The organism is Kribbella sp. WER1 (assembly GCF_054189145.1).
In genome coordinates, this window is sequence record NZ_CM135186.1 from 7,570,783 (window position 1) to 7,681,286 (window position 110,504).

110 protein-coding genes and 1 pseudogene (2 of these 111 only partly in view) are annotated in these 110,504 nt (G+C 68.7%); 64 read left to right on the forward strand and 47 right to left on the reverse strand.

Annotation, left to right across the window (positions count from 1 at the left end; genetic code table 11):
• Together ACXJJ3_RS37045 and ACXJJ3_RS37050 are read left to right on the forward strand one after the other, a co-directional pair.
• Window positions 1–533, forward strand: the 3' end of a protein-coding gene (locus ACXJJ3_RS37045) for an MXAN_6230/SCO0854 family RING domain-containing protein (RefSeq protein WP_458166587.1). The gene continues 2,062 nt to the left of window position 1, outside the view; only the last 533 of its 2,595 coding nucleotides appear in the window; its start codon lies off the left edge, out of view; its stop codon occupies window positions 531–533.
• A gap of 70 nt (window positions 534–603) precedes the next feature.
• A complete protein-coding gene (locus ACXJJ3_RS37050) occupies window positions 604–1,149 on the forward strand; it encodes a hypothetical protein (protein WP_458166588.1) in 546 nt (181 codons plus the stop codon).
• A gap of 96 nt (window positions 1,150–1,245) precedes the next feature.
• Here the strand turns inward: ACXJJ3_RS37050 and ACXJJ3_RS37055 are convergent, their stop codons facing one another.
• A complete protein-coding gene (locus tag ACXJJ3_RS37055) occupies window positions 1,246–2,004 on the reverse strand; it encodes a FadR/GntR family transcriptional regulator (RefSeq protein ID WP_458166589.1) in 759 nt (252 codons plus the stop codon).
• A gap of 109 nt (window positions 2,005–2,113) precedes the next feature.
• Between ACXJJ3_RS37055 and ACXJJ3_RS37060 the strand changes: the two genes are divergently transcribed.
• The 10 genes from ACXJJ3_RS37060 (at window position 2,114) to ACXJJ3_RS37105 (ending at window position 12,745) form a co-directional block, all read left to right on the forward strand.
• Window positions 2,114–3,625 carry an ABC transporter substrate-binding protein gene (locus ACXJJ3_RS37060; RefSeq protein ID WP_458166590.1) on the forward strand — a complete coding sequence of 504 codons (1,512 nt, stop codon included), beginning with the start codon at window positions 2,114–2,116 and terminating at the stop codon, window positions 3,623–3,625.
• On the forward strand, window positions 3,622–4,566 hold the full coding sequence (locus tag ACXJJ3_RS37065; RefSeq protein WP_458166591.1) for an ABC transporter permease: 945 nt from the start codon (window positions 3,622–3,624) through the stop codon (window positions 4,564–4,566). The genes ACXJJ3_RS37060 and ACXJJ3_RS37065 overlap by 4 nt, the downstream gene beginning before the upstream one ends.
• Window positions 4,563–5,381, forward strand: a complete 819-nt coding sequence (locus ACXJJ3_RS37070) for an ABC transporter permease (RefSeq protein WP_458166592.1) — start codon at window positions 4,563–4,565, stop codon at window positions 5,379–5,381. Before ACXJJ3_RS37065 ends, ACXJJ3_RS37070 begins: the two co-directional genes overlap by 4 nt.
• Window positions 5,378–6,331 (forward strand): ABC transporter ATP-binding protein, encoded by a 954-nt coding sequence (locus ACXJJ3_RS37075; RefSeq protein WP_458166593.1) that lies wholly within the window; start codon window positions 5,378–5,380, stop codon window positions 6,329–6,331. The genes ACXJJ3_RS37070 and ACXJJ3_RS37075 overlap by 4 nt, the downstream gene beginning before the upstream one ends.
• Window positions 6,324–7,160 carry an ATP-binding cassette domain-containing protein gene (locus tag ACXJJ3_RS37080; protein WP_458166594.1) on the forward strand — a complete coding sequence of 279 codons (837 nt, stop codon included), beginning with the start codon at window positions 6,324–6,326 and terminating at the stop codon, window positions 7,158–7,160. Before ACXJJ3_RS37075 ends, ACXJJ3_RS37080 begins: the two co-directional genes overlap by 8 nt.
• Window positions 7,157–8,590, forward strand: a complete 1,434-nt coding sequence (locus ACXJJ3_RS37085) for an aldehyde dehydrogenase family protein (RefSeq protein ID WP_458166595.1) — start codon at window positions 7,157–7,159, stop codon at window positions 8,588–8,590. The genes ACXJJ3_RS37080 and ACXJJ3_RS37085 overlap by 4 nt, the downstream gene beginning before the upstream one ends.
• A 9-nt stretch (window positions 8,591–8,599) precedes the next feature.
• Window positions 8,600–9,370 carry an SDR family NAD(P)-dependent oxidoreductase gene (locus tag ACXJJ3_RS37090; RefSeq protein ID WP_458166596.1) on the forward strand — a complete coding sequence of 257 codons (771 nt, stop codon included), beginning with the start codon at window positions 8,600–8,602 and terminating at the stop codon, window positions 9,368–9,370.
• Between the two features lie 8 nt (window positions 9,371–9,378).
• Window positions 9,379–10,740, forward strand: coding sequence for an amidase (locus ACXJJ3_RS37095; RefSeq protein ID WP_458166597.1), 1,362 nt, complete (start codon window positions 9,379–9,381; stop codon window positions 10,738–10,740).
• 72 nt (window positions 10,741–10,812) lie between these two features.
• On the forward strand, window positions 10,813–12,009 hold the full coding sequence (gene nuoH, locus ACXJJ3_RS37100; RefSeq protein WP_458166598.1) for an NADH-quinone oxidoreductase subunit NuoH: 1,197 nt from the start codon (window positions 10,813–10,815) through the stop codon (window positions 12,007–12,009).
• Between the two features lie 25 nt (window positions 12,010–12,034).
• Window positions 12,035–12,745: a TetR/AcrR family transcriptional regulator gene (locus tag ACXJJ3_RS37105; RefSeq protein ID WP_458166599.1), complete on the forward strand. Its 711-nt coding sequence runs from the start codon at window positions 12,035–12,037 to the stop codon at window positions 12,743–12,745.
• Window position 12,746: 1 nt separating this feature from the next.
• Here ACXJJ3_RS37105 and ACXJJ3_RS37110 read toward each other — a convergent pair whose 3' ends face one another.
• Genes ACXJJ3_RS37110 through ACXJJ3_RS37135 form a run of 6 tightly spaced genes read right to left on the reverse strand, consistent with a single transcriptional unit; the run spans window position 12,747 to window position 19,217 of the window.
• The gene (locus ACXJJ3_RS37110; protein ID WP_458166600.1) at window positions 12,747–13,502 is read right to left on the reverse strand and encodes an SDR family NAD(P)-dependent oxidoreductase; all 756 of its coding nucleotides are present in this window, start codon (window positions 13,500–13,502) and stop codon (window positions 12,747–12,749) included.
• Window positions 13,499–14,929: an ABC transporter substrate-binding protein gene (locus ACXJJ3_RS37115; protein WP_458166601.1), complete on the reverse strand. Its 1,431-nt coding sequence runs from the start codon at window positions 14,927–14,929 to the stop codon at window positions 13,499–13,501. Before ACXJJ3_RS37115 ends, ACXJJ3_RS37110 begins: the two co-directional genes overlap by 4 nt.
• A gap of 20 nt (window positions 14,930–14,949) precedes the next feature.
• On the reverse strand, window positions 14,950–15,780 hold the full coding sequence (locus ACXJJ3_RS37120) for a carbohydrate ABC transporter permease (protein ID WP_458166602.1): 831 nt from the start codon (window positions 15,778–15,780) through the stop codon (window positions 14,950–14,952).
• A complete protein-coding gene (locus ACXJJ3_RS37125; protein ID WP_458166603.1) occupies window positions 15,777–16,679 on the reverse strand; it encodes a carbohydrate ABC transporter permease in 903 nt (300 codons plus the stop codon). The genes ACXJJ3_RS37120 and ACXJJ3_RS37125 overlap by 4 nt, the downstream gene beginning before the upstream one ends.
• Window positions 16,680–16,686: 7 nt before the next feature.
• Entirely contained in the window at window positions 16,687–17,499 is an 813-nt protein-coding gene (locus ACXJJ3_RS37130; RefSeq protein ID WP_458166604.1) for an aldo/keto reductase, read from the reverse strand.
• Window positions 17,499–19,217 (reverse strand): GH39 family glycosyl hydrolase, encoded by a 1,719-nt coding sequence (locus tag ACXJJ3_RS37135; protein ID WP_458166605.1) that lies wholly within the window; start codon window positions 19,215–19,217, stop codon window positions 17,499–17,501. Before ACXJJ3_RS37135 ends, ACXJJ3_RS37130 begins: the two co-directional genes overlap by 1 nt.
• 153 nt (window positions 19,218–19,370) lie before the next feature.
• Here ACXJJ3_RS37135 and ACXJJ3_RS37140 point away from each other — a divergent pair, with 153 nt between their 5' ends.
• The gene (locus ACXJJ3_RS37140; protein WP_458166606.1) at window positions 19,371–20,048 is read left to right on the forward strand and encodes a GntR family transcriptional regulator; all 678 of its coding nucleotides are present in this window, start codon (window positions 19,371–19,373) and stop codon (window positions 20,046–20,048) included.
• A 9-nt stretch (window positions 20,049–20,057) separates the two neighbouring features.
• Complete coding sequence (locus ACXJJ3_RS37145; RefSeq protein WP_458166607.1) at window positions 20,058–20,204, forward strand: hypothetical protein; 147 nt, start codon at window positions 20,058–20,060, stop codon at window positions 20,202–20,204.
• Here ACXJJ3_RS37145 and ACXJJ3_RS37150 read toward each other — a convergent pair.
• The 4 genes from ACXJJ3_RS37150 to ACXJJ3_RS37165 form a co-directional block, all read right to left on the reverse strand.
• On the reverse strand, window positions 20,186–20,914 hold the full coding sequence (locus ACXJJ3_RS37150; protein ID WP_458166608.1) for a polysaccharide deacetylase family protein: 729 nt from the start codon (window positions 20,912–20,914) through the stop codon (window positions 20,186–20,188). The genes ACXJJ3_RS37145 and ACXJJ3_RS37150 overlap by 19 nt on opposite strands.
• Complete coding sequence (locus ACXJJ3_RS37155) at window positions 20,911–21,783, reverse strand: glycosyltransferase family 2 protein (RefSeq protein WP_458166609.1); 873 nt, start codon at window positions 21,781–21,783, stop codon at window positions 20,911–20,913. Before ACXJJ3_RS37155 ends, ACXJJ3_RS37150 begins: the two co-directional genes overlap by 4 nt.
• Window positions 21,784–21,870: 87 nt before the next feature.
• The gene (locus ACXJJ3_RS37160) at window positions 21,871–22,452 is read right to left on the reverse strand and encodes a DUF2461 family protein (RefSeq protein ID WP_458166610.1); all 582 of its coding nucleotides are present in this window, start codon (window positions 22,450–22,452) and stop codon (window positions 21,871–21,873) included.
• A gap of 52 nt (window positions 22,453–22,504) precedes the next feature.
• Window positions 22,505–23,173 carry a hypothetical protein gene (locus ACXJJ3_RS37165; protein ID WP_458166611.1) on the reverse strand — a complete coding sequence of 223 codons (669 nt, stop codon included), beginning with the start codon at window positions 23,171–23,173 and terminating at the stop codon, window positions 22,505–22,507.
• 97 nt (window positions 23,174–23,270) lie between these two features.
• Here ACXJJ3_RS37165 and ACXJJ3_RS37170 point away from each other — a divergent pair, with 97 nt between their 5' ends.
• Window positions 23,271–24,614: a TIGR01777 family oxidoreductase gene (locus tag ACXJJ3_RS37170; RefSeq protein WP_458166612.1), complete on the forward strand. Its 1,344-nt coding sequence runs from the start codon at window positions 23,271–23,273 to the stop codon at window positions 24,612–24,614.
• Between the two features lie 15 nt (window positions 24,615–24,629).
• Here the strand turns inward: ACXJJ3_RS37170 and ACXJJ3_RS37175 are convergent, their stop codons facing one another.
• Complete coding sequence (locus ACXJJ3_RS37175) at window positions 24,630–25,418, reverse strand: L,D-transpeptidase family protein (protein ID WP_458166613.1); 789 nt, start codon at window positions 25,416–25,418, stop codon at window positions 24,630–24,632.
• 102 nt (window positions 25,419–25,520) lie between these two features.
• Window positions 25,521–26,078 (reverse strand): GNAT family N-acetyltransferase, encoded by a 558-nt coding sequence (locus ACXJJ3_RS37180; protein WP_458166614.1) that lies wholly within the window; start codon window positions 26,076–26,078, stop codon window positions 25,521–25,523.
• 18 nt (window positions 26,079–26,096) lie between these two features.
• On the opposite strand from ACXJJ3_RS37180, the gene ACXJJ3_RS37185 reads away from it, so the two are divergent.
• Window positions 26,097–27,002, forward strand: a complete 906-nt coding sequence (locus tag ACXJJ3_RS37185) for a phosphotransferase family protein (RefSeq protein WP_458166615.1) — start codon at window positions 26,097–26,099, stop codon at window positions 27,000–27,002.
• Here ACXJJ3_RS37185 and ACXJJ3_RS37190 read toward each other — a convergent pair.
• Together ACXJJ3_RS37190 and ACXJJ3_RS37195 are read right to left on the reverse strand one after the other, a co-directional pair.
• Window positions 26,999–27,415 (reverse strand): hypothetical protein, encoded by a 417-nt coding sequence (locus ACXJJ3_RS37190; protein WP_458166616.1) that lies wholly within the window; start codon window positions 27,413–27,415, stop codon window positions 26,999–27,001. The genes ACXJJ3_RS37185 and ACXJJ3_RS37190 overlap by 4 nt on opposite strands.
• 10 nt (window positions 27,416–27,425) lie before the next feature.
• Window positions 27,426–28,313, reverse strand: coding sequence for an SEC-C metal-binding domain-containing protein (locus tag ACXJJ3_RS37195; protein ID WP_458166617.1), 888 nt, complete (start codon window positions 28,311–28,313; stop codon window positions 27,426–27,428).
• Window positions 28,314–28,436: 123 nt separating this feature from the next.
• On the opposite strand from ACXJJ3_RS37195, the gene ACXJJ3_RS37200 reads away from it, so the two are divergent.
• On the forward strand, window positions 28,437–29,324 hold the full coding sequence (locus tag ACXJJ3_RS37200) for a LysR family transcriptional regulator (RefSeq protein ID WP_458166618.1): 888 nt from the start codon (window positions 28,437–28,439) through the stop codon (window positions 29,322–29,324).
• A 425-nt stretch (window positions 29,325–29,749) separates the two neighbouring features.
• On the opposite strand, the gene ACXJJ3_RS37205 is transcribed toward ACXJJ3_RS37200, so the two are convergent.
• The 6 genes from ACXJJ3_RS37205 to ACXJJ3_RS37230 form a co-directional block, all read right to left on the reverse strand.
• Window positions 29,750–30,724 carry an aldo/keto reductase gene (locus tag ACXJJ3_RS37205; protein WP_458166619.1) on the reverse strand — a complete coding sequence of 325 codons (975 nt, stop codon included), beginning with the start codon at window positions 30,722–30,724 and terminating at the stop codon, window positions 29,750–29,752.
• 83 nt (window positions 30,725–30,807) lie between these two features.
• Entirely contained in the window at window positions 30,808–31,377 is a 570-nt protein-coding gene (locus tag ACXJJ3_RS37210; RefSeq protein ID WP_458166620.1) for an HNH endonuclease, read from the reverse strand.
• Window positions 31,378–31,744: 367 nt separating this feature from the next.
• Window positions 31,745–34,852 carry a DUF3427 domain-containing protein gene (locus tag ACXJJ3_RS37215; protein ID WP_458171989.1) on the reverse strand — a complete coding sequence of 1,036 codons (3,108 nt, stop codon included), beginning with the start codon at window positions 34,850–34,852 and terminating at the stop codon, window positions 31,745–31,747.
• A 76-nt stretch (window positions 34,853–34,928) separates the two neighbouring features.
• The gene (locus ACXJJ3_RS37220; RefSeq protein WP_458166621.1) at window positions 34,929–35,522 is read right to left on the reverse strand and encodes a hypothetical protein; all 594 of its coding nucleotides are present in this window, start codon (window positions 35,520–35,522) and stop codon (window positions 34,929–34,931) included.
• Window positions 35,519–35,878, reverse strand: coding sequence for a hypothetical protein (locus ACXJJ3_RS37225; protein WP_458166622.1), 360 nt, complete (start codon window positions 35,876–35,878; stop codon window positions 35,519–35,521). The genes ACXJJ3_RS37220 and ACXJJ3_RS37225 overlap by 4 nt, the downstream gene beginning before the upstream one ends.
• Window positions 35,879–35,977: 99 nt before the next feature.
• A complete protein-coding gene (locus tag ACXJJ3_RS37230) occupies window positions 35,978–37,108 on the reverse strand; it encodes an epoxide hydrolase family protein (protein WP_458166623.1) in 1,131 nt (376 codons plus the stop codon).
• Between the two features lie 54 nt (window positions 37,109–37,162).
• Between ACXJJ3_RS37230 and ACXJJ3_RS37235 the strand changes: the two genes are divergently transcribed.
• On the forward strand, window positions 37,163–38,179 hold the full coding sequence (locus ACXJJ3_RS37235) for a helix-turn-helix transcriptional regulator (RefSeq protein ID WP_458166624.1): 1,017 nt from the start codon (window positions 37,163–37,165) through the stop codon (window positions 38,177–38,179).
• On the opposite strand, the gene ACXJJ3_RS37240 is transcribed toward ACXJJ3_RS37235, so the two are convergent.
• Together ACXJJ3_RS37240 and ACXJJ3_RS37245 are read right to left on the reverse strand one after the other, a co-directional pair.
• Window positions 38,162–38,806 carry a response regulator gene (locus ACXJJ3_RS37240; protein ID WP_458166625.1) on the reverse strand — a complete coding sequence of 215 codons (645 nt, stop codon included), beginning with the start codon at window positions 38,804–38,806 and terminating at the stop codon, window positions 38,162–38,164. The genes ACXJJ3_RS37235 and ACXJJ3_RS37240 overlap by 18 nt on opposite strands.
• Complete coding sequence (locus ACXJJ3_RS37245) at window positions 38,803–40,806, reverse strand: histidine kinase (RefSeq protein ID WP_458166626.1); 2,004 nt, start codon at window positions 40,804–40,806, stop codon at window positions 38,803–38,805. The genes ACXJJ3_RS37240 and ACXJJ3_RS37245 overlap by 4 nt, the downstream gene beginning before the upstream one ends.
• A gap of 155 nt (window positions 40,807–40,961) precedes the next feature.
• Between ACXJJ3_RS37245 and ACXJJ3_RS37250 the strand changes: the two genes are divergently transcribed.
• From ACXJJ3_RS37250 to ACXJJ3_RS37260, 3 genes are all read left to right on the forward strand, one after another.
• Window positions 40,962–41,303, forward strand: coding sequence for a hypothetical protein (locus tag ACXJJ3_RS37250; protein ID WP_458166627.1), 342 nt, complete (start codon window positions 40,962–40,964; stop codon window positions 41,301–41,303).
• Window positions 41,303–41,989: a hypothetical protein gene (locus ACXJJ3_RS37255; protein ID WP_458166629.1), complete on the forward strand. Its 687-nt coding sequence runs from the start codon at window positions 41,303–41,305 to the stop codon at window positions 41,987–41,989. Before ACXJJ3_RS37250 ends, ACXJJ3_RS37255 begins: the two co-directional genes overlap by 1 nt.
• Window positions 41,990–42,098: 109 nt before the next feature.
• Entirely contained in the window at window positions 42,099–42,860 is a 762-nt protein-coding gene (locus tag ACXJJ3_RS37260; RefSeq protein WP_458166630.1) for a methyltransferase domain-containing protein, read from the forward strand.
• Here ACXJJ3_RS37260 and ACXJJ3_RS37265 read toward each other — a convergent pair.
• A complete protein-coding gene (locus ACXJJ3_RS37265; protein WP_458166631.1) occupies window positions 42,786–43,706 on the reverse strand; it encodes a DMT family transporter in 921 nt (306 codons plus the stop codon). The two genes, ACXJJ3_RS37260 and ACXJJ3_RS37265, sit on opposite strands and share 75 nt — an antisense overlap.
• A 78-nt stretch (window positions 43,707–43,784) precedes the next feature.
• Here ACXJJ3_RS37265 and ACXJJ3_RS37270 point away from each other — a divergent pair, with 78 nt between their 5' ends.
• Window positions 43,785–44,693 (forward strand): LysR family transcriptional regulator, encoded by a 909-nt coding sequence (locus ACXJJ3_RS37270; RefSeq protein ID WP_458166632.1) that lies wholly within the window; start codon window positions 43,785–43,787, stop codon window positions 44,691–44,693.
• Here ACXJJ3_RS37270 and ACXJJ3_RS37275 read toward each other — a convergent pair.
• Together ACXJJ3_RS37275 and ACXJJ3_RS37280 are read right to left on the reverse strand one after the other, a co-directional pair.
• On the reverse strand, window positions 44,678–45,229 hold the full coding sequence (locus tag ACXJJ3_RS37275) for a dihydrofolate reductase family protein (protein WP_458166633.1): 552 nt from the start codon (window positions 45,227–45,229) through the stop codon (window positions 44,678–44,680). The genes ACXJJ3_RS37270 and ACXJJ3_RS37275 overlap by 16 nt on opposite strands.
• Before the next feature lie 67 nt (window positions 45,230–45,296).
• Window positions 45,297–46,094, reverse strand: a complete 798-nt coding sequence (locus ACXJJ3_RS37280) for a TIM barrel protein (protein WP_458166635.1) — start codon at window positions 46,092–46,094, stop codon at window positions 45,297–45,299.
• An 82-nt stretch (window positions 46,095–46,176) separates the two neighbouring features.
• Between ACXJJ3_RS37280 and ACXJJ3_RS37285 the strand changes: the two genes are divergently transcribed.
• From ACXJJ3_RS37285 to ACXJJ3_RS37325, 9 genes are all read left to right on the forward strand, one after another.
• Window positions 46,177–48,219 carry an alpha-amylase family protein gene (locus tag ACXJJ3_RS37285; protein WP_458166636.1) on the forward strand — a complete coding sequence of 681 codons (2,043 nt, stop codon included), beginning with the start codon at window positions 46,177–46,179 and terminating at the stop codon, window positions 48,217–48,219.
• Window positions 48,216–49,064, forward strand: coding sequence for a 2-hydroxy-3-oxopropionate reductase (locus ACXJJ3_RS37290; RefSeq protein WP_458166637.1), 849 nt, complete (start codon window positions 48,216–48,218; stop codon window positions 49,062–49,064). The genes ACXJJ3_RS37285 and ACXJJ3_RS37290 overlap by 4 nt, the downstream gene beginning before the upstream one ends.
• Entirely contained in the window at window positions 49,061–50,821 is a 1,761-nt protein-coding gene (locus tag ACXJJ3_RS37295) for an alpha-amylase family protein (RefSeq protein ID WP_458166638.1), read from the forward strand. The genes ACXJJ3_RS37290 and ACXJJ3_RS37295 overlap by 4 nt, the downstream gene beginning before the upstream one ends.
• Window positions 50,822–50,831: 10 nt before the next feature.
• Entirely contained in the window at window positions 50,832–52,121 is a 1,290-nt protein-coding gene (locus ACXJJ3_RS37300) for an ABC transporter substrate-binding protein (protein ID WP_458166639.1), read from the forward strand.
• A complete protein-coding gene (locus ACXJJ3_RS37305) occupies window positions 52,118–53,017 on the forward strand; it encodes a carbohydrate ABC transporter permease (RefSeq protein WP_458166640.1) in 900 nt (299 codons plus the stop codon). Before ACXJJ3_RS37300 ends, ACXJJ3_RS37305 begins: the two co-directional genes overlap by 4 nt.
• Window positions 53,017–53,835, forward strand: coding sequence for a carbohydrate ABC transporter permease (locus ACXJJ3_RS37310; RefSeq protein ID WP_458166641.1), 819 nt, complete (start codon window positions 53,017–53,019; stop codon window positions 53,833–53,835). Before ACXJJ3_RS37305 ends, ACXJJ3_RS37310 begins: the two co-directional genes overlap by 1 nt.
• The gene (locus ACXJJ3_RS37315; RefSeq protein ID WP_458166642.1) at window positions 53,832–54,734 is read left to right on the forward strand and encodes a D-2-hydroxyacid dehydrogenase; all 903 of its coding nucleotides are present in this window, start codon (window positions 53,832–53,834) and stop codon (window positions 54,732–54,734) included. The genes ACXJJ3_RS37310 and ACXJJ3_RS37315 overlap by 4 nt, the downstream gene beginning before the upstream one ends.
• 45 nt (window positions 54,735–54,779) lie before the next feature.
• Window positions 54,780–55,448 (forward strand): GntR family transcriptional regulator, encoded by a 669-nt coding sequence (locus tag ACXJJ3_RS37320; RefSeq protein ID WP_458166644.1) that lies wholly within the window; start codon window positions 54,780–54,782, stop codon window positions 55,446–55,448.
• 186 nt (window positions 55,449–55,634) lie between these two features.
• Complete coding sequence (locus tag ACXJJ3_RS37325) at window positions 55,635–56,993, forward strand: FAD-binding oxidoreductase (protein ID WP_458166645.1); 1,359 nt, start codon at window positions 55,635–55,637, stop codon at window positions 56,991–56,993.
• Between the two features lie 52 nt (window positions 56,994–57,045).
• Here ACXJJ3_RS37325 and ACXJJ3_RS37330 read toward each other — a convergent pair whose 3' ends face one another.
• Both ACXJJ3_RS37330 and ACXJJ3_RS37335 read right to left on the reverse strand, forming a co-directional pair.
• Window positions 57,046–57,585: a dihydrofolate reductase family protein gene (locus ACXJJ3_RS37330; RefSeq protein WP_458166646.1), complete on the reverse strand. Its 540-nt coding sequence runs from the start codon at window positions 57,583–57,585 to the stop codon at window positions 57,046–57,048.
• Between the two features lie 12 nt (window positions 57,586–57,597).
• Window positions 57,598–58,161, reverse strand: coding sequence for an NADPH-dependent FMN reductase (locus ACXJJ3_RS37335; RefSeq protein WP_458166647.1), 564 nt, complete (start codon window positions 58,159–58,161; stop codon window positions 57,598–57,600).
• Window positions 58,162–58,290: 129 nt separating this feature from the next.
• Here ACXJJ3_RS37335 and ACXJJ3_RS37340 point away from each other — a divergent pair, with 129 nt between their 5' ends.
• The gene (locus ACXJJ3_RS37340) at window positions 58,291–61,245 is read left to right on the forward strand and encodes a BTAD domain-containing putative transcriptional regulator (RefSeq protein ID WP_458166648.1); all 2,955 of its coding nucleotides are present in this window, start codon (window positions 58,291–58,293) and stop codon (window positions 61,243–61,245) included.
• A 46-nt stretch (window positions 61,246–61,291) separates the two neighbouring features.
• A complete protein-coding gene (locus ACXJJ3_RS37345; protein ID WP_458166649.1) occupies window positions 61,292–62,794 on the forward strand; it encodes an LLM class flavin-dependent oxidoreductase in 1,503 nt (500 codons plus the stop codon).
• On the opposite strand, the gene ACXJJ3_RS37350 is transcribed toward ACXJJ3_RS37345, so the two are convergent.
• A complete protein-coding gene (locus ACXJJ3_RS37350) occupies window positions 62,795–63,421 on the reverse strand; it encodes a DUF6308 family protein (RefSeq protein WP_458166650.1) in 627 nt (208 codons plus the stop codon). It lies immediately after the preceding gene.
• A 216-nt stretch (window positions 63,422–63,637) separates the two neighbouring features.
• Here ACXJJ3_RS37350 and ACXJJ3_RS37355 point away from each other — a divergent pair, with 216 nt between their 5' ends.
• From ACXJJ3_RS37355 to ACXJJ3_RS37365, 3 genes are all read left to right on the forward strand, one after another.
• A complete protein-coding gene (locus ACXJJ3_RS37355) occupies window positions 63,638–67,696 on the forward strand; it encodes a DUF6531 domain-containing protein (protein ID WP_458166651.1) in 4,059 nt (1,352 codons plus the stop codon).
• Entirely contained in the window at window positions 67,693–68,190 is a 498-nt protein-coding gene (locus ACXJJ3_RS37360) for a hypothetical protein (RefSeq protein WP_458166652.1), read from the forward strand. Before ACXJJ3_RS37355 ends, ACXJJ3_RS37360 begins: the two co-directional genes overlap by 4 nt.
• 122 nt (window positions 68,191–68,312) lie before the next feature.
• Window positions 68,313–68,927, forward strand: a complete 615-nt coding sequence (locus ACXJJ3_RS37365; protein ID WP_458166653.1) for a DUF4291 domain-containing protein — start codon at window positions 68,313–68,315, stop codon at window positions 68,925–68,927.
• Between the two features lie 3 nt (window positions 68,928–68,930).
• Here the strand turns inward: ACXJJ3_RS37365 and ACXJJ3_RS37370 are convergent.
• Window positions 68,931–70,444, reverse strand: a pseudogene (locus ACXJJ3_RS37370) (MFS transporter).
• Between ACXJJ3_RS37370 and ACXJJ3_RS37375 the strand changes: the two are divergent.
• On the forward strand, window positions 70,379–71,218 hold the full coding sequence (locus ACXJJ3_RS37375; protein WP_458166654.1) for an RNA polymerase subunit sigma-70: 840 nt from the start codon (window positions 70,379–70,381) through the stop codon (window positions 71,216–71,218). The pseudogene ACXJJ3_RS37370 and the gene ACXJJ3_RS37375 sit on opposite strands and share 66 nt — an antisense overlap.
• 12 nt (window positions 71,219–71,230) lie before the next feature.
• Window positions 71,231–71,524, forward strand: a complete 294-nt coding sequence (locus ACXJJ3_RS37380) for a hypothetical protein (RefSeq protein WP_458166655.1) — start codon at window positions 71,231–71,233, stop codon at window positions 71,522–71,524.
• Here ACXJJ3_RS37380 and ACXJJ3_RS37385 read toward each other — a convergent pair.
• A complete protein-coding gene (locus ACXJJ3_RS37385) occupies window positions 71,521–72,150 on the reverse strand; it encodes an FMN-dependent NADH-azoreductase (RefSeq protein ID WP_458166656.1) in 630 nt (209 codons plus the stop codon). The two genes, ACXJJ3_RS37380 and ACXJJ3_RS37385, sit on opposite strands and share 4 nt — an antisense overlap.
• A gap of 220 nt (window positions 72,151–72,370) precedes the next feature.
• Between ACXJJ3_RS37385 and ACXJJ3_RS37390 the strand changes: the two genes are divergently transcribed.
• Window positions 72,371–72,988 (forward strand): LysE family transporter, encoded by a 618-nt coding sequence (locus ACXJJ3_RS37390; protein WP_458166657.1) that lies wholly within the window; start codon window positions 72,371–72,373, stop codon window positions 72,986–72,988.
• A gap of 17 nt (window positions 72,989–73,005) precedes the next feature.
• Window positions 73,006–73,782, forward strand: a complete 777-nt coding sequence (locus tag ACXJJ3_RS37395; protein WP_458171990.1) for an alpha/beta fold hydrolase — start codon at window positions 73,006–73,008, stop codon at window positions 73,780–73,782.
• Here the strand turns inward: ACXJJ3_RS37395 and ACXJJ3_RS37400 are convergent.
• Together ACXJJ3_RS37400 and ACXJJ3_RS37405 are read right to left on the reverse strand one after the other, a co-directional pair.
• The gene (locus ACXJJ3_RS37400) at window positions 73,779–77,273 is read right to left on the reverse strand and encodes a UvrD-helicase domain-containing protein (protein ID WP_458166658.1); all 3,495 of its coding nucleotides are present in this window, start codon (window positions 77,271–77,273) and stop codon (window positions 73,779–73,781) included. The two genes, ACXJJ3_RS37395 and ACXJJ3_RS37400, sit on opposite strands and share 4 nt — an antisense overlap.
• Window positions 77,274–77,300: 27 nt before the next feature.
• Complete coding sequence (locus tag ACXJJ3_RS37405; protein ID WP_458166659.1) at window positions 77,301–80,366, reverse strand: PD-(D/E)XK nuclease family protein; 3,066 nt, start codon at window positions 80,364–80,366, stop codon at window positions 77,301–77,303.
• Window positions 80,367–80,514: 148 nt separating this feature from the next.
• Between ACXJJ3_RS37405 and ACXJJ3_RS37410 the strand changes: the two genes are divergently transcribed.
• The 8 genes from ACXJJ3_RS37410 to ACXJJ3_RS37445 all read left to right on the forward strand — a co-directional run bounded on the left by ACXJJ3_RS37410 (window position 80,515) and on the right by ACXJJ3_RS37445 (window position 87,504).
• Window positions 80,515–80,907, forward strand: a complete 393-nt coding sequence (locus tag ACXJJ3_RS37410) for a VOC family protein (protein WP_458166660.1) — start codon at window positions 80,515–80,517, stop codon at window positions 80,905–80,907.
• Between the two features lie 99 nt (window positions 80,908–81,006).
• Window positions 81,007–83,739 carry an FtsK/SpoIIIE domain-containing protein gene (locus ACXJJ3_RS37415; protein WP_458166661.1) on the forward strand — a complete coding sequence of 911 codons (2,733 nt, stop codon included), beginning with the start codon at window positions 81,007–81,009 and terminating at the stop codon, window positions 83,737–83,739.
• The gene (locus ACXJJ3_RS37420; protein WP_458166662.1) at window positions 83,736–84,413 is read left to right on the forward strand and encodes a hypothetical protein; all 678 of its coding nucleotides are present in this window, start codon (window positions 83,736–83,738) and stop codon (window positions 84,411–84,413) included. The genes ACXJJ3_RS37415 and ACXJJ3_RS37420 overlap by 4 nt, the downstream gene beginning before the upstream one ends.
• A 17-nt stretch (window positions 84,414–84,430) precedes the next feature.
• Window positions 84,431–84,691, forward strand: a complete 261-nt coding sequence (locus ACXJJ3_RS37425) for a hypothetical protein (protein ID WP_458166663.1) — start codon at window positions 84,431–84,433, stop codon at window positions 84,689–84,691.
• 7 nt (window positions 84,692–84,698) lie between these two features.
• Window positions 84,699–86,117 carry a hypothetical protein gene (locus tag ACXJJ3_RS37430; protein ID WP_458166664.1) on the forward strand — a complete coding sequence of 473 codons (1,419 nt, stop codon included), beginning with the start codon at window positions 84,699–84,701 and terminating at the stop codon, window positions 86,115–86,117.
• Window positions 86,117–86,590 carry a hypothetical protein gene (locus ACXJJ3_RS37435; protein ID WP_458166665.1) on the forward strand — a complete coding sequence of 158 codons (474 nt, stop codon included), beginning with the start codon at window positions 86,117–86,119 and terminating at the stop codon, window positions 86,588–86,590. The genes ACXJJ3_RS37430 and ACXJJ3_RS37435 overlap by 1 nt, the downstream gene beginning before the upstream one ends.
• Before the next feature lie 282 nt (window positions 86,591–86,872).
• Window positions 86,873–87,118 (forward strand): hypothetical protein, encoded by a 246-nt coding sequence (locus tag ACXJJ3_RS37440; protein ID WP_458166666.1) that lies wholly within the window; start codon window positions 86,873–86,875, stop codon window positions 87,116–87,118.
• Window positions 87,115–87,504, forward strand: a complete 390-nt coding sequence (locus ACXJJ3_RS37445; protein WP_458166667.1) for a hypothetical protein — start codon at window positions 87,115–87,117, stop codon at window positions 87,502–87,504. The genes ACXJJ3_RS37440 and ACXJJ3_RS37445 overlap by 4 nt, the downstream gene beginning before the upstream one ends.
• 99 nt (window positions 87,505–87,603) lie before the next feature.
• On the opposite strand, the gene ACXJJ3_RS37450 is transcribed toward ACXJJ3_RS37445, so the two are convergent.
• On the reverse strand, window positions 87,604–87,915 hold the full coding sequence (locus ACXJJ3_RS37450; protein WP_458166669.1) for a hypothetical protein: 312 nt from the start codon (window positions 87,913–87,915) through the stop codon (window positions 87,604–87,606).
• Between the two features lie 191 nt (window positions 87,916–88,106).
• Here ACXJJ3_RS37450 and ACXJJ3_RS37455 point away from each other — a divergent pair, with 191 nt between their 5' ends.
• Together ACXJJ3_RS37455 and ACXJJ3_RS37460 are read left to right on the forward strand one after the other, a co-directional pair.
• Window positions 88,107–89,096 carry an NAD-dependent epimerase/dehydratase family protein gene (locus ACXJJ3_RS37455; RefSeq protein WP_458166670.1) on the forward strand — a complete coding sequence of 330 codons (990 nt, stop codon included), beginning with the start codon at window positions 88,107–88,109 and terminating at the stop codon, window positions 89,094–89,096.
• Window positions 89,097–89,107: 11 nt separating this feature from the next.
• Window positions 89,108–89,599 (forward strand): metallophosphoesterase family protein, encoded by a 492-nt coding sequence (locus tag ACXJJ3_RS37460; RefSeq protein WP_458166671.1) that lies wholly within the window; start codon window positions 89,108–89,110, stop codon window positions 89,597–89,599.
• Between the two features lie 83 nt (window positions 89,600–89,682).
• On the opposite strand, the gene ACXJJ3_RS37465 is transcribed toward ACXJJ3_RS37460, so the two are convergent.
• Window positions 89,683–89,838 (reverse strand): hypothetical protein, encoded by a 156-nt coding sequence (locus ACXJJ3_RS37465; protein ID WP_209694426.1) that lies wholly within the window; start codon window positions 89,836–89,838, stop codon window positions 89,683–89,685.
• 18 nt (window positions 89,839–89,856) lie between these two features.
• Here ACXJJ3_RS37465 and ACXJJ3_RS37470 point away from each other — a divergent pair, with 18 nt between their 5' ends.
• Complete coding sequence (locus tag ACXJJ3_RS37470; RefSeq protein WP_458166672.1) at window positions 89,857–90,483, forward strand: hypothetical protein; 627 nt, start codon at window positions 89,857–89,859, stop codon at window positions 90,481–90,483.
• 69 nt (window positions 90,484–90,552) lie between these two features.
• On the forward strand, window positions 90,553–91,794 hold the full coding sequence (locus ACXJJ3_RS37475; protein WP_458166673.1) for an exonuclease domain-containing protein: 1,242 nt from the start codon (window positions 90,553–90,555) through the stop codon (window positions 91,792–91,794).
• Here ACXJJ3_RS37475 and ACXJJ3_RS37480 read toward each other — a convergent pair.
• The 4 genes from ACXJJ3_RS37480 to ACXJJ3_RS37495 form a co-directional block, all read right to left on the reverse strand.
• Window positions 91,769–92,287, reverse strand: a complete 519-nt coding sequence (locus tag ACXJJ3_RS37480; protein WP_458166674.1) for an orotate phosphoribosyltransferase — start codon at window positions 92,285–92,287, stop codon at window positions 91,769–91,771. The two genes, ACXJJ3_RS37475 and ACXJJ3_RS37480, sit on opposite strands and share 26 nt — an antisense overlap.
• A 24-nt stretch (window positions 92,288–92,311) precedes the next feature.
• Window positions 92,312–92,566, reverse strand: a complete 255-nt coding sequence (locus ACXJJ3_RS37485; RefSeq protein WP_458166675.1) for a hypothetical protein — start codon at window positions 92,564–92,566, stop codon at window positions 92,312–92,314.
• Between the two features lie 64 nt (window positions 92,567–92,630).
• On the reverse strand, window positions 92,631–93,119 hold the full coding sequence (locus ACXJJ3_RS37490; protein ID WP_458166676.1) for an FBP domain-containing protein: 489 nt from the start codon (window positions 93,117–93,119) through the stop codon (window positions 92,631–92,633).
• Window positions 93,120–93,214: 95 nt separating this feature from the next.
• Window positions 93,215–93,619, reverse strand: a complete 405-nt coding sequence (locus tag ACXJJ3_RS37495) for a hypothetical protein (protein WP_458166677.1) — start codon at window positions 93,617–93,619, stop codon at window positions 93,215–93,217.
• A 163-nt stretch (window positions 93,620–93,782) separates the two neighbouring features.
• On the opposite strand from ACXJJ3_RS37495, the gene ACXJJ3_RS37500 reads away from it, so the two are divergent.
• Window positions 93,783–94,334: a YceI family protein gene (locus tag ACXJJ3_RS37500; protein WP_458166679.1), complete on the forward strand. Its 552-nt coding sequence runs from the start codon at window positions 93,783–93,785 to the stop codon at window positions 94,332–94,334.
• Between the two features lie 35 nt (window positions 94,335–94,369).
• Here ACXJJ3_RS37500 and ACXJJ3_RS37505 read toward each other — a convergent pair whose 3' ends face one another.
• Window positions 94,370–94,858, reverse strand: a complete 489-nt coding sequence (locus tag ACXJJ3_RS37505) for a hypothetical protein (protein WP_458166680.1) — start codon at window positions 94,856–94,858, stop codon at window positions 94,370–94,372.
• A gap of 108 nt (window positions 94,859–94,966) precedes the next feature.
• Entirely contained in the window at window positions 94,967–95,494 is a 528-nt protein-coding gene (locus ACXJJ3_RS37510) for a hypothetical protein (RefSeq protein ID WP_458166681.1), read from the reverse strand.
• A 219-nt stretch (window positions 95,495–95,713) separates the two neighbouring features.
• On the opposite strand from ACXJJ3_RS37510, the gene ACXJJ3_RS37515 reads away from it, so the two are divergent.
• Genes ACXJJ3_RS37515 through ACXJJ3_RS37530 form a run of 4 tightly spaced genes read left to right on the forward strand, consistent with a single transcriptional unit; the run spans window position 95,714 to window position 98,446 of the window.
• Window positions 95,714–96,256: a hypothetical protein gene (locus ACXJJ3_RS37515; RefSeq protein WP_458166682.1), complete on the forward strand. Its 543-nt coding sequence runs from the start codon at window positions 95,714–95,716 to the stop codon at window positions 96,254–96,256.
• Window positions 96,257–96,275: 19 nt separating this feature from the next.
• A complete protein-coding gene (locus ACXJJ3_RS37520) occupies window positions 96,276–97,445 on the forward strand; it encodes a sensor histidine kinase (RefSeq protein ID WP_458171991.1) in 1,170 nt (389 codons plus the stop codon).
• Window positions 97,420–98,085 (forward strand): response regulator, encoded by a 666-nt coding sequence (locus ACXJJ3_RS37525; protein ID WP_458166684.1) that lies wholly within the window; start codon window positions 97,420–97,422, stop codon window positions 98,083–98,085. Before ACXJJ3_RS37520 ends, ACXJJ3_RS37525 begins: the two co-directional genes overlap by 26 nt.
• A 4-nt stretch (window positions 98,086–98,089) precedes the next feature.
• Window positions 98,090–98,446 carry an MmcQ/YjbR family DNA-binding protein gene (locus ACXJJ3_RS37530; RefSeq protein WP_458166685.1) on the forward strand — a complete coding sequence of 119 codons (357 nt, stop codon included), beginning with the start codon at window positions 98,090–98,092 and terminating at the stop codon, window positions 98,444–98,446.
• Here ACXJJ3_RS37530 and ACXJJ3_RS37535 read toward each other — a convergent pair.
• Window positions 98,443–99,111, reverse strand: a complete 669-nt coding sequence (locus tag ACXJJ3_RS37535) for a maleylpyruvate isomerase family mycothiol-dependent enzyme (RefSeq protein WP_458166686.1) — start codon at window positions 99,109–99,111, stop codon at window positions 98,443–98,445. The two genes, ACXJJ3_RS37530 and ACXJJ3_RS37535, sit on opposite strands and share 4 nt — an antisense overlap.
• 53 nt (window positions 99,112–99,164) lie before the next feature.
• Here ACXJJ3_RS37535 and pgm point away from each other — a divergent pair, with 53 nt between their 5' ends.
• Window positions 99,165–100,787, forward strand: coding sequence for a phosphoglucomutase (alpha-D-glucose-1,6-bisphosphate-dependent) (gene pgm, locus ACXJJ3_RS37540; RefSeq protein ID WP_458166687.1), 1,623 nt, complete (start codon window positions 99,165–99,167; stop codon window positions 100,785–100,787).
• On the opposite strand, the gene ACXJJ3_RS37545 is transcribed toward pgm, so the two are convergent.
• From ACXJJ3_RS37545 to ACXJJ3_RS37565, 5 genes are all read right to left on the reverse strand, one after another.
• The gene (locus tag ACXJJ3_RS37545; RefSeq protein WP_458166688.1) at window positions 100,784–101,158 is read right to left on the reverse strand and encodes a DUF3037 domain-containing protein; all 375 of its coding nucleotides are present in this window, start codon (window positions 101,156–101,158) and stop codon (window positions 100,784–100,786) included. The genes pgm and ACXJJ3_RS37545 overlap by 4 nt on opposite strands.
• On the reverse strand, window positions 101,155–101,892 hold the full coding sequence (locus ACXJJ3_RS37550; protein ID WP_458166689.1) for a HipA family kinase: 738 nt from the start codon (window positions 101,890–101,892) through the stop codon (window positions 101,155–101,157). Before ACXJJ3_RS37550 ends, ACXJJ3_RS37545 begins: the two co-directional genes overlap by 4 nt.
• A 19-nt stretch (window positions 101,893–101,911) precedes the next feature.
• Window positions 101,912–102,634, reverse strand: a complete 723-nt coding sequence (locus tag ACXJJ3_RS37555) for a hypothetical protein (protein ID WP_458166690.1) — start codon at window positions 102,632–102,634, stop codon at window positions 101,912–101,914.
• Window positions 102,635–102,869: 235 nt separating this feature from the next.
• Complete coding sequence (locus ACXJJ3_RS37560; protein WP_458166691.1) at window positions 102,870–103,649, reverse strand: class I SAM-dependent methyltransferase; 780 nt, start codon at window positions 103,647–103,649, stop codon at window positions 102,870–102,872.
• A gap of 223 nt (window positions 103,650–103,872) precedes the next feature.
• Complete coding sequence (locus ACXJJ3_RS37565; RefSeq protein WP_458166692.1) at window positions 103,873–104,478, reverse strand: hypothetical protein; 606 nt, start codon at window positions 104,476–104,478, stop codon at window positions 103,873–103,875.
• 83 nt (window positions 104,479–104,561) lie between these two features.
• Between ACXJJ3_RS37565 and ACXJJ3_RS37570 the strand changes: the two genes are divergently transcribed.
• The 6 genes from ACXJJ3_RS37570 to ACXJJ3_RS37595 all read left to right on the forward strand — a co-directional run.
• Window positions 104,562–105,365, forward strand: a complete 804-nt coding sequence (locus ACXJJ3_RS37570; RefSeq protein WP_458166693.1) for a GNAT family N-acetyltransferase — start codon at window positions 104,562–104,564, stop codon at window positions 105,363–105,365.
• A gap of 13 nt (window positions 105,366–105,378) precedes the next feature.
• Window positions 105,379–105,768 (forward strand): hypothetical protein, encoded by a 390-nt coding sequence (locus ACXJJ3_RS37575; RefSeq protein WP_458166695.1) that lies wholly within the window; start codon window positions 105,379–105,381, stop codon window positions 105,766–105,768.
• Between the two features lie 82 nt (window positions 105,769–105,850).
• Complete coding sequence (locus ACXJJ3_RS37580; RefSeq protein ID WP_458166696.1) at window positions 105,851–106,960, forward strand: GNAT family N-acetyltransferase; 1,110 nt, start codon at window positions 105,851–105,853, stop codon at window positions 106,958–106,960.
• Window positions 106,932–107,882, forward strand: coding sequence for a potassium channel family protein (locus ACXJJ3_RS37585; RefSeq protein WP_458166697.1), 951 nt, complete (start codon window positions 106,932–106,934; stop codon window positions 107,880–107,882). Before ACXJJ3_RS37580 ends, ACXJJ3_RS37585 begins: the two co-directional genes overlap by 29 nt.
• A gap of 229 nt (window positions 107,883–108,111) precedes the next feature.
• The gene (locus tag ACXJJ3_RS37590) at window positions 108,112–109,833 is read left to right on the forward strand and encodes a hypothetical protein (protein ID WP_458166698.1); all 1,722 of its coding nucleotides are present in this window, start codon (window positions 108,112–108,114) and stop codon (window positions 109,831–109,833) included.
• Between the two features lie 163 nt (window positions 109,834–109,996).
• Window positions 109,997–110,504 carry the 5' portion of a LacI family DNA-binding transcriptional regulator gene (locus tag ACXJJ3_RS37595; protein WP_458166699.1) on the forward strand. 479 nt of this gene lie beyond the right edge of the window, so 508 of the gene's 987 nt are visible here — the first part of the coding sequence; the start codon lies at window positions 109,997–109,999; the stop codon falls past the right edge of the window.

The following is a 110,504-nucleotide window of genomic DNA, read 5'->3' on the forward strand; positions in this document are numbered from 1 at the left end:
TCGACCTGCACACCAAGGAGCTGCGCTGGTACGACGTGAACCTCAGCGCCGCCGGGTACGGCCACAACGTGGCGCGGTATGCCGGTCAGCTCGGGCTGATGGCGGCGACGCTGGAGGAGGTGCACGGCTCCGGCGACCGGGTCAGCCTGTGGGAGATCTGCTGCTGGCACGCGGCCGCGCGGACCGACGAGGTCGTGGTCCGGTGCGCGGACGGCTCGGTGGTCGGGTACCGGCGGGCCGCGGGGGGAGGAGCTGGCCGCGTTCGCGCGCCGGGTGACCGCGCGGCTGGAGCCGGACCGGGTCTGGGACGAGGACGCGGCGGCCGGTGCGGAATTCGTTGCCGTGCTCACCGGAGATCTGGAAACCCGGCCGGGGGCGGAAGTGTACGCGCTTCATCCGCGCCTGCTGGACGATGCGGGTGTCGCGCTGATCGACGCGCAGCGGCTGCTCGCGGTGCTGGCGCCGGACGGCCGCGCACACCTTCGTTCGGGCGAGTCTGGCAGCAGCCTGAGAGGATTTTGACAATTCCGTGACGGACGCGAGTCCGATGCTTTGGTGCGCTCCGGGCCAGGGGTACAACGGAATTGGCGAAGGGAGCCACGCATGACGTACGACGTGGTGGTGCTCATCGAGCGGGAGATGAGCGAGGGCGACGCGCGACGTGTTGCCGCCCTGCACGCGAGGCGCGAGGAAGTCGTCAACTACCACTTGCTGATCTCCAGTCATCCGGAGACCGGCCCGAGTGGTCCGATGGCGTTGCTGGGTTCGACGTTCGCGGATGTGGCCGGGCTGACCGGCTCCGCGTCCGTGGTCGGCTCCGCGACCGCGCCGTCGGCGTGGACCGGACCGCCGCCGGTGGCCCAGGCCCGAATGGCGACGCTCGCCGATCCCGCGGTCGATCTCGCCTCGGTCATCGAGCACAGCGCACGTCAGCTCCGGGCGGCCAGTGGGTACCCGGTGAACGTCTCCATCACGCACGGCGAGGTGCTGCTGGCGCTGATGCAGATGGTGAAGTCGACGGCCAGCCAGGAAGTGGTGGTGGTCGCCTGGCCGGAGACCGCGGCCCGGTTCCTGTGTTCCGACTGGACCACGAAGGCCCGCAAGGTGCTGAAGGTCCCGCGGATCCGGATCCTCGAGCACGACAGCTAGGAGGACCGGTACCGGACGGCAGGATGCAGGCGCACGCCTCGAGCGGGCGGGCTCGGCGTGCAGGCGCTCGGCGCCACTGCCTCCTGTCGTTCGGCCTCAGTCCTCGATGAGGGCCAGCAGCGTTTCCTGGTCGGCCTCGGGTACGTAGCCGGCGTAGTAGTCGAACATGTTCTGCCGGGCGATCCGGGCGGCGGCGTGTCCGTCGCCGGTGCGGATCGCGTCGACCACCTCGGCGTGGTGGTGCAGCGACTCCAGCATCAGCGCGCGGCCGTTCGGCGCGTGTGCGATCTTGTCCGCGATCAGCCCGAGGACGACGCCCCGGACGACCTCGTTACAGGTTTGGATCAGTGAGTTCCGGCTGATCCGGGCGATCAGCTCGTGGAACGCGAGGTCGGCCTCGCCGAACGCGTCGAAGTCGACGTCGATCGCGTCCCGCATCGCGACCAGCGTGGCCTCGAGCTCGTCCAGCTGCTCAGGCGTACGCAGCCGGGACGCGACCTGGATCGCGGCGCCGTCCATGATCATCCGGAACCCGATCAGCTCGCTCAGGGTCAGCTGGTCGACCCGGACCAGCCGGGCCACCTGCTTGCGCAGCGCGGTCTGCGAGAACGGCAGGATCTCCGGGCCGTTCGGGTCGCCGGGCCGGGACCGGACGACTCCGTTGCTCTCCAGCACCCGCAGTGCCTCGCGCACCGTCGACCGGCTGACAGCGAACTGCGTGACCAGTTCCCGCTCGCTCGGCAGCCGCTGACCGGGTGTCAGCTCGCCGCGGGCCAGCGCGTCCTCGACCTGTTCGACGATCCGTTGGTAGGCGCGCACGGGCTGCACCGGCTGGAACTGCGGAGACTTCGGCATTCGGCACACCCCCAGTCGCTTGACAGGCACCTGAGCAGGGGACAAACCTAGTGGCCCATTGAGACCTAGTCCACTGGTCGGACCAGTTGGGTGCACTGGAGGAGTAGACGTGACGTCGTTCCCTATGCGAGTGGTCGCACTGCTCGCCTCCGCGGCTCTACTCTCCGTGACCGCGTGCTCGGCCGGATCCGGTACGTCGTCCGGCGGCAGCTCGGCGGGTGGCGGGCAGAACCTGTCGATCGGACTGGTCGCGGAGCCGGCCAGCCTGGACTTCACCACCACCGACGGGGCCGCGATCCCGCAGGTGCTGCTCGGGAACGTGTACGAGACGCTGGTCAAGCAGGACGTCTCCGGCAAGATCGTGCCGTCGCTGGCGAAGTCGTGGAAGGTGTCCGCGGACCGCAAGACGTACACGTTCGACCTGGTCGACAACGCGAAGTTCACGAATGGCAAGAAGTTCACCGCGAGCGACGCGGTGTTCAGCATCAACCGGGTGAAGACCGCGTGGACGATCTCGCTGAAGAGCGCGATGGACGTGGTGTCCGCGGCGAAGGCGGTGTCGCCGACGCAGTTGCAGGTCACTCTGGCCAAGCCGAGCAACGACTGGCTGTTCCGGATGACGACCCGGATCGGCGCGATGTTCTCCGAGACCGGCGTCAGCGCGCTGGCCACCGACCCGGTCGGCACCGGGCCGTTCAAGTTCTCGAAGTGGAACCGCGGCGACTCGATCGTGCTGGCCCGCAACGACGACTACTGGGGCAGCAAGCCGTACTTCCAGCAGATCACGCTGAAGTACTTCAAGGACGCGACCGCGCTGAACAACGCGCTGCTGACCAGCACGATCAACGTGATCGGCACGGTGCAGGCGCCCGAAGCGCTGAGCCAGTTCACCAGCAACGCGAAGTACCAGGTGATCGAGGGCACGACGAACGGCGAGGTGCTGCTGTCGTTCAACAACTCCCGGCCGGTGTTCAAGGACATCCGGACCCGGCAGGCGATCCGGATGGCGATCGACCACAAGGCGCTGCTCGACACCTGCTGGGCCGGCCGCGGCAAGCTGATCGGCAGCATGGTGCCGCCGACCGACCCGTGGTACGAGGACCTGACCGGGATCGCGCCGTACGACCTGGCCAAGGCGAAGTCGTTGCTGCAGGCCTCCGGCGCCGCCGGGCAGACGCTCCGGCTCCGGCTCCCGACGTTGCCGTATGCAACCTCCTGCGGTCAGGTGGTGAAGAGCGACCTGGAGCAGGCCGGCCTGAAGGTGCAGATCGACCAACTCGAGTTCCCGGCCGCGTGGCTGACGACGGTGTTCAAGAACGCCGACTACGACATGTCGATCATCGCGCACGTCGAGCCGCGGGACCTGGGCGCGGTGTTCAACGCGAAGTACTACACCCGGTACGACGACCCGACGCTGCAGGCCGACCTGGCCGCGGCCGACGCCGGCGACGAGGCGACGCAGGTCGCGGACATGAAGAAGGCGGCCCGGCGGCTGTCCGAGCAGGCGGCGGGGGACTGGTTGTTCCTGCTACCGAACCTGATGGTCGCGGACAAGGACGTCAAGGGACTGCCGACGAACGCGATCACCGAGAACTTCGATCTGTCCCAGCTGAGCCGATGATTCTCCGCCTGATCGAGCGCACCGGCGTGTTCTTGGTCAGTCTCGCGGTGAGCACGGTGCTGGTCTTCGCGTTCATGGCGATTCTGCCCGGCGACCCGGCGCGGGTCGCGCTCGGCGTGAACGCGTCGGACGCGGCAGTGGCCGAGCTGCGGCAGCAGTTCGGCCTCGACCGCCCGCTGCCGACGCAGTACTTCGACTGGGTCGGCGGGCTGCTGCACGGTGACCTCGGGACGTCGTACGTGTCGAAGGCGGCGATCGGGCCGCAGGTGTTCGACCGGCTGCAGGTGACGCTCTGGCTGGTCGTGGCCGGGATGATCGTCGCGCTGCTGGTCGCCGTACCGGCCGGGACCGTGATGGCCGCCCGGCATCGGCAGCTCTCCGGGCTGGCGTTGTCCGCGCTCTCGCAGATCGGGGTCGCGGTCCCGGCGTTCCTGGCCGGCATCCTGCTGATCGTGGTGTTCGCGGTGAAGCTCGGCTGGCTGCCCGCGAACGGCTGGACCCCACCGGCGCAGGATCCCGCGATGTTCCTCAGACAACTCGTCCTGCCCGCCCTGTCGCTGGGCCTGGTCCAAGGCGCCGTCCTCACCCGCTACGTTCGCAGCGCCGTCCTGGACGTTCTCCGCGAGGACTACCTGCGTACGGCCCGCGCCAAGGGCCTGCGCCCGTTCCAGGCGTTGTGGAGACACGGCCTGCGCAACGCCGCGGTACCTGTCGTGACAGTCCTGGGCCTCCAGTTGGCGACTCTTCTGATCGGAGCAGTCGTCGTCGAACGTGTCTTCGTCATACCAGGCCTGGGCAGTCTGCTGCTGGACGGCGTCTCCAACCGCGACCTGCTGCTCGTCCAGGACGTCGTGATGGTCCTGGTCGTCGCGGTGCTCCTCGTCAACTTCCTGGTGGACGTCCTGTACGTCGCCCTCGACCCGCGGCTGAGGACGGCATGAGGCGCCGCAACCCGAGCCTGATCGCGGGCGCCGTGATCGTCGGCGTGATCGTGGCGACGGCGCTCGTCTCGTTCCTCTGGACGCCGTACGACGCGACCCTGGTGACCCCGGCGTCGCGGTTGCTGACGCCGTCCTGGTCGCACTGGTTCGGCACCGACAAGTTCGGCCGGGACGTGCTCAGCCAGATCATGGTCGGGTCCCGGACGACGTTGTTCGTCGGCGTCGTCGCGGTCGGCGTGGCGGCGGTGATCGGCGTACCGCTCGGGATCCTGGCGGCGATGACGCGGCGGTGGGCCGCCGAGCTGGTGATGCGCGGCAACGACCTGCTGCTCGCGTTCCCGGCGTTGCTGCTGGCAATCATGTTCGGCGCGGTGTTCGGGTCCAGTACGCTGACCGCGATGGTTGCCATCGGCATCGCTTCGGTGCCGAGCTTCGCGCGGGTGATCCGGAGCGGGGCGCTGCAGGTGATGCGGACCGAGTACGTGCTCGCGGCGCGCGCGGCAGGGCGCCGGCCATGGCCGATCGCCGTACGGCATGTGCTGCCGAACGTGACCAGCCTGATCACGGTGCAGGCGTCGGTGTCGTTCGCGATCGCCGTACTGGCCGAGGCCGCGCTGTCGTTCCTCGGGTACGGCACGCCGCCGCCGACACCGTCGTGGGGGCGGATGCTGCAGGAGAGCCAGGAGTTCCTGTTCAGCGCGCCGCGGCTGGCGATCTTCCCGGGGGTGGCGATCGCGATCGCGGTGCTCGGGTTCAACCTGTTGGGCGACGGTCTGCGCGACCGGTTCGATCCGAAGCTGGAGGACCGGCGATGAACGACGTACTGACGGTGCGCGGGTTGTCGGTGTCGGTGCGCGACACGGAGCTCGTGGCGGACGTGGACCTGACGGTCGGCGCGGGGGAGCGGGTCGGGCTGATCGGGGAGTCCGGGTCGGGCAAGTCGCTGACCGCGTTGAGCATCCTCGGGCTGCTGCCGGAGGACGTCCGGGCCGCCGGTTCGGTGCGGCTGGACGGGGTCGACCACGAACTGGTCGGCGCGGACGAACGCCGGATGTCGCGGGTCCGCGGCCGGGACATCGCGATGGTGTTCCAGGAGCCGATGACCGCGCTGAACCCGACGATGCGGATCGGTGACCAGCTCACCGAGGCGATGCTGATCCACAAGACGTTGGCCAAACCGGCGGCTCGCGCCGCCGCCGTCGAGTTGCTCGAACGCGTGCAGTTGCCTGGGGAAACGATCCGCGCGTACCCGCACCAGCTGTCAGGGGGCCAACGGCAACGAGTTGTGCTGGCGCTTGCCCTCGCCAACGATCCGGCGTTGCTGATCTGCGACGAGCCGACGACCGCCCTCGACGTGACGGTGCAGGCGCTCGTCCTCGACCTGATCGTCCGGGGCGTGGTCGACCGGTCGTCCGCGCTGCTCTTCATCACCCACGACCTCGCCGTCGTCGCGACGGTCTGCGAACGGGTGCTCGTGATGTACGGCGGCCGCGTCGTGGAGTCGGGCCCCGTCGAAGAGGTGTTCACGCGGCCCCGGCACCGGTACACCGAAGGGCTGCTCGCGGCGTCCGACCTCGAGACCAACGAGCGGCGGCTGACCACGATCCCCGGCAACGTCCCAGCGGCCGGCAAATTCCCGTCTGGCTGCGTCTTCCGGACCCGGTGCGCCCACGCGACCGCGCTGTGCGAGGAGACGCCGTTGTGGTCGGGGTCGGAGACGCGAGGGTTCGCCTGCCATCACCCGGTGGAGGTCGCCGATGTCTGAGAACGCGATCCAGGTCGTGGATGTGGTGCGCGACTACCCCCGGCCGCGGACGTCACTGGTCAGACCAGCCCCTGTCGTCCACGCGCTCCGCGGGGTCAGCCTGGAGGTCAAGCCGGGAGAACGCTTCGGCATCGTGGGGGAGTCGGGCTGCGGCAAGTCCACCCTGCTGCGGATCATCGCCGCCCTCGACCGCGCCACCTCCGGCCACGTCTTCGTCGAGGGCACCGACATCACCCACCTTCCGGAGCGCCGGCTGCGACCGCTTCGGGAGAACCTGCAGCTCGTCTTCCAGGACCCGATGAGCTCGCTCGATCCGCGGATGCGGGTCCGCGACATCATCGCGGAACCCCTTGTCGTACAAGGCCATCCGGCGTCCGGCCAGCGGGTCCGTGAGCTGCTCGAAGCCGTCGGCCTGTCCGCCGACGCCGGCGACCGGTACCCGCACCAGTTCTCCGGCGGTCAGCGCCAGCGCATCTCGATCGCCCGCGCGCTCGCCCCGCGCCCGCGGATCCTGATCGCCGACGAGCCGGTCAGCGCGCTCGATGTCTCGGTCCGCGCCCAGGTGCTGAACCTGATCTCGGACCTGGTCGACGAACTCGACCTCACGCTGGTGTTCGTCTCGCACGACCTGTCCGTGGTCAAGCACGTCTGCGACCGGGTCGCGGTGATGAACGCCGGCCAGATCGTCGAGACCGGTTACACCGCGGACGTGTACGCCGCCCCGCAGCATCCGTACACCCAGCGCCTGGTCTCGGCGATCCCGACCTTGCAGCGCGCGCTGTCCGGCGCGACCACGTCCGACCTGCTCGCGAAGGGAGATCCAGCATGAAGTTCCCCGCCGGCTTGCCGATCGGCGAGTCGTGGATCGAGGCACCGGCCGCCGCCCCGGTGATCTTCCCGTACGACGGTACGCCGGTCGCGGACGCCCCGATCGGCGACGTCGAGCTGGCGCGGGCCGCGCTCGAGAACGCGCTCGCCGTCCGGGAAACGGTCGGCCGGATGCCGTCGTACCTGCGCCGGAAAGTCCTGCAGGGCGTGCATTCGGCCGTTCTTGCCGAGCGGGACGCGTTCGTGGAGCTGCTGGTGCTGGAGACCGGGAAGCCGCTGGTCGACTGCCGGGTGGAGATCGACCGGACGCTGCTCACGCTGGAGACGTCGGCCGAGGAGGTCGCGCGGCTGCACGGGGAGACCGTGCCGCTCGACCTGTTGCCGAGCGGCGAAGGTTTGCAGGGGTTCTGGGTGCGGAAGCCGATCGGCGTCGTGGTCGGGATCACCGGGTTCAACTACCCGTTGCTGCTCGCGGCCCACAAGATCGCGCCGGCGTTCGCGGCCGGCTGCCCGATCATCGTGAAGCCCGCACCGCAGACGCCGCTCGCCACGCTCTGGCTGACGCACTTGATGCGCTCGGCGTTGTCCGACGCCGGGGCGCCTTCGGCCGCGCTCCAGGTCGTCACGGGTGGGCCGGACGTCGGGGCGACGCTCACCACCGACCCGCGGATCGGTGCCGTGTCGTTCACCGGATCGGCCGCGGTCGGGCACCGGATCGCGCGGGACGCGGCGCCGACCAAGGTACTGCTCGAACTCGGGTCGAACTCCGCGCTGGTCGTTGCCGACGACGCCGATCTGGACGCGGCCGCGGACGCGATCGTGCGCGGCGGGTACTACGCGTCCGGCCAGGCGTGCATCTCGGTGCAGCGCGTGATCGCGGTCGCATCGGTGCGCTCCGAATTGCTGGAGAGACTGGGCGCGCGGCTTCCCGGCGTGGTGGTCGGCGATCCGCGGGATCCTGAGACGCGGGTGTCCGCGTTGATCGACCCGGCCTCGACCGAGCGGGTGCGGCAATGGGTCGACGATGCGGTGCACGCGGGGGCCTCGATCGCTTACGAGGCTCCTGGTGAGCTGCTCGGGCCGATCGTGCTGACCGACGTACCGGATGGTCTGCCGGCGTGGGACGAGGAGATCTTCGGGCCGGTGATCGCGGTCCGGTCGGTGCCCGATGTGGACAGTGCGCTGCGGGCCGTGAACGAAACCCGGTACGGGCTGCAGGCAAGTGTTTTCACGGCGTCGCTGGACACCGCGTTCGCCGCGATCGACCGGCTCGAGGTCGGGGGAGTGGTGATCAACGACGTCCCCGGCTTCCGGTCCGACGTGATGCCGTACGGCGGGGTGAAGGACTCCGGCACCGGCCGGGAAGGCCCGCGGTTCGCGATCGAGGAACTGACCACGACCCGGATGGCGATAATCCGCCCGCGCCCGTGAGGTGAACTGATGGACTACGCGAAGCTCTTCCGGCTCGACGGCAAGCACGCTGTGGTGATCGGAGCCGGCAGCGGCATCGGCCGGGCAAGCGCCCTGGCCCTCTTCGCCCACGGCGCGCGCGTCACCTGCGCCGACCGCGACATGGCTGCCGCCCAGGAAACGGCCGCCTACGGCGCCTGCGGGATGACGGCGTACGCGTTGGATGTGCTCGACGATGCGGCCGTCGAGCGGGCGTCTGGGGAGCTGGATCCCGTCGACGTCCTGGTGTTCACCGCCGCGACGAACGTCCGCAAGCGGATCCTCGACTACACCGCCGACGAGTTCGACCGGGTTGTCGCGCTCAACCTGCGGGCCTCCTTCCAGCTGGTGCGCGCCTTCGGCCGCGGGATGGCGGACCGGGGCAGCGGCAGCATCATCGGCTTCAGCTCGATCCGCGGTACGACGGTCGAGCCGGGCCAATCGGTGTACGCGGCAACGAAAGCGGGCCTCGTGCAACTACTCCGGACCGCCGCCGCCGAGCTCGGCCCGTCCGGCGTCCGCGCGAACGCGATCGCGCCCGGCGTCGTCGAGACCCCGCTGACCGCGCAGATCAAGGCCGACCAGGGCTGGTACGACGCGTACGCGCGGAAGGGCGCGCTCGGCCGCTGGGCCCAGCCGCACGAACTCGCGGGCGCGGTCGTCTACCTCGCCTCGAACGCGGCGAGCTTCGTGACCGGGAGCGTCCTCGCGGTCGACGGCGGCTGGACCGCGGTCGACGGCCGCTTCGAACCACCCAACTAGGAGGTTGTATGAGTCTCGCCGACCTGACCGCTGTCGAACTCCTGGCGAAGTACCGCGACGGCTCGCTGTCACCTGTCGAGGTCATCTCCGACGTCCTCGATCGCGTCGCGTCGGCCGAGCCCCGGGTGTGCGCGCTCTACGCGCTGGATCCGGTCGGCGCGCGGGCGGCGGCGCAGGAGTCGGAGCGCCGCTGGCGGGACGGTACGGCGGGCCCGCTGGACGGCGTACCGGTCACGGTCAAGGAGAACATCGCCACCCGGGGCACGCCCGTACCGCAAGGGACCGCGGCGACACCGTTGGTGCCTGCTCTCGAGGACGCGCCCGCGGCGGCGCGGCTGCGTGCAGCCGGGGCGGTGATCTTCAGCAAGACGACGATGCCGGAGTACGGGATGTTGTCGTCCGGGGTGTCGACGTTCCACCGGCTGACGCGGAACCCGTGGGACCTGACGAAAACGGCCGGCGGATCGAGCGCCGGGGCGGCGGCCGCGGGCGCGGCGGGGTACGGGCCGATCCACGTCGGGACCGACATCGGCGGGTCGATCCGGCTGCCGGCCGGGTGGTGCGGGCTGGTCGGGCTGAAGCCGACGCACGGACGGATCGCGGTCGGTAACCCGTACGCCGGGCGCGCGATCGGGCCGTTGACGCGGACCGCGGGGGACGCGGCGCTCGCGTTGACGGTGATGCAGGGGTACGACCCGCGGGACCACACGTCGCTGCCCGTGCCGTCCGACGTGTTCGACGTACAACTGAAGGGGTTGCGGGTCGCGTTGCTGCTCGACGCCGGCGTCGGCCTACCTGTCGACCCGGAGGTGGCCGCCGCGGTCTCAGCCATGGCCGCGTCCCTCGAACACGCCGGCGCGATCGTCGAACCGATCTCGCCGATCATCACCCGCGAGATGCTCGACGGCCTGGACCGCTTCTGGCGGATCCGCTCCGCCACCGACATCGCCGCCCTCCCCGAGGAACGCCGCGCCAAGGTCCTGCCCCAGATCCGCTCCTGGGTCTCGACCGCCACGGACCTCACCGCCGCCGATGTCTTCCACGGCTACACCCAGATGTCCGCGATGGCCTCGGCTGTCACGAAGGTCTTCACGACGTACGACGTGATCCTGTCGCCGGTCGCCCCGATCACCGCGTTCCCCGCCGAACTCGCCTACCCGACCGACGACCCCGCCAAGCCCTTCGAACACATCGCCTTCACCGTCCCGTACAACATGTCCCACCACCCCGCCACCACCGTCAACGCCGGCTTCTCCACCACGGGCCTCCCGATCGGCGCCCAACTCGCCGTACCCCACCACCAAGACCTGACCGCCCTGGCCCTGTCCGCCCACCTCGACCACCACCACCGGCCCTGGCCGACCGACTGAACACTTGCGACCCGCTTCGCTTTACTGATACACCGTATCTGTTAGTGGAATCGAGTCGCGAGGTGGTCTGGCATGTCCGGGGTGGCGGGGTTCGGTCATGACGTCTGGTGGGTGTTGCTGGGCAAGGCTGTGGTGATCTTCGTGATTCTGATGGTGCTGGCGTTGTTCAGCATCTGGGCGGAGCGGCGGGTGGTGGCGCGGATGCAGCAGCGGATCGGGCCGAGTGTGAACGGGCCGTTCGGGTTGCTGCAGTCGCTGGCCGACGGGATGAAGCTGATCCTGAAGGAGGACCTGATCCCGAAGACCGCCGACAAGGTGATCTTCGTGCTCGCCCCGGTGATCGTGGTGGTGCCGGCGTTCATGACCTGGGCGGTGGTGCCGTTCGGGCCGGCTGTGACGCTGCCGTGGAGTGATATCAGGACGCCGTTGCAGCTGACGGATATGCCGGTCGCGGTGATCTTCGTGCTCGCGATGGCGTCGGTCGGCATCTACGGGATCGTCCTCGGCGGCTGGTCGTCCGGGTCGACGTACTCGCTGCTCGGCGGGCTGCGGTCGAGCGCGCAGATGATCTCGTACGAGGTCTCGATGGGGCTCTCGTTCGTCGCGGTGTTCCTGTACGCCGGGTCGATGTCGACGTCGGAGATCGTCGCGGCGCAGTCGCACCTCTGGTACGGCCTCATCCTCGCGCCGTCGTTCGTGATCTACGTGATCTCGATGGTCGGCGAGACCAACCGGGCGCCGTTCGACCTGCCGGAGGCGGAGGGGGAACTGGTCGGCGGGTTCCACACCGAGTACTCGGCGGCGAAGTTCATGCTGTTCTTCCTCGCCGAGTACGTGAACATGGGGACGGTGGCGGCGATGGCGACGACGCTGTACCTCGGTGGATGGCATGCCCCGTGGCCGATCAGCTTCTGGGACGGGGCGAACAGCGGCTACTGGCCTGTCCTGTGGTTCATGGGCAAGGTGCTGCTGTTCCTGTTCCTCTTCATCTGGCTGCGCGGGACGCTGCCGCGGCTGCGGTACGACCAGTTCATGCACTTCGGCTGGAAGCGGCTGATGCCGTTGTCGCTGGTGTGGATCCTCGCGGTCGCGACGGTCCGGACGATCAACCTGCGCGGGGGCGTCGACCGGCAGTGGCTGTACGTCGCGATCGCGGTCGTCGTGGTCGTGATCGGCGTACTGTCCTTCCTCGGCGAGAAGAAACAGTCGGACGCCGCCGAGTTCGACGCGTACGCAGGCGGGTACCCCGTACCGCCGCCGCGCCCGTAGCACCTGGGGTCGTACGATGCCCGACATGGCGGACGACGGCGCTCAAGCGGTAGGCCCGGTCTGGGCACGCAACGACCGCCAGCCGCGCCGCCGTACGCTCAGCCGAGAGTCCATCGTCCGCACCGGTGTCGCGATCGCCGACCGCGACGGGCTCGATGCCGTCTCGATCCGCAGCGTCGCCGCCGAGCTCGGCGTCCGCCCGATGAGCCTGTACGGCCACGTGTCGAGCAAGGACGACCTTCTCGACCTGATGTTCGACCACCTCGCCGCCGAAAGCGTCCTCGGCGACGGCCTCCCCGCGGACTGGCGCGGCGCTCTGGAGGCGATCGCCCACCGGACGCGGGACCAAGGCCTCGCCCACCCCTGGTCCATCGAACTGATGGTCGACCGCATCCAGCTCGGCCCCAACACCCTCCGCGTCCTCGACGAGTGGATCCGCGCCGTCGCCCCCCTCGGCGTCACCCCCGAAGAGGCCTGGACCATCGCCCGAGCCGTCAACGACTACACCGTCGGCTACGTCACCCGCCTCGCCGCCCAACGCCGCGCCGTACCCCCCGACCCGACCGTCGCCCACACCTGGACGGCCACCGTCAACACCTACCTCACCGAACGCGCCGAAAGCGGCGACCACCCCCACCTGGCCCCGCTCCTGAGCCACGGCTTCGCCGCCCAACCCGACGACTTCGACACCCCCCTCACCTGGCTCCTCGACACCATCGAACGCAATCACAGCTGACTCAGTGCATGTAGAGCCCGCCGTCGACGTTGAGGGTTTGGCCGGTGATGTAGGCGGTGTGGTCGGAGAGGAGGAAGGCTGTTGCGGTGGCGATGTCGTGGGGTTGGCCGACGCGGTTGACGACGAGGTCGGCGGTGAGGGCGGTGCGGCGTTCGGGGGTGAGAGGGCCGCCCATGATGTCGGTGTCGATGGGGCCGGGGGCGATGGCATTGACGGTGATGTTGTGGGGGCCCAGTTCGCGGGCGAGGGCGCGAGTGAGGCCGATGATGCCGGCTTTGGCCACGGAGTACGGCGTCTTGCTGTAGGTGCCGCCGCCGCGTTGGGCCGAGGTGGAGGAGATGCTGACGATCCGGCCGTAGCCGTTGCGGACCAGGGATTCGGCGACGCGGCGGGTGACGTAGTGGACGCCGTTCAGGTTGATGTTGATCACCCGGTGCCACTCGTCGGAGGTGAGCTCGAGGTACGGGACGGGGGAGCTGACGCCGGCGATGTTGGCCAGCGCCGCGAGTGGCGGCAGGGCGGCCTCGAGTTCGTCGATCGCCGTACGGACGGCCGTCTCGTTCGACACGTCGGCCGCGACGGCGTGCGCGGTGACGTCGTACGTCGACGTGATCTCGGTGGCGAGGGCCTGTCCGCCGGGTGCGTCGAGGTCGAGGACGCCGATGTGCCAGCCCTGTTCGGCGAGGAGGAGTGCGGTGGCGCGGCCGATTCCGCGGGGTGAGGCGGCGCCGGTGACGATCGCCGTACGGGCGCTCACTTGGCGGCTCCGTAGTCCTGTCCGGGCTCCCAATCGGTGAATACGTAGTCATCCTCGGAGACCTTGGCGCCGGCGGCCTTGGCCTTCTGCAGGGCCTGCGCGCGGTCGGCGGTCGTCGCGTCGCTGAGCTTCTTCAACTCGGCCTTGAGGTCGTTGATCGAGCCGCCGAGGTACCCCTGGACGATGTTGCCGACGTGCGGCGTGACCGGCTTGCGGAATGCGTCGACGCGTGCCTGGGCAGGGTTCTTCACGATTGCCTGGGGCATCAGATACACGTTCTTCTTGCAGAACTCGACGCCCTTCTTGTACGCGTCGACCGCGCTCGACGCCGCGACCAGGTCCAGGTTCAGCGGCGGCTGGTCCATCGCCTCGATCATGCCCTTCTGGTAGTCCTCGGACATGAACGACGCGATCAGCTTCCCGGCCGCGTCCGGGTTCTTGCTGTCGGCGGACACGAAGTACGTCGCCGCCGGCCGGCCGCGGTAGCACCACGGATCGGCCCCGGACGTCGGGACCAGGATCTGCCCGGACGCGAGCTTGTCGACGATCGGTGGCGCGAGCGCCTTCGATCCGCCGGCGCACCAGATGCCGTCGATGAACGTCCCGACCGCCCCGGACGCGTACCGGGTACGGGCGTCGACGACGCCGAAGTTGTTCGACCCGGGCATGATCAGCTTGTTGTCGTTCAGGTCCTTCAGGTACTCGATCACGGTCACGTAGGCGTCGTGGTCGTACGCGTACGTCCCGGTGGTGAACTGCAGACCCTGGTATCCGGGGAAGCCGGCCGCCTGCGCGAGGTCGTCCACCTGGTCGCGGATCCGGCCGCCGTCCGCGCCCATCGCCAACGTCAACGGCTGGATCCCGGCCGACTTCAGCTTGCCCAGCGCGTCCTTGAACGCCGCGTAGTCGGTCGGCAGGTTGCCCGGGTCGAGCCCCGCCTTCGACCAGTGGTCCTTGTTCGCCCATACCAGCGTCGAGCTCTGCCGGAAGCTGAACATCGGGAACCCGTACAGCTTCCCCTCCAGCTTGCAGATGCCCTCGGTGAACGCGTCCTTCGGCAGCTTCGCCTGGACGTCGGCCGGAATCGTGACCTCGTGCACCCATTTGCCGCTCACCAGGGCGGGCAACGGGAGGCCGATCACGTTCGAGTAGACGTCCGGCATCTTGTTCGCCTGATGCGCGAGCTGGAACGCCTGCGTCGCCTTCGACGCGTCGTAGTACGTGTGCGCGATGTTCGCCTGCAACGCCCCGGACTGCTGCTTGGCCCAGTCGTCGTTGAGGTGCTTGAACGAACTGAAGTGGTCCCACCAGTCGAGCGTCCCCGTCGTACCGCCGCCGCTGGAGGTCTGCGTGGTCGAGCTGCTGCATCCGGTCGCGGCGCCGACGGCGGCCAGTACCGATGCACCGAGCAGACTGCGACGTGTCATTCCAGGCATGGTCGAACTCCTTAGGACTTGACTGCTCCCGAGATTCCCTCGACGAAGTAGCGCTGCAGGACGACGAAGAGGACCACCACCGGGACGATCGAGATCACGCCGGCCGCGGCCATGCCGGACCAGTCGGTGGCGGTCTCGCCGACGAACGCCTGCATACCGACGCTGACGGTCCGCAGTTCGGGCCGGCTGAACGTGAAGACCAGCGGCAGGAAGAACGCGTTCCAGGTGGTGATGAACGTGAGGACGGCGACGCTCGCGGTGACCGGCATCGCCAGCGGCAGCATCACCGAGAAGAACGTCCGGACGAAGCCGGCGCCGTCGACGACCGCGGCCTCCTCCAGCTCCCGCGGGATCTGCCGGAAGTATCCGTAGTAGATGAGGATCGCGGACACGTACGCGCCGCCGCTGAGCGCGAGGATCATCCCGCCGAGCGAGTCGATCAGGTGCAGCTGCATCGAGATCTTGACCACCGGGATGATCGTGTACCCGGTCGGCACGAACAGCGTCGCGACCAGCACGCCGAGGAACAGCTTGGACCCTCGGAACCTGTAGCGGGCCAGGACGTATCCGGCCGTCGCGCACCGGATCGTCACGATCACGACCGTGAGGACGGTGACCACGATGGTGTTGATCAGGTACCGGCCGAAGTGCGCGTCGTTCCACGCCCGCGCGTAGTTGTCCCAGACGAACTTGCCCGGCCAGAGCTTGAGTCCGCCGCTGAACATCTCCAGGTTGTCCTTGAGCGATGCCGACAGCATCCACAGGAACGGGAAGATCCAGACCACCGCGACTCCCACCAGGAAGATCGCGGCGATCCACCACGGCAGCCGGCGCATGCTCATCGCTTCGCTCCTTTCGCCCGGCGGCTCGTATGCACGGCCCACAGTTGTCCGGCGCCGACGACCGCGACCAGCAGCCCGAAGATCACCGCGGCAGCGGACGCCTGCCCGAGCTGTGGGATCGAGGCCCCGAAGGCCCAGCGGTAGATGTAGATCTCGATGATCTCGGTGTGGAAGTACGGCCCGCCGCCGGTGAGCGTGTACATCAGGTCGAAGTTGTGGAAGGTCTCCTCGACCGTGAGAACGGTGATGATGACCAGGAACGGCTTCAGCATCGGCAGCGTGATGTGCCGGAACAGTTGCCAGGTGCCGGCGCCGTCGATCCGGGCCGCCTCGTACAGCTCGTACGAGATGGTCTGCAGCGCGGCGAGCCAGTAGATCATCGTGACGCCGAAGAACTTCCAGATGTACAGCACGGCCGCGGTCGGTAGCGCGAGGTGCTGGTCGCCGAGGAAGTCGACGCCGGTCAGGCCGAACTTGGTCAGGATCGAGTTCACCGGTCCGGTGCCCGGGTCCAGCACGAAGCGCATCACCACGCCGATGATCGCGGTCGTGGTGACCACCGGGATGAAGAACGCCGAGCGCAGTACGCCGATCAGCGGCAGCTTGGGGGAGTTCAGGATGATTGCCACCAGCAACGTGAGCAGCACCCGCGCGGGTACCACCAGCAGCATGAAGATCAGCGTGACCTTGAACGAGTTCCAGAACAGCGGATCGGTGAAGACGGCCTTGTAGTTGCTGAGGCCAACGAACTTCTGGCCGGTGTCGAAGCCGTTCCACTCGACCAGCGAGTACCAGTAGCTCGCGACGATCGGGTAGAGCGTGTAGAGGCCGTACAGCACCACGGTCGGGAGGAGGAACACCCAGATCCAGGTGGTCCGCTGCAAGGACTTGCTCCTCATGACCGGGCTACCTGATCTGGCTGATCGCGAACGTCCGCGGATCGTTGCCGAGCCGGTTGCCGCTGTCGAGCGCGGTGATCGCCGCGAGCTCGGCCGCGGTCAGCTCGAATCCGTCGAGGTCGAAGTTCTCCTTGATCCGCTGTGGATCGGTCGACTTCGGGATGACGAGATGGCCGAGCTGCAGGTGCCATCGCAGTACCACCTGGGCGGGCGTGACCTGGTGAGCTTCGGCGATCCTGGTGACATGTCGCAGGTCGTGACCCTGGCCGAGCGGGGAGTACGCTTCGACGGCGATCGACTGCTCGCGGCAAAGGTCAGTCAGTTCGCGCTGCTGGTAGGTGGGGTGCAGCTCGATCTGGTTGACGGCGGGGACGAAGTCCAGTCTGTCCAGATGTTCCGGGAGGAAGTTGGACACACCAATGGCTCGGGTCCTTTCATCGGTGTAGATCCGCTGCAGAGCACGCCAGCTGTCGACATAGCGATCCGCCGTCGGGTTCGGCCAGTGCAGGAGATACAGGTCGGCGTAGTCGAGACCGAGACGTTGCAGCGATTCGTCGTACGCCCTCAGTGCCGACTCGTACCCGTGCTCGCCGTTGCGCAGCTTGGTCGTGACGAACAGCTCGTCCCGCGGTACGCCACTCGCTCGCACCGCCGCGCCGACCCCGGCCTCGTTGTTGTACGCCGCGGCCGTGTCGATATGGCGGTATCCGATCGCGATCGCCTCTTCGACCGCGCGCTGCGTCTCGCCGGGCGGGACCTGGAAGACGCCGAAGCCGCGCCGCGGGATCCGGACGCCGTTGTTCAGCGTGACCGTGTCCATCAGCTGCTCGGCTCGAGCACGAGTAACGATGCCGACGGCAACGGAAGGCTGATCTCGAGGGACAGTTCGCCGTCGACCGTGAGCTTGCGTTCGGCATCGATCTCTTCAAGGCCCTGCCGAGCGTGGATCGTGGCCAGTTCGTCGGCTGTCGGGTCCTGCGGCGAGCCGAGGCCTTGCCAGACCGTGAACGAGTTGCTGTGGTCGGCGTCGATGCGCAGGTGCCGCAGGCGGTATTTGCCGGCGGGTAGATTGCGGAGCAGTAGTTTGACCGGCGTCGGGTCCTCGCTGGTCTGGTACTGGTCGTCGATGTGCCGCCAGACCAGGACCGCGATGCTGCCGTCCTCGGCGCGGGAGGCGAGCGCGTCGACCTCCTCGGGCATGCTGCTGCCGTCGGTGTGCTCGAGTTCGCCGACCCGCCAGGCCGCGTCCGACGTCGTCCTGAGGCGTTCCGGACCGAGCAGTGACAGCATCCGGTACGCATTGAGCAGTGGCTTCTCGACACCGCCCGCGGTCAGGAACGAGCGCGTGCCTTCGAAGTACCGCTCGGCCTCGAAGTAGAAGCTCCAGCTGGTGGCGTACGAGACCTGTGCGGTCTCGGTCGCGTTCAGGTCGAGGATCTTCTTCATCAGCTTCGCCTGGAACACCGGGTAATACTCGGTGTTCTGGAAGCTGTAGTTGCGGTTGTCGTACCGCCCGAAGTGCGCGGGTACGGCGGCGTCGCACTCGTCGACGATCACCGGCAGCCCAGCGTACGCGTCGTACGAGCCGATCAGCCGGTTGAACTCGCGGAGGTCGTACAGCATCTTCGTCGAGGACGGGCTGAGCTGTTCGGCCGCGGGCTCGCCGAACGGCTTGTAGTCGCGCGTCGGGAAGTGACAGCCCTTCGTGTGGTACGAGATGAAGTCCAGCGGCTCGTCACGGCTCGACGTGTAGTCCAGGAAGCCCTTGAGGAAGTTCAGGCCGCCGCTGGTGACGGCCGGGCCGCCGACCTTGGCGTGGGGGAGTACGGCGCGGATCGCCTCGGCCGTCACGGTGTACAGCTCGTTGTACTGGTCGAGCGTGCCGCGCCAGTAGTCGATGTCCGGCTCGTTCCACAGCTCCCAGAGCCAGGTCTGCACCTCGTCGGCGCCGTACCGCTCGACACAGTGCTGGACGGTCGCACCGATCAGACCGCCCCACTTGGCGTAGTCGCTCGGCGGATAGCCCCAGGCGCCGGCCTCGTAGTTGGTGTACGCCGTCGGGCTGCTGACGACGGTCAACTCGGCCGCCTCGGGCGGGAGCAGGTCGCGGGGCGTGAAGCCGAGCTCGACGAGCAGGTGGTGCCCGGTGCCGACGATCGCGTCGTACGCCTGGTCCAGCAGCGTGAAGTCGTAGAACGGGTTGCCGTCGGCGTCCTCATGGTAGACGTTGCCGTTGCTCCAGTGCGGGATACCGAAACCGCTGCCGGAGCAGTACATGTAGTGCGGGCGCACGAAGTACCCGCCACCGGAGAACTCGGCGAACGTCTTCAGCAGCCGCTTGCCGGTGGGCATGTAGGTCCAGTTGAACTCGTCGTACCCGAAGCTCTCCCAGACGCGGGTCAGCGGACCGTGCACGTCCGCGGCGTCCACTTCGATCGTGGCCGCGGTGACGTGGGGCGCGTCGGGAACTCGGGGCGCGGCCGCCGGGAACGGGCCGAGTGCTGTGCGTCCGGTGTGAACTGCTGTCTCGGTGGTCATCGTCGCCATGACCTCTCTGCCGTCCTGCCTGAGTGGAGGCTCCGAGTCTGCTCTGGCCTTCGTATACTGTCAATGGGTAATTGTTTACAATCTACAGACTGGCCTGACGGGGGTTAGAGTGCATCCGACAACGTGCTCGAGGAGGTGGTCGGTGTGATCCCAGACGACGTGTACTCGCTGCCGTCGCAGCGCGCGCTCGGTGATCTGGTCACCGACGTACTCCGGGAAATGGTCACCGGCGGCCGGTTCGCGCCCGGCCAGCACCTCAAGGAGGCCGAGCTCGCCGAAGCGCTCAAGGTCAGCCGCGGCCCGATCCGGCAGGCCCTGGTCCGGCTGGAGGAGGAGGGTCACGTCGAGCTCCGTCGACACCGCGGCGCGTTCGTCAGCACGCTGACCAAGAGCGACGTCGAGGAGGTGCACACCCTCCGCGGCGCCATCGAACGGCTGGCCGCGAGCCGCGCGTGCACCCGGATGCAGGGCGCCGGCTTCGCCGAGATGGACGAGGTCCTCGAACAGATGAAGAGCGTCGACACCAAGATCGACCCGGAGGACGCCGTCCGGCTCGACCTGCAGTTCCACGACATCATCTATGCGTACAGCGACCACACCCGCGTGCAACGCGTCTGGGAGTCCATCCGTGGCCAGGTGACGGTCTTCCTCCGCGCCCGCAACGCGAGCTTCCCCGACTTCGTCGACGTCGGCTACAGCGAGCACAAGGAACTGCGCGACGCCCTCGCCCTGGCCGATCCACAGGCCGCCCAGGACGCCATCGACAAGCACATCCTCGGCGCGTACGAGCGCCTGAAACGCCTCAACCTGCCTGACCGATAGGTTGACGCGATGAGCGAAGCGACCTTACCCGCGTGCGCGAGCTGCGGTGGCCAGCAGATCGGCAACCTGGAAGTCATCAGCCAGCAAGCGGTCGGCCTGCACCCGGCCGACATCCGCGAAGAGGCCCAGAAGAAGCCTCAGGACTTCCTCTGGTAGGCGGGCAGGTCGAGGAGGCGGTCGACCGTGGTGAACGTGTAGCCCTGCGCGCGGAGCCGAGGAACCAGCAACCTGACCGCCTCGACCGTTGCGGCCCTGTCCGCGGACTTCCCGTCCCAGCCGTCATGGAAGATCGTGACCGAGCCAGGACGAGTGCTACGGAACGCCTGGTCGGCGATCCGGTGCGGGCTGGGCTGTGCCACCTCCAGCAGGTGACAGAACTCGCCGGACACGACCTCTAGGCCGTTCTCTTTCAGCAGACCGGGAAGCGCTGGGATGCGCAGCAGCCAGGGCGGACGGTAGAGCGCCGGGCGGATCCCCAGCTCGCCGAACGCAGCCAGGCCGCGCTCCAGTTCGTCAACAAGCGTACGGCGGCGCAGGTACTGCGTGAACTCGTGGGTGTGCCCGTGGAGCCCGACCACATGCCCCGCGGCCACCAGCCGCTTCGTCGTGTCCGGATGACGCTGAACAGCCTTGCCTACTTGGAAGAAGGTTGCCCGGATGTCCTCCTGGTCGAGGTAGTCCGCGAGCTCCGACGTGTACGGCTCGTTCGGCCCGTCGTCGAAGGTCAGCGCCACCACCCGCTCGTCGCCCGGCCCGCGGTACGGGAACCGGCCGAGCGCCTGCGAGTACGGCGACATCATGAACCAGTACGCCGCACCGACCGCCGCGGCGCCGACGGCCGGACCGGGGACGCGCCGCGGGATCATCGCTTCGCCAGCCAGGTGTTCTCGACCAGGCCGGCCGCCATCACCGCGCCGGCGACGATGACCGCCAGCCAGGCCAAACCGATCGCCCGCGCCTTGATCCGCTGCCGCCTGCGCGGTCCGGCGGTCATACTCCGGAACGCCGGCGCCGTACCGATCACCGGGCGTCCGGCGGCGCGATTCAGCATCACCGCGAGCGCGTAGTAGAACAGGAACGAGACCGCGATGTTGTAGACGAGCCCGCGCGCCAGCCGTCGCGCGGAGGTGAAGGTCGGGTTGGTTCGGTCGAAGGCCACGCGCCCGCGCGTCCGTAGTTGGCTCAGCAGCCCGAGCTCGTCGGCGCCCTGGGTCCCGGTCAGGTCGTACCCGGACCACGCGTCCTTGCGGAACGCGATGTTGGTTGCGGTCACGTACATGACCCGCCCGGTGGCCCGGTACACGAGATGCACGATGTCGAACAGGATCCCGGCGTACACCCGTCCCCACCAGGGTCCACCAACGTACCGGCAAGGTCCTGCGACGGCGACCCGTCCCGGATCGTCGCGGAAGCTCCGGTCGATCCGCGACAGCCACCCCGCGTCGAACACGGTGTCCGCGTCGCTCGACACCACGATCTCCCCGCGCGCCGCGGCACTGCCCCGATGCCGGGCCGGGCAGACCCCGGGTTGCTCCTCGCTCACCACCACCGCGCCGTACCCGCGGGCGATCTCCGCCGTGCGGTCCGTGCAGTTGTTGTCGACAACAACCACCTCGACCCCACCGGCGAAGTCCTGCCCCTCGAGCGACCGCAGGCAGTCGCCGATCATCCGCTCTTCGTTGAACGCGGGGATCACCACAGTGAACCTGGGTGTGCCCGGCTCTTCATTCGACATGGCGACAACGCTAGAGGACGGCGTTCGGACCCAACGATGGTGCTAGCCCCCGTATCCCCGGTGGGTTAGCCCCCTGTCCGAGGCCGATCAGCTCTGTTGGGCGACATGCTTGACAAGCCAGCGCGCCAGCGGCCGGAGTTCGGTGAAGGTATCCAGGACCCGGTCGGCGGCTGCAGCCGTGTGGATCCAGTCGTCACAACCGAGCGGCCGAGTCGCGATCAACGACTTGTGCCGTAGCAGCGTCGCCCGCGGATGATCGGCCGGATACCCCCTGAGCGGCCGCTTCAGCAACTCGCCCGAGATCGTGTACCCGTCCCGCTCCAACCTCCGCACCACGGCAGTGAGCCGCCGACCCGACGTAGCGTCCGCCACCGCCGCCCTGTACCGCTCGATCTGCGCCGACGGCGCGTACCACCACGCCAGCCCGACCTCCAGACCGTCGAGATCGAACCGCACCCCCAACTCGACGTTCCGCCCCAGCCGCACAATCGCACTCTGCCGCTGCCAGGCCCGCAGCAACACCTCGCCGTACCCCCACACCGAGAAGTCCTCGTACGCCGAATCCGCATCGGCCACCGCGTTCAGCAAACCGATCATCGGCTCCCGAACCAGCTCCTCCCGCTCCCGCCGGCACTCCCGCCGCACCGCCGCCGAAGGCTCCCCCTCCAACCGCAACAAAACCTCAAACGCCTCCCGAGACCACCCCTGGAACCCCACCCCCTCAACCAACCACACCATCAAGCCGCCCCACAGCCGTCTTCACGAACCGCAGGAACGCCGCGTCCGTTGTGAACGTGTCGCTGCTAGCCCTCAGCACGAGTACGGTGCCGCCGCGCACAACGCACGCCGTGTACGTCGCGGACGTGAGCTTTCGATCCGCAGAATCGCCGAACCGCAGCACGATCCCGTCCTGCAACCAGGGCACCGGCAATTGCCTCGCGAACATGTGGAAGGTCACGCCGTCGAGAGTGGTGGCGAGCGTCTGACACCGTGGCAACATCTCCTTGAGCTTCTGCAGCAGCCCAAGCTGCGGCGTCGGCCACGATGCGATCACCTCGGTCGCGTCCGTGTCGTCGCTCGGGCTCACTCCGCGAAGGAAGTACTGCCCGCGAACGCTCAGCGCCGGCGCATCCCGGTCACGAAGCGGGTCACGAAGCACCTGGCAGTCGACCGGGTCGTAGGTGATCGGCAGACGGAGCGTGGGGATCGGATCCGGCGCAATTCCGCCGTCCCAGCCCTTCGGTAGATCGCTGACGCGCAGCGCAGCCTTCGTCGCCTGCTCGACTGTCAGCGGTGCGACCGTCGGCGTCGGCGTGGGGTTCGGCGGCGTGGCCTGCGTCGTGCAGGCGGTGAGCGCGAGTACTGCCACCAGGGTGAGGGCGCGTTTCACCTGCAGCAGAGTACGGTACGCCGCCGACGAGCCCCGGTTATCCGCTGAGCTCCCCACAGCGTGTGCAAAACTTGTGCAGATTCCTCAACTGGAGGACATGCCTGTGAGTCTCGTGAAGAGCAGCGTCGTGCCGGCTCCCCGTGACGAGGTGTTCGCCTGGCATCAGCGGCCGGGCGCCGTCGTCCGGCTCACCCCGCCGTGGATGCCAGTGCGAATCGAGCAGGAAGCCGCCGACCTGGCGCACGGGACGGCGGTGCTGGGGTTTCCACTCGGCCTGCGATGGGTGGCGCAGCACCACGGCGAGCAGGCACCAGACCGGTTCGTCGACGAGCTGGATTCCGCGCCGCTGAAGTGGGCGGTGCGATGGCGTCATACCCACGAGTTCGAGGCGGTCGGGCCGGATCGGACGCGGGTCACCGACACGGTCGAGACCAACGTGCCCGGGGTGTTGCTCCGGCCGATGTTCGAGTACCGGCACCGTCAACTCGCCGACGACCTCGCCGCCCGGCAGCGTGCCGTCGACGCCGGCCTCCGCCCGCTGACCGTCGCCGTCACCGGAAGCCACGGGACGATCGGGTCCGCCCTGGCCGCGTTGCTGAGCACCGCGGGCCACACCGTCGTTCGCCTGGTACGCCGCCCGACCGACAACGACAGGGAACGGTACTGGGACGTCGACAACCCGGCGTCCACCCTGCTCCGCGGCGTCGACGCCGTGGTTCACCTGGCGGGAGCGTCGATCGCGGGACGGTTCACCGACGAGCATCGCCGTACCCTGCGCGAGTCCCGGATCGGACCGACGCGAGCACTCGCCCAACTCGCCGCAGAGACCGAGGACGGCCCGAAGGTCTTCGTGAGCGCGTCCGCGATCGGCTACTACGGCCCTGATCGCGGAGACGAGGAACTCTCCGAGACGGCCGCACGCGGCGAGGGATTCCTGGCCGAGCTGGTCGAGGCCTGGGAACAGGCCACCAGCCCGGCCGCCGCCGGGGGAGTCCGCGTCGTCAACGTCCGAACCGGACTCGTGCAGACACCGGCCGGTGGGGTGCTGAAGCTCCAATACCCCCTGTTCGCGGCGGGCTTGGGCGGCCCGCTGGGCGACGGCAACCAGTGGCAGTCCTGGATCGGAATCGACGACCTACTCGACATCTATCACCGCGCTCTGTACGACGACCAGCTCAACGGCCCGGTCAATGCCGTGGCGCCGACGCCCGTACGCAATCGCGAGTACACAACGACGCTCGCGCACGTTCTCAGACGCCCCGCGCTACTCCGCGTCCCGTCCCTCGGCCCTCGGGTCCTCTTAGGCGAGGAGGGCGCCCGGGAACTCGCTCTGGCATCCCAACGAGTCGTCCCAACACGCCTGTCCGAACTGGACCACGTCTTCCGCCGGCCGACACTGGACGACGCCCTACGACACCTTCTGGGCCGCGCGGCCGAGTAACGCGTCAAACGCCTTCTAGTACTCGCCGTAGATCTGGACCTTGGTACCGATCGGTGTGTCCTCGAAGATGTGGTGGATCTCCGGTCGGAGGACGCGGACGCAGCGGTGGCTGTCCGGGTACGGCTTGACGAGCGAGTTGACCCGGGAGCCGTGCAGGGCGATGCCGGGCCGGTCCTTCAGGAAGTAGAGGGAGTCGTACATGTACGCGTCCTCGTACAGGCTGCTCTCATGCGCGCCGGCCCACTTGCGCCACACCGTGCCGGTGCGGTTCGGCGTCTCGTACCCCGGGCCTCCGGTGGAAATCCACACGATCCGCTTGTAGGTCTTCCCAACGATTTGGTACAGGATCTGGCAGGTCTTGTTGACGTAGATCCCGGGCTCGCGGGTCGGGGCCGGACGGCTGGTCGCGTTCAGGACGGAGTACGCGTCGTCCAGCGTCAGGCCGCGACGGCTGACCGGCATCCCGTGGGTCTCGCGCCACGCGCACAGGGCCTGCTTGGCGCGGGCGGTGATGTCGCCGTCGATATCGCCGACCGGGTATCCGAGCTTGTCGAGCTGCTGTTCGACGCGGAGCGCGTAGTACTCGGGCTTCTGCTTCACCTTGGGCTTCGGCTTCACCGTGGGTTTCTCGGTGGGCTTCGCGGTCGGAGTGACCGTCGGCCGTGGGGTGGGGCTGCTGCTCGTCGAGGTCTTGGCAGTCTGTGAGGGAGAGGGCGTCGTTTCGCTTGCGGCGACGTCCGCGCAGCCGGCCAGAGCGAACGACAGGACGACGGCAGCAGCGACCAGACCACGGCGACGAGACACGGATTCCCCTCTCCTCAGCACTTTTCAGCGTCGCAGAGCCACGCCGGGTAAGCGTGCAGCGACCCGCCGAGACTAATCCGCGAACGGTGCCATCACCGTCTGCTAAACGGTTCCCGTCACCGAACCGTTGCCGAGCGCGGGCTCCGGATCGTCGCGCAACCGGCTGTACAGGTACCCGTCGCGGAGCTTCCCGCCGCGGAACTCGCACCCGCGGATCACGCCCTCGAGCCGGAAACCCGCCTTCACCAAGGACTTCTGCTCCGCGAGGTTCTCCGGATGCGTCGCGGCCTGGATCCGCTGCACCGGCGTGTGCTCGAACAGGTACGCCGTCAACGTCGCCTGCGCCCGCCACCCGATCCCACGCCCGCGGTACTCCGGCAACAGCGCGATCCCGATCTCCCAGTACGGCGTCCGCCCGTCGAACGACCCCGAATGCCAGCTGACGAAACCTGCTGTCTGGGATCCTGCCGTCTCGGACCTGCTCAGCACCATCAACCGCCCGTCCTCCTTGCCGAGGAAGCCGTCCTCGGCGAACCGACGGACCGGCGCCTGCGGGTCGCGATACCCGTTCCAGTCCAGCCCGATCAGCCCGGGCTCAACCGCAAACCGCTGGAACAACGGCAGATCGTCCTCCACGACAGGCCTCAGCGTGACATCCATGCCTGCCAGACTAGGCGCGTGCAGTGGCTCGACGAATACTCGCCCGCAGCAATCGCCAACCTCGTACGGCAGGTCGCACCGCAGCTGGCCGACCTCCCTGTCGTCACGCGCGAACTCGTCAACAAGGACGAACCCCTGTGGTGGTCCTCGAGCGCAGTCCTCGGCGGCCGCTACGTCGCCAAGTTCGCCTGGTCACGCCCCGCCGCCCTCCGCCTGGCTCATGAGGTCGCCGTCCTCAACGCCCTGTCCCGCGAACCAGCCGTCCCGTACCTCCCAAAGGTCGTTGCAAGCAGCACCGATCCGCTCCTACTGGTCACCGAACTCGTACCCGGTGCCGCGCTGTTCGACGTCGTCGACACGATCGACCGGAACGAGGCAGGCCGCCAACTCGCCCACTTCCTGGCCGAACTCCACCGAGCAGGGGAGCGGCTACCCGACGTCCCGCCCGCGCCCCTCCAACCGCCCAGCACCGACACGCTGCGCGCCAAGCTCGGCCACTGGATCCTCCCCGAGCAAGTCGCGACGGTACTGCGTTGGTGCGACTGGACCGACGAGGTACTGGCGACACCGCGCCCGCAGGTCCTGGTTCACGCCGACCTGCACGGCGGCAACCAGGTGTGGGACGGCGACAAGCTCCGAGCAATCGTCGACTTCGAGACAACAGGCAGCGCCGAGCCGGAGTACGACCTGCGCGCGCTCCCCGGAACCGGCCCGGGCGTCGAGCTGGTGACCGCGACCATGCACCATTACCGCGAACTCACCGGCCACCCGCTGGAGACCGACCGGATGATGGCCTGGCACCTCCGAACAGCCCTCGGCGACATCCTGTGGCGCAGCGAAGCCGGCACCCCATTGGCCGACCACCGCACGCCACCGGACTGGATCGACGACCTCACCGTCCGTTTCAGCGCACTCGGTCTCTAAAGACCGAGATCGCGCAGGAATTCCGGCTTGTAGGCCTGCAGCACGACGTACCGCGGGTCCGGAACCTCCATGCCCGCGTTCTTCGCCGCGTCCCCAGCCGCGTCATGCGGCCCGACCGGCGCACTCGGGTCCGTCCACTCCTGCTCGGCGGCGTTCCAGTGCGTGATCGTGGACGTCGCCTCCAGGCGCTCGCCCGCCACCAGCTCCTTCGCGGTCCGCTCCGCTTCCTGCGCGTCCTCGAGCGAATGCGTGTACATGAGCATCCGGTCCCCGTCCCGGGTGACGGTCACCTGCGCTCCGAGCCGCTTCCGCGCGTCGTCATCCAGATCCAACGCCCGCAGCCTGTCCCAGAACGTGAGCCTGTGCCCCTCGTCCCCCAACACAACCTCAACCCGAAACTCTTCGTCCGCCATGCTCGACACCCTACCCAGTGGACTCCTCCGGAGGCGGTAAGGCCTCGACTGCCGGCAACGGCCCGCCGCAGCACTTCTTGTACTTGGTCCCGGACCCGCACCAGCACCGCTCGTTCCGCGCGGGCGGCCACGAGACCCGTCGACCGTCGGGCACCGACAGGATCTGGGCCTCTTCGTCCTCGAGACTGTCCAGGAACCCGGCGTACGTCCAGGTCGCGATCGTCACCGGGCGGTCCTCGACGCGCAGCGCCCGCTCGGCTGCCAGGCAGTACGCATCGGGGTCGGTGCCGACGAAATGGTTCCGCCACGGCACACCGGCGTCGAACTCGCTGCGGTCCCACACCTGCAGCTGTCCGTCGACGACCACGGGATCCCGGAGCAGGGCGCGCTGGGCGGCCTCGCGGTCCAGTGCCTCGTCAGTGCCCTGGTATCCGAGCAGGTCGATCTCGTCGAGCGGCAGCTGCAGCGCCCATCGCACCCGGCGTCGACCGGTCACCAGTTCCTGGAGGTGATCGTCGCGGAAGACATCCTCGACGGTCAGGGCGTCGGTCGCCGCCGAGTACCACGGCAGCGCTTCCGCGTCCTCGCCCCGCTCTTCGAGGAGCTCCGCAGCGCTGGCCCAGGCTGTGCCGTGGATGCGCCTCTTCTCCTGTACCGCGGCCAGCTCGGCCCGGGCCTCGTCGTCACGGCCCTCGCCGAACAGGAACTCGGCGTAGTCGACGTGCGCCTGATCGCCGTCCTCTCCGCCTTCTCGAATGAGCTGCCGCCAGATCGCGACGGCCCGCTCGTGACGCTGGTGCCGAACGTGGTCGGACGCGGCGATGCGCAGCGCCACGCACCGGCCGAACTGGGCTTCTGTCTGGGGATCGCGGATCTCGTCCGCCAAGAGATCGATCATGCCGGGGAAAGTATTCGGATCGGCCCCGCCGCGAACACGCTTCTTCGAACCTGTGGACAATCGGGCAGTGCAACATGCGGGGCCGCAGAATCGGTCGGATTCGATCGACTACAGTTCTTAGTCATGGAGCTGAGGCACTTGGAGCACTTCGTCGCGGTGGCCGAGCAGAAGCACTTCACGCGGGCCGCTGAGGCGATGTCGATCTCGCAGTCGGGGCTGTCCGCCTCGATCCGGGCGCTCGAGCGGGAGCTGCGCGCGAGTCTGTTCGTGCGGAACACCCGGAGCGTCGAGCTCACCGAGGCCGGACGGGCACTGCTCTGTGAGGGGCGGCGCGCGCTCGCAGCGGCCGAGGCGGCCAAGGACGCGGTCGCCGCGGTGCAGGGGCTCCTGCGCGGACACCTCACGGTCGGGTTGGAGCAGTGCCTCGGCGTGGTCGACGTACCGGCGCTGCTCGCCAAGTTCCGGTCGGCGTACCCGGGCGTCGAGATCGAGGTCCGCCAGGCCGGCTCCACCCCGATGCTCGACGAGCTCGCCTCCGGGCGGCTCGACGTCGCGTTCGTCGCCACCGCCGGCGACCCGGTCGACGGCCTCGACCTGCGACCGCTGTCCCGCGAGTCGATGGTGCTGGTCTGCGCCCCCGACCACCGCCTCGCGAAGGCATCCGGTGTCACGCTCGACGACCTGGCGGGGGAGTCGTTCGTCGACTTCGACCCGACCTGGGGCGCCCGCGCGATCTCCGACAGCGCCTTCGCCACCGCAGGCGTCGCCCACCCGGTGACGATCGAGGTCAACGACGTACACACCCTGCTCGCCCTGGTCGCCCACGACCTAGGCGTCGCCCTGGTCCCCGAACGCATCGCCGCCAAACGAGGCGACCACATCACCGTCACCCTGGCCCCCGGCACCGCCTCCGACTGGCAGGTCTCCGTAGCCGTCCCCACCGGCCCAGCCGCGTCCCTAGCCGCCGACGCCCTCATCGGCATGCTCCCGACCACCGCCGGCCACAACTGAGGGGACCGCAACGCAGGCGGCATCGACTGCACGCCCCCGTCGATCGCCGGTGCGGCGTGGTGAATCGCGTCTCGGTCTCGCACTCGGCGCGTGGCTTCGCGCTTGTTGTCGAGGCGGTGCCGACCTGGAGGTGGGTGGTCGGCGCGGGTACGGAGGCGACGCTCAGCGCGCTGGGCCACCCGTGCTGCGGCCGGGGGCTGGGTCGTGTTCCGTTTGTCGGAACGGCCGCCTACCGGCTTCTCTGTACGGCGGTTCGGACCGGAACCGGTCCGGACGTCTTGTCTCAGCCGACCTCCGTCGACGAGGCGCTCGCCGTGTGCCCGACGCTCGATGTCGACCGGTTCTGCGACGCAGACGAATGACGTGAGCTGACGAGCCGGCCGTCGTACACAGACTAAATGTGTACGACGGCCAGCTGGTCGTCGTTACCAGGCGTAGTCCTCCGGGGCGGTCTTGTACCCCGGGAAGATCTCGTCGAGCCGGGCAAGGCTCTTCTCGTCGAGCTTGATCTCCACCGCGCGGACGGCGGACTCGAGCTGCTCCATCGTCCGCGGCCCGACGATCGGACCGGTCACGGCCGGCTGGTGCAGCAGCCACGCCAGTGCCAGCTCACCCGGCTCGTGCCCGAGCTCGTCCGCGAACGCCTCGTACTGCTCGATCTGCGGCCGCAACCGCTCCAGCGTCTCCTTCGAGCGACCTTCCAGCCGCCGTACCCCTTCGTTCTCCTTGCGGATCACGCCACCGAGCAGCCCACCGTGCAGCGGCGACCACGGGATCACACCGAGCCCGTACGCCTGCGCCGCCGGCAGCAGCTCACGCTCGACGTCCCGCTGGATCAGGTTGTACAGCGACTGCTCACTGACCAGCCCGTTGAAGTTCCGCTTCGCAGCGACCTCCTGCGCCTGCGCGATATGCCACCCCGCGAAGTTGCTGGACCCGGCGTACAGCACCTTCCCCTGCTGTACGGCGACCTCCATCGCCTGCCAGATCTCCTCCCACGGCGTGTTCCGGTCCACGTGGTGGAACTGGTACAGATCCACGTAGTCCGTCTGCAGCCGCTTCAGCGAGGCGTCCAGCGCCCGCCGAATGTTGAGCGCGGACAGCCGACTGGTGTTCGGCCACTCCTGCCCCATGTCCCCGTACACCTTGGTCGCAAGCACCGTTTTCTCCCGGTTCTTCGCGTCCTTCGCGAACCACTCCCCGATGATCTCCTCGGTCCGCCCCGGGTAGATCTGCCGCCCGTACCCGTTCGCGGTATCGAAGAAGTTGATCCCCACCTCATGCGCCCGATCCATGATCGCGTGCGCATCCCCCACCTCGGTCAGAGGCCCGAAGTTCATAGTCCCCAGTACAACCCGACTAACCGAAAGCCCCGTACGCCCAAGCTGAGTAAATTCCATACCCCCCACCCTCGCCCTCCGGCGGCGGCACTTCAAATAGAAGAATCAGGACAAAGCCATCACCCAAGCTTCTGAGTCGCGCGTCAACTTGCTTGGAACTGGGCGTAGCGCCACGCGAGGGCATCAGGGTCGGGGCGGTCAAGTCTGCGGCGGGGGACAGCGATCGTGCTGCCGTGCATCTGCTGCAGGCCGTACTTGAGCATCGGTCCATCGCGCTCCGCCAGGAGCTCTCGATTGATCTCGACCACGTTGTCGGGGCGGATGCCCATCAGGTTCCGGTCATACGCGGCATGGTGGATCTTGCAGAGGCTCAGGCCGTTGCTGACGTGCGGCATGCCGTTCTCATGCGAGTCGGGCAGGATGTGCGCCGCGTCGAGTAGCTCGCCATGCTGGAGGCGACAGACCGCGCATTGCGTCTGATAGGCGCGAATGACAGAGGCTCGAAACACAGGTTGGTGGAGCCGCCTGCGGGTGACTTGCTCGGCGTATTGCTTGACCTCGGTGGACGGGTTGTCGGGGCGCGGCATCCAGCGCAGAGACTCATCCAGCGCGATCAGGAAGTGGCGTGCTGCCGGATCATCGGCGACAGCGAAGACCGGAAAGATGGGGACGAACAGACTCGCCTTAAGCTTGTGGAGCAAGATGATTGGCAAGCCGAATTCGATCGCGGCTCGGAGCTTGCGGTGTCGCCGTTACTGGAACTCGCCTGGTAGTCATAAACGAAGTACCCCTGATCGACCTGCCGGTCATCGTACGGACCATCAGGAGAGCTGACGATGGCGAGAGTTCCATTCAGGTCTCGCGGGTTCCAGATACCGCGGCTCGCGTCGACCAAGCGGCGTTGCCCGCCGTCGATGTCGAAGTTCGTCAACTGTTCGCGAGTGACCATCCCACCTGCCTGATCGCACAGGTGAGTGAGGCGCGCCATGATCCGCTCGCGCAGCGCGAGATCTTCGGACAGGCTGAGGCCCATCGAAAGAACCCCCTTCAGTCTTTGCGAGACACGCTAGCGTCTCGTGGTCATGCGACGACGGATGCTGCCTGGAAGATCTCCGTGGGCATGGCGTGGTCGAGTTGCCATGTGATGGCAATCGGGCGGTCGCCGGTGTGCGAAGTGTAGGTGGCGGGTCCGAGGAACAGGTACGGCGCTGTGCCGAGGTCGGTGAGCTTGCGTTCGCGGGTGAAGATCAAGATCCTCGTGTCCTGATCGCGGTGATTGAGGTATCGCTGCCCCATTCGCGACGTCACCGAGGTATTGCTCTGAGTCTCCCAATGGAAGAGCGTCGGGCTAATGGCGTAGTCGCGGTACATCGTGGTCGGCGAGTAATCAGCCTCAGACTTTACCAGCGTGACGAGGAATGCATCGGAGTTCCGCTCTTCCGAGTACAAGACGCCTGACTGGAAGGTACTAGGTCGACGCTGCAGATTTGCGTAGTCGAGAGCCGCGAGGATCTCCTCGCGCTGATACCGGGCATGCACCCGGAGCGCGAGATCGCTGAGCCGGCCACTCAACGGCATGGCGCGATGTCGAGCATGATCCATGGCGAAGTCGGTGATCTCCACGAGTTCCTCGCGGACCGCGCGCTCCTGCCGGAGAGCATGGAAGCCCTCTGCGTATGACGAGAATCCGCCGCCGTTCGGCCAGAGCGAGAAGAACAGCATGCGCGCGAACGTACGTTGCTTCGGCGCGAGTTCGTCGTACGACGGCCCGTCGTCCTGCAGCAGTCGTCGATAGGTCTGCGCCCGTTCTGGATCGTCCACGTGCGACAGCGCCCTGACCCGCCGGAGCAACGCGCTCTCGTACGCGGATCCATCGCGCGTGGGCATTCCTGCATCGCGGCGGAGTGCGGTCCAACTCCGGCCGGGGCGAAGTACATCGCTGAGTTCGACTCCTGATTCCTGGACGAAGTCTTCCAGGCTTTGGTCGCCCTGAACCTTAAGTTCGCGCACCATGTCCTGCCAACGTCCCGCGACCTGTCCCTTCAGGTTGGACAGGACAACCTCCTGAGCGACCTTGTCGAGGACGATCTCGCACCCGGAGGGCAGCGCGGGGAATCCTTGTTTGACCTGGTCTTCCAGACCCTTTCGACTCTTGCCGGTGAGCGCCCGGAACCTGAGATCGAAGCGGAACTCCTTGCGCTGATGTCCGACGAAGTCGAGCGCGGTGAGTACTGGTTTGCCATCGGATTGACGCAATCCCCGCCCTAGTTGCTGCAGGAACACCGTTGGACTTTCCGTCGGTCGGAGGAACAGGACGGTGTCGACCTCGGGAAGATCGAGGCCTTCATTGAAGAGGTCGGCGGCGAAGAGGGCGTTCACTCGACGGTCCTTCAGATCGCGAAGGGCCTGATCACGGACCGCTGTCGGGCTCTCGCCGGAGACTGCCTGGGCGGGAATGCCGGCCTCGTTGAAGGTCTTCGCCATGTATTCGGCATGGGCGACCGAGACGCAGAACCCGAGCGCACGCATCGTGCGCACATCCGAGAGCTTGTCCCGGAGTTCGCGCAAGACGATGGCGGACCGGTTGTCGTTTCCCGTGTAGAGCTCCTCCAACTGCCGCTCGTCGTACCGTCCGCGTTTCCATTGCAGGTCGTTGAGCTGCGTGCCGTCCGCGATTCCAAAGTAGTGGAACGGGCAGAGCAGATCGGCCGAGAGCGCGTCCCAGAGACGCAGCTCAACTGCCGTTCGGCCACCGAAGAAGCTGAGCAGGTCGAACCCGTCGGTGCGTTCCGGTGTCGCCGTCAACCCGAGCAATTCGACGGGTTGCAGGTGATTCAGCAGCCGTCGGTACGTCGGCGCCGCAGCATGATGGAACTCATCCACGACCACGATGTCGAAAGAATCCGCCGGCATGGACGTCATGTCGTACGCCGTCAATGCCTGGACGGACGCGAAGACGTGTCGCCAGTGCTCCGGGCGGGTGCCCGAGTGGTACTCCTCGCCAAAGTTGGCGTCCGCGAGAACCTCGCGATAGGTGCGGAGCGACTGCTGCAAGATCTCGCGTCGATGGGCGACGAACAGGAGGGACGGGGCAGGCTCGCCGCGCTTGAGCGCCGCGTCGCGGAGCCGTCGGTAGTCGAGGGCTGCGATCACGGTCTTACCAGTGCCGGTCGCTGCCACGACCAGGTTGCGATGCCGGTCGTGTACTTCGCGCTCGACCTCGATCTCCTCGAGCATTTCGGCCTGATACGGCCGCGGGCGTACTTCAAGACCCGCGAGTGAGATCGTCACCCGGCTGGATGACGTCCGCCCACTGGCCTCAGCGAGCGCGTCGTCGAGGCGGTCACGGTCCCGGGTGGGGTTGTACGACTCGAACGTCGAATCGTTCCAGTACGTGTCGAAGGTTGCGCCGAACTTGTTGAGCAGACCCGGCGTCGCAATCCGGGACAGCCGAACATTCCACTCGACGCCATCGAGAAGCGCCGCCCGCGAGAGGTTCGACGACCCGACGTACGCGGTGTCGAAGGCGGTGTCCCGGCGGAACAGCCAGGCCTTCGCGTGCAGGCGTGTGCGCAGTACGTCGTACTGGATCTTGACCTCCGCGCCGAAGTCATTCACGAGTCGATCGAGCGCTGTCCGGTCCGTCGCCCCGAGATAGGTAGTGGTGATCACGCGAAACGGGGCGTTCCGAAGCCGCAGGCGCGCGAGCTCGGGCTCGAGCAGGCGAAGGCCGTACCACTTCACGAAGGCGCAGATCAGGTCGACCTCGTCGGAGGTGTCGATCTCGGCCCGCAATTCCGGTCCGAGCGATGGCTCGCCGTGCGAGTTGGTCAGCAGCGCGGCGTCCGAAAGCGGCGTGCTCGGACGGGTCGAACCATAGGTCGTGATGCCCGGCCGGACGGCGGGATACAGCGCCTGCAGCTGACGAGGCGGCGCGCCAGGAAGCAGCCCCTCATGCTCGCCAAGGCGTTGCAGAAGGTCGTTGACCAGAGCAACCCGTCGCTCGGCGTCACGCGTGCCCCCGAGCGCTCGCCGGACCGCGTCACCCACGTACCGCGCCAGCACGTCTGGCTGATCAGCCTCATCAATCTCGTGCACGACCGGCTGCTGACCATCAAACTGCGCCATCTCGGCAAGCAGACTGTTCGTCACCAATGCGTCATAAATCCCTGGCTGCATACTCACAATCACCCCTCGCGGAGCAGCTTGCCAGAACCCACCGACAAGCACGCACTAGCTCGGCGATGGCGCGTCGCACGGAGGGCTAGCGTTCTCGGGCGGGTCTAGGTTCGTTCTGGCGGGGTGCGTGGGGATCGCTGGTGCGGGGAGTCGTGGGGGCATGGCGGGCTGGGGCGACGTTTGCTGCTGCGGCTAAGGCGCGGCGGATGTCGGGTGGGAGGCTTTGGCGGAGCGGGGCGATTTCGGAGGATGCGCCGTACGTCCTGACGGTGTTGCGTCTGACTCCGGCCTCGCGGCCTAGGCGGTTGGCGGCGACCTCGAATGGACGGTCGTCTCGGCGGTGCTCGAAGCAGATCGCTTCGCGGTACGGTGGGCCGCCGTCCTCGGCCTTGAATTCGCGGTAGACAAGGCGGTGGGAGGCGCCGAGTTGCTGGTTGCCGCGGGTCTCTGGGATGACCGGAAGCTTGATCTCGGCGCAGTCGCTGAGGTCGTGGTCGGCGAAGCGGAGGCGCTTCCCTTCGAAGTCGGCCTCCTCGCCGTGGGCGAGGGCCTGAAGGCCGGCTCGCAGTGCGCGGAACTCGCGGTGGCGCAGGCCGCCGGGCTGCGACGCAGCAGCACGGTCGAGCTCTCGCATATACAGGAGCAGGTCGTGGTTGACGAGCAGTCGGTACTGCGTCATTGCGGCTTACGGAACTCGGAGTCGTCGACCTCCTCGTTGACGTCCCAGCCGAACTCGGTGGCGACTTCGTCGAACGGGACCGGAGGACCGCCAGGGTTCCGCAAGCGGTGGCGGGCGAGCGAGTACGAGGAGTCGAAGCCCTCTGCGTCGGTGGCATTCTCGAGGAGCGCTCGCCAGACTTCGAAGGGAATCACGGCGGCTTCGGGCTGGCCGGCATCGCCGAAGATGAGTGGTTCCGCCTTGCCTGAGCGGAAGAGTTGGAGGATGCCGGGCAGGCTTTCCGAGGCAGCGGGTGTCGACAGCACCCAGACTGTCTTCCCGTCGGGAAGCAGGTGCTGCGTTTCCTCGGGGTCCATGTGTGATCCTTCCGGTCGCTCGAGCCTCGGCTTCAGAATACGAGGCGGTCGCGTCCTGTGGATCGAGTTATCCACAGGACGCGACCGCCCTAGCGTCGTTCAGAGGTTGCGGAAGAAGGTGCGGAGGTCGGTGACGATGTCGGTGGGGCGTTCGAGGGCGGCGAAGTGGCCGCCTTCGGGGAAGGTGGACCAGTGGGTGATGTTGGGGTTGTCGCGGGTGGCTAGGGGGCGGATGGTTTTGAAGTCGTCGGTGAAGACGGCTACGCCGGTGGGGGCGTGGTTCAGTTGGGGTTCGGTGGCGGCGTTGGCTTCTTCGTAGTGGTAGCGGCCGGCGGTGGATGCGGTGTTGGTCAGCCAGTAGAGGGTTACTTCGGTGAGGATCTGGTCGGCGGTGACGAGGCTTGTGCCGTTGCCGAAGTTGTTGAAGAGTTCGTTCCAGGCGAGTTGGCCTACGGGGGAGTCGGCGAGGCCTACGGCGACGGTTTGGGGGCGGGTGGAGTTGATGGCGTTGTAGCCGCCGACGGACTGGAACCACTTGAGGTGTTCGAGGGCCGCGTAGTCGTCGGGGGTGAAGTTCTCGAATTCGGCCGGGTCGCCGGACGGGAACGAGAAGAGCTGGAGGACGTGCAGGCCGAGGAAGCCGGGTGGGTTGAGGATGCCGAGTTCGCGGGCGACCATCGCGCCGGCGTCGGAGCCGTGGGTGCCGTACGAGTCGTAGCCGAGGCGGCGCATCAGGGTGTCGAAGGTGCGGGCCACCCGGGCCATCGTCCAGCCGCGGCCGACGAGCGGGGTGCTGAAGCCGAAGCCGGGGATCGACGGTACGACGACCGAGAACGCGTCGGCGGGGGAGCCGCCGTACGCCGCGGGGTCGGTGAGCGGGCCGATCATGTCGAGGAAGTCGACGAACGAACCCGGGTACGTGTGGGTGAGCAGTAGCGGGGTCGCGCCCTCGACCTTCGACGGTACGTGGAGGAAGTGCACGGTCTGGCCGTCGATCTCGGTCAGGTAGTGCGGGAACTCGTTCATCCGGGCCTCCTGCGCGCGCCAGTCGAAGCCGTGCTGCCAGTGGTCGACCATCTCGCGGAGGTAGTGGTTCGGGGTGCCGTAGTCCCAGTCGTCGCCGGGGGCCGCCTCGGGGAGCCGGGTCCGTGCGAGCCGCTGCTGCAGGTCGTCCAGGTCGGCCTGGTCGATCGTGACGGTGAAGGGCCGGATGTTCTCGTTCGTGTTCATGGCTCTACCGTAGGATCCATATAGGAACATTAGATTCCTAATTAGGAGACTGATTTGCTGGAGACTTCGCAGCGGCTGTTGAGCCTGCTGGCGTTGCTGCAGACGCGGCCGGCGTGGACCGGTGCCGAGCTGGCGGAGCGGCTCGAGGTGACGACGCGGACGGTGCGCAACGACATCGACCGGCTGCGCGAGCTCGGGTACCCGGTCGACGCGGCGCGTGGTCCGGCGGGGCACTACCGGCTCGGGATCGGCGCGAAGCTTCCACCGTTGCTGCTCGACGACGAGGAAGCGGTAGCGGTCGCGGTGGGGCTGCGGACCGGGGCGGGCGTCGTCGGGATGGCGGAGAGCAGTCTGCGGGCGTTGACCAAGCTCCAGCAGGTCCTGCCGCATCGGCTGCAGCGGCAGGTGAACGCGATCAACGACGCGATGTCGAAAGGCCCCGACAACACGCGGTCGAACATCGATCCGCCCGAGATCGACACCGTCCTATTGTCGACAATCGCCGCATGTATCCGGGACGAGCACTACCTCCGCTTCGAGTACGCCGTACCGGAGGACGACTCGCTCTACAAGGCCGGATCGAGTACGACGCAGGACCTGCCGATCCTGGTGGAGCCGTACCGGTTGGTGAGCTGGCACGGGTACTGGCACCTGGTAGCGCGGGACGAGGCGGGGGAGTGGCACACGTACCGCGCCGACTGGATGTCGTTGCGGATGGCAACGGGTCGGCGGTACCGGCCGCGGCCGATGCGGGACGACCAGTACGCCGATTTCGTACTGCGCGACGTGGCGTCGGCGGGGTGGAAGGTGCACGCGCGGATCACCGTGTACGCGCCGGCGCAGGAGGTGTTGTCGCGGATCCACGCTGCGGTCGGGATCGTCGAGTCGGTCGATGAGCAGACGAGTGTGCTCGTCACGGGGGCGGATTCGTACGAGTTGATCGCGGTGTACGTCGGGATGCTGGGGCTGGACTTCCGCGTCGACGGGCCGCGCGGGTTGGTGGCGCACCTGGAGACTGTCGGGAAGCGGTACTTGAAGGCAGTCGGCGGGGAACTACCCGTCCTTCGGTAGACCGAGGCCGGCGTTGCGGGCCTGGATGATGGCGGCGGCGCGGTCGGCGGTGCCGAGTTTGGTGAAGATCGTCGAGACGTTGTTGGCGACGGTCTTCGGGGCGAGGTCCAGGCGGGTGGCGATCGCGGGGTTGGAGAGGCCGGCGGCGAGGAGGTCGAGGATCTCGCGTTCGCGGGTGGTGAGTTCGGGGAACGGATCGGCCGATGGCGGAGCGGCGAAGAACGTGAGGACGCGGCGCGCGACGCCGGGGCCGAAGATCGCCTCGCCGGCGGCAACGGCGCGGATGGCGCGGGCGATCTCCTCCTGTTCGGCGCCCTTCACCAGGTAGCCGCGGGCGCCGGCGCGCATCGCGGCGAAGACCGAGTCGTCGTCCTCGAACATGGTGAGGACCAGGACGGCGACGTCCGGGGCCGAGCGGGCCAGTTCGCGGGTGGCGGCGAAGCCGTCGAGGTCGGGCATCTGCAGGTCGAGTACGGCGACGTCCGGGCGGGTGGTGACGACTTCGCGGATCGCTTCCCGGCCGGTCGCGGCGACACCGACCACCTCGATACCGGGGAGCGAGGTCAACAGCGCCGCGAGCCCGGCGCGTACCACCGGGTGGTCGTCGGCCACGACAACCCGGATCACCGCACCCCCAAGGTGGTCGTACGGGGCTCGGCGCCGGCGGTGGTGTGGAGGGGGAAGCGGGCCTGGACTCGGCCGCCGGTGGGAGTTTGGCCGGTGGTCAGGGTGCCGCCCAGTTCGGCGGTGCGGTCGTGCATGGCTTGGAGGCCTACGCCGGGGTGCCAGGCGCCGGTCGGTTCGCCGTTGTCGGTGATCTCGATCTCCAGTTCGGTGTCGCAGCGGAGAGACAGTACGGCGGACGTCGCCGAGGCGTGGCGGACCACGTTGGTGAGGGCCTCGGTGGCGATCCGGTACGCCGCGACCTCGAGCGCGGCAGGTAGTGCCGGCAAGCCGTCGGCGGTGACGGTGACTCGGATCGGGGTGCCGTCGGCGCGGATCGACATCTGGTCGACGCGTTGCCGGAGGGCGGCGATCAGGCCGAGTTCGTCCAGGGCCGGCGGACGCAGATCGTCGACCAGACGGCGTACGTCGGTGATCGCCGCGCGGGTGTCGGCGCGTAGCCGGGTCAGGAGTTCGACGGCTCGCGGCGTGTCGGTGGTGATGAGGTTGGCGGCCGCGTCCGCCGCGAACGCTACGCCGGTGAGCGTCGGGCCCAGCCCGTCGTGCAGGTCGCGGCGCAGCCGTCGTCGCTCCTCCTCGCGTGCGGACACGAGCTTCTCCCGTGACGTCTGGAGCTCCGCGGACAGCCGCGTCGCATGGACGGCCGCGGCCAGCGGTACGGCGACCAGCGTGAGGACGTTGCGGTCCGCCGACGAGAGCCCCGACTCGCCGGAACGCGGTCCGACCTCGAGCAGTCCGAGTACTTCGCCGCCGTAAGCGAGCGGTACGCCGCTGGGCGCGGGGCCGACCTGCGGCGGGATCCCGTCCGCGGCGATGACCGTGCCGTCGACCCGGATCGCGGCGTACGGCAGGCGGAGTGCCTCGCGGACCGCGGCGACGACGCCGGGCAGACCCGCCGACAGTTGGGAGCCGACGCGAGAGGCGACCCGCGCCGGGTCGTGGCGGTCGCCGTACAAGGCGCGGTCGACGAGCTGCTGCAGGCGAGGGAGTACCGGGGCGATGATCAGCGCGACGAATACCGTGACCGCCGCCGAACGGCCCACCTGCGAGGCGATCAGCGAGTCCAGGACCGCGACCAGCGCGGCATAGATGCCGATAGCAACCAATGACAGCAGCGCCCAGGTCAATGCGCGGGAGACCACCAGGCGGATGTCGAGGAGCTGATACCGGACGATCGCCACCGCAACGGCGATCGGGATCAGCGGAATCGCCAGCAGGACCAGGATCGGCGTACCGGTGACGAAGGCCCACGGGGTGACGAACAGCAGGGCGATCACCGATGCGAGGAGCAACCACAACAGTTGCCGGCGGCCCGCTTCGTCCGCGCGGCGGTAGCGGATCGCCAGGCAGTTGAGCGCCAGCAGGATCGCGACCAGGTTGCGGATCTCCGTCGCGGTCCAAAGCGGTTGCAGCGCGTCGAATCGTGGGATTGTCAACAATCCGCGCGGCACGTCGGACGAGACCGGCTCCCCGCTGCCGGCCATCTCGAGGACGAAGAGCGGCGAGGTCACGACGATGCCGATCGCTGCCCAGCGCCAGCGCGGCGACAACAGCCGGCCGTCCGGGAACAGCAGCAGTGCGAGCGGTAGGAACAGGCCGATCGACCACGGCCAGGCGGCCAGTGAGACGGTGACGAGTGCCTGCTGCGCGACGTGGCCGGGTACGACGTGAGCCAACGCGTCGGCGACCGGCGTCGTCGCGTGCCCGATGCCGTCCGCGAGGAAGAGCCAGCCGATCGGGTTGGTCGGGCGGTGCCAGGCGATGACCGCGCCGCAGAGGCCGAACGTCAGGCCCATCAAGCCGTTCGTCACGACGAAGTTGTCGACAAGTTCCTGCCAGCCCCAGCCGGCCGAGACGCCGTACGCGACGGCGAAAACCACCTCGACGACCACCAGTGCGGCGAGCGCACCGGACAGGCCGCGGCGGTTCCCTGAGGTCGTCATATCCGAAGTGTGCTCCCGGAACGTTCCCGGCGTCTCGGGATCGCGATCCCGGATTCGGCGGGGAGGCGCCTGGATGGGCGGGACGTGGTCCCCGGGCCGTCGCGGTTCCGGGATCGCAGTGTGGGTGCCGAACCACAACACAAGGGGGTACGGAGATGTACAAGTTCGGGTTGGTGCTGCTGGGGTTGCTCGGGCTCGTCGACCTCGCGTCGCCGCTCACGACGGACGGGGAGCACCCGCCGATGAGCATCGCGATCGGGTCCGCGGTCGTCGGTCTGATCAGCTTGGCGCTGGTCGGTCTCGCGTGGCGCGGGAAGCGGTGGGCGCTCGCGCCGCTGATCACGCTGCGGCTGGCGTCGGCGTTGCTCGCCGTACCGGCGTTCTTCGCCGACGGTGTACCGGCGGTCGCGATCGTTGCCGCGGGCGTCGGGGTGGCGGCGACTGTTGTCGGTGTGATCGCGGTACTGCTGCCGCGGCGCGAGCTGGCGGGTGCGTGATGACTCAGACGATCAGTCGTACGTCGAGCCGTGTGGACATCCGGCCGGTGTGGCGGTGGATGGCGGCGGTGATCCTGCCGGTCGGGCCGGCGGCGGTGGCGGCGCTGCGGTTCCTGCTGCCGTACAACACGGCGGACGATTCGTCGACAATCGTCAATAAGATTGTCAACAATCTGGATCGCAGTTCGCTGGTGATCTGGTTGGCGTACGTCGCGTTCCTGACGTTGGTGCCGGGGGTGTACTTCGTGGGGCGGCTGACGCGGCGAGGTACGCCGTGGTTGACCGGGGTGGCGTTGTGCTTGATGGTGCCGGGATACCTGTCGTTGCCGTGGACGGCGAGCAGCGACGTCTTCACGTGGGCGGCGGGGACGGCGGGGATCGATCAGGCGTCGATCACGAAGGTTGCCGAGGTGTCGCACGGGTCGATGAATGTGGCGGGGCTGGTGTTCGTGGTCGGGCATGTGCTCGGGACCGTGTTGCTCGGGATTGCGATGTGGCGATCCGGGGTGGGTGGTCGGATGGCGGCTTTGGCGGTGGGGGTTTCGCAGCCGTTGCATCTGACGGCGGTGATCGTCAGCAGTCATCCGTTGGATCTGGTCGGGTGGGGGTTGCAGGCAGCCGGATTCGCCGCGGTGGGGTGGGCGATCGTCCGGATGCCGGATGCGGAGTGGCAGCCGGTCGGGTGAGCTGGGGGGGGGGTGGGCTTGGGCGGGGTTACGCTCGGCGGTGGTGAAGGGGGATGGGATGAGTGGGTCTGGGTTCGTGAGTGAGCGTGGGAGCTTTCGGGCTGCGCACGTGGCGGATCAGAACGTCGAGCGGCAGGCGTTCGTGCTGGATCAGATGGCCGCGCGGCCGGCGGTGCGGGAGTTGAAGGCGTGGGCGTTGGGGCAGCTCGCGCCGGCGGCGGGGAAGACCGCGGTGGACGTCGGGTCCGGGACGGGGGAGGACGTACTCGCGTTCGCGGCGTGCGGGGCGCGGGCGATCGGCGTCGAGCCGAGCCCCGGCCTCCGCGCAGAAGCAGCCCGTCGCGCAGAAGTGGACGAGGGAGTGGAGTTTGTTGAGGGGCGGGCGGAGAGTTTGCCGTTTGGGGATGCTTCGGTGGATGTGGTGCGGTGTGAGCGGGTGCTGCAGCATGTGGACGAGCCGGCGGTCGCGGTGCGGGAGATGGCTCGGGTGCTTCGGCCGGGTGGGCGGGCGGTGTTGATCGACACGGACTGGGGTACGGCGATCATCGACCCGGCCGATCCCGACGTACTGCGGCGCATGGTCGACTACTTCCGCAACGAGACCGCCAACCCGTACTCGGGCCGCCGGCTCCGTGGGCTGCTCGTCGATGCCGGGCTGGAGATCACCGGCGAGACGGCCGCGACCTGGATCGAACCGCAGGCGGGTGCCAGCACCGGCTTCGTCGGCATGATGCACACGACCGCGGCCCGGGCCGGCGTGATCACCGACGACGAGGCCGCCGTCTTCGCCGGCACCTTACGAGACGCGGCTGAGCGCGGCGCCTTCCACATGTCGCTCACGATGTACGCGGTCAGCGCGCGCAAGCCGTGAACGCGAAGGCCACTGCACGACCAGCACCGCCGACAGCACCAACGCGCCGCCGAACCACTGCGCGGCCGTGAGCTTCTCGCCGAAGACCGCGGCTGCCGCGACCACCGTCACGACCGGCTCGAAGATCGACAGGATCGACGCCACCGACGCGCCGACCCGCGCCATCCCGGCGAAGAACAGCAGGATCGCCGCGACCGTGCTGATCACCGCGACCGCGGCCAGCCACAACCACCCGTCGGGCGCGAACCCGAAGTCCACCCCGCCGCGCAGAAACCCCAGTAGAACAAAGGTTCCGAAGGCCCCGGTGCACACCAGCGACGCCAGCGCGAGCGGCGGTACGTCGACCGAGTCGCCGACCAGGATGTACCCGGTGTAGACGATCGGCGCGCCGAGTGCGAGCAGCGCACCTGACCAGTCGAAGCGCCCGGACAGCGCCCCGCTGAGCACCAGCCCGATCCCGAGCAGTGCGATCACCAGTGCGACGACCCGGCGGCGGGATGCGGGTTCGCGGCGGAGCGCGATCGCCGTACCCATCACGAGCACCGGGTACAGGTAGAGGATCAGCGCGACCAGCGACGCGTCGATCCGGGCCAGGGCGGAGAAGTAGAACGTCGACTGGGCGGCGTATCCGAAGGCGCCCATCGCGAGGCCGGTGACGACGACCCGGCGCGGCAGGTTGCGGAGCGCGCCGCGAGCGAGGGCAATGCCGAGCAGCAGTACGGCGGCCAGCCCGAACCGGACCAGGAGCAGCGCGTCGACGGTCACGCCCGCGTCGTACGCGAGCTTGCCGAACACGGCCATCACGCCGAAGGCGGCGGCGGAGAAAAGGCAGAAGAGGCGTCCCACGCCATCGATGGTCGGACCAGTGAACCGTTCACGTCCATCACGGCTTCACGGACAGCATTGTGAAGTTAAGCTGAACGAATGATCGACCTGCACCGGCTCCGGCTGCTCCGCGAGGTCCACGGCCGTGGCACCGTGCACGGCGCGGCCCGCGCGCTCGGGTATTCGCCGAGCGCGATCTCCCAGCAGCTGGCCGTTCTGGAGCGCGAAGCCGGTACGCCGTTGCTCGAACGGGTCGGCCGCAACGTACGACTGACCGCGGCCGGCGAGGTACTGGTACGGCATGCGGCCGCGCTCCTCGAAGGCGTCGAAGCGGCCGAGGCCGAGCTGGCTGCGGTCGCGGCCGGGCGGGTCGCCGGGGTGGTGCGGATCGGGGCGTTCCAGTCCGCGTTCATCCGGGTCGTCGCGCCGGCGATCCGCCGTGTGGCGACGACCCATCCCGACATCCGGGTGCTGGCCGCCGAGCTGGAGGTCGAGCAGGCCGCGCCGGCGTTGCGGATGCACCAGCTGGACGTGATGGTCGGCGACGAGTACGACGGTCAGCCGCGCGCCGTTCACGCGGACCTGCATCGCGAGCACCTGCTCCGCGAGCACATCAGCGTCGTCCTGCCGGAGGATCATCCGCTGGCCGCCAAGCGGCGGATCCCGCTCAAGCAGCTGGGCGAACTCCCGTGGGCAGCGTGTCAGCCGGGCACCGGTCATCGCGAGATGCACGTCCGCGTCTGCCGTGAACTGGGCGGCTTCGAGCCGGACATCCGCTACAGCTCCGACGATTTCCGCATCCTGCTGGAGCTCGTCCGTACGACGGGCGCCGGGGCGCTGCTCACCGAGTTGGCTGTCGACAGCGGGGCGCCGGGTGTCGTCGTACGACTCCCGGCCGAAGGCGAGGTCGGTCGAGCGGTCTATCTGCTGACCCGTCGGACCCGAACTCCTGCGGTAGCCGCCGTCGCGGACGCGCTGGCGGCCGCGGCAGCTCATGCCAGGTCGTGACGAAGTAGTACGGTCCGACCGTCGAACGAGCGCGTCTCGGCCAGGTGGAGCGTACGGCGTCCGCCGGGCTGGTAGACGGGCTTGCCGCCGCCGAGGATCACCGGGTGTACGACGACGTGGTACTCGTCGAGCAGCCCCAGCTCCGTCAGTGCCGACGCGACACTCGCGCTCCCGGTCAGCAGGATGTCCTTGCCGGGCGCTTCCTTGATCGCGGCGAGCTCGTCGGCGGCGCGGACGATCCGGGTGTTCCAGTCGGCGGATTTCAGGGTTGTCGACAATACGACCTTCGGCGTACGGCGCCAGACCGGCGCGAACTCGATCGCGTGCTGGTCCGGGCTCATCGCCTCGGCGTTCGGCCAGTACGCCGACATCAGCTCCCAGACGTTCCGTCCGTACAGGAACAGGTCGGCCCGCTCGGTCAGCGCCATCGAGTACGCGCCGAGCTCCGGCCCGAGCTCGGCCCAGTCGAACTCGCCGTTCGGCCCGGCGATGAAGCCGTCGAGTGACTGGTGCACGTAGTACATGATCTTCCGCATGGTGTCCTCCGGGTGATGGCTGCTTGTGCCACCTGGTCGGAGCCGGGTCTGCGGAATTGACATCGCGTCAGGCGATCCAGCCCAAACTGCTGAGGGTGTCCGTCGTCGGCTTGTACTCGCAGGCCGCGACGCCCTGATAGCCGGCCGTCTTCAACGCGTCCAGCGTCGCGTCGATCGGCAGTGATCCCGAGCCGGGCTCGCCCCGCCCCGGGCTGTCGGCGAGCTGCACGTGCGCGACCGGTACGGACGCGGCTGTGGCGAGCAGGTCGACGCCGTTGCTGCCGAGGTGGAAGGTGTCGAACAGCAGCGACAGGTTGTCGACATTCTGCAATGGGCCTGTCAACAATCCGACGACGTCGTCCGCGGTGCGCAGAGGATACCGGCCGTTCAGCCCTTCGGTCAGCGGCTCGATCAGGACCGTGCCGCCGACGGCCTGGACCGCGGCGGCGGCCGAGCCGATCGCGTCGACCGCGACAGCGGCCTGCGCGGCCGGCGACCACCGATCGTCCAGTTGGCCGTAGAGCAGGTTGAACAACCGGCATCCGGTCCGCTCGGCGATCCCGACCATCACCTGCACGTTGGCCGTGAGCTGCGCCTGCCGATCGGGATGCGACGCGACCCCGCGTTCACCGCCGGGGATGTCGCCGCCGTAGAAGTTCAGCGCTCCCAAAGACACACCCGCGGCCGCGACGGTGCGGACGAAGTCGTCGACCTCCGGTGCCGACGGATCGGGGTCGGCGAACGGCCACCAGGACTCCACGACCCGGAAGCCGGCCTCGGCCGCGGCGGCGAAACGCGCCGGATACGGCAGCTCGGTGAAAAGCATCGACACGTTCGCACTCAGCTCGTGGCCGCGGTACTCCATGGCGGGAAGACTAACACCAGCTCTTGCCAGTCGTGCATTCTTGTCTAACAATCTTCGGACACCCACCGACACCGGAGGTTCGATGCACAACTGGCCGTCGACCGCCACCCGCTGGGCCCAGATCACCCTCGCCGAGGACGATCCCGCGCATTTCGACGCGGACTTCTGGCTGGGCCTGATGCGCGACAGCAAATCCAACGCGACCTGCATCAGCGCGGGCGGCTACGTCGCCTACTACCCGACGCAGCTCGAGTACCACTACCGCAGCAAGTACCTCGCCGGCACCGACCCGTTCGGCACGCTCGTCGAGGGCGCCCGCAGCCTCGGCATGAGCGTGATGGCGCGCGTCGACCCGCACGCCGTCCACGCCGACGCGGCCGCCGCCCATCCCGAGTGGCTGGCCCGGGACCGCGACGGCAACCCGATCGAGCACTGGGCCTACCCGGGCATCTGGCTGACCTGCGCGTTCACGCCGTACCACCGGGAGTTCGTCACCGAGGTGATCCGCGAGATCGTCCGTGAGTACGACGTGGACTCGATCTTCGCGAACCGCTGGGAGGGGTACTACGGCCTCTCGTACAGCGACGGCGCGCGGAAGTCGTTCCGCGACGAGACCGGGCTGGAGCTCCCACTCGAGGAGCACGGCGAGGGCTGGCCGGAGTACGTCGCCTGGCGCCGCCGGCAGCTCGGCGAACTCGTCGGGATCTGGGACCAGGCGGTCCGCGACCTGCGGCCGGAGGCACGGTTCATCCCGAACATGGGTGCGCTCGCCGCCCGCGACCTCGCCCAGGACCTGGCCGAACCGGTCGCCCCGCTGTTCATCATCGACAAGCAGGGCCGGCACGGCATCGAGGCGCCGTGGTCGGCCGGGCGGAACGGGAAACGCAACCGCGCGGTCTTCCCGGACCGCCCGGTGCAGCTGATCACGTCGGTCGGACCCGAGCATCCGTACCGCTGGAAGGATTCGGTCGCTCCGGTCGAGGAGACCAAGACGTGGATCGTCGACGGTTTCGCGCACGGGGCGCAGCCGTGGTTCACGAAGTTCAACGCGAGCGTGCCGGACCGCCGCTGGGTCGAGCCGATCGTCGAGGCGTTCACCCTGCACGCGACCGTCGAGCCGGTGCTCAAGGACCTGCGGATCAGTGCCGAGGTCGCGTTGCTCGACCCGACCCGGAGCGGTCAGCTACGGGCCGGGGACAACGATCACGAGGACGGCTTCTACCAGGCACTGGTCGAGGCGCGGGTGCCGTTCGAGTTCGTCTCCGACCAGCTGATGACGCTGGAACGGCTGCGTGAGTTCAAGGTCGTCGTCCTGGCGAACGCCGAGCAGCTGAGCGACGAACACTGCGCCGTGCTCACCGAGTACGTCGACGGCGGCGGCTCGCTGGTGGCGTCGTACCAGACCTCCTTGTACGACGAGAACGGTGCGCAGCGGGACGACTTCGGCCTTGGCAACGTCCTGAACGTCACGCTCACCGCGCCGAGCCGGCCCGTGCAGAACAACTACATGGCCCGCACCGACGACCACCCGCTGAACGCCGGGTACGACGGGACGACCCGGATCATTGGCGGCACCCACATCATCGGCGTCGCGTCGGACGCGACCGTTCCGTGGCGGTTCATTCCGGACTTCCCGGACCTGCCGATGGAAGAGGTGTATCCGCGCGAGGCACCGGACAAGCCGGCCGCGGTCTGCACCGAGAACGGAGCAGGCGGGCGGACCGTGTACTTCCCGTTCAACGTCGGCGCGATCTTCTGGGAGGCGCTGCAGACCGACCACGGCCGGCTGATCGCGAACGCGGTCGGCTGGGCGCTCGGCAAGACCCCCGACGTGACGGTCGAGGGTCCCGGTCTCGTCGACGTCGCCGTTCATCGGGGAGACCATGCTGTAGCCGTTGCCCTGGTCAACCTCACGAACCCGATGGCGATGCGCGGCCCGATCCGCGAGACGTTGCCGCTGCCGCCGCAGACTGTGTCGATCGCCGTACCCACGGACCGGGTGCGGGCGCGGCTCCTGGTGGCCGGTGCCGACGTCGAGGCGGAGGTCGTGGACGGCCGGGTCGAGGTGCCGGTCCCGGCCGCCGGACTGCTCGAGGTCGTGCACGTGGATTGGAGCCGGTCATGAGGGTCGGGTTCATCGGCCTCGGCGTGATGGGTCGTCCGATGGTCGACAATCTGATTGTCGGCGGTCACGACCTGTCGGTGTACCGCGGCCGGACCGACGTCGACGCGCAGGTGTGCGGGTCGGCGAAGGACGTCGCGGAGCGGTCCGACGTGGTGATCCTGATGGTCCCGGACACGCCGGACGTCGAGTCCGTGCTGTTCGCGCCGGACGGGGTCGCGGAAGGGCTGCGGCCCGGGTCGCTGGTGATCGACATGAGCTCGATCTCGCCGACCGCGACGATCGGGTTCGCCCAGCTGATCGAGAAGCTCGGCTGCGACTACCTGGACGCGCCGGTGTCCGGCGGTGAGGTCGGCGCGAAGGACGGCACGCTGACGATCATGGTCGGCGGCCGGCCGGAGGTGTTCGAGCGGGCCCGGCCGCTGTTCGACGTCCTCGGCAAGAACGTCACGCTGATCGGCGGCGCGGGTGCCGGGCAGACGGCTAAGGTCGCGAACCAGATCATCGTTGGGCTGACCATCGAAGCGGTGGCCGAGGGCCTGCTGTTCGCGGAGCGGGCCGGCGCGGATCCGGCCGTCGTCCGGCAGGCGCTGACGGGCGGGTTCGCGAGTTCGCGGATCCTCGAGGTGCACGGGGACCGGATGGTGCGGGAGACGTTCGAGCCCGGCTTCCGGCTGCGCCTGCACCGGAAGGACCTGAACCTCGCCGTCCAGGCCGCGGCCGAGCTCGACCTGGCGCTGCCGAACACCGCGGCCACCCAGCAGTTGATGAACGCGGCGGTCGCCGACGGGGACGGCGAGCTGGACCACTCCGCGCTGTACCGGACGCTGCGCCGGGACCGTTCATGAGGCAGTGGTGGCAGGACCCGTTCCGGATGTTCCAGACCAACCTGCGCGAGATCGACGCCGGTCTGGACGTCGAGGCGGTGCTCGACGACCTGGAGGAGTTCGGCGCGGACACCTGGCTGCTCAGCGTCGGCGGCATCCTGTCGAACTACCCGACGGACCTGGACTTCCAGACCCGCAACCCGTACCTGTCCGAGCGGCCGTCCGGCGACCTGGTCGGCGACGCGGTCGAGGCCGCGAACCGGCGCGGCATCCGGGTGCTCGGCCGGATGGACTTCTCCAAGATCGACCACCGCCGCGCCGAGGCACACCCGGACTGGTGCTTCGTCGGGCCGACCGGCGAGCGGCAGGTCTACAGCGGGCTGACCAGCGTCTGCCCGAGCGGCGAGTACTACCAGGCGCGGCTGTTCGACGTACTGGACGAGGTGCTCGGCCGGTATCGGCTGGACGGGTTCTTCTGCAACTGGATGTCGTTCAACGAGGTCGACTACAGCCGGGTCCACCACGGCGTCTGCCACTGCGTGAATTGTGTGCGGCGGTACGACGGGACGCTGCCGGACGAGGCGGACGCGAGCTGGCGGGCGTTCACGAAGGACGTACTGGACGACCTGACCGGGCGGATCCGTGAGCATCTCGCGGGACGGGCGGCCCTGGTGCTCGGAGACCGGGCGGACATCGTGTTCCACGAGGCGAACAACGCGGTGGGAAGGCCGTTGTGGCATCACCGGACGAGTGAAAGCGTGAGCGCCGCGAAGACGTACCGGCCGGACGTTCCGGTGCTGACGAATGCGGTCGGCTTCATCGACATGCCGTACCGGATGGCGAGCGAGGACCCGCAGCACTTCGCGCAGTACTTGCTGCAGGCAATTGCTCGCGGCGCGAACCCGTCGACGTATGTCATGGGGACGACACGGTATGCCTGCCTGGAGGTGGCGGGTGAGTTGACGCGGTTCCATCGCGATCACGCCGATGTCTACCGGGACCTCGTACCGGCGGCCGAGACGTTGCTGGTGCGTGGTGAGTCGCGCAAGGAATTCGAGGGGCTGTACCTCGCGCTGCTCCAACGACATGTGCCCTTCGACGTACTGCCGGTGGAGCGGCTGGATGCGGTCGACCTGACGCGGTACCGGACGGTCGTCCTGCCCGACCTCGGGCCGGTGGAACTCGGGGAGTACGACGGCGTGGTGGTGGCGACGGGGCGTACAGAGCTGGAGCCGCTGGCCAGTTACGAGACCGAGGCAACGACCCGCGGGCTGCATCTCGAAGGCGGCGTGCCGGTGATCGGCGCGTTCCATGTCGTCGACGCGGTCGGCGAGCTGCGGGCGTACTCGCGGGCGCCGTACGGGCCGCCGGAGAAGTGCCACGGGCACGAGTTGCTGCAGCACCCGGGACTGGTGCGACAAGGCAACAAAGTGCTGTTCCCGTGGACGATCGGGCAGACGTATCGCGAGGTCGGGTCAGCCGTCCACCGGGACCTGTTCGCGGATCAGGTCGACGGACATGTCGACACCGAGCTGCCCGAGCAGGTGGAGGTCGTCGTGGGGGGCTCGGCGGCCGGGTACGTCGTGCATCTGCTGAACAGGTCGGGGGACACCGACCAGCGGTTCGCCCCGCCGCTGCCGATCGGGCCCGCGCGGCTGCGGGTGCCCGACGGCGTACAGGAAGTCCAGGCACTCAACGCGGGGGAGCGGCTGCCCGTCGACGACGGGTGGGTGCAGATACCGGAGATCGGGCTGTTCGAAGTGCTCGTTTGCGCGTGAGGAGAGCGAGATGGATCGACGAGAGTTTCTCAAGGCCGCCCTGACGGCCGGTGCCGCCGCGGGACTGGTGGGCTGCGGCGGCACCGGCGGGCCGTCCGGCGGCGGCAAAGTCACGTTGCGGTACGCGTGGTGGGGCAACAACATCCGCCAGCAGAACTACACGAAGGCGCTGAAGCAGTTCACGGCGGCGAATCCGTCGATCACGATCGAGCCGGAGTTCGCCGACTACACCGCGTTCCAGGAACGGATGACCACGCAGATCGCGGCCCGCGACGTACCGGACGTGTTCTGGATCGCGTCCCCGCAGGTGATGACGTACGCGAAGAGCAAGCTGTACCGGAACCTGGACGGCCTGTCGACGCTCAAGTGGGACGACTACAGCAAGGACGAGATCGAGAGCTTCAAGCTCGGTGGCCAGCTGAACACGTTGCCGTTCGCAATCACCACCCCGGTGATCCGGTACAACGAAACCGTTGCCAAGGCCGACGGAGTCACCATCCCGGAGCCCGGACCGGGCTGGAGCTGGGACAGCCTGGCCGAGCTGCTGGTTGCCTACAGCAAGAACAATCCCGGCAAGCGCAAGGGCGTGCCGTATGTGCCCGACCACGACCTGACCTTCGAGGCCTGGTTGCGGCAGCGGGGCGAGCAGTTGTGGACCGAGGACGGGCAGATCGGATTCACGGTGGACGGACTGGGCAGCTGGATCGACTGGTGGGAGAAGCTGCGCAAGGCCGGCGGGGCGCTGTCGCTCAGCGAGCAGGAGGGGATGGGCCCGGACTGGGCACAGGTCGGGAAGAAGACGCTGGTGATGTTCGGGAACTCCAACCACATCATCGACGACGCGAAGATGTTCCCGAAGGAGAAGTTCCGGTTGCGCCCGGCACCGGTGGCCGCGGACGCGCCGGCCGGCCACAAGTACCTGTACTTCCCGCGGATGGCGATCTACCAGCGCATCGACGACGGCAACCTGGAGGCGGCCGGCAAGGTGCTGGACTTCTCGGTGAACAACGCCGACATGCTGAAGACCGTCCGGCTGACGATGGGCGCGCCGATCAACCCGAAGGTCGCCGAGCAGTCCGCCGCGTTCGCGAGCCCGGACGAGAAGGAGATGCTCGCCGTGGTCGCGGAGGAGCGGAAGGCCGAGCGGAAACCGCGGTACGAGGCGCCGCCCGGATCGAGTACCTGGCGCACCACGATGTCCCGGATCTGCGAGGAGGTCGCGCTCGGCAAGACCGCCGTACCGGACGGCGCGCGGAAGCTGTACGACGCGATCGGCGCCGGCATCAAGCGGGCCGCATGACGTCACGGCCGACGTTCCACCTCAACCGCCAGGGGAGGGCCGCGCACGTCTTCCTGATCCCCTGGCAGTTGGGGCTCGTGCTGATCACCGCGGTCCCGCTGCTCGCCTCGCTGTACCTGGCGTTCACGAAGTACGACATCCTCAACCCGCCGGAGTGGACCGGGCTGGAGAACTTCCAGCGGATGGTCCACGACGACCAGTTCTGGGCGTCGGTCAAGGTGACGCTGATCTACGTGCTGGTGTCGGTGCCGTTGCAGCTCGCGTTCGCGTTGCTGCTCGCGCTGATCCTGGACCGCGGGCTCAGCGGCCTGGCCTTCTACCGCAGCGCGTTCTACCTGCCGTCGCTGCTCGGCTCGTCGGTGGCGATCGCGATCCTCTGGCGGGAGATCTTCGGCGACGACGGGCTGATCAACAAGGGTCTGCGGCTGGTCGGGATCCACGGCGAGAGCTGGCTGCAGAACCCGAAGACCGCGCTCGCGACGCTGATCATCCTGAACGTGTGGACGTTCGGCTCGCCGATGGTGATCTTCCTCGCCGGGTTGCGGCAGATCCCGGACGAGCTGTACGAGGCCGCCCGGGTCGACGGCGCCGGCGTCTGGCGGCAGTTCACGCACCTGACGGTGCCGCTGCTGACGCCGATCATCTTCTTCAACTTGATCCTGCAGACGATCGGCGCGTTCCAGACGTTCACCCAGGCGCACATCATCAGCGGCGGCACCGGCGGTCCGGCGAACTCGACGCTGTTCTACACGCTGTACGTGTACCAGCAGGGATTCGTCGCGTTCGACATGGGCTACGCGTCGGCGCTGGCGTGGGTGCTGATGGCCGCCATCGCGGTCGTCACCGCGCTGCATTTCCTGGTCTCGAAGTACTGGGTCTTCTACGGAGACAGCTGATGCCAAAGATCCTGAAACACGCCGGCCTGCTGGTGTTCGTCGCGTTCATGATCTATCCGCTGATCTGGATGGTCGTGAGCGCGTTCAAGCCACCCTCGGACATCCTCACCGAGCCGGGGATCATTCCGCACCAGGTCACCTTCGAGAACTTCAAGGAAGGCTGGGGTGCGCTGAACCGCCCGTTCTCCGCGTTCTTCCTGAACTCGCTGGTCGTCACGCTCGGGTCGATCGCGGGCAACCTGTTCTCCTGCTCGCTGACGGCGTACGCGCTGGCCCGGCTGCAGTTCCGGATGCGGAAGGTGTACTTCGCGATCACGCTCGCGTCGGTGATGCTGCCGTTCCACGTGCTGGTGATCCCGCAGTACATCTTCTTCTCGCAGCTCGGGCTGGTGAACACGTACTGGCCGCTGCTGATCCCGAAGTTCCTGGCCACTGACGCGTTCTTCGTCTTCCTGATGGTCCAGTTCATCCGGACGCTGCCGCGCGAACTCGACCGGGCCGCCTGGATCGACGGCGCCGGGCCGTTCCTGACCTTCTGGTACGTCGTCCTGCCGCTGATGCGGCCGGCCCTGGTGACCACGACGATCTTCACGTTCATCTGGACGTGGAACGACTTTTTCGTACCGTTGATCTACCTGACCAGGACGCAGGTGTTCACCGTACCGGTGGCGCTGAACTCGATGGTCGATTCCGAGACCCAGAGCGGAGTGGGCATGCTGTTCGCGATGTCGTTGCTGTCCCTGATCCCGATCCTGATCTTCTTCGCCGTGGCCCAGAAGTACCTGATCCGCGGCATCGCCACCACGGGGCTGAAATGATCGTTGTCGTAGGCAAGGAGAACCCGGCGTACGTCGACGCGGCCGGCGCGGTCCCGATCCGGTTCGTCGACACGCTCGCGGACCTCGGGAACGTCGAGGCGATCGTCGGGCACGTGCCGCCGGACGTGCTCGCGAAGGCGCCGCGGTTGCGGTGGGTGCACAGTCCGTCGGCCGGTGTCGACGCGGACCTGACGCCGGAGATGCTCGCGTCGCCGGTCGTGCTGACGTCGAGCGCGGGCAACGGCGGGATCTCGCTCGCCGAGCACGCACTGTTGCTGATGATGATGCTCAACCGCGACGTATCGCGGTGGATGCGGGCGCAGGCCGAGCACCGCTGGGACCACTACCGGCACGGCGAGCTGGCCGGCCGTACGGTCGGGATCTACGGGCTCGGCAACTCCGGCCTCGACCTCGCGTTGAAGGCGAAGGCGTTCCACATGCGGGTCCTCGGCGTCCGCCGCCGGCGGGACGAACCGTCGCCGAACGTCGACGTACTGTGCGACCTCGACCAGCTGCTCGCGGAGTCGGACTTCGTCGTGGTCACGACGCCGCGGACGCCCGCGACGGCCGGGGTGTTCGACCGGGACGCGTTCGCGCGGATGAAGCCTTCGGCGTACTTCGTCTGCATCTCCCGCGGCGGGATCGCGGACGACGACGCGCTGCTCGAGGCGCTCCGGACCGGGCAGATCGCGGGTGCCGGCCTGGATGCGCACGGCGTCGAGCCGCTGCCGCCGGACAGCCCGTTCTGGTCGCTCCCGAACGTCGTCGTGACGCCGCACAACGGCGCCACCAGCGACGGGACGCAGCGCCGGTCGGTGGAGATCGTCGCGGACAACATCGGCCGGTTCGTGCGCGGCGAACCGCTGCGGAACGTGGTCGACAAAGCCGCCGGTTACTAGGCCAGTACACTTGCCTGACAGTTCTCGACGGTTGAGGGGGTCCCTGTGAGTACCGAAGCGCGCCTGGAGCTGGGGCCGTCCTCGCTGACGGATGCGCTCTACGAGTCGATCCGGAAGCGGATCGTGAACGGCGAGATCCCGCAGGGCGAGAAGCTCACCGAGGTGCGGCTCGCCACCGAGTACAACGTCGCCCGGCCGACCGCCAAGGCAGCGCTCGAGCGGCTCACCGCGCTCGGGCTGCTGCGGCGTACCGCCCACAAGACCGCGGTGGTCCCGGTGCTCGACCAGGCCGAGATCCGGGACCTGTTCTTCAGCCGGATCACGATCGAGAAGGCGGCGGTGTCCGCGCTGGCCGCGACCGGCGAGGTGCCGCCGGACGCGGCCCGGGCGCAGGTCGCGATCGAGTACGCGGCCCGGGACCGGATGTTCGAGAACCAGGTCGACGCGGACATCGCGTTCCACACCGCGCTGGTCGCCGCGGTCGGCAGCCGGCGGCTGGCCCGGATGCACGAGCTGATCATCGGCGAGGTCCAGTTGACGATGGGGCAGTACCAGGCGCACCGCAAGGCCAAGCCGACCACCGTCGCGAAGGAACACGCCGCGATCCTGACCGCGATCCAGGCCGGCGACCCGGAGGCCGCGGCCGATCACCTGGCGTACCACCTCGAACAGGCCCAGGGCCGGCTGCTCAGCACCTTGCCGGAAAGGGATTGACGAAACCGTCCCGGCTTGGGAGATTCGGAAAGAACGGGCGGGTCTGGGGGAGGACCGGCCGCCCGTCGGGGGTCCAGACGCTTTCTGGGGTTCGTCCTGTGCTCGACGGCAATGCCGGTCTGCGCGGCGTACGCGGTGGCGCGTACGCCGATCTGCGACAGACAACGTGCACAGGGGAGCAAACGCATGATCGAGAACCTGCGGGAGAACACGCGGGGGCAGGTCCTGACGGTGGGGGACGAGGAATACGACGCGGCGCGCCGGGTCAACAACTGGATGATCGACAAGCGGCCGCAGGTGATCGTCCGGTGCGCGAACGCCGGTGACGTGATGGCGGCGATCGACTACGCGCGGACGAACGACCTCGAGATCGCGGTCCGCGGCGGCGGGCACAGCGTGCCGGGGTTCGGCACCGTCGACGACGGGCTGGTCATCGACCTGAGCCCGATGCGGAACGTCCGGGTCGACCCGGTGAACCGGACGGCGCGGGCCGGCGGCGGCGCGACCTGGGGCGACTTCAACGCGGCGACACATGCGTTCGGGCTGGCGACCACGGGCGGGATCATCTCCACGACCGGCGTCGGCGGACTGACGCTCGGCGGCGGGATCGGGTACCTGGCGCGCGGGCTCGGGCTGTCCTGCGACAACCTGGTGTCGGCGGACGTGGTGACCGCGGACGGGCGGTTCCTGATCGTCAGCGAGAAGGAGAACGAGGACCTGTTCTGGGCGCTGCGCGGCGGTGGCGGAAACTTCGGCGTGGTGACCGCGCTGGAGTTCCGGCTCGCACCATTGTCAACAATCTACGGCGGCCCGATGTTCTTCGAGCTGTCCGACGCGGCGGCCGTACTCGCCGGGTACCGGGACCTGATCATGGACGCGCCCGAGCAGCTCGGCGGGTTCCCGGCGTTCCAGATCGCGCCGCCGCTGCCGTTCATCCCGGAGAACCGGCACGGCGAGCCGTTCGTGGCGATCGTCGGTTGCTGGGCGGGCGACCTCGACCAGGGCGAGGCGCAGATCTCGAAGTTCCGTGAGTTCGCTCCGGTGATGGCCGAGCATGTCGGCCCGATGCCGTATCCGGCGTTGAACAGTGCGTTCGACGCGCTGGTACCGCCTGGGCTGCAGCACTACTGGAAGGCGAACTTCGTCACCGAACTGACCGACGAGGCGATCCAGGCGCACCTGCGGCACGGACCGGGGCTGCCGGCGGTGAACTCGACCGTGCACATCTACCCGATCAACGGCGCCTGCCACCGGGTGACCGGAGACGCGACCGCGTTCGCCTACCGGGACGCGAACTTCGCGACCGTGATCGCCGGGATGTGGCCGGACCCGGCGCAGAACGAGGCCTCGATCGACTGGGTGCGCTCGTACTACGACGACATCGCGCCGCACTCCGAGGCCGGCGGGTACGTGAACTTCATGGCCGGCGACGACCAGGGCCGGATCCGGGACAACTACCGGCAGAACTACGACCGGCTGGCGGAGGTGAAGCGCAGGTACGACCCGGACAACGTGTTCCACCTGAACCAGAACATCGCGCCGTAGGGGGTGCGGCCGGAACCGCACCTCCTACGGGCCTTCGGGCTACTTCTTGGGACTATTTCTTGGGGCCGAGCTTGTGGACCACGATGCCGGACTTGAACGTCGTGGTCCCGAGCAGCTCGAGGTGCGTCGGGTCGATGCCGGTGCCGAACAGCATGTTGGTGCCGTCGGCAACCACCGGCATCACCCAGAAGTGGTACTCGTCGACGAGCTTGTTCTCCAGCAGGGTCTTCGAGAACGACCCGGTGCCGTACTTGATCAGGTCACCGCCGTCGGACTCCTTGAGCTTGCGTACCGCGTCGGCCACGTCGCCCTCGAGCGGCTGCGCGTTCCACTTCCACTCGGTCACGGTCCGGCTCGCGACGTACTTCGGCATCGCGTTGAAGATGTCGGCGAACGGGTCGCCGGCCCGGGACAGCCAGGCGTCCGCGAAGCCCTCGTAGGTCACTCGGCCGAGCACCTGCGCCTCGACACCCTCCATCAGGCTCTGGTTGTAGCCCATGTACTCGTCGTCCCAGTACGGGCCGCTCCAGTTCTGCGGGTTGTCGATGACGCCGTTCAGCGTGACGAACGTGGATTCGATCAGCTTCCTCATGGGTCTTTCCTCTCACGGTTGGTACGGACGCCGGTTGCGGGCGTCGCGTAGTACTTCGGCCCACCAGACGAGCTGGTCGAGCATGAGCTTGGCTGTTGCCTCGTAGCCGGCGGACGGCTTCGGCCAGCCGCCGTCTGCGGTGAACTGCTCCCAGTAGCAGGGCAGGGCAACGGTGTTGCGGATGGTGACGGCATGCAGCTCGGTGAAGATCTGCCGCAGCTGTGCGGTCGCTTGGCAGCCGCCGTACTCACGGCCGTAGCTGACAATCGCTACCGGCTTGGCGTGCCATTCCTCGTAGTACCAGTCCAGAGCTGTCTTCAGCGGTGCTGGGAAGCTGCTGTTGATCTCCGGAGTGACCACGGCGAACGCATCGGCTGTTGCTAGCCTGCTGCCGAGCTGCAGGACCTCTTGCGGTGTTGCGTCGTCGGTGTCAGGCAGCGTGTCCGGCAGGTTTGCCGTCACCAGGTCGACAAGATCGACGTCGAACTGCTTGGCGGCCTGCTGAGCCAGCCAGTGCGCCACCGTCGGGCCGAACCGGCCACGGCGGGTACTGCCGATGATCACTGCGAGTCGCATCTGCCGTCCTCCTTCCGTCTGACCCAGACTCTGCCGGAAGGCGTTTACGGTTTCTTTCCGGTTAGGGTTCCTGTCGTGCGCTTTGGGGTGCTGGGACCGGTAACAGCCTGGACAGACGCGGGGACACCTGTGGCCATCCAGGGGCTGAAGGTGCGCGCGCTGCTGGCCGATCTGCTGGTGCACGAGGGGCGGCCGGTGCCGGCTGATCGACTGATCGACCACCTGTGGGGCTCTGACCTCCCGGGCAACCCGTCTGGGACCTTGTCGGCGAAGGTGTCGCAGCTGCGGCGGGCTTTCGAGGATGCCGAGCCTGGGAGCCGCGCTTTGGTGCAGTCCGGGCCGGCCGGGTACTCGTTGGTGCTGGAGAGCTCCACGTGTGACGCCCTGCGCTTCCGTGAGCTGCTGGACGCGGGTGCTGTGGACGAGGCGCTGGGGCTTTGGCGGGGACCGGCGTACGCCGACTTCGCTGACGAGGGCTTTGTCGAGACGGCCGTGACCAAGCTGACCGACGAGCGCCTGAGTGCTTGCGAGCGGGCGGATCTGTCCGTGGCTGACCTGACAGGCCTCGTCCGGGAGCACCCGTTGCGCGAGGGCCTTCGGGCCGCGCATATGCGCGCCTTGTACCGCGCTGGTCGGCAGAGCGAGGCCCTGGAGAGTTTTGACGAGGTACGGGCGTTGTTGCTCGAGGAACTCGGGCTGGATCCGAGTCCGGCGCTGGTTGCGCTGCAGCAGTCGATCCTGACGCAGGAACTGCCGCACGCGCGGAACAATCTCCCTGCGCAGGTGTCGGAGCTGATCGGCCGGGATGAGGCTCTGGCGGATCTTGGGAGTGCTCTTGGAACGGCTCGGTTGCTGACGCTGACTGGGCCTGGCGGTGTCGGTAAGACCCGGCTGGCGCTGGCCGCGGCTGCTGCGGTTGCTGAGCGGTTTGCTGACGGTGTTGTGCTGGTGGAGCTGGCTGCTGTGACACCGGATGCGCTGTCGGTCAGCAATGCGCTTACTGATGCGGTGCAGGCCGCGTTGGATCTTCGGGACACCGGAGAGGCCATCGTTGATCGTTTGGCGGCGGTGATGGGGTCGCGGTTGCTCGTGCTGGACAACTGCGAGCAGGTGGTCGAGGAGGTCGCGGTACTGGTCGACCGGCTGCTGGCGGCTGCTCCTGGGCTGCAGGTGCTGGCGACGAGCCGTGAGCCGCTAGGGCTTGCCGGTGAGGTCGTTTGGAGTGTTCCGCCGCTGGAGATCCCGGGAGTCGATTCCGGTCCGGAGCTGGTGGGGGAGTGCAGTGCGGTGCAGTTGTTCGTTGCCCGTGCTGCGGCGGCGTCCCGTGGGTTTGCTCTGACCGAGGAGACCGTTGCTGACGTCGCCGTGCTGTGTCGGCGGCTGGACGGGATCCCGTTGGCGTTGGAGCTGGCGGCTACGCGCGTACGAGCGCTCGGCGTACGGGGGCTGGTCTCGCGGTTGGACGACCGTTTCCGGTTGCTGGCGACAGGGCATCGCGGTGCGGCACCGCGGCAGCAGACGTTGCACGCGATGATCGACTGGAGCTGGGAGCTGCTGGACCCGGCGGAGCAGTCGGTGCTGCAGCGACTCGCAGTACACGCCGACGGCTGTACGGCGGAAGCGGCGGCGGCTGTTTGCGGCGAGGACGACGTACTGGATGTGCTGGTGCGGCTGGTGGACCGTTCGCTCGTCGTACCGGTTGAGGGGACGCGCTTCCGGTTGCTGGAGTCCGTGGCGGCGTACTGCGTCGACAAGCTGCAGGTGTCGGGTGAGCTGGAGGCTGTGCGGCAGCGGCACTTGGAGTACTACGTGTCGCTGGCTGAGGCAGCGCAGCTGTTCGGGGCTGAGCAGAATCGGTGGCTGCAGCTGTTGGACGACGACTCGGCCAACTTCAGGACCGCGCTGGACCGTGCGGTGACTACGGGCCAGTTGGACCTGGCTGAGCGGCTTGTGGACGCGCTGGCGTGGTACTGGTTCCTGCGGGGGCGCCATTTGGAGGCCCTGCGTTCGTTGGAAGCCGTATCGGGGTCAGCGCGTGCTGGGATCTGGCGGGCCGGCTACTTGTACCTGTTGGGCCGCCCTGAGGCTGCGGCGGAGCGGGACCGTTGGATCGACGCAGCTGACGCCATGGGGCAGTGGTGGATCGGCTACGCCGCTAGCGACGCGGGAGAGCTGGCTGCCTGTCAGGCCTTGCTGGAGAGCGCACTGAAGCGTTTTGAAGCAGACGGGGACCAGTGGGGCATCGGTGCGGTACTGGCGGCACGGGCGAAGCATGCACACGTACGAGCTGACCTTCCGGCGCTGTACGACGACGCTTGCCGGAGCATCGAGATCTTCAGGTCGCTCGGGGACTCCTGGGGCGTACTGCAGGCGACGAGCTGGTTCGGGGCGCATGCGGAGCTCGTCGGCGACTTCGACGAAGCGGAGCGGCTGCACCTGGAGGGCGTGGCTGCTGCCGAGGAGATCGGGCTGTGGCCGGAGCTGGCGAACGAGCTGGGCATGCTCGGGTGGACCTCGATCCGGCAGGGGCGCTGGGACGCGGCCCGTTCGTACGGAGAGCGCGCAGTACGGCTGGCTACGGAGCAAGGGCAGCGTGCGACGCAGGCGTTGGCGGAGATCGTGCTGGCCTTTGCGGCCCGTCGTACCGGGGCGCTCGATGAGGCGTCGGAGCGGTTGCAGGCGCTGATCGACGCCGCCCGCCGGCAGCAGGAGGCGGTTCTTTACCTGGCGCTCGTGTTGGACGAGCTCGGGTTCGTCAGGGAGCTGCAGGGGCGCTTGCAGGATGCGCTGGAGCTGCATGTGGAGGCCTTTGGGGTGTCAGAGGAGTTCGACTCGCTCCGGGGCATGTGCTGGGCGCTGGAGGGGATCGCCGGGTGTCATCCGGACAAGTCGCTCGCGGCCGTCCTGCTGGGGTGTACGGCGGCGACTCGCGCGTCCGAGAACTACCTGGTGGCCGCCACCGAGACGGAGGACCTCGACCGTGCGATCGCCGCCGCGCGGTCCGCGCTGGACTATGAGGCGGCGTACGCGCGTGGTGCGGAGCTGAGTCCGGCCGAGGCGTTCGCGCTGCTCGTCCGGCAGTAGATGTTCTGTAGTTGAGATTATTCGCCTAGCGAAGTAGTTTTACCGCATGGATTATGGGCATGAGCTGGTCTTCGGCACGTTCCTGACCCCCGCGATCGACGCCCCGGACCGGGTGATCGCGCTGGCGCAGCTGACCGAGCAGGTCGGGCTGGACCTGGTCAGCTTCCAGGACCACCCGTACCAGCCGCGGCTGATGGACGCGTGGACGCTGCTGTCCGTCGTCGCCGCGCAGACCGAGCGCATCAAGGTGACCACGAACGTCGCCAACCTCCCGCTGCGGCACCCGGTCGTCCTGGCGCGCAGCGTCGCGACGCTCGATCTCATTACGGGTGGCCGTGTGGAGCTAGGGCTCGGTGCCGGCGGGTTCCTGGAGGCCGTTGCGGCTAACGCCGGGCCGCGGCTGACCACAGGGCAGAGCATTACCGCTCTGGAGGAGGCCATCGCGATCATGCGCGAGGTCTGGACGCCCGGAGGCGGTGGAATCCGGCTCGAGGGCAAGCACTACACCGTGGCCGGCGCCAAGCGCGGCCCGGCGCCCGCGCACGACGTGTCTATCTGGCTGGGGGCTTACAAGCCCCGGATGCTGGCCCTGACCGGGCGGCTCGCGGACGGCTGGCTGCCGAGCAGCGGGTACGCCGGGCCTGATGAGCTCGCGGCTATGAACAAGGTGATCGATGACGCGGCTGTAGAAGCCGGCCGGGAGCCTGGGGCGGTTCGGCGGCTCTACAACATCGCTGGGCAGTTCAACGGGCGCGGTGGGTTCCTGCAAGGGCCGGAAGAGCTGTGGATCGACCAGCTGACCGAGCTGACGCTGGGGGAGGGCATCAGCACGTACATCCTTGCCTCTGACAACCCTGACGACATCAGGCGCTTCGCTGAGGTCTCGATCGGCGTACGCGAGGCTGTGGAGGCGGCTCGGTCGGGAGCGGCTCTTGTTGCGGCACCGGCTGCTGGTTTCGAGGTGGTGCCGACGCCGCCGCCTGCCGTACGGCGTAGCGCAGTACAGGTGCTGGACGAGTCGGAGCGGCCGACCGGGCCGGCGGTGGACCCGTCACGGACGTATACGCCGTACCAGCTGCAGTCAGGGCAGCACCTGATCGACGTACACGATCATCTGCGGGCCGAGCTGGAGCAGGTGCGTGATCTGGTCGAGCAGGTCGCTGCCGGGACGCTGGGGGTCGGTGCGGCGCGGTCACACATCAACACGATGACCATGCGGCAGAACAACTGGACCCTGGGGACGTACTGCGAGTCGTACTGCCGGCTGGTCACGACGCATCACTCGTTGGAGGACGCGTCGCTGTTCCCGCACCTTCGGCGTGCCGACCCCGCGCTCGCGCCGGTCGTGGACCGGTTGCAGGAGGAGCACAAGATCATCCACGACGTACTGGAGGGTGTCGACAAGGCGTTGGTCGCGCTCGTCGACGGTTCCGGCAGCATCGACGGTCTGCGCGCGGCCATGGATCTGCTCGACGACACATTGCTCTCGCACCTGTCCTACGAGGAGCGTGAGCTGGTCGAGCCGCTCGCGCGGCTTGGGGTGCTCTAGTTACTTCGCTTCACCCAGCAAGGAGGCGAGGATGTCGAGCAGACGGAGCGTCGGCACCTCGCCGAGCAGCCGGGCGGCACTCGTGGCCGGCTCCGCGATCAGCCGGACCTGCAGCAGCTTGAAGTCGCGGACGTTCGCCGGGTTGACCAGATCGTCTCGCACTGCGGACAGGAACGCCGAGCCGGCCGCCGACGTACCGTAGGTCATCCGGATGAAGCTGTCCGTGACCGGATACAGGTACGGCCGCTTCAGGTGCAGCAGCTTCGACTTCTTCGCGTGCCCGAACCCGCGGTGCCCGGTGAACTTGTCGTCCAGCGCCATCGCCGCCTCGAACAGCTCACTCCCCGGCGCCGCGTCCTCGAGCCGCGCGTCCACCGGGATCGCCGCCAGCTCCTTCTCGGTCTCGACCTCAAGCAGCCACGGGATGTCCATCGCCCGCAGATCCGACCCGATCACCATCGTCCGGGCCAGGTCCTCGAACGTGATCCGGTTCGGGTCGGAGCCGCCGACGGTGGTCATCCCCGGCAGCCCGTCGTAGTACTGCAGCACGGCGCCGTTCGTCTCGGCGTACAGCCGCAACTGCGCGATCGCCTCGTCGACGACGATCTTCCGGGTACCGATGTTCATGAGCCACACCCTCACACTCTTGGTGGCAGACCCGCCAGCGGGCGGACCATCATTCGAACGTTTCCTCACACTGTTTCCGCAGATCGTAGCGACTCCCGGGGGACCCGCACGCCAGGGTCACTGCCCGTTATCCACAACCTGTAATCATCCCCGCCGCCGCGGTGCCGTCCACCATAAACTCTCTGTCACAACCCCACGACTGAGAGGAGGCAAACCGTGCGCCGGCTCCTGGCCATCGTCCTGCCCGTCCTCCTGCTCGCGTCCCTCGCCTCACCCGCCCAGGCCACCCCGCCGGACGCCTACTACTGCCTGCACCCCGACCTCGCCGTCTCCGCCGAAGGCCAACTGCTGAGCAGCGGCGACCAGCTCGCCCTCGACGGCGGCATGGCCCACGCCGGCACCGGCCTCACCCTGGACTTCCAGGCGCACACCGTCAACACCCCGATCGACCTGTGCAACCTGCGCATGACCGACTCGCGCGCCTGGCAGGTCGACCACTGGCCCTGCACCAACGCCCCCAAACCTCAGCCTGCCCGCAGCCAGTCATTGAGCTGGTCCGTCTACGTCCCGCTCGACTGCAAGTTCATCGCCTCGCCGAACCTGCTGACCGTCTCGCTGACGAACGGCAAGGGCTCGGCCGCAGCCAACGTGATGATCTACGCCGGGGCGCCCGCGTTCGTGCTCCCGGACAAGCAGGCACGTGCGTTCTTCGGGCCGTTCGCGATGCAGTCCGATCCGGTCAACTCGCTGACCGGCGCGTTGGCCGCCGTCGAGACCGATGCCTCCGTGACGGCCGTCGGACTGCCGCTGACGTTCACCCGGACATACAACTCGAACGACACCGTCGCCGGTGCGCTCGGCGTCGGATGGCGATCGTCGTACTCGGACCGGCTGGTCTTGTCTGCGACCGGCGCGCGGTACCTGGCGTCGGACGGGCGCGAGATCTGCTTCACCCGGAAGGGCCCCGCGTTCGCGGTGGAGGCCGGGCCTGGGCGGTTCACGCTGGCGCGGTCGGGGTCGACGTACCTCCTGACGAGCGTCGATCAGACGCGGATGCAGTTTTCCGCGGCCGGCGACCTGCAGTCGATCCGTGACCGCAACGGTCAAGGCGTGACGATCTCGCACGCCGCCGGGCGGATCCAGACGGTCGCGAACGGGCGACGCTCGCTGACCTACGACTACAACGCTCAGGGGCAGCTCACGTCGGTGCGGCTGTCGGGGCCAGGTGTCGCGCCGCGAACCGTGCGGTACGAGTATGCCGACGGCCTGCTGGAGTCTGTGGTCTCACCGGGCGGCATTCGGACGCGGTACGAGTACGCGGACCGGCGGCTCACGTCCGCGCGCGTGGGGGACGCGACCGCGTTCGTGACGGAGTACGACGCCGACGGGCGGGTCGTGGCGCAGACCGACGGGGACGGCGGCCGCTCCACCTGGACCTGGGAGACCGACGGCATCCGCGGCACGTCCACGATGACGGATCCGACCGGCGGCAAGTGGCTCAACGAGTATGAGCGGAACTGGTTGATCCGCCAGACCGATCCGACCGGCGCCACCGCGACGTTCCACTACGACGCCGACGGCAACCTGATCCGCGTCTTCGACAACCTCGGGCACGGTGCGCGGCACGAGTACGACGCGCTCGGTCGTGTGGTGGCGTCGACGGACGCGGCCGGCGCCGTCACCCGGCGGACCTACAACCCGCGGAACGACGTCACTACGGCAGTGGATCCGCTCGGGCGGCGCACGACGTACAGCTATGACGCCCGCGGCAACCCGACCGGGACGTCGTACGGCGGCCGTAGCTCGTCGGTCACCTACGATCCGCGCGGGCTGGCGACCGCGTCCCGTGATCCGCTCGGGCGCACCACGCAGTACGCCTACTCTGTCGACGGCGACCTGGTGCGTGTCGTGGATCCTGCGCACCAGGTGGCGCGAGTCGAGTACGACGGGTGGGGACGACCGGTCAAGGTGACGTCTCCGCGCGGTGCGATCAGTACGGTCTCCTACAACGACGACGACCAGCCGCTCGAACAGCACGGCGCGCTCGGCGTCTCGACAAGTCAGACCTACGACGCGCAAGGCCGGGTGTCGACACTGGTCGACGCCCGTGGGGGCATCACGAAGCTCCGTTACGACGGGTCGGGCGCGGTGGTTGGCGTCACCAGACCGTCGTTGCCCGAGGCCACGACGACCTACGACGCCTCGGGGAGGGTCACGAAGATGGTCGACGCCGGCGGCCGCGCGCAGACCTTCATCTACGACGGCGCCGGCCGCACCACCGAGGCCACGTACGGCGATCGGACCTGGCGATTCACCTACGACAGGGCCGGACGCCTGATCCGTACGACGCTGCCCTCCGGCAAGACCGCGTCCTTCACGCTGGATGCCCGTGGTGCGCCGCTCCGGATCGCGTACTCCGACAAGGCGCCTGCGGTCAGCTTCACCTGGGACGTCGTGGGCCGCCGCACGTCGATGACCGACGGGACCGGCATTACCCGCTTCGGGTACGACAACTTCGACCATCTGTCGTCGTCGGCCGGCCCCGGCGGGGCGGTGACCTATCAGTGGGACGCTGTCGGGAACCTCGCTGGACGGACCGCCGCCGGGCACACGGAGTCGTACGCCTGGGACGCCGTCGACCGCCTTCTATCCGCCGCCGCCGATGGGAAGACGCTCGCGACGTATCGCTACGACCTCGCCCATGGAACGATCACCACGACTCAGCCAGGCGGGCTGGTCAAGACCGAGGAGGTGGACCTCCGCGGCCGAACGACCACCCTGTCCGTCACGCAGAACGCCCGTCCTGTCCGCACCATCAGTTCGGCGTACGACGCTGCCGACAACATCGCCAGCTCGAACGACTCCGTAGCGGGTAAGGCGTCGTACGAATACGACCCGCTTAACCGCCTGACAGCCGCCAACTCCATCCGCTACGGGTACGACGGAAGCGGCAACCGCACCTGGGAACAGCGCCCGTCAGGGAGCACGTGGTCCCTGTACGGCGCCACCAACGAACTCCAGGCCTCGATCACCGCACCCGCCAACTACCCACTCGCTCCACCGTCCGCCCGTTCCTACACGTACGACAAGGACGGCAACCTCACCTCCGACGGCACCACGACGTACACCCACTCCGGCGACGGCCGTCGAGCCACCTCCAGCAGCGGCCGCCAGATGACCCGCTATCTGTGGGACCCGCTCTCACCACAGATCCTCAACACGACAACCGACGGCAAACCAACCCGCTATCTCTACGGCAGCAGCCTCCTCGCCGAACAAGCCGGGGCAACTCGGACGCCGCTTACCACTGCACCGAACGGCTCGCTCCTCACCACCACCGCCACCAGCAAACCGACCCAGCACGACTACGAGCCCTACGGCCAAACCCGAGCCGGTCCCACAGCTCCACCCGCCTCCGGCAAGCCATCCGGCCGACCGACCCTCGGCTACATCGGCGGTCTCAAGCTCCCTACGGGCAACTACCTCCTAGGCCAACGCGAGTACAACCCCACCACGGGCACCTTCCTCACCACAGACCAGGCCGGCTCGGCCAACCCGTACGCCTACACAACCGGCAACCCCCTCAAAACCACCGACCTCCAGGGCCTGGACGACGTAGAAGGCACCCTCACCGACGTCTCCCAGATCTCCGGCTACATCTCCACCGCCGCCCTGGCCGGCGCCGTCATCTGCACCATCGCCCGCGCCTGCGCCCCCGCCATCCCCATCTTCCTCGAGATCTCCTCCGCCACCGGAGTAATCTCCGCCGGCACCGCGGGGATCCTCGACTCCGAGGCCTGCGTCCTGAAGGGCAACTGCTCACAACTGGCGGCCCAGATTGCTGTCGGAGTGGTTGCGAGCCGGATCCCAGCAGCTGGGTTGGTAGAGCGCGCCGGACCGGAGATGGTGACGGTGTACCGCATCGAGGGATCTGGCAACCGAAGGCTGCTGATCGGAGACACCGGAGATGTGTCAATTCAGGGCCCGGGAATGCTGTTCCTGAACTTCGGCGACAAGGAGCGTGCACTGAGCTATTACCAGCGACGCCACAGTCAGGGGTACAGCGACAGCCAAATGAAGTCCTTCGAGGTTCCTCGCTCGTATGTCGACTCGCTTCGCCGAGCCGCTGTTCGTGAGCGTGCCGCGAAGGCCAACCCAAGAGCCCCGCTGTCTGTTGACCGGTCGAAGGCCGGCGACCAGTTCGGTCTGCGAAGCTGTCACTTTCCAGAGTTGCTCGAGCAGATACAGCCCGGTAGTGGAAGGATCATTTGTTGAACCATGATGAGGAGTTGCAGCGGCTGCGGGGGAATGGTCCTGCGGAAAGAATGGAGGCGGGCATACGGTTGTCTGCTGAGTCCGCAGACAGCGCGATCCTGCTGGACCGATGCCGTGAAGTCATGGTGACGGTCCTTCAGCACCAGGGAGGGGAATGGCCCGACCTTGCGACGTGGCGCAGTGAGATGCCTGCGTGGTTCGTGCTGGCCTGCGCACCGGAGAAAACGCCGGAGCAGGAGCAGGCGGACCTGATCTGGTGGCAAAGCCTGTCGTCGGACGACCAGGCGTCCGCGGACGAAACGTCGCAGTGGTCGCTCTCGGACTGGCTGTGGTGGCTCGAACCGGAGAATCGGACCTGGTATTGGTTGGGCGCAGAAGCAGCCGATCCGCGTCAACTCCTGGTCTATGTCGAAACTGAGGGTGACCCGTCGCCGACCGGCGCCCTTCGTTGGCTCCTCACGGCCGCCGGTGCGACAAAGGTCGACGAGAGCTGACGATCCGCGTTGTCAGCCTCTGACCCGTTGAAGTCCGCCGCGACAAGCCGAGTGGGCGAGCCGTGCCGGTGGCTCGAGCCGCAGCCCGGAGGCTTCTAGCATTCTTGGCTATGGAGAGTGGTGTGCTTCGGCAGGTTCGGGCGTTGTACGGCGAGGGGGTGGTCGCGGTCTATCAGGCTTATTCGCCGGAGATCGCGGAGCCGGCGTTGCAGGCTGGGACGTTTGTGGAGCCGTTCGGGATGGGGCGAATGACGTGGATCAAGCCGTCGTTCCTGTGGATGGCTTATCGGTCGGGGTGGGGGACGAAGCCGGGGCAGACGCGGGTGTTGCGGGTTTGGATTCGGCGGAGTGGATTCGAGTGGGCGTTGGGGCGTGGGGTGCTTTCGCATTACCAGGCGGGGTTTCATGAGTCCGAGGCCGCGTGGAAACAGTCGTTGGCCGGGGCGCCGGTGCGGATTCAGTGGGATCCGGAGCAGACGGTGACGCTGACCCCGCAGCCCCGGGTGCGGTCGATCCAGATCGGGTTGTCGGGGGATGCGGTACGCCGCTATGTGCACGAGTGGATCGTGGGGATCGAGGAGGTCACTGCGGAGATGCAGCACGTGCGGGACCTCGCCCGTACGTCGGCTGCTGCTGCGGAGGCGGTGTTGCCGGTTGAGCGCCCGTACCCCGTCAGCGACGAGTTGGCCGCGCGGATCGCCGCGACGCCTGGTGCACACTCGGGCCGCCGTGCGTGATGGCTACTTCACGAGTAGCTCGGTGGGGAGCGGCGCCTTTCGGGGGGACAGGAGGGCTGCGGCGAGGCCTAGGCCCGGGATCAGGCCGAGGACGCGTTCTGCGGTGGTGAAACCGGTGATGAAGGTCGTTGGGGTGGCGTAGCTGCCGTCGGCTGAACAGGGCGGCTGCCAGTGCGATGCCGAGAACACCGCCGAGCTCGCGCAGTGAGCTGTTGACGGCTGCCGCGACGCCTGAGTCGTCGACGGGTACCGCGCCGACGACCGCGTGGCGACCGTCGGGAAGCACATCGCCACCCCGATGCCCGAGATGATCAGCGGTACGACGAGCACGCCGTACCTGACGCCCGGTTCGACGACGAACGACAACCACACCAACCCGCTCCCTTGCAGTAGCAGGCCGAGCGCCATGAACGGACGGTTGCCGAACTTGTCCGCGAGCGCGCCCGCGATCGGCGCGACGAGCATCGGCATCGCCATCCACGCGAGGATGCGGACGCCGGCCTGCAGAGGTGGGTACCCGAGGCCAATCCGGAAGAACTGGGTCATCATGAACCGGGACCCGAGCAACGACACGAACTGGAAGAACGCGACGAGGTTGGCCTGCGTGAATCCGGGGCGGCCGAAGTACGCCTGCGGCAGCATCGGGTCCGCGGTACGTCGCTCCCACCCGATGAACGCCCCGACCAGGACCAGCCCGGTGACCAGGGTGCCGAGCACCTCCGCGCTGTCCCAGCCGGCGTCGGGTGCACGGACAGCAGCCCACACGACCCCGGTCAGTCCGAGGCTGACGAGGACGAGTCCGAGCGGGTCGAGCCTGTCACGCGGACCGTGGGTCTCGGTGAGCAGCGCGGCCGACCCCACGGCCACGAGCAGCGCGATCGGGACGTTGATCCAGAGGATCCATTGCCACGACAGCCCTTCGACGATCGCCCCACCCAGTACCGGACCCGCGGCCACGCCGCGGCCGGTGACAGCACCCAGATGCCGATCGCCGTACTGCGCTTCGCCTTCGGGAACGCGTCGCTGATCAGGCTGAGTGTGAGCGGCAGGATCATCGCCGCGCCGATGCCCTGGGCGACGCGCGCGGCGATCAGGACCTCGGCGGATACCGCGAGCGTGGCGGCGGCCGAGGAAACGGCGAACAGGGTCAGACCGGCGACGTACGTTGTCCGGCGGCCGATGCGGTCACCGACCGCGGCGCAAGTCAGCATCAGCGCCGCGAACGCCAGGTTGTAGGCGTTGATGTTCCACTCCAGGTCGGCCAGCGAGGCGCCGAGGTCCGCGCGCAGAGGAAACTTCTCATCGAGGTCCGGTTGGTGAGTTTCGGCGCCGCCGATCGTCTGTATCCGCGGAAGTCGAAGAATCGAGCTGGAGGACTCGCAATGGGCAGGACCGGGTTCGCAGAGGTCGCCGAGCCCTAGCGCCACGAGCTGTCGGCGTCCTGCTACCGGATGCTGCGAGCGTTCCGTGGTTACGACGGATGGGAGCGGCGATCCGGCATCCGTACCTGGCTGCACCGGATCGCGACCAACGTGTGCCTGGACGCGCAACGGGCGGCCCGCCGTCGTCCGTTGCCGTCCGCGGTGGGGACGCCGACGGACGACGTCGACCCGCACCGGTTGGCCGCGGATCCGGAGTATCTGTGGATGAGCCCGGTCGCGGACGCGGTACTGCGGGGCGACCGGGATCCGGCCGATCACGCGCAGGCGCAGGCCGGCGTACGGCTGGCGCTGATCGCCGCACTGCAGCACCTCACGCCGACGCAGCGCGCGATCTTCGTCCTGCGTGACGTACTGATGTGGCGCGCCGACGAGACCGCCGAGGCACTGCGGCTCACCGTGCCGTCGATCACCAACCATCCGCTGCGGGCACGGCGCCGGATCCGGGAGGCGGACGTCAGCCTGGACGACATGCGCGAGACTCCCGATCGACGCCGCGCTGTCCAGGAGTATCTCGGGGCTTTCGTCGACGCGACGCCGGACCGTCTTGCCGCGTTGCTGACACAGGACGTCGTGTTCGAGATGCCGCCGCACTCCTCGTGGTTCCGGGGACGCGAAACGGTCGCGGCGTTCCTGCGCGATCGAGTGGGCGGGGGTACGTGGCGTGGTGTGCTGACCGGCGCCAACGGGCAGCCTGCCGTTGCGCTCTACCTGCGGGACGCCGGTGGCGAGTTCCGGCCCGAGGGTATCCACGTCCTGGATGTCACGACCGCCGGGATCGCGCATGTCGTCGCGTTCCGCGATCCGGCACCGTTCGCGGCCTTCGGTCTGCCCCGCACCACGAACGAGTGAAGGAGCTTGCAGATGGCGATGATGCAGATCGTGCGCTACCGGACCGCCGACTGGGCCGCGGACGCGAACCAGTCGGCCATCGAGGACGTGTTCGCCGAGTTGGCGGTCGAGGCGCCCGACGACCTCAGCTACAGCGTCTATCGGCACGGCACCGAGTTCGTGCATATCGTTGCCTCGGGCACTGATGTGCTGGGACGGTTGCCGGCGTTCCAGGAGTTCCTGGCCGGGCTGCGGCCCCGCCTCGCGGTCGAGCCGCAGTCCGACCCGGTCACCGTGATCGGTGCCTACCGCTCCGATCGTTCCTAGAAGGTCTTGGCTGCGGAGCGGGCGGTGGAGAGGGCGTCTTCGCGGGACTGGAGGAGGTCGCCGGTGAGGGTGGGGTGGTGGCGGATTTCGGTGATGTCGGTGATGCCGGTCCAGCGGAGCCAGTCGTCGAAGAAGGTGGACTGGTGGTTGGTGCCGAAGGCCGGGCCGAGGTGCGGGGCCCAGACGCCGCTGGTGTAGATGACGGTTGCCTTGCGGCCGGTGCCGGCGAGGAGGGGCTGGTAGCCGGTGTGGGGGTCCAGGCCCCAGATGGTGCCGGGCTGCGAGACGACGTCGATGAACTGCTTGAGGATGTAGGGGACGCCCGCGTTCCACATCGGGACGCTGAAGAGGAGGCGGTCCGCGGCGAGGAAGCGTTGGACGGTTGCCTGTACGGCGTCCCAGGCCGCGGCCTCCTCGCCCTCGAGCGGTTCGCCCGCGATGAACGTCATCTTGGCGCCGGCCGCGGCGGGGCCGAACTCGGGCAAGGTGCCGTCCCACAGGTTCCAGGTGACGACGTCGTTGTCGGGGTGGGTCTCGCGGTACACGTCGAGGAACGTGTCGGCGATGCGCAGGGACTCCGACTTGTCGCCGCGGGGGGACGATGCGATGTGCAGCAGGGTGCTCATGTGATGCCTTCCAGGTCTTATCGGACTATGGTCCGGTTACGCGGGCGACGATACGGACCTTGGTCCGGTTAGTCAACGGTGCTGCCAAATTGGGTTGACCGGGGCCGCATGATGGGGACATGACTACGACACTCAGACTGTTGCTGGTGGGACCTGTGGCCTTGGTGGCTCGGGTTCAGCAGCAGGTCGGTCGTGGCTGGAGGTCGACGCCCGGTCAGTCGTGATCGGGCTGGTGGTCGCGGGGCTGTTGGCCGGGTACGGCGTTGCCGTGCCGGTCGGGCCTGTCGGGACCTATCTGGTGGCGTTGACGGCGCGGACGTCGTTGCGGATCGGGGTGTTCGCCGCACTCGGGGTGGCGTCGGCCGATGGCGTGTACGCGGCGGTGGCAGCGGGAGCCGGTTCGGTCCTGGCGCCGTTGCTGGTGCCGATTGTCGGACCGTTGCGTTGGGCATCGGTTCTCGTGCTGGCCGGGCTCGCGGCGATGGGGGCCATCAAGGCGGTACGGCGGTACCGCGAGCAGCGAATCGTCGCGCTGCAGCAGGAGCCCCCGGTCGGCGCGTGGACGGCGTACCTCGGGATGCTCGGGATGACGATGCTGAACCCGTGGACGGTGATCTATTTCGCGGCGCTGGTGCTCGGGGGATCGGGCGTTGCGGGTGTCGGCGGGCGGATCGTGTTCGTGGTGGCGGCGTTCGTGGCGTCGGCGAGCTGGCAACTGCTGCTCGCGGGCGGCGGGGCGCTGCTCGGACGGGTCCTGACCGGCGCGCGCGGGCGGCTCGCTACGGCGCTCGCCTCGAGCGCGCTCATCGTCGTCCTTGCGGTCCGATTGGTGGCCTAGCGGAGAATGTACGCGTGATGAATCGGCGTGGGGACGTGGAGATCGCGGTCACCGAGCGCGGCGGTGACGGTCCGGTGCTCGTACTGCTGCATGGGTTGGCGGGGAGCTCACGTGAGCTGCTGCCGACGGCGGATGCGTTGGCCGATCGGTTCCGGGTACTGCTGATCGATCAGCGCGGGCACGGCCGCAGTACCCGGCGGCCGGCAGATGTTTCGCGGGCGGCGTACGTCGGTGATGTGGTTGCGGTTCTCGAGGAGTTCGCGCCGGGGCAGCGGGTGAGGTTGGTGGGGCAGTCGATGGGTGCGCATACGGCGCTGCTCGCGACGGCGGCGCGGCCGGACCTGGTCGCGCGGCTGGTAATGCTGGAAGGCAATGCAGCCGGCGACGACCGGCCGGAAGAGGCTCGCAAGATCGGTGAGTACTTCGCGTCCTGGCCGGTGCCGTTCGAGGACGAGGCGGCGGCGCGGGCGTATCTCGGTGACGGGCCGCTGGCGGTTGCTTGGTGCAACGATCTGGAGCGGACCGAGGACGGCTTGCGGCCGCGGTTCGACGCGGACGTGATGGAGGCGACGATCGCGGCGGTGCAGGAGGATCGGTGGGCGGAGTGGGAGCGGCTCGAACCGCAGACGCTCGCCGTGTTCGGGGAGCATGGCATGTTCACCCAGGAGCAGCAGGACGAACTCATCCGTCGTCGCCCGCAGACGGCGCGCGCCGTGATCGCCGGCGGCAGTCACGACGCGCATCTGGACGCGTTCGACGGATGGATCGAGGTACTGCGCAGCGGTTTGAGCTAGACGACGCGTTCGACGGCTGCACCTGGGTTGAGGAACAGCAGGATCGGCGGGCCGGTGTTCGGCAGGATCTGTGCGTACGCCTGGAGTTGCGGCGCGTAGTACGCGACCCGGCTGTCCAGTGCGGCCGCGGGGATCGCGTCGGTCTTGTAGTCGACGATCGTCAGGCGGCCGTCGTCTTCGCGGTAGATGAGGTCGACGAAGCCTTCCAGAACGGTGCCGTCCGGCTGGACGGTGCCGACGTACGACTCGCGCCAGTGCTCGCGGGCCGCGGCGCGTTGGACCACCTCGGACGCGAGCGCCGAGCGGACGAGCGCGGTCACGACGTCGGTGAACTCGAGGACGCCCTCGGCGAGGCACTGGGTCGCGACGGCGGCGTCGAGGCCGGCACCGGTGGAGAGGTCGACAACCTGCAGTACGGCGTGCACGGCGCGGCCGATCGCGGTGCCGTAGCGGCCCTTCGACCACGGCGGGAGCTCGACGTCGCGCGGGCCCTTCGCCGTACCGGGGTCGACGTCGGTGAGGGTCGCGTCCGGGCCGGTGCCTTCGAGGCCGGAGGCGCTCTGGGCGGAACGGAGACGGCTCGCGGCCTGCGCGGCGGCGGCCCGCGATTCCCATTCGGTGCGGGAGATCGGCGGGGCCACGTCGGGGGCGGCCGTCGGCTCGCGGTCGGGGACCGGCGGGCCGGCGAACAACGTCGAGTGCGGGGCCTCGACGCCGCCGGCGGTGGCGAGTAGTTCGGCGTTGCTCGTATGCCGGCGGTTGCCGGAGCGGTGCAGCGAGACGATCAGGTGGTCGCGGGCGCGGGTCGCGGCGACGTACAGCAGGCGGCGGCGTTCGTAGTCGTCCATCTGTTCGTCGACGGGCTGGACCAGGTCGAAGTCCTCGGTCTGGACGGACGACTTGAGCTTGACCGCGTACCCGCCCGCCGGCGGCCAGAGGACCTGGACGCCGCGCTGCCGGTTCGGCGACGCGGTCATCCCGGACAGGATCACGATCGGGAACTCGAGGCCCTTCGCGGCGTGGATCGTCATCACCCGAACCGCGTCCGCGTCGGTCTCCGGCAGCACGGCCTCGGCGACGCGCGACGTCTCCTCGCCCTGGTGGGCGGCCCAGGCCAGGTACGAACGGAGCCCGCCGTGCTCGACCTCGGACCACGCGCGGGCCTGGTCGACGACGAACCGGATCCGCCGCCAGGCGTCGCGGGCGCGCGGGCCGATCGCGGCGACCTCGAGCATCCGGCGGTCGGCGACGATCTTCGCGAGGACCTCGCTGGGGGTGAGCCAGCGGGCCGCGTAGTACGTCCGGCGCAGCCACTCCATCGCGTCACCGACCGGGTGGGTGAGCAGCTGGTCGGGGACCGGCGAGGTCAGCGTGAACGTGCCACCGTTGCGTTTCCAGGTGAACAGGTCGTCGTCGCCGCAGCCGAACAGCGGCGAGCGGAGCGTCGTGACGAGCGCGAGTTGGTCGCTCGGGTCGCCCAGCGCGCGGGCGCAGGCGAGCAGGTCGCGGACCTCGGCGGTCTGGTAGACGAGCGAGCTGGCCTCGGCGCGGTACGGGATGTCGGCGCGGTCGAGGGCGTCCTCGAGGAACGGGAGCGAGGTGCGGGCGGGGACGAGTACGGCGATGTCGCCGGCTTCGGCGGGGCGCCAGGTTTCGGCGCGGTCGTCGTACACGAGCCAGTTGTCGCGGAGGGCTTCTTCGATGACCGAGGCGACGTCGGTGGCCTCGCGTTCGCGGAGGACGGAGGCTTGCGCGCGGGGGAGGTCGTCGTGCGGGGCGGCGCCGAGGATCGTGACGGCGGGGCCGGCCGTTGGGTCCTCGGGGAGCGGGGGGTCGAGCGGTGCGTCGACGGGGTCGTCGCCGCGGCGGCGGAAGGGGAGGACTTCGGCGAGGTCGGTGAGCTGGTTGGTGGGCGGTTCGTCGCTCGGGTCGTCGGAGAGGGTGGGCTCGTCGAAGATCGAGAGCTGGTCGCCCTCGACAGGCGTGGGGTCAGGGGCCGGCGCGCGGCCCGGAGCGACCGGGCGAGCGGGCGCGCCGAAGCCGCCAGACGTGCCGGGGCGAGCGGGCGTGCCCGGGACGGGGGGCGTTCCTGGGTTTGTGCGGTGGGGGGCGAGGGATTGGTAGGCGGGTTGCGCGGCTTCCTGGGGTTGGATGAGCGTGGCGAAGACCGTGTTGATCCACTGCAGGATGGGTGGGACCGTGCGGAAGTTGGTGGTGAGGGCGACCGTCTCGCCGAGCAGCTCTTGCGCGTTGAGGTACGTCGCGATGTTCGCCCGCCGGAACCGGTAGATCGACTGCTTCGGATCCCCGACGACGAACAACCGCCCCTCAGGAACCTCGACCTCATGCCAGTCCGCCGCCGAAGCCTCCGCGCCGCCGGCGATCCGGACCGCCAGCTCGATCTGGATCGGGTCCGTGTCCTGGAACTCGTCCAGCAGCAACCGCTCGAACCGCTCCTGCAGCTCGTCCCGTACGGCGGCGTCCCGCCGCAGCAGATCCCGCGCCAGCACCAGCAGGTCGTGGAACTCGAGCCGCCCGTCCGCCCGCCGCAGCTCGGCCGACTCCAGCACCCGCTCCGCAATCCACCGTGAAAGATGCCGTAGGCAAGCATCCAGCAGCAGCTCGACCAGCGAACCCGCGACCTCCACCACCTCGGTGCAGTCCGCGCGCACCTTCGCGATGTCCGGCCAGTTCTCCTTGCGCCCGATCCGCCCGACCTTGAGCCCGCGCAGCGCCTGCAGGAACGACAGCTGCGTCTCCTGGTCCGACGCCGCCTCCAGCATCAGCCCGAGCTCGCGGATCTGCACCACCTTCGGCAACAGCCGGTCCTCGGCGTCCAGGCATGACGAGGCCAGCCCACCGATCTGCGCCGCCGCGGCGATCAGCCCGGTCAGGTCCGGCATCGCCACCAGCTCCGGCGGCTCGACCAGCACCCGGTCCGCGATCAGGTCCCAGTCGTTCCCGAACAGCCGTGCCAGCGACCGCAGGTGCTTCAGCTCGACACCGACCGCCATCGCGAGCAGCAACGGCTCCGCGATCGAGTCGTCGTCGAGCAACTGCTGCTGCAGCTCCGCCCACCGCTCCTCGAACGCGACCGACGACCCGACCTCGTCGAGTACGTCGATCAACGGCGGCAGCCCCGCCTCGATCGGATGCGCGAGCAGGATCTGTTGCGCGAAGGCGTGCAGCGTACCGATCGACGCCGAGTCCAGATCGTCCAGCGCCGCGTCCGCGAGCGACCCGACGTCCGTACGCCGCGCCCGTTCGAACTCGACCCGCAACCGGTCCCGCAGCTCCGCGCCGGCCTTCTCGGTGAACGTCACGGCCGCGATCGCCCGCAGCGGTACGCCGTCCCGCAGCACCAGCGTCCGCACCCGTTCGACCAGGGCATGCGTCTTCCCCGACCCGGCGCCGGCCTCCACGAACAGCGTCGCGTCCGTGTCGGTGCGGATCCGCTCCCGGGCAGCTCCGTCGAGCAACTGCTCACTCATCGGCAGCTCCCGCGGTGGGCGGGGAGGCTAGTCATCGGAGTCCTCCAACGCGGTCGGATCGATCAGGCGGACCAGGCGTTCGAGCGTCGGATCGTGCCGCTTGCGGTCCCACCGCGCCCGCACCTCGCTGTGCCCGAGGCCGTCCGGGTTGCAGTACGGGCACTGCACCCACAGGAAGTCCGGGACTTCGGGGGCCTTCGGCGGGAAGTACCCGGCCGCGATCGAGGACACGATCACGTCGAGCGTGTCGACGTACCGCTCCTCGACCTCCGGCGTCAGCGGGACCGGGATCCGTTTGCCGCCGCGGCGGACGAACCAGTACGACGCCTCGACCGGAGTGGAGGCCTCGCCCAGTCGCGCGCGGGCGGCGTACGCGTACACCGGCAGCTGCAGCTTCGTCCCGCCCGCGACCGGGTCGGACTCGATGCCCTCGTACCGCGAGAAGCCGCCCGTCTTCACGTCGGTGACGTAGATCGTGCCGTCCGCGCCGAGGTCGACCTTGTCCGCGGAACCACGCAGCAGCACCCGCCCGGACGGCACCGGGATCTCCACCGGCGGCTCGCCGTCGAACCCGAACCGCAGCTCACTGGCCACCACGGACGCGCTCCGCGACGCACGCCAGCGGTCGTCGTCGGTGAGCAGCACCATCAGATCCCCGAGGATCCGCAACCGCTCGCGCTGCCACAACCGCGGATGCCCGGTCAGCCCCTCCGCCTCGAACTGTTCGCCGAGGTCCGCCCCGATCGCCAGCAACAGCGCGCGTTGCTCCTCGGTCCACGGCTCGCCGTACCCAGGCAGCGAACCCGCCAACCGCGACACGAAAGCATCCAGGCTGTTGTGGATAAGGTTCCCGATCTGCACCGGGGAGATGACGAGCAGATCCTCCGGCGCCTCGAGCGGCTCCACCTGAAGCAGCCGCTCGACGAAGTACGCGTGCGGACAGGTCGCGTACGACTCCAGCGAGGTCGGTGACGCGATCCGCTCCTCGACCGCGAACTCCGGCAGCCCCGAGACCCCCGAGAGATCCCCGTCGAACCGCGTGAACGCCATCGACGCCCGCCCGCGCAGCAACTCCCGCGCCCGCACGAGCACGCCGTCGTGCACCCACAACCGCGCCGCCGCGGCCCGCGTCTGCCACTCCTGCTCGGTCGCCGGCATCGTTGCCGTCGTCAACGAACCGGCGTACGACGCGGACGTCCGCAGCACCTCTTCGTACCGGTCCCACTGGGTCGCGGGCAGCGCGTGGTCACCGGTCAGTTCACGCAACGAACCGAGCAGCCAACGCGTCGGCAACCGTCTCGACGACCGGCGCAGATCGCCGCGCGGGAACGACGCGACCACCCGCGCGGCCGCGGAGAACGCGACCAGCAGATGCCGCTGCTTCTCGTCCAGCCGGTCCCGGAACGACGCCAGCTCCGGCGCCGCGGCCTCTCGGACGCGATGCGGGAGCAGCGCGTCCTCGTGCACGCGCCCCGGATACAGATCCTCCGACAGACCCACGACGTACACGATGTCCGCCGACAACCCGATGCTCGCCGACAGCGGCGCCACCAGCACGCCGGTCCCGAACGTGCCGACCCGCGGCAACGACTGCTGCAGCTCGAGGTCGAGGACATCACGCAGTACGGCGAGACTTGCCGGCGTGCCGAGCTCGTCGAGCGTCGACAGGCCCTTCAACGACCCCTCGACCGCGGCCGCCGCGTACTGCTCCTCGATCGGCAAGGACGAGTAGTCGCCGAGCAGATCGTGGAACAGCTGCAGCACGCCCGCGGACAGGTCGAACCAGGTGTCGAGCCCGCCAAGGTCGGTCAGCCGCCGCCGCAACGTGGACGCGAACGCGTGCAGCCGCTCCGCTGTGGTCGCGTTGTACTGCGCGCGCCGGACCGCGGCCGGTCGTGGGTCGTCGGCCGCCTCCTCCTGGTCGGCGGTGCGCCGCTCGGACTCGGCATACCGCGCGAGCCGGGTGTCCCAGTCGTCGCCGCGGACCACCCCGGCCGCCCGCGACATCCGCTCCCACTGCGGCACCGGGATGCGATCGCCGGCGAAGTCCCGCGTCGGCGCGTTCGCCAGCGCGCGGAACACGTCCGCTCGGGGCAGGTCCTGGTCGACGAGCGCCAGTACTTCGAGCAGCGTCCGCGCGATCGCCCGCTCGTGCACCGGCCGCGTCCCGGGACCGTTGACCTCGATCCGGGCCTCGGACAGGTGCTCGTGCAGGAGCCGCGCGTACGGCGAGGCCGCGGCGTACAGGACCGCGATCCGGTGCGCGGGCGTCTGCTCCAGCGCCGACACCACGTCGCGGACCACGCACCGCACCTCGTCGTCGGCGTCGGACGCGTTCAGGATCTCGGTCGCGACCGGGTAGTTCTTCGAGATCGACGTCGGCAGGTCGATCCCGATCCGTTCGAGCGAGCGGCGGACGGCCCGGTCGGCGCGGCGTACGTCCGTGAGTCCGACGATCACGGTCAGATCGGCCGCGGCGTCGCCGAGCGCGGCGACGAACGCGGCCTCGGACTGGGTCAGCTCCTGCGGAAGGTACAGCACGAGAGCGCCCAGCTCGCTGACGGTTTCCGACGTGACGGCGGCCGCGGCGGCGCGCAACAGGTCGGTCGCGTCGTACCAGTCCGCGCCGAGTTCGCTGGTCACCTGACGGTGCAGGCGGATCAGGTCGGGGCCGAGTGCGGAGGCCTCCGCGACCTTGTCGAGCGCGGGATCGCTGAGGTCGCGGAGCTCGTTGTGCGCGGCAGCGAGCGCTTGAATGGTCGACGGGTGCTCCGCGACCTCGGCGAAGATGCCGGGCGCCTTCGCCAGCGCCGTACGCCAGGTGGCGGCGACGATCGGACGGGTCGCCGGCCGCCGCGGCGCGAGCGATCCGGCCGCGATCTGCTCGGCGAGCCGCTCGAGGGTCGCGAGGTACAGGCCGCCGATCGACTGCTGCGCGAGGTGCCGGCGCGCGATCACGCCGGACAGGTTGTTCGGCAGCAGGAGCGTGACGGGCGCCATCGGGTCGTCGGCCTTGAGCCGCGCGACCACTGCCTGCAGGCGTTCCAGAGCAGCGGCGCCGTACGCCGTGCTCTCGATGCGCGTGCTGCTCATGGCCGAACTCCCGGTCTCTCGACTGTCACCGCAGACGGTAGACCTTGCCACGGACAGAAAGATGAAGGGGCGCGAAACGCCAAGGTTTCTGCGCTGCCGGTGGTGGCCCTCGCACAATGAAGGAATGACGGGACCCGATAATGCTCCGATGGCTGCCGCGGTGCATCACGTCGAGATCTGGGTCCCGGACCTGTCCCGGGCCGTTGCGAGCTGGGGATGGGTCCTCGGCCGGCTGGGCTGGAAGGACGGTGACGGCTGGCCGGGCGGGATGACCTGGACCGCGCCGGACGGCAGCTATGTCGTGGTCGAGCAGAGCCCTGCGATGTCGGCGGCCGAGCACGATCGGATGCGGCCCGGGATGAACCACCTGGCGCTGAACGCGGACAGCCGCGCGGCCGTCGACGGGATCGTCTCCGAGGCCGCCGCGCACGGCTGGACGCTGATGTTCGCCGACCGGCATCCGTACGCCGGCGGACCGCAGCATTACGCCGCCTTCCTGCACAACGACGACGGGTACGAGCTGGAGATCGTCGCCCCTTGAGACGACCGATACCTGGAGTGACCACTGGGGCCAGTGGTGTGACACGATTACCCGAGGCAAGAACGGAGTCGCGGGGCCAGGTGTGGAAGGACGATGCTCGTGACGGAGAAGCCTGACGGGGATCCGGCTGCACCGGAAGTCCTGGAAGCGCGGATCCGCGGACTACAGCACGCGCTCGGGCAGTTGCTGGACAATGCGCGGCGGTTGACGTATGGCGAACACCAGCGCGCCGTGGGGCTGCACAAGCAGTTGCAGGAGCAGACCGCGGCGGCCCGCCGGGAGTCGCGGTCGCTGGTCGACGCGAAGACCGCCGAGGCGCTGTCGGACGCGGAGCCGAAGGCGCGCCTGCTGGCCGATCGGCTCGCGCCCGGTCTGGCCGCGGTCCCGCCGAACGACGCGCGCTGGCGGTCGCGGCAACTCGTCGGCGCCGGTGTCCCGTCGTACGTCCGGGTCGGCGAGCTCGAGGCCGGTACGCCGGTGGTCGCGCCGCTGCTGCGGACCAACGGCTGGAAGGTGACCGGCGACCGCAACGACGCCGCGCGCCGGCTGCTGCAGAGCGTCGCGCTCCGGCTGGTCGCGGCCGCCGAACCGTTCCGGCTGCGGGTCGACGCGTTCGACCCGAAACTCACCGGGATGATGGGTTTGCTCGGCCATCTGACCACGAAGTACCCGCAATTGGTGCCCAGGGCAACGCATACCGCGGAGCAGTTGCACACCGTGCTGTCCGGGCTCGTCGACGTGTCGTCGCTGCGCGCCAGCCGGCAGGCACAGCTCGGGCACGAGCGGTTCGAGGACCTGCTGAAGGAGACCGGCCAGGTCACCGATCCGTACCGGGTGCTGATCCTGTTCGACTACCCGTTCGGCATCGACACGCTCGCGCAGCGCGACCTGCTCCGGCTGGCCGCGACCGCGGGCAAACGCGGACTCTGCTTCCTCGTGCACTACGACGCGTCCACGGCTGCCGAGCTCGACGTCGACTCGAAGCAGTTGCTGGATCTCCTCAATCCGGTTGCTGTCGTCAACGACCGGGTCGAGGTCGCGCAGTTGCCGCCGGCCCGTTTGGATCCGCCGTTCGACGCCTCCGTTGCCGCGGGCATCTGTGACGTGATCGCCGAGCAGGCCGACATCGCCGTACTGCCGACCATCGACTTCGAGCGCACGCTGCCGGATCGCCTGACCTGGTGGCAACCGGTCAAGGACGAGATCGGCACGGTGATCGGGTACGACGACCGGACGCCGGCGCTGGTCCGGCTGCGCAGCGGCAACCCGGCGCTGCCGCACGTCCTGGTCGGCGGCGCCGTCGGGCAGGGCAAGTCGAACCTGCTGCTCGTGATGATCCACGGCCTCGCCGCGCGCTACTCGCCGGACGACCTGGAGATGTACCTGCTGGACTTCAAGCACGGTGTCGAGTTCTCCGCGCTCGGCCCGGGTCCGGATCGGCCGCACTGGCTGCCGCAGATCCGGGTGCTCGGCGTGCACAGCGACCGCGCGTTCGGCCTCGCCGTACTGCGGCACCTGTCCGACGAGCTCGCCCGGCGCAGCGAGGTGTTCAAGTCGCACGGAAACGTCGCCGACCTCGCGGAGCTCGCGCCCGGGCCGGAGCGCCCGCCGCGGATCCTCGTCGTACTCGACGAGTTCCAGGTGCTGCTCGAGGACGACGACGAGCTGGCCGACGAGGCCGCGAAACTGCTCGAGCGGCTGGTCCGGCTCGGTCGTGCGTACGGCGTCCACGTGGTGCTCGCGACGCAGACGATCGAGGGCGTGAAACGGCTGTCGACGCGGCGCGACTCGATCTTCGGCCAGGTGCCGTACCGGATCGCGCTGAAGACGACGCCGGCCGATTCGCAGGCGATCCTGCGCAGCGGGAACACCGCGGCCGCCGAGCTGCAGTTCCGCGGCGAGGCGGTGCTGAACGCGAACTTCGGGTCGCCCGACGACAATCAGCACGTCCTGGTGAGCTTTGCGGACAAGCTCGTGCTCGATTCGTTGCGCGCGGAGCTGTGGACGCGCGCTGGTTCCAACGTCCATCCGCCGCGCGTTTTCCACCTGGCCGAGCCGGCCCGGTTGACGGACACGGCGACGGCGGTGCAGCCCGAGGTCGGGCGGCCGTGGACCGGGTTGCCGATCGCGGTGACCGAGGAGCCGGTCGCCGTCGAGGTACGGCCGGAGCCCGGCGGCGGCGTTCTCGTGCTGGGGGACGGGCCCGCCGATGCGTTGGGCGTACTGACCGGACTGGCCGTGTCGACGGCGGCCGGGGCGCTGGAGCCGCCGAGGTTCGTGTTCGTCGACGGGACGAACTCGGCGCCGGCCGTTGCCGAGGGCAAGGACGCGTTGGTGCAGGTACTGCGCGAGCTCGGGTGCGAGGTCGAGACCGTCGACAAGCACGACGACATCGCGCCGCGGCTGTTCGCGCTCCGGGACTCGATGCGGAACGGGCAGGCGGGCGGGACGTACCTGCTCGGCTTCGGGTTCCACGGCGTACCGCGGATGCAGGTGCACGCCGAGGGGTACTTCGAGAGCCCGGCGAACGCGCTGCAGGAGATCGTCCGCGACGGTCCGGCGCAGGGGCTGATCACGTACGGCTGGTGGAACCGGCTGCACGTGTGTACCGAGCAGCTCGGGTACGGACGCGGGAATGTGGCGACACACCTGTTCCTGCGGCACCCGCAGGACGGGGTCCGCGCGGTGGCCGGGCCGCTGGTGCGGTGGGCGTCCGAGCCGCACCGGGCCTTGTTGTGGGACGGGCTGCATCCTGAGGCACAGGTCGTCGTACCGTTCGCGGCGCTGCGGGCGGACGAGGTGGAGCGTGCGGTGGAGTTGGTACGGCGATGAAGACCGACGAACAGGTGTGGTCCGAATACGTGCGCGCGCTGCGGACCGTTGCGATGGCGCGGACCGACGCGCAACAGGCGCAGGACCGGGTCACCGCGCACAAGTCGAAGGCCGAGGCGACCGCCGCGGCCGAGGCCGACGCGATGGCCGAGCGTGGGCGGAGACTGCAGACGCGGCTCAACACGCTCGCCGAGAAGGCCGCCGAGAGCCTGCAACGCGCCGGCCTGCCCGCCGAGGGCAAGCGGGCGAACCACTCGCTGCCCGAGATCCGCGCGCTGAACGACATCGAGACCATCGCCGAACGGATCACCCAACAGCTCGCCGAGTCCGTCGACCAGCTCGAAGAACTCCGCACGTCGGCCCGGCGGCTCCAGGAGCTCCGTCGGCGGCGTACCATCAGCGCGGTCCTGGCACTGGTCGGGTTCGTGCTGGTGTGGGTGTTCAGCCGCTCGTTCCTGGCCGGCGTCGAGGCCGCCGCGATCGCTGCCCTCACGATGCTGGCCGCGTCCCGCGTGCTCGGCCTGCCGCGGCTGCCCGCCGCGCGCTGGTGGGGCTGGGGCGGAGCCGGCCTGGTCGTCGTCGGCATGGCGGCGGGGCTGCCGTGGTGGCTCGGCATCCTGGTGCCGGTCGTGGTGGCCGGTACGGCGATCGTGCTGCCGAAGAAGCGCAACTAGTTTGGGAGTGGGTTGAGGTGTCCGACGTACTGCGGCTCAAGGAACAGCTGCACCAGGTCTCGATGGAGGCCAAGCAGGCAGCCGGGGGACTGGCCGGGTTCAAACTCCGGTTCACCCAGCACAGCCAGCTGGTCGAGAGCCTGATCGCCGGTACCGCGACCGGCATCGACCGCGACATCACCGAGATCCTCGACGCCGCGAGCAAGGCTGTCGAACAGGCCGCCGAGGCGCTCGAGATCGCGTCCGCCGGCTGCAAGAACTACGCCGACCAGATCTGACCACACCGTGCCGTCCGAGCTGCAGCGGGTCGCCCGCGGCCTGGTCGACTGCTTCGACGAGATCCCTCGTGTGGTCGACCAGCTCGTGCGTACGGCGGCCCGCTGCCGGGAGAACGCCCAACTCGCCCTCCTCGCGTCCCGCGGCCAGGCCACCGTCGCCGCCCAGCAACTCGACGCGGCCGCCTACGCCTGCGAAGCCGCCGCCCACTACCTCTCGATGGCACCCCCCAAGGCCCGCACCTGGGCCGAGGGCCTCACGGGCGCGGGCGGCCCGTCCACGAACCGACCGTCCTCCGATTCCGCCGACCGCAACCGCCCGACGAGCGGCTCCGGCGTCCAGATCCGCACCACCCGCCGCACCGCGACGTACGAAGACCTGGAAGTTGCCGAAGACAACGAGCCCCCGCTGGTGAAGGTCGCCCGCAGGGCCTTCGAGAAATACCGCCCGGAGGAACAGGACGAGCACGAACCGCTCGAACTCGAGATCACCGTCACCGAAACCGGCGAACTCGTCCTCGAGCAACGCGACGAGAAGGAAGAGGCGAAGCGTGCGGAGCGTCTGTCCCGCGACTTCGAGTTCGCGCCGGACCGCGACGATGCGGACGACGAGCCGCCCGAGTACGAGGAACGCGACGAGAAGGAAGAGGCGAAGCGTGCGGAGCGTCTGTCCCGCGACTTCGAGTTCGCGCCGGACCGCGACGATGCGGAAGACGAGCCGCCCGAGTACGAGGAACGCGACGAGAAGGAAGAGGCCAAGCGTGAGGAACGCCTGACGGCGGATCACGAGATCGACGTCGACCTCACCGACCAGGTCAAGCTCCTCCTCGCCACCATGGCCGAGTCCGAAGGCCAAGAATGGCAACACGCCACCCTCACCATCACCACGAACAAGGTCGAAGCCACCTTCGACTACGCCGAAGAACCCACCCCCGTCGACCTCCAACTCCCGAACCACCCGTCACCCGACTTCGACCCAGCCTTCGACGTCCGCCCTCTGGAGTCGGATTTCAGCCCGGGTGTCCACGACCCGACGCCTACGTTCAATCCACGCGAGACGATGATCGCGGAGCGGTTGGCCGAGGAAGGGTGGCGCATCGACGCACGGCTCGCAGATCACGACACACCCGGCAAAAAGAACCCGGATGTCATGGTCCGCAAGTCAGATTCGAGCCGCGGCGTCGTCGTCGAGTTCAAGACGCCGGAGAGCCGGAGCAACAATGCCTTGAAGCGCGCCATGAACGCCGCTAGCCGACAAGCGGGAAGTGATGGCGAGGTGGTGATCGACGGCCGTCCGATCGAGCTGTCGGAAGACGACGCGCTACGGGCGTTTCGGCGAGCGTGCGGCCAGCCAGGGAGCCGGGTGGCCGGCTTGGTACATGTGATTCTCGGAGATGGACGACTAGTGACGTTTGAGAAGGAGACCTGATGGCCGACAGCGATGAGATCTTCCTGGCGCTGTCCGGGCCGTTCGAGGCGGCGGCCGCGCAAGTGGCCGCGGTGCTGGGGCTGGAGCCCAACGGAGACCTGCGGGCGGAGTCGGGCGAGTTGCAGTACAAGGTTCGGGCGCGGACCTCGGATGGGGTGGCCGGTGTCTACATCGGTCCGAACATGTTCCAGCCGGAGCCTGACGAGGCGCAGGCGATGGACGGGTACGGCGTGGTCGTCGACGTCCAGTATCGGACTCACAAGCCTCAGCAGGCCGAGGAGGCGCGGTTGATGTACGAGGCGCTCACCGACGGGCTGCCCGACGTATCGGCGCTGTTGTCGCACAACCTGGAGCTGCTGGTGGCGGCGTACCTCCCTGGCCGTGGCCGGCACACGTTCGATCCCGGCATCACGCTGGACGTCGAGGACATCGACGTGTGGCGGCCTTGGGTTGTTGCCGATGTCGGCGACTGACTGCGACTTTCTCGCGGTACGGGGCGTGGGGTGGAGTCTTTGCGGAAGAAATGTTGCGCTCGGCGGCAGGAATGTTCCGGAAAGTGGGCGGGCCGGGTGCGACGCCGGTGGACGTCCTCACGGGGGGTGAGATTTTTCTGCGAAGTTGCGTCATGAACGGTTGGGCGGGCCGTCACTACCTGTGAACCCATCCCCACAGGGAAGTGGAAGTGATTGACGTGAAGGGTTGTCTTGCGAGGTCGCTGATGGGATCCGGCTCGACTCGGTGCCGGGTGTATTGAGATGGACGACGGTGGTTGTTCGCGGTCGGTTGCGGTGCGGGTGGAGCGGCGGCGGGTGCGGGTCTGGTTCGGGGATCATGTGGTGGCGGACTACCGGGCCGAGGCCGAGTTGGCGGAGCGGTATGCGGAGGCCATGTCGCGGAGGTTTGCCGGGTTGCGGGTGACCTGCGAGCCGTTGGCCGAGCACGAGCGGGGGCCGGAGCGGAAGTTGCCGGGGGAGCGGCTGTGGGAGGTGGCGCCGAAATGAGTTCGCGTCGCTTTCGGCTGATCCGGCATCAGGACGTGTCCGGTGTGAGTGGTACCGGGCCTGTCGCCGAGGGGGTGCAGTTCACCGACGGGTCGGTGGCGCTGCGGTGGTACGGCGATTATCCGACCACGACCGTGTGGGACGGCATCGAGTCCGTCGTCGCGATCCACGGTCACGGCGGGGCGACCGTGGTCGAGTGGCTGGATCCGGAACCGGGTCCTGACCCCGACCTGCGGCTGCCGCCCCGCGAGTCCCTTCCGCCTCGTCCGTGGCCGGACCTGCATTCGGCGGCCGAGCCGCAGGACCCCGACCCGTTGCACTCCGAGCGCGATCTCGGCTCGTACGGCGCGGCGCCGCCCTGGTCGTCGCACCGCGTCTTCCGCTGAGGTAATCCGATCCACCGGTGCCGGGCTCCATCCCCCTCCCCGGCACCGGTCACCACAGGTACGGCGTACGCCTGGGCGAGCCGGTGTACGCCGTACCTGTCAGCGGTAGGTCATCTCCCGGAGCTGGTCGAGGTTGTAGAACGTTCCGGGCTCGTCGCAGAGCTCCATCATCCGCTCCGAGAACTCGGTGGTGTCGGCGCGCCGGGAGTTCTCCATCGCCTCCTCGTAGGAGTTGAACTCGATGATCGCGAAGTACCGTCCGGCCTGGTCGCGGTCGGCGCAGGCGAGCGCGCGGACCGGGGCCGGCCCGTCGTTCTCGGCTTGGCGTTTGGCGCGGAACTCTTCCATCAGCGCCTCGATCTCGTCCGGTTTCGAGGTCCGGTACTCGATGATCTGTACGAAGCCGGCCATCTCTGCCCCCTGGTTGTGAAGCGACACTCACCCCTGGGTGTCTCCTGCTCCGACACTGCTCCCGGATCGCCTGCCTGGCAAGGGCGGACGGCTGACGGTGACCCGACGAGGGCGGCGGATCACAGGCCGTTGTTTCTGCCCTCGGCAGAGCACGCTGGGAATTGTCGGCGGGGCCTGATTTGCTGGCCCGCATGGAGATTCTGATCCTCGGTGGTACGGCCTTCCTCGGTCGGGAGATCGCGACGCAGGCGCTGGCCCGCGGGCATGCGGTGACGTGTCTGGCGCGTGGCGAGAGTGGCGCGGTCGCGGACGGCGCGACGCTGGTCGCCACCGATCGAAGCCGCCCGGACGCGTACGACGCGGTCCCGGCGCGCGCGTGGGACGCGGTGTTCGAGGTGTCGTGGCAGCCGGGGTTCGTGAAGGGCGCGCTGGCCGCGTTCGGCGCGCGGGCGAAGCACTGGACGTACGTGTCGTCGGGCAATGTGTACGAGAAGTTCGACACCCCCGGCGCGGACGAGTCGGCGGTACTGCGGGAGCCGGTCGAGGGCGACGTCGCGGAGCGGGAGCAGTACGGCGAGGCCAAGGCGGCCTGCGAGCGTGCGTCGCTGGACACGGTCGGGGACCGGCTGGTGATCGCCCGCGCCGGGCTGATCGGCGGCCCGGGCGACACCAGCGACCGGGCCGGCGCGTGGGTGGCGCGGGCGGCGCTGGCGCCGGAGGAGCCGCTGCTGGTGCCCGACACGCCCGACCTCGCGACGGCGGTCATCGACGTCCGGGACCTGGCCGGCTGGCTGCTCGACAACGCCGAGCGCGGGCAGACCGGGATCTTCGACACGTACGGGCCGGTCGTGCCGTTCGGGGAGTGGATCGCGGCGGCGCGCGAGGTCGGCGGGCATACCGGGCCGGTGGTGCTGGCGTCGCAGCAGTGGCTGGAGGAACAGAAGGTCGAGCAGTACATGGGTCCGGAGTCGTTGACCATGTGGATCACCGAGGCCGGGTACGAGGGCTGGTCGGAGCGCAGCGGTGCGGCCGCGGCGGCTGCCGGGCTGACGCACCGGCCGCGCAAGGAGTTCCTGGCGGACTCGCTCGCCTGGGAGCGCGAGCTCGGCCTGGACCGGGAGCGCCGTGCCGGACTGAGCCTGGCCAAGGAGAAGGAGTTGATCGCGGCACTGAAGGCATAGAGAGTGGGCGCATGCGCCTCACGCTGATCTCGGACACCCATCTGCCGGTGCGGGCGAAGAAGCTGCCCGCGGCGGTGTGGGAGGCGGTCGAGCAGGCTGACGTGGTCGTCCATGCGGGCGACTGGGTGAGCGTCGAGCTGCTGGACGAGTTGGAGTCCCGTGCTGCCCGGCTGATCGGGTGCTGGGGCAACAACGACGGCCCGGAGCTGCGCGCGCGGCTGCCGGAGGTCGCGCGGGTGACGCTCGACGGGCTGTCGGTGGCCGTCGTCCACGAGACCGGTTCGGCGAAGGGGCGGGAGGCGCGCTGCGAGGCGGCGTACCCGGGGGTGGAGCTGCTCGTGTTCGGGCACAGTCACATCCCGTGGGACAGCACGAGCCCGGGCGGGTTGCGGCTGCTCAATCCGGGTTCGCCGACGGATCGCCGACGGCAGCCGTACTGCACCTACCAGACCGCGACCATCGTCGACGGCCGGCTGGAAGAGGTTGCCTTACACAACCTTTAGCAGCAGACGGCCGGGCGCGTGTGGCCGACGCCGTACCACCGAGTTACGGCGCACCCACACGAGCCCGGCCGACGTGGGCCGGGTCAGGCGCTTGCTGCTTCCTTGACCCTGGTCTTGAGGCGATCGCGGACCTCTTCCGGCGTGTACGCACGGCGCTTCCGCTCGCCCCGTGCAACCACAACACCCGTGGCAGCCACGCCGACGAGCCCCGCAAGCCCTACCACCTTCCATACCTTCATGCCGACTAACCTAGCGACGTGAACAGCCGGATTTCCTTGGATGACGCTACGGAACTGACACGAACAGGTGACATTTGGCTGTTCCGCGGCGGGAGCGCGGCGGATCGCGCGATCCAGCTGACCACGAACAGCCCCGTCAACCACGTCGGTATGGCGATCGTCGTCGAGGACCTGCCGCCGCTGATGTGGCACGCGGAGCTGGGCCGTTCGCTGCCGGACGTGTGGACCGGGTCGCACCACCGCGGCGTCCAGTTGCACGACCTGCGGGCCGCGGTGCTGGTGTGGGGCAACAAGTACGGTCAGCGCGCGTGGCTACGGCAGCTCGACCATCCCGTGACGCGGGAGCTGGAGGACGCCGTCCTGAAGACGGTCGCGCGGTTGGACGGTACGCCGTTCCCGTCGACGGCCCGGCTCGCGTCGCGGTGGGTGCGCGGGCGGATGCCGGCGCTGCGGAAGGGCTCGCGCGAACTCGAGTCGGCGTACTGCGCGGAGGTGGTCGCGCTGACGTACGAGGCGATGGGTCTGCTGCGCGGGCGGCGGCCGAACTGGTACGACCCGGGGCGGTTCTGGAGCGGCGACGAACTGCAGCTCGCCCACGGCGCGAAACTGGGCGCGGAGATCGCCGTGGATCTGCCGGAATCCTGACCCGGCGAAAACTGTCGGCGGCCTGTGATTGGGTTGTTCCAGTCGGTCATCGACCGGAGGAGGCCCTGGATGTACGCCGTCATCGATACCGAGACGACCGGCCTGTTGCCGAGCCATCGGCATCGGGTCATCGAGATAGCGGTCGTGCTGCTGGACGCGCGCGGGCAGGTCGAGCGCGAGTGGGTGACGCTGCTGAATCCACAACGTGACCTCGGCCCGCAGCACATCCACGGGATCCTCACCGCGGACGTGCTGGCCGCGCCGGAGTTCGCCGACATCGCCGCGCCGCTGGCCGGGCTGCTGGCCGGGCGGATGGTCGTCGGTCACAACGTCGAGTTCGATCTTGGCTTCCTGCGGGCGGAGTTCGCGCGGCTCGGGGTGTCGGTGCCGCTGATCACCGAGCGGTCGATGTGCACGATGGCGCTGGCCGGCTACCTGCATCCGGGCGCGAAGCGGACGCTCGGCGCCTGCTGCACGGCGGCGGGGATCTCGATCGAAGGCTGGCATTCGGCGCTCGCGGACACCCGCGCCACGGCCGAGCTGTTCGCGCAGTATCTGGGCGCCTTCGCGGCGCCGCCGCCGTGGCAGTGGGCGTACGAAGAGGTCCGCCGGATGCCGTGGCCGGACCTTCCACCGGCGGGTGCGGAGCCGGTGGTGCGGCCGGTGCACGCCGGCGGGAGGCATGGGTGGATGAGTCGACTCGTCGACCAGTTGCCACGGGTCCCGGAGCCGCCACAGGCCGACTCGTACCTGGTGCTGCTCGACACGATCCTGGCGAACCGCGAGATCACCGCGGCCGACGCGGACCAGTTGGTGCAGGTCGCCAACGAGCTGGGCCTGACCCGTCCCCAGGTGGACCACCTTCATCGGTACTACGTGTCCGCGCTGGCGGACGCGTCCTGGGCGACCGGTGTCACGCCCGATCAGCGCAAGGACCTCGACCAGGTCGCGGTGATGCTCGGGCAGCGGGCGTCGGACGTCGACGACGCGCTGGTCCGCGCGAGCAGCGGGCGGTATGTCGTGCCGGATCGTCCGGGAGCGCGCGGGTTTCCGCCGGGGAGCACGCTGGTGTTCACCGGGGACATGGTCGAGCCGCGGGAGGTGTGGTGGGACCGGGCCGTCGCGGCCGGGTTCGTGCCGCAGGAGGCGGTGCGGCCGGAGACGACGTTCGTGGTCGCGGCCGACGTCGACAGCCTGTCGGTCAAGGCGCGCGCGGCCCGGGAGTTCGGCGTACCGATCATTTCGGCCGAGGACTTCCGCCGGTTCCTGCCGGCGGACGAGCGGGTCAGGCAGCCAGGTGTTCCCGGGTGAGCAGGGCGTGCAGGGTCAGGCCGGCCTCGGTGAGCGGGGCGGGTGTGCCGTCGTTGCGGTTGATCACGCAGAGCGCGTCCGCGACCTCGGCGCCGAGCGCGCGGAGTTCGTTGGTGGACAGAACGATCTGCCCGCCGGTGGTGACGACGTCCTCGACGATCGTGACCCGGCGGCCCGCGGTCTCGGCGCCTTCGGCCAGCCGGCGGGTGCCGTAGGTCTTCGCCTCCTTGCGGACGAACGCGCACGGCAGACCGGTGTGCCGGCCGAGCGCGGTGACGACCGGGATCCCGCCCATCTCCAGCCCGGCGAGTACTTCGGTGCCCGCCGGGATCAGCGGGACCATCGCGGCCGTGATCTGGTCGAGCAGCACCGGGTCCGCCTCGAACCGGTACTTGTCGAAGTACTCCGTGGTCGTCTGCCCGGACCGGAGGACGAACTCGCCGGTCAGATGTGCGGTTGCGTGTACCCGGCGCCCCAGCTCAGCAAGTTCCACAACCCGCACCCTATCCGGCGGCGGTCACGCCTCGTCGGGTGCCGGCTCGATCTCGAAGTGCAGCTGCTTGCCGGAGCGGATGCGATCGATCGCGGACCGGCAGGCTTCCTCGCTGATCTGGACGCCGATCTCGCCGAGCTTGTGCCGCAGGATCCGGGCCGCGTCGTCGGCGGACCGGGCGCTGGACTCGTTGATCGCCTCGATCGTGGTGGCGGTCAGCCGCTCACGGATGTCCGGGTGGGTCTGGGCGATGTCATGCGTGATGCGGAACTCGGTCATTCACGACTCGCTTTCTCGCGCGCTCGATGCGGGCCGGCAGGGACCTCCAGGATAGTGCGCGCGGCTAGCCGAGGACGCGCTGGACGAAGCTCTCGAGCCGTGTCGCGAGCCGCTCCGCACGGACCTCCGGCGTGGCGGTCTCACCCTGCGGTACGTCGAGCTCCTTCAGCCCGCGGATGTACAGCGAACACGCGAGGTCCGCGCACAGGTACAGCCCGACCGTGTTGCCCTCGCGCCCGGCCGTGCCGGCGCGCCGGGCCGCGAACAGTGCGACGTCGCTGACGTGGTGCGCGGTGTTGCACAGGTCGCACAGCCCCGCGAAGCGGCGGGCGGCGCCGGACGACTGGGTGCTGACCGCGATCCCGGTGACGCCGCCGTCGCGGCGGACGATCAGGTAGCCCCGGTTAGGGGCCTTGCTGTCGCGCCAGCCGAGAAAGTCCAGTGACTCCCAGGGCAGCTCGGTGAACCGCGGCGGCAACGCCATCGCCTTCACCTGGCTCTTGGTCGTGTTGACGAACGAGCGCCTGATGTCGTCCGCGCTGAGCGGTTCCACGGTGGGTCCTCCGATCCTTCGAGGACCCATGAGACCTGCTGCCCGGCCCGCCGTGCAACCCGTTAATCCAGTTGCCGCCAGCAACCGTCAGGCCGTCAGGAGTCGGCGTAGTGCGTACTGCGGTGCGCGTCGTGGTTGCGCAGGTCGACGCCGAAGTCGACGGACGCCTTCAGCCGGAGCAGCAGCGAGACGAGTTCGGGGACGTCGCCGGGTTCGTCGGAGGTCAGCGTCAGGTCGGTGCCGCCACCCACGGCCGGTGCCAACCGGAACACCCAGGTACGGCCGAAGTACCGGAGCTCGTAGTACTGGTCCTGGACGGCGCGCTGGACCCGGCTGTCGTCGCGCCGGCCGTCGGCGAGTACGAACGTGATCACGCCGTCGGACTCCGGTGCCTGCTCGGCCCAGAACCGTTCCCGGCCGAGCACTGTGCTGACCGCTCGGTAGACGTCGCTCAGCGCCGACGCGCAGTACACCTTCTGTTCTGCCAACTGCTCTGCCAACCCACACCCCTGGATGCAGCCCCGATGTTGTCTGGACCAGTCCATTCTCCGGTCTGAACGGGTCCATGACACGGACACGCCGTGGTCCGGGTGGACTTCTGCCCGGCGAGGGTGAAATCTGTACTGTGTAAAGTTCAACTAGTTAACTCTGGAGGAATCCTCGATGTCCAGCGAGTATGCCGCGCTGAGCGGTGACTACACCCTCGACGCCTCCCACACCCGGATCGGGTTCAGCGCCCGGCACGCGATGGTGACCAAGGTCCGCGGTGCGTTCGACGAGTTCGAGGGCTCGTTCCACATCGACGGCGAGAACCCGGAGAACTCCTCCGGCAAGGTCACGATCCAGGCGAAGAGCATCAACACCCGCAACGGCCAGCGCGACGAGCACCTGCGCAGCAACGACTTCCTGGCGATGGACGAGCATCCGGAGATCACCTTCGTGTCCACCGCGGTCGCGAAGGGCGGCGACGCCGAGTTCGTGGTCACCGGTGACCTGACGATCCGCGGCGTCACCAAGCCGGTCGACGTCACCTTCGAGTACACCGGTACCGCGACCGACCCGTTCGGCAACCAGCGGCTCGGGCTCGAGGGCTCGGTCGTGATCAACCGCAAGGACTTCGGCGTCAGCTGGAACGCGGCGCTCGAGGGTGGCGGCGTGCTGGTCAGCGAGAAGGTCACGCTGGAGCTCGAGGTCTCGGCGATCAAGTCCGCCTGAAATCCGCAGCGTCTGAGGGCCTCGCGTGGAGGTCCTCAGGCATGCCGGGTGGTCTGCTGCAGGAGTGCCTCGACCGCCTGGCGGAGGTCGGTGTCATGGTGCGGACCGGACCAGACCACGATCCGGCCGCGGTCGCCGAGCCTGGTGCTGATCAGGTCGCGGGCCGGCGCGGGGTCGCCCTGGTTGACGATGACGACGAGCCGCCGGCCGTCGCGCTGCAGCCGGTCCAGCAACGGCGGAAGCGTGGAGCCGCGGAACAGGCCGGGGTCGCTCTTCACCTTGGTCTCGATCATCACGCCGCGCCCACGGACCACCAGCAGGAAGTCGGCGCGGTCGCGGGTGAACTCGCGGTCGTGATAGATCCGCGCCTTCGGCCAGAGCCGTTGCAGCGCCGCGTCCACGTCGGCGTCGTACTGCGCGGCGAGCCGGCTGACGCGCGACCCGGTGCCGCGTGGCCGGAGCGCCTCCGGTGGGCGGCCGCCGAGCCAGGACGGCAGCCAGCGGCGAACGTGTGTGTCGATCATCGGTGGACCCCTCGACCTAGCCGGCACTCACGGGGGAGTGTGCCCGGGCCGGCCGGGTGGAATCCGGGGCGCGCGCGATCGTGACCGCACCGCCACAAAGTCGATGGGTCAGCAGGTCGCCGGCGTGGTGGTGCCGCCGTCGACGATCCACTGGGAGTCCTGGTTGACGACGCGCATCTGGTCGAGCCAGCGGGTCGGCGTGGTGTTCGGGAGTACGCCGCGGCCGCGGACGTTCACGGTCCGGGCCGAGGTGGTGTCGTAGCAGGCGCTGATCAGAACGCCGTTCGACGCGAGCGTGCGCTTGGCCCAGACGACCTTCGTGAGCCCGGTGTTGTGCAGCTTGTTGGTCCGGAAGTACTTCGCCTGGGCGCTGATCGCCGCGAACATCTTCGGCGTCATCACCGGCTTGAGCTGCTCGGTCTTGCTGCCGCCGCTGCGCATCATCACGTCGAGCGCGACGCGGTACGCGTAGTAGGCGTTCACCACCGGGTCGTCGGAGCCGAGGTCGCCGGTCGCTGCCCGGGTCGCCTTGTGGGCGGCCGGTGCCGCCGCGGCGATGCCGCTGTCGGTCCCGCAGCCCTGGACCAGCAAGACCGGAAGCAGCGTGGCGGCCACTGCCAGGTTCCGCTTGCGCATGAACACCCTCCTGTTGGACGAAACCCCCGTCCTCGCGCCGCCGGGGCAACCCGAGCGGCACTGACCGTGTAACGCGGCGGCACGCGTCGCGGTCACTGTGACCTGAATCACATCCGACCCCCTACCCGGGTACTGGTCCGGAATCGGCTCTCTGGCCGGAGGTGCGCGAGACGCCGGATTTCTACGCTCGACCTCAGTCGTCGAGACCGAGGAGAAGACATGACTGACACGCTGATCCGGCCCGCCGTGAAGGAGCGCCGAGCAGGCCGTTCCGTGGCGTACGACGCGCTGCTACTGCCGGCCGGTTTGCTGACGATGGCGGACGCGATCCTCGGCGAGCCGGGCACCGCGGCGCGGCGCTGGCGCCGGCTGGGGGAGTACCGCGTGGGTTCGTCCGCCGTGTCTCCGAAGAGCGTCGGCCGGACCTTCGGCGACGGTCTGCTCAGCGCGGTGCTGGGGCTGGCGAGCCTGTTCCTACTGTTCCTGACCGTGCTGGCCGTGGTCCGTGGGCCGTTCTGGGGACTTGTCGAGCACGGGCCGGTCGGGCCTGGCACGTGGGGCGGTCCGACCCGCGCTGGTGCCTGGGTCACGCATGGCCTGCTCGCCCTGCCGTGCGTTGTCGCGTTCCTGTTCGTACTGCGCGGCATCGCGGCGCTGCAGACGCTGCTGGTCCAAGGGACGCGCAAGTGGGTGCTTCCGGCAAGCATTGCGGTCGCGGCCGGCACTCTGGCGTTCTTCTGGGCCTGGCTGCAGCAGGTGTGAGTAGGGTCCAACTGTGCAGATGCGGAGATGGGTCGCGGGCCTGGGCGTCATCGCTCTGCTCTTCCTGACCGTGCTGGACCTGGCGCAGCACTATGTGGTCGCTCTTGGGGCCGTACTGGCGCTTGCGATCGCACGCGCGTTGGCGTTGGGTCTGTCGTGGCTTCGGCCACGGGTAGCCGTAGTGGTCTCGCTTGTCACCACGGCGGTCACGGCAGCGCTCACGACGCCGGTCAGCGCGAGTGAGCCGTGGCCGTGGGGTACGACGGCTGCTTTCGGGCATTCGTTCGTCATAGCGATCGCGGGCGCGCGCGGGCTCGGCCGTCGCGAGCAGGTGGGCTGGTGGGTGGTTACGCAGGCGTTGGGGCTCGGTGCGGTTGCGTTGGCGCCGGAGCGCGGTGACTGGCGCGGGCTGATCACCATGGCCGTTCTGTCGGCGGTAGCGGTCGTGGTGGGCGATCTGCTTTGTTCTCGCGGTGAAACGAACCGGCTGCTCGTTGAGCAGGAGACGATCAGTAAGACCGAGCGTGCGGAGCGGGAGCGGCTTCAAGAACGGGCCCGGATCGCCCGCGAGTTGCACGACGTCGTAGCGCACCACCTGTCCGTGGTGGTCGTGCGCGCGGACAGTGCTCCGCACCGGCTGCCCGACGTACCGGAGGAGGTACGTGCTGAGTTCACGGGCATTGCTGATGAGGCACGGTCCTCGTTGACGGAGATGCGTCGCGTACTGCGGTTGCTTCGGGAGCCTGTTGAGCAGCCGGGGGAGCTAGGGCCGCAGCCTGGTCTGCGGGAGATACCGGAGCTCGTGGAGAGCACCAGGCGCGCGGGGGCCGACGTACGGCTGGTGGGGGAGGTCCCTAGCGGGTTCGACCCGGCTGTCGAGCTCACGGCGTACCGCGTGGTGCAGGAGGGCCTTAGCAACGCAGTTCGGCATGCATTGCACGCGGTCGTGCAGGTTGCGGTACGTCGTACTGCGGGGGAGCTGGAGGTCATCGTGCAGAACGCGAAGCCGCCGCGGCGGGTCGTACCGGCTCCTGGGAGTGGGCAGGGGCTCGTGGGGATGCGGGAGCGGGTCGCGCTCGTCGACGGGACAGTGAGCGCGGGGCCGACCCGGGAAGGCGGTTATCTGGTGCAGGCAGTCATACCGGTCGGAGAGGAGGTGGCGGGTGGCGACTACGGTCTTGGTGGTTGACGACCAGGAGATGGTCCGCGCCGGATTCAGCGCGTTGCTGGACGTGCAGCCGGACATCCAGGTGGTCGGGCAGGCCGGTGACGGCGCGCAGGCGGTCGAGTTGGCTGCTGCCTTGAGTCCTGATGTGATTCTTATGGACGTACGGATGCCTGTGCTCGACGGGCTCGCTGCCACGCGGCAGATCCTCGCCGGGACGGCACCTGGTGAGCCTCCGCGGGTGGTGATGCTCACGACGTTCGACTTGGACGACTACGTGTACGCAGCACTCCGGGCTGGTGCCAGCGGGTTCCTGCTGAAGCACTCGACGCCGGACGAGCTGGCAGCGGCAGTACGGGTCGTTGCGGCCGGGGACGCGCTACTGGCTCCGTCCGTCACACGTCGGCTGGTAGAGGATTTCGCACGCGCACAACCCGTCGTACAAGTGACACCGGACCGGCTGACGCCGCGAGAGACCGACGTACTGCGGCTGGTCGCGAGAGGACTGGCCAACCGGCAGATCGCCGAGGAGCTCGTGCTGGCCGAGCAGACGGTCAAGAGCCACGTCAGCAACATCCTGACCAAGCTGGACCTGCGAGACCGCGCTCAGGCCGTCGTTTACGCGTACGAATCCGGCGTAGTGAGCCCCGGACCGCGACACTAGGTAGATGGACGTTCAGGAACGAGTACGCAGCCTGTGCCTTGCACTGCCCGAGGTGACCGAGCGGCCGAGCCACGGTGAGCCGACGTGGTTCGTCCGGGACAAGAAGACGTTCGTGATGTACGCCGACCGCCACCACGACGACCGCGTCGGCGTCTGGATGGCGGCACCACCCGGGGTCCAGGAGTCGCTGGTCGCGGACGACCCCGAGCACTTCTACCGCCCGCCGTACGTTGGCCACCGCGGCTGGCTCGGCGTGTTCCTGGACGTGGAGGTCGACTGGGACCACTTCGAGGACCTGGTCGAGAACGCGTACCGGCAGATCGCCCCGAAGACGCTCATCGCCCGCCTGGACGAGCTCTAGTCGTTCAGCGACACCGACGTCTGCGGGAACCAGGCCGGCGCCGGGGTCCACGCGCGGGCGTGCTCCGGCTCGTCCCAGTCCCACTGCTGGATCTGCGCCTTGCTGCGACGGCCGAAGATCGCCCGGAACAGCTCGTACGAGCTGGTGCGGACGGTCGCCTCGGGCTGGTCGGAGCCCGCTGAGTACGTGCCGTCCGGGGTGATGACGGTCAGCGGCCCGGGTTCGTCGAGCATCCAGTCGAGCGCGGCCAGCCAGAGCTCGGCCGGCGGGCGACCGCTGCCGATCGCGCCGTGCAGGTCCGCCTCGTGGACGGCGGCGTCGACGTACGGATTGCACACCAACGGGTGCGAGGTGCTGCCGCCGACGATCACCTGCTCCAGCGCCGAGCCGGCGGCCGCCCACTCGTCCAGCACCTCGTCCAACGGCAGGTTGCGCCGCCGCGCCACCTGCGCCGCGGTCCACGGCGGATGCGGGGCGCCCGCGACGTTCCCGGCCGCGAAGTCGGCGGCCACGCCGGCGAGGTGCGCGATCAGGTCCTGCACGCTCCACTGCGGACACGCGGGCACCTGCCGGTCCAGGTCCTCGAGGCTGAGTCCCCGCACCGCCGCCGCGATCCGCTCATGCCCCGCGTGGTACAGCTCGGCGCTTCTTCTGGGGTCCGTCACCCAACCATTGTCACCCCGTACAGCCGTCGCCGGTCTTGTGGTTGCATGTGGGCATGCATCCACGCGCAGGTCAGCCAGCACAGCCCGAGGACCTGGTCGACGTCGACGCCATGATGGCGGCGTACGGCGACATCACCCCGGACGTCGAGAACCCGGCCCAGAAGGTCGTCTTCGGTACGTCGGGGCACCGAGGGTCGAGTCTTGACGGCGCGTTCAACGAGGCGCACATCCTGGCGATCACGCAGGCCGTCTGCGAGTACCGGGCCGGTGAGGGTACGACGGGGCCGCTACTGGTCGGCCGGGACAGCCACGGGCTCTCGGAGCCGGCGTGGCGGACGGTGCTCGAGGTGCTGGCGGGCAACGACGTACAGACGCTGGTGGACAGCGCGGACCGGCTCACGCCGACGCCGGCCGTGTCGCATGCGATCCTGCGGCTGAACCGTGCCGGCGGTGCGGACGCGGACGGCATCGTGATCACGCCGTCGCACAACCCGCCGCGGGACGGCGGCATCAAGTACAACCCGCCGCACGGCGGACCGGCCGACTCCGACGCCACCAGCTGGATCGCGAACCGCGCCAACGTGCTGATCGCGTCGGGCAACCGGGAGGTACGCCGGAAGCCGTTCGAGCAGGCGCGGCAGCACGCCGGGGACTACGACTTCCTCGGGCACTACGTCGACGACCTGCCGTCAGTGCTGAACCTGGCCGCGATCCGCGACGCCGGCGTGAAGATCGGCGCCGACCCGCTCGGCGGCGCGAGCGTCGACTACTGGGCCGCGATCGCCGAGCGGCACCGGCTCGACCTGACCGTGGTGAACCCGCGGGTCGACCCGGCCTGGTCGTTCATGACGCTCGACCACGACGGCAAGATCCGGATGGACTGCTCCTCGCCCTACGCGATGGCCTCGCTGGTCGCGCAGCGCGACAAGTACGACCTGGCGACCGGGAACGACGCCGACTCCGACCGGCACGGCATCGTCACGCCGGACGCCGGGCTGATGAACCCGAACCACTACCTGGCCGTGGCGATCTCGTACCTGTTCAGCAACCGCCAGTGGGGTCCGGACGTCGCTGTCGGCAAGACACTGGTCTCGTCGTCGCTGATCGACCGTGTGGTCGCGGATCTGGGGCGACGGCTGTGGGAGGTGCCTGTCGGGTTCAAGTGGTTCGTGCCGGGGCTGGTTGACGGTTCTGTCGGGTTTGGTGGTGAAGAGTCGGCAGGGGCGAGCTTCTTGCGCTTCGACGGCACTGTGTGGACCACTGACAAGGACGGGATCCTGCTGGCGTTGCTGGCGAGTGAAATCACCGCGGTGACCGGGGAGACGCCGTCACAGGCGCATGCGAAGCTGGTGGACCGTTTTGGTGCGTCGGCGTACTCACGTGTCGATGCGCCGGCTACTCGTGAGCAGAAGGCCAAGTTGGCGGCTCTCACGCCAGACGCGGTCACGGCGACCGAGCTGGCGGGTGAGCCGATCGTTGACCGGCTCACGCATGCTCCTGGCAACGGTGCTGCTATTGGCGGGCTCAAGGTCACTACGGAGTCCGCCTGGTTTGCTGCGCGCCCGTCGGGCACCGAGGATCTCTACAAAATCTACGGCGAGTCCTTCAAGGGCGCTGACCACCTGTCGCAGGTCTTTGAACAAGCCCGCGAGGTTGTGTCGGCGGCACTCGCCTAGCGCACGAACGAGTCCAGCAACCGCTCCAGGTCCGCAGCGGGGTCCGTAGTGATCCCGCTGTGGATCGGACCGGGGTGGACGACGGTACTGCGCGGCGCCGCGAGCCAGCGGAACCGTTCACCGATCTTCGTCGCCGCGGCCGGGCCACCTGCGGGTTCACCCGCGCAGATCGCCCTGACCTGGTCCAGAGCCGCGCAGACGACGTCGACGTCTACGGCTGGGTCCAGGGCGCGCAGGCGGTCCGGGTCGACGTCCCAGGCAGCGCCTAGGAAGTCCAGAGCGCGACAGTAGAGCACGGCGCCGACGTTGATGAACTCACCGCGCTGGATCCGCGGCGCGGCCCGCAGGATGACGTAGTCGAACGGCTTCACCGCACACCTCCCGGCACCCACGCGGACCTGTTCTCCAGCCGCTTGAGCAGATGCCCGAGATAGCGTTCGCGGTCCCCGTCCTCGATCCACTCGTCCGGTACCAGCCCGATCACTTCGGTCAGCAGCTCCGGGGTGATCGCGGCCTTCAGCTCGGCGTCCACCGTCGGGACGGACGGTACGGCGACCGAGAAGACGTGGTCCTCGGCGTCGTACGGCTGGTTCGCGAACTTCTCCGCGGACATCCACGAGTGGTGGAAGTACAGCGCCGCGCCGTGGTCGATCAGCCAGAGGTTCTTGTGCCAGACCAGCATGTTCGTGTTCCGCCACGAGCGGTCGACGTTCGCGACGTACGCGTCCAGCCAGAGGATCCGCGCCATCGCGTCGTCACCCGGGTTGCCGGCCGATCCGTCGTACCCGAAGGACCCCGGCAGGAAGTCGACCGCCAGGTTCAGGCCCGCGCTGCGGATCAGCAGCTCCTGGATCTCGAAGTCCGGCTCCGACTTCCCGATCGCCGGATCCAGCTCGATCAGCTTCAGCTCCGGCACCCGCAACCCGAGCCGCCGGAACAACTCGCCGACGATCACCTCGGCCACCAGCGCCTTCGGGCCCTGGCCGGCACCGTGGAACTTGATCACGTACGTTCCCAGATCGTTGCCTTCGACAACGCCGGGCAACGATCCGCCTTCGCGTAACGGCAACACGTACCGGGTCGCGGCGACAACAGGCAAACTCACGCCGCAGAGCCTAATCGATCTACGGCGTCGAGCTGATCTGGCGGCTGGACTCGCTCTGCGCCGTGACCGACCCGTCCTTGAACGCTTTGTCGAGCGTGCCGTCGGCGCGGCGGGTGAGCATGAGGGTGACCGGACAGGTCGTGGTCGGCTTGCGGCCCGGGGTCGGGGTGCCGGTGACCGGGCGGATCGAGCCCGGCGGGATGCTGGCCGACGTACGACCTGGCTCCAGCTCGAGGCTGCCCGACTGGACGCAGTCGCCGGCCCAGGTGACCACCGCAGGGAGGTCGGACGGGCCGGAGTCGAAACGCACGGCGAGCGCGGCGCGACGCGAGTACGCCGTACCGGTCTGGGGAGCGGTGAGCTTGACGCGCTCGGGGAGCTTCACCGTCGAGGTCGGGGCGGAGTCGTCGTTGCTGCCGCGCTTGAGATCAAAGGTGATCTCGGTGCCCGGGGCGACCACACCGTCGAGCTGCCCGTCGTAGTCGGTGACGCCGGCGGACTTGTGGTGCTTGAGCTTCACGTCCTTGCCACCACCGGAGGAGGTGACCGACTCCCCGTCACCCAGCTCGATGAAGGTCAGCGTGCCGACACGGTACGACGCACTCACGTCGGCGACATCGGTCGTCTCCGGGAGCGTGACGACGTACGTCGCGGTGATCCCACTGGTTCGCACATCCTTCGACTGCACCGTGGAACATCCCGCGAGGACCAGAACCAGCGCGCCCACCACAATCCGCTTCACAGCGCCCGAAGCTAACAGCGCAAAGGTCTAGCCAACCGAGTAGAACTACGCAGATCGGGCGATAGATCGTAAATCTGAAAGCGGTGAGTGACGGAGGTGGTGCCGCCCACCGGGTGCGGTGGCTGAGTGAACGTGGCAGCGGGCGGATGCGACGGGTCAGTGGGTGGACGCGGTGACTGGGTAGATGTGTGGGTGCGTCGCCTGCTCACGCCGCGCTCAGGACTTGTGTTCAAGGTCAGTTCGGCAGGGGTCTTAGCTTGAACATGAGGATGCCGAGGTGCTTGTTCATCCAAGCTTGCTTGTGGGGGTACTGCTGGCGGGCTGCCGGGGGGAGTTGAGGCTCGGCTGTTGTTTCGATCCACAGGCCGGCTGCGCTGAAGGTGTTGAGGAGGTCGGAGATTGTGTATGGACGTTTGGTGAGGGCGACCTCTTCGTTCCAGGCGCGGTGGTGGAAGGTGAAGGGGTCGGTGGCGAAGTACTCCTCGCCTAGTGAGGTTCCGTTCTGTTCGGCTCGTTCGATGGCGTAGCGGATGGGTTGGGTTCTGGTCAGGAGGATGAAGCCGTTGTCGGTCAGCATTGTTCGTGCTGTTCGGAGGGCGGCGACCGGGTCCTTGGCGTAGCCGAACGATTGCAGAAAGAGGATGCGGTCGAAGCGGCGGTTGGCGAGGCCGGGTACGGAGGCCAGGTCGGAGAGGTCGCCTTGGATCAGGTCCAGACCAGATGGTGTGGAGGTGATGAAGTTGCCGCTGATGTCGACTCCGGCGGAGGCGGTTGCGCCGGTGTGGACCAGTTCGGCGATCTTGGTGCCGTTGCCGCAGCCGGCGTCGAGGATGGAGAGGCCGGTGACGTCGCCCAGGAGGCCGCGCTGTGCGGGCCATTCGACCAGCCGGTCCAGTGAGTCTTCTTTGGAGCGCGCTCGTTCGTAGTCCGCGGCAAGGTCCAGCCAGGGTCGGCCGGCGTCGCCGTTGCTGTCGGTGTTGGGACCCGCGGTCGTCTGAGAGTCATCGGATGCCACGGAGGACAACATAGCGAGCCGACGGCGTACGCCGGTGTGCGGAGGAGAAGGGGTGCCGGACCGGGAAGCGCCTCACGGCGCGTGGCCGCTCGTAGCGGCTTATTTTGGGACCCGGGGCTTGCACCGGCCCGGCACCTCGAACAGTGTAGCGGGTGCTCAAATGCCTTGTCCTGTTGGGATTCCGGGGTACGGACGCTATAACATCCGTCGGGCCGGGGTGCAACTACCAGAGCTGGTCGGCGCGTTCGGTGCGGGCGGCGGTTTCGAGTTGGTCGGCGGTTTCGAGGAGTTTGGCGGCGGACAGGACGCGGGCGTGGCCGTCGTCGGCCAGGTGGGCGCGGCCGGTGGCGATGATGCGGGCGAAGGCGGCGGCGCGGTCGAGGGTGGTGGCGAAGTCGCCGGTGGCGACGCCGCGGAGGACGGCGTCGACCATGTCGCGGACCTCGCGGGGGCCGGGGGGTTCGGCGACGCCGGCGACGGCGGCGTGGACTTCGGCGTACGTGCGGCCGGCGGTGAACTCGCGGGAGACCTCGTCGGCGTTGGCGTGCACCCAGGAGCGCAGTACGTACAGCCGCCAGAGGGCGCCGGGGAGGGAGTCGGCGGGGGAGTCGGACCAGAGTTCGGCGAGTTCGTCGAGGCCGTACTCGTCGGCGAGTTTGACCACCCGGGCGTGCACCTCGGCGTCCTCGGACTTGCGGACCCCGCGGACCAGCAGTTCGGCGGTCCGGTGCGCGGCCTCGGTGACGGTGGCCGGGTCGGCGGCGCCGGGCAGCGACTCGAACAGCTTGTTGCCGGGCATGATCGGCCGACGCGGGTTGGGCGTACTCACGGCCTCCATGGTGCCTGACGCCGCCGGCAGCCGCATTCCGACGCGCGAAATATCGGGTTGCGGCCGCCTGGTCTACTGATCCCGTGATTCCTCTCGACACTTCACCGCAGGCGCTGGCGCTGCGGACCGCGTTCGACCAGCAGATCCGTACCCGCTCCGGCGGCGCGAGCACCGGGACCGCCGAGCATCTCGGGTCGGTGATCCGGCAGGTCGGGCTGCGCGGCGACGGGTTCGTGCAGTACCTCGGCGGCGTCGACGGCCCGGAGCTCGATCAGCTGATCGACGACCAGGTTGCGTTCTTCCGCGAGCGGAACGCCAGGTTCGAGTGGAAGTACTACACGCACGACCTGCCGGCGGACCTCCCGGAGCGGCTGGTCAAGGCTGGGTTCGCCCCGGACGACGAGGAGTGCCTGCTGATCGGCGACGTCACCGAACTGGCGAGCGAGGTCGTGCTGCCGGACGGGATCCGGCTGCGGGAGATCACCGAGTACGCCGACCTCGAGCGGATGCAGGCGATGGAGGAAGAGGTCTGGGGCTACTCGCACGACTGGCTGCCGGAGGCGCTGAGCGCGGACATCGCGAACGCCGACGAGCCGGGCGTGGTGCTGGTGGCCGAGACCGACGAGGACGACCCGAAGATGGTCTGCGGGTCCTGGATCCGGTTCCACCGCGGGACCGACTTCGCGTCGCTGTGGGGCGGGTCGACGCTGGCGGAGTGGCGCGGCAAGGGGATCTACCGTGCGCACGTCGCGTACCGGCGGAACCTGGCGGTCGCGCAGGGGTACAAGTACCTGCAGGTGGACGCGTCGCCGGACAGCCGCGGCATCCTGGCCCGCCTCGGGCTGCGGCCGGTGTCGGTGACGATCCCGTACAACTGGAAGCCCTGAGTACCCTCGTCCCATGGCGAGTGGAGCGGGGAAGAACAGTCAGCTGGCCAAGAACCTGGTGAAGTACAGCGTCCGGTACGGCCCGCTGTTCGTCGAGGCGGTCCGGCACGGACGGGAGCCCGCGCAGCAGGCGGTCCAGGCCGCCTGGGCGAAACGGACCGCGCGCCGCAAGGCGATCGAGCACGCGTTGACGGTCCGCGACGGGACGCTGCTGAAGGTGATCAAGGACGGCCAGGCGATCTTCTTCGTGTTCTCCGGCGACGCGATCGTGACGACGTACCCCGCCGTACCGCAGGCCACCTACCCCGAGCTGCTGCGGCACGCGGACCTGGACAAGCGCGAGACGCCGATCGTGCTCCCACCGCGCCGGCCGCATCTGCCGAGGATCCGCCGCAAACGTTGACGCGGGCGTAACATCCCGGACCCGGCCGGGCAACACCTCCGGCGCAGAGTGGAGGGACGTTTCCACGAGGGAGGGCGTCCGCATGCTCTGGAAGATCAGGACCGAACTCGCCGACCGGCCCGGCGCGCTGGCCGAACTCGCTGCACGGTGTGGTGCGGACGACATCAACATCCTGCATCTCGAGGTCTTCACCTCCGAGAACGGCGCGATCGACGAGCTGGTGGTCTCGACCGGTGTCGGCTGGACTGCCGACGACCTGGCGGCCCTGGTCGCGGAGGCGGGCTGCGTCGGTACGACGGTCCGCCCGTGCCAGGCCGACGTACTCCACGACGCCCCGACCCGGTACCTGCGGGCCGTACTGCGGCTGATCGACGACCCGGTGTCGGTCGACGACGAACTCGGCGCCCTGCAGGGGTTCGACGAGTACACGCCGGCCGAGTGGGCGCGGGCCGACGTACTGGTGGAGATCGCCGGGCGGCTGGCGGAGCGGTACGACGTACCGGCCGGGCCGCGCCCCGGGAGCGGCGTACCGACGACGCGGATCGCGACCGTCGAGGACGCCGACGCGGTGGTCGCGATGCACGACCGGTGTTCGTACGAGAGCCGCACCCGCCGGTACCACGTACCGATGCCGAAGCTCACCGCCCGGACCGCGCGGCACCTGTCCGCACCGGCCGGCGGCGTCTCGATCGTGGCCTGTGTCGATGACGCGGTGATCGGGATGGCGACGGCGGCGCCGTGGGAGGAGCTGGGCAGTACGACGATGGAGGTCGCCGTGCTGGTCGAGGACGGCTGGCAGGGACAGGGACTCGGCCTGCAACTGCTGCGCGAGGTCGTCGCCGGGGCCCGGGATCGCGGCGCCGATCGGGTGGTGTGCATGGTGCAACCGGAGAACCACGCGATGCTCCGCACCTTGGAGCGGTTGCGGATGCGTTCGCGGGTGGTCCGCGACGGCGACAGTCTGATGGTGAGTGTCGCACTGTCCGACCGGAGCCTGTCGCATGAGGTGGATCGGCCCGCGGTGGAATATCGTCTGAACCGTGCCACCCCTTCCCACCGGCCGGAACCCCCACGGTCTGCTGGTCAACCTGCCCGCGAGCACACGCTCGCCGCTCTTTCAGCTCTTCACGCGGTTCCTGGTCGCGCTGGGGCTGCTGACGGTGATGGTGCTGATCGTGGTGGTCGACCGTAACGGGTACCGCGACAGCTACGACGGCAAAGTCGGTCTGATCGACAGCATCTACTACGCAACCGTCACGCTCACCACGACCGGGTACGGCGACATCACGCCGGTGTCGCCCGGTGCCCGGCTGGTGAACGCCTTCATCGTGACGCCGCTGCGGATCGCGTTCCTGGTGGTTCTGGTCGGTACGACACTGGAAGTGCTGGCCAACGAGGGTCGCCGGATCATGCGCGACACGCGCTGGAGGAAACGGATGAAGGACCACACCATCGTCGTCGGCTACGGCACCAAGGGCCGGTCGGCGGTGCAGACCCTGCTCAGCAACGGGGTGAAGCGGGACAGCATCGTGGTGATCGACCCGCGCGCGCAGGCGATCGGGGACGCGGGCAACGACCAGATGGCCGCCTTCCACGGCGACGCGACGAACCGGACGGTACTGCGGCGCGCCGAGGTGGTGTCGGCCCGCGAGGTGATCGTGACCACCGACCGGGACGACTCCGCGGTGCTGGTCACGCTGGCGGTGCGGCAGCTGAACCCGAACGCGCACATCGTGGTCGCGGTCCGCGAGGAGGACAACGTCCCGCTGCTCCGGCAGAGCGGCGCGGACGCGGTCGTCACGTCGTCGGAGGCGGTCGGCCGGCTGCTCGGCCTGTCCGCGGTCAGCCCGAACCTCGGCGAGGTGATGGAGGACCTGCTGACGTACGGCGACGGTCTCGAGGTGGCCGAACGTCCGGTGCTCGGCCGCGAGGTCGGCAAGCCGCCGTCCGCGCTGCCCGACCGGGTGGTGTCGGTGGTCCGCGACGGCAAGGTGCACCGGTACTACGACTCGAACGTCTCGGTGCTTGCCGCCGGCGACAAACTGATCGTCGTCCGGCCGGCCAAGGAAACGCCGTGGGCCGAGCGTCCGGGCGCCGACGAGGACGAAGACTGAGGCCGCTGAGCCCCCGCTGAGAAGCGTGGTCACCTATTGACAGCGGGTGATCACGAGGAATAAGCCTGGCTTGTTGCACCGACGGCGGTCCACCTAGGGGGGCCCTGAGCCGTCGCCGGCCCAGCCTGGGCCCCTGCTGCGGGGTGGAGGCACGCCGATGCGCAGATTCAGTGATCGGTGGAGAAGTCGCTGGGGTATAGGGGCCGCGGTCATCACACTCGCGATCGCGATGATGCCGGTTCTGGGGTGGCAGGCAACGGCCGTGGTGCCGACCACGGTCAAGCCGAACGCAACGGGAATGATGGACTGCAACGGGTTCAGCCCGATGTACAAGACCGTCAAGAACGGGCTCGGCGGGCTGTGTACGGACCCGGTCACGGTCGATAAGTTCGGTGTCCCGTGGCGGTTCGAGGACAACGAGCACTACATCGGGCACGACGAGCCGTCGGTGAAGTTCATCTCCAGCCGGCCGGGCAGCGCGAACGACATCAGCTACTTCATGAAGCTGGCCAAGGACCCGAACGCGAAGCCGACCGTGACCAGCGGCAAGGTCAGCAAGTACGCCGAGCTCAGCCCGGCGCCCTGGTTCGGACTGCCGTTGTGCGACGCGAAGTCGTACCCGCAGAACCCGTGCACGCCGAACAGCGACAGCAACAGTTCCGCGACCAACGACCCGAACGGCGCCGGCTCCGCGTTCATGGAGCTGCAGTTCTACCCGCCGGGGTTCGGGCCGTTCATCGACGGGCCGAGCTGTGACGCGAGCCAGTGGTGCGCGGCGCTGACGATCGACAGCCTGAGTTGTACGTTCGGCTTCGCGACCTGCAACAACAACTGCATCGAGCCGGTGAACTTCTCGTACCTGCAGACCGATGGGGTGCCGTCCGGTCCGCCGAGTCCGCAGCTCACCGACGTGTCGACGCTGACGCCGAACAACAAGACCCTGAAGATGCGGCAGGGCGACGTACTGCGGGTGGTGATGCGCGACACCGCGCACGGCCTACTTGCCGAGGTCAACGATCTCAGTACCGGGCGCAGCGGATCGATCGTGGCGTCCGCGGCGAACGGGTTCATGAACACGAACATCGCCGACTGCACCGGGACGCCGTTCGACTTCCACCCGGAGTTCAGCAGCGCCCAGCAGCAGAACCAGGTGCCGTGGGCGGCTCTCGAGGGCGGCGTGCTGATGCAGGACGAGCTCGGTCACTTCGAGGCGTGCTCGAGCGTGTCGAGTGCGCTGCCGGTGAACTCGACGTTCCCGAACGGTCAGAGCTTCTCGGACCCGAACGTGTACCAGGTCTGCAACGGAGGTGCCGAGGGCAACGGTTCCGGTGAGGGCCCGTGCAACCCGGCGACCGGGATCTGCCAGAACGCGACCACCGAGACCGGTGCGGCCTGCCCGACCAACGATTCGGCGAGCGGCGTGAACTGCGAGTTCTCCGGCGCGAACTGCATGATCGCGGGCCCGCGCACCACGATCGTGAACGGCAAGGCGGTGGTCGAACGGTGGCCGATCGCAGGCTGCCAGGAGAACGTGTTCCAGAACGGCGACCTCGACTTCGACGGGTCCTCGTACCAGGCCGACTGGCCGGACGGGAGTTCCGGTCACCCGACCTCGTTCGAGTATCTCGGGCCGTTCACCGGCGGCGGGCACACGTATCCGTCGGTGCAGTTCGAGACCAACGTGGCGGCCTCGGAGATCCTCTGCAACACGCAGACCGGAGCCGGCTGTACGGCGACTCCGCAGGGCGCGGCGTTCTACCCGTTCTGGAGTCTCGGGCGGTCGTCGCTCGGGTCGAGCCTGTGTACGTGGAACTTCGGCAACGTGATCAAGCACCGGACGGCGCAGGACTTCGGCAAGACCGCGCAGTACGGTACGCCGGACCTCGCGCGGTTCGGCGGGACGCTGACGAGTCCGGTCCTGCCGAACCCGCAGCTGACCGCCCGCTGCTGACGCTCGGCGAGCGAGAACCCACCGAGAGTTCCTCGGTGGGTTCTCGTGTGTCACGGTACGGTTTCGCCCGGCCGATGTGACCTACGCGAGGTTGACGGGGTTTGCGGCCGCGTCCTACTGTCTGGCCTGTAAACGATTACAAGAACGATTACAGGAGGCCGGCGTGAGTCGTCCGACGATCGCGGGGGTGGCCCGCGCGGCCGGGGTCTCGGTGGCGTCGGTGTCGCGTGTGCTGAACGGGCTGCCGGCCACCGAGGAGATGACCGAGCGGGTCCGGCACGCCGTCGCCGAGCTCGGGTACGTACCGGACGCGCGGGCGCGCTCGCTGAAGGTCGGGCGGACGTTCCAGCTGACGCTGGCCGTTGCGGACGTCGGCAACCCGGTCTATGTGACGATGATGCGCGCGGTCGAGGAGGTCGTGTCCGCCGCCGGGTACCGGCTGGTGGTGACGACGACCGGTCCGGAGGTCGTGGACGAGGTCGCACTCGTGCAGGGGATGGCGCGCGGGTACGCCGACGGCCTGCTGATCAGCCCGATCCGCGTCGACGAGGCCCTCGTGAAGGCGATCCGCGAGTGCGAGGTGCCCGTGGTGGTCGCCGGTAGCGTGCCGTCCAAGGCGGGCGTGGACACGGTCCGCGCGAACTCCCCGAAGGGCATGCTGCTCGCGGTGG

Excerpts from the sequence above, each read along its gene's own strand:
- ACXJJ3_RS37050 (WP_458166588.1), top strand. The coding sequence starts at position 604 with ATGACGTACGACGTGGTGGTGCTCATCGAGCGGGAGATGAGCGAGGGC.
- ACXJJ3_RS37055 (WP_458166589.1), bottom strand. The coding sequence starts at position 2,004 with ATGCCGAAGTCTCCGCAGTTCCAGCCGGTGCAGCCCGTGCGCGCCTAC.
- ACXJJ3_RS37065 (WP_458166591.1), top strand. The coding sequence starts at position 3,622 with ATGATTCTCCGCCTGATCGAGCGCACCGGCGTGTTCTTGGTCAGTCTC.
- ACXJJ3_RS37070 (WP_458166592.1), top strand. The coding sequence starts at position 4,563 with ATGAGGCGCCGCAACCCGAGCCTGATCGCGGGCGCCGTGATCGTCGGC.
- ACXJJ3_RS37075 (WP_458166593.1), top strand. The coding sequence starts at position 5,378 with ATGAACGACGTACTGACGGTGCGCGGGTTGTCGGTGTCGGTGCGCGAC.
- ACXJJ3_RS37080 (WP_458166594.1), top strand. The coding sequence starts at position 6,324 with ATGTCTGAGAACGCGATCCAGGTCGTGGATGTGGTGCGCGACTACCCC.
- ACXJJ3_RS37085 (WP_458166595.1), top strand. The coding sequence starts at position 7,157 with ATGAAGTTCCCCGCCGGCTTGCCGATCGGCGAGTCGTGGATCGAGGCA.
- ACXJJ3_RS37090 (WP_458166596.1), top strand. The coding sequence starts at position 8,600 with ATGGACTACGCGAAGCTCTTCCGGCTCGACGGCAAGCACGCTGTGGTG.
- ACXJJ3_RS37095 (WP_458166597.1), top strand. The coding sequence starts at position 9,379 with ATGAGTCTCGCCGACCTGACCGCTGTCGAACTCCTGGCGAAGTACCGC.
- nuoH (WP_458166598.1), top strand. The coding sequence starts at position 10,813 with ATGTCCGGGGTGGCGGGGTTCGGTCATGACGTCTGGTGGGTGTTGCTG.
- ACXJJ3_RS37105 (WP_458166599.1), top strand. The coding sequence starts at position 12,035 with ATGGCGGACGACGGCGCTCAAGCGGTAGGCCCGGTCTGGGCACGCAAC.
- ACXJJ3_RS37115 (WP_458166601.1), bottom strand. The coding sequence starts at position 14,929 with ATGACACGTCGCAGTCTGCTCGGTGCATCGGTACTGGCCGCCGTCGGC.
- ACXJJ3_RS37120 (WP_458166602.1), bottom strand. The coding sequence starts at position 15,780 with ATGAGCATGCGCCGGCTGCCGTGGTGGATCGCCGCGATCTTCCTGGTG.
- ACXJJ3_RS37125 (WP_458166603.1), bottom strand. The coding sequence starts at position 16,679 with ATGAGGAGCAAGTCCTTGCAGCGGACCACCTGGATCTGGGTGTTCCTC.
- ACXJJ3_RS37130 (WP_458166604.1), bottom strand. The coding sequence starts at position 17,499 with ATGGACACGGTCACGCTGAACAACGGCGTCCGGATCCCGCGGCGCGGC.
- ACXJJ3_RS37135 (WP_458166605.1), bottom strand. The coding sequence starts at position 19,217 with ATGACCACCGAGACAGCAGTTCACACCGGACGCACAGCACTCGGCCCG.
- ACXJJ3_RS37145 (WP_458166607.1), top strand. The coding sequence starts at position 20,058 with ATGAGCGAAGCGACCTTACCCGCGTGCGCGAGCTGCGGTGGCCAGCAG.
- ACXJJ3_RS37150 (WP_458166608.1), bottom strand. The coding sequence starts at position 20,914 with ATGATCCCGCGGCGCGTCCCCGGTCCGGCCGTCGGCGCCGCGGCGGTC.
- ACXJJ3_RS37155 (WP_458166609.1), bottom strand. The coding sequence starts at position 21,783 with ATGTCGAATGAAGAGCCGGGCACACCCAGGTTCACTGTGGTGATCCCC.
- ACXJJ3_RS37170 (WP_458166612.1), top strand. The coding sequence starts at position 23,271 with ATGCCTGTGAGTCTCGTGAAGAGCAGCGTCGTGCCGGCTCCCCGTGAC.
- ACXJJ3_RS37180 (WP_458166614.1), bottom strand. The coding sequence starts at position 26,078 with ATGGATGTCACGCTGAGGCCTGTCGTGGAGGACGATCTGCCGTTGTTC.
- ACXJJ3_RS37190 (WP_458166616.1), bottom strand. The coding sequence starts at position 27,415 with ATGGCGGACGAAGAGTTTCGGGTTGAGGTTGTGTTGGGGGACGAGGGG.
- ACXJJ3_RS37195 (WP_458166617.1), bottom strand. The coding sequence starts at position 28,313 with ATGATCGATCTCTTGGCGGACGAGATCCGCGATCCCCAGACAGAAGCC.
- ACXJJ3_RS37200 (WP_458166618.1), top strand. The coding sequence starts at position 28,437 with ATGGAGCTGAGGCACTTGGAGCACTTCGTCGCGGTGGCCGAGCAGAAG.
- ACXJJ3_RS37205 (WP_458166619.1), bottom strand. The coding sequence starts at position 30,724 with ATGGAATTTACTCAGCTTGGGCGTACGGGGCTTTCGGTTAGTCGGGTT.
- ACXJJ3_RS37220 (WP_458166621.1), bottom strand. The coding sequence starts at position 35,522 with ATGACGCAGTACCGACTGCTCGTCAACCACGACCTGCTCCTGTATATG.
- ACXJJ3_RS37225 (WP_458166622.1), bottom strand. The coding sequence starts at position 35,878 with ATGGACCCCGAGGAAACGCAGCACCTGCTTCCCGACGGGAAGACAGTC.
- ACXJJ3_RS37230 (WP_458166623.1), bottom strand. The coding sequence starts at position 37,108 with ATGAACACGAACGAGAACATCCGGCCCTTCACCGTCACGATCGACCAG.
- ACXJJ3_RS37245 (WP_458166626.1), bottom strand. The coding sequence starts at position 40,806 with ATGACGACCTCAGGGAACCGCCGCGGCCTGTCCGGTGCGCTCGCCGCA.
- ACXJJ3_RS37250 (WP_458166627.1), top strand. The coding sequence starts at position 40,962 with ATGTACAAGTTCGGGTTGGTGCTGCTGGGGTTGCTCGGGCTCGTCGAC.
- ACXJJ3_RS37255 (WP_458166629.1), top strand. The coding sequence starts at position 41,303 with ATGACTCAGACGATCAGTCGTACGTCGAGCCGTGTGGACATCCGGCCG.
- ACXJJ3_RS37270 (WP_458166632.1), top strand. The coding sequence starts at position 43,785 with ATGATCGACCTGCACCGGCTCCGGCTGCTCCGCGAGGTCCACGGCCGT.
- ACXJJ3_RS37275 (WP_458166633.1), bottom strand. The coding sequence starts at position 45,229 with ATGCGGAAGATCATGTACTACGTGCACCAGTCACTCGACGGCTTCATC.
- ACXJJ3_RS37280 (WP_458166635.1), bottom strand. The coding sequence starts at position 46,094 with ATGGAGTACCGCGGCCACGAGCTGAGTGCGAACGTGTCGATGCTTTTC.
- ACXJJ3_RS37285 (WP_458166636.1), top strand. The coding sequence starts at position 46,177 with ATGCACAACTGGCCGTCGACCGCCACCCGCTGGGCCCAGATCACCCTC.
- ACXJJ3_RS37290 (WP_458166637.1), top strand. The coding sequence starts at position 48,216 with ATGAGGGTCGGGTTCATCGGCCTCGGCGTGATGGGTCGTCCGATGGTC.
- ACXJJ3_RS37295 (WP_458166638.1), top strand. The coding sequence starts at position 49,061 with ATGAGGCAGTGGTGGCAGGACCCGTTCCGGATGTTCCAGACCAACCTG.
- ACXJJ3_RS37300 (WP_458166639.1), top strand. The coding sequence starts at position 50,832 with ATGGATCGACGAGAGTTTCTCAAGGCCGCCCTGACGGCCGGTGCCGCC.
- ACXJJ3_RS37305 (WP_458166640.1), top strand. The coding sequence starts at position 52,118 with ATGACGTCACGGCCGACGTTCCACCTCAACCGCCAGGGGAGGGCCGCG.
- ACXJJ3_RS37310 (WP_458166641.1), top strand. The coding sequence starts at position 53,017 with ATGCCAAAGATCCTGAAACACGCCGGCCTGCTGGTGTTCGTCGCGTTC.
- ACXJJ3_RS37315 (WP_458166642.1), top strand. The coding sequence starts at position 53,832 with ATGATCGTTGTCGTAGGCAAGGAGAACCCGGCGTACGTCGACGCGGCC.
- ACXJJ3_RS37325 (WP_458166645.1), top strand. The coding sequence starts at position 55,635 with ATGATCGAGAACCTGCGGGAGAACACGCGGGGGCAGGTCCTGACGGTG.
- ACXJJ3_RS37330 (WP_458166646.1), bottom strand. The coding sequence starts at position 57,585 with ATGAGGAAGCTGATCGAATCCACGTTCGTCACGCTGAACGGCGTCATC.
- ACXJJ3_RS37335 (WP_458166647.1), bottom strand. The coding sequence starts at position 58,161 with ATGCGACTCGCAGTGATCATCGGCAGTACCCGCCGTGGCCGGTTCGGC.
- ACXJJ3_RS37345 (WP_458166649.1), top strand. The coding sequence starts at position 61,292 with ATGGATTATGGGCATGAGCTGGTCTTCGGCACGTTCCTGACCCCCGCG.
- ACXJJ3_RS37350 (WP_458166650.1), bottom strand. The coding sequence starts at position 63,421 with ATGAACATCGGTACCCGGAAGATCGTCGTCGACGAGGCGATCGCGCAG.
- ACXJJ3_RS37375 (WP_458166654.1), top strand. The coding sequence starts at position 70,379 with ATGCTGCGAGCGTTCCGTGGTTACGACGGATGGGAGCGGCGATCCGGC.
- ACXJJ3_RS37380 (WP_458166655.1), top strand. The coding sequence starts at position 71,231 with ATGGCGATGATGCAGATCGTGCGCTACCGGACCGCCGACTGGGCCGCG.
- ACXJJ3_RS37385 (WP_458166656.1), bottom strand. The coding sequence starts at position 72,150 with ATGAGCACCCTGCTGCACATCGCATCGTCCCCCCGCGGCGACAAGTCG.
- ACXJJ3_RS37395 (WP_458171990.1), top strand. The coding sequence starts at position 73,006 with ATGAATCGGCGTGGGGACGTGGAGATCGCGGTCACCGAGCGCGGCGGT.
- ACXJJ3_RS37400 (WP_458166658.1), bottom strand. The coding sequence starts at position 77,273 with ATGAGTGAGCAGTTGCTCGACGGAGCTGCCCGGGAGCGGATCCGCACC.
- ACXJJ3_RS37405 (WP_458166659.1), bottom strand. The coding sequence starts at position 80,366 with ATGAGCAGCACGCGCATCGAGAGCACGGCGTACGGCGCCGCTGCTCTG.
- ACXJJ3_RS37410 (WP_458166660.1), top strand. The coding sequence starts at position 80,515 with ATGGCTGCCGCGGTGCATCACGTCGAGATCTGGGTCCCGGACCTGTCC.
- ACXJJ3_RS37420 (WP_458166662.1), top strand. The coding sequence starts at position 83,736 with ATGAAGACCGACGAACAGGTGTGGTCCGAATACGTGCGCGCGCTGCGG.
- ACXJJ3_RS37435 (WP_458166665.1), top strand. The coding sequence starts at position 86,117 with ATGGCCGACAGCGATGAGATCTTCCTGGCGCTGTCCGGGCCGTTCGAG.
- ACXJJ3_RS37440 (WP_458166666.1), top strand. The coding sequence starts at position 86,873 with ATGGACGACGGTGGTTGTTCGCGGTCGGTTGCGGTGCGGGTGGAGCGG.
- ACXJJ3_RS37445 (WP_458166667.1), top strand. The coding sequence starts at position 87,115 with ATGAGTTCGCGTCGCTTTCGGCTGATCCGGCATCAGGACGTGTCCGGT.
- ACXJJ3_RS37450 (WP_458166669.1), bottom strand. The coding sequence starts at position 87,915 with ATGGCCGGCTTCGTACAGATCATCGAGTACCGGACCTCGAAACCGGAC.
- ACXJJ3_RS37455 (WP_458166670.1), top strand. The coding sequence starts at position 88,107 with ATGGAGATTCTGATCCTCGGTGGTACGGCCTTCCTCGGTCGGGAGATC.
- ACXJJ3_RS37460 (WP_458166671.1), top strand. The coding sequence starts at position 89,108 with ATGCGCCTCACGCTGATCTCGGACACCCATCTGCCGGTGCGGGCGAAG.
- ACXJJ3_RS37465 (WP_209694426.1), bottom strand. The coding sequence starts at position 89,838 with ATGAAGGTATGGAAGGTGGTAGGGCTTGCGGGGCTCGTCGGCGTGGCT.
- ACXJJ3_RS37475 (WP_458166673.1), top strand. The coding sequence starts at position 90,553 with ATGTACGCCGTCATCGATACCGAGACGACCGGCCTGTTGCCGAGCCAT.
- ACXJJ3_RS37485 (WP_458166675.1), bottom strand. The coding sequence starts at position 92,566 with ATGACCGAGTTCCGCATCACGCATGACATCGCCCAGACCCACCCGGAC.
- ACXJJ3_RS37500 (WP_458166679.1), top strand. The coding sequence starts at position 93,783 with ATGTCCAGCGAGTATGCCGCGCTGAGCGGTGACTACACCCTCGACGCC.
- ACXJJ3_RS37505 (WP_458166680.1), bottom strand. The coding sequence starts at position 94,858 with ATGATCGACACACACGTTCGCCGCTGGCTGCCGTCCTGGCTCGGCGGC.
- ACXJJ3_RS37510 (WP_458166681.1), bottom strand. The coding sequence starts at position 95,494 with ATGCGCAAGCGGAACCTGGCAGTGGCCGCCACGCTGCTTCCGGTCTTG.
- ACXJJ3_RS37515 (WP_458166682.1), top strand. The coding sequence starts at position 95,714 with ATGACTGACACGCTGATCCGGCCCGCCGTGAAGGAGCGCCGAGCAGGC.
- ACXJJ3_RS37520 (WP_458171991.1), top strand. The coding sequence starts at position 96,276 with ATGCGGAGATGGGTCGCGGGCCTGGGCGTCATCGCTCTGCTCTTCCTG.
- ACXJJ3_RS37530 (WP_458166685.1), top strand. The coding sequence starts at position 98,090 with ATGGACGTTCAGGAACGAGTACGCAGCCTGTGCCTTGCACTGCCCGAG.
- pgm (WP_458166687.1), top strand. The coding sequence starts at position 99,165 with ATGCATCCACGCGCAGGTCAGCCAGCACAGCCCGAGGACCTGGTCGAC.
- ACXJJ3_RS37575 (WP_458166695.1), top strand. The coding sequence starts at position 105,379 with ATGGCGAGTGGAGCGGGGAAGAACAGTCAGCTGGCCAAGAACCTGGTG.
- ACXJJ3_RS37580 (WP_458166696.1), top strand. The coding sequence starts at position 105,851 with ATGCTCTGGAAGATCAGGACCGAACTCGCCGACCGGCCCGGCGCGCTG.
- ACXJJ3_RS37585 (WP_458166697.1), top strand. The coding sequence starts at position 106,932 with ATGGTGCTGATCGTGGTGGTCGACCGTAACGGGTACCGCGACAGCTAC.
- ACXJJ3_RS37590 (WP_458166698.1), top strand. The coding sequence starts at position 108,112 with ATGATGCCGGTTCTGGGGTGGCAGGCAACGGCCGTGGTGCCGACCACG.